Source organism: Pseudorhodoferax sp. Leaf274 (assembly GCF_001422445.1).
Taxonomy (GTDB): domain Bacteria; phylum Pseudomonadota; class Gammaproteobacteria; order Burkholderiales; family Burkholderiaceae_C; genus Pseudorhodoferax.
The window spans coordinates 56537-171543 of the sequence record NZ_LMNA01000025.1; the positions used below are offsets into that span (position 1 = coordinate 56537).

Sequence of the window (115007 nt, forward strand, 5' to 3'; positions counted from 1 at the left end):
CAGCATGCCCGCGCTGGAGGCCGCGGCGATGCGGCGCATGAGGTCCAGGCCGTCCATGTCGGGCAGGCCCAGGTCGACGATGCACAGGTCGGGCTTTTCGAATTGCAGCCGGCGCAGCACGGCGCCGCCCGTGGCGAACACCTCGCAGGCGAAGCCGAAATCGCGCAGCGCGGCCAGCACGAGCCTGGCCACGTCGGCATCGTCCTCGATCACGTAGACCAACGCGGGCGGGGCGCTGGCGTCGTTGCCGGCGCGGTAGGGTGTCTCTGCACTCATGTCGCTCCTCGTTCGATGGCGGCGGCCAATTGTTCCGTCGTGAAGGGCTTGCGCAGCAGCGGGCTGCCGGCGTCCGTCGGCCAGTCGTTCGGCACGTTGCCGGTCATGATGACGACGGCCTTGGCGTACTGGCCGTCGCGCGCGGCCCGGGCCAGCTGCACGCCGTCCAGCGGGCCGGCCATGACGAGGTCGGTCAGCACGAGTGCGATGTCGGGCGTGGCGGCCAGCAGCTTGCGTGCTTCGGCCAGCTGTTCGGCCTCCAGCACCACGTAGCCCAGCTCCAGCAGGTTGCGCCGGACCACGCGCCGCACCTGGGCGTCGTCGTCCACAAGCAGGGCCAGGCCACGCTGGGGCGGCGCGGCGCGTGCGGCGGGGCGGGCCGCGCGCGGCGCTTCGGCCGGCGCCTGCGCAGCCGGCAGCCAGACCGAGACCGTCGTGCCTTCGCCTGGCACGCTGCGCACGTCCACCGCGCCGCCGGACTGCTTGATGAAGCCGTAGACCACGGCCATGCCCAGGCCGGTGCCGCGCCCGCCGCGCTTGGTGGTGAAGAAGGGCTCGAACAGGTGGGCCAGCGTGTGGGCGTCCATGCCGGTGCCGTTGTCCTGCACGTCGATGCGGATGGCATCGCCGGGCGAGAGCTGCAGCGGCGCGGCCGCGGCGGCGTCGATGCGCGTGGCGCAGGCGCGCAGCCGGATCTGCGCCTGCGCGCCCTTGGCCTCGCAGGCATCGCGCGCATTGAGCACCATGTTGATGAGCGCCTGCTCGAGCAGCGTGGGGTCGATCCAGGTCCACAGCGGCTCGCTGCCCGCGTCGATCGCCAGCTGCAGCGACTCGGGCAGCACGCGGCGCACCAGGCCGGCCACGGTGGCGAGCAGGGCGCCCACGCTGACCGAATGCGCCTCCAGTGGCTGGCGCCGCGCGAAGCTCAGCAGGCCCTTGACGAGCTCGGCGCCGCGGCGCGCGGCGCCCAGCGCGGGCAACACGTATTCCTGCGTGGCGCCGTCCTCGGGCTGGCTGCGCGCCAGCGCATCCAGGTTGCCGATGACCACGGTCAGGATGTTGTTGAAGTCGTGCGCGAGGCCGCCCGTCAGGTGGGTCAGCGATTCGAGCTTGTGCGCGCGCGCCAGCAGCACCTGGGCGCGGCGCTCCTCGGTGATGTCGAAGGTCAGCTCGAAGCATCCGCTGATGCTGCCGTCGCCCGCGCGCTCCGGAACCAGCGAGGTGCGCACGACGCGGCGGTCGCCCTGGGCCGTCTGCAGTTCGTATTCGAAGCTCTGCGCCTGGCCGCGCAAAGCGCGCAGCACGCGCGGGCGCACCCCGGCGTAGACCGCGTCGCCCAGGAAGGCGCGCGCGCTGACCTGGGCCGGCACGCGGGTGTCGACGCGGAACCATTCCTGGTAGGCGCGGTTCAGGTAGCGGTAGGTGCGGCCGGCATCGAAGAAGCCCACCAGCGCCGGGATCGAGTCCATCACCAGGCGCACGCGCTGCTCGCTGCGCTGCAGCTCGGCCGTGCGCTCGGCCACGCGGGCCTCCAGCTGCCCGGTGTGGGCGCGGATGGTGGCTTCGGCCTGGCGCTCGGCCGTCACGTCGGAGTACAGCGTCACGAAGCCGTGGCCGGGCACGGGCTCGCCGCGGATGCGCAGCACCTGGCCGCCCGGCCGCGTGCGCTCGATCTCGTGCGCACGGAACGCGCGCGCCGCTGCCACCCGCTCGGCCACGAGCGCGGCCGCATTGCCCGGGCCGTAGTCGCCGCGCTGGGCGTTGTAGTCGATGAAGCTCTCGAACGGCGCGCCCACATAGCCCATGGCCTCGGGAAAGTCGAGCAGCTTGAGATAGGCGCGGTTCCAGGCCACGAGCTTGAGGTCGCGGTCGAAGATGGACAGGCCGCGGTCCAGCAGGTCGAGGCCGGCCTGCAGCGTCAGGTAGCGCGCGAGCGGCGCGCTTGCTTCGGAGGACGGGTCGTGGGTGGGCATGGCGCAGGGGCCGAGCGTAACCCTTGCCGCGGCGCCGTGGCACCGTGCAAACATTTGTTAAGTTTGGGGCACCGTCCTGCAACGTTCCTGGGGGATGCTTGTGGCCGGAGCGGCGGGCGATGTGATGCAATCGCCCCGACCCATCCCAACCGCATCGTGCCTGAGGAGACCAGATGACCGAACCGACCAACGACCTGTACGCACCGCCGCCGGAGCTGGCCCGCAACGCCCATGTGTCGGGCCGTGCGGCCTACGACAAGCTGGTCGCCGAGTCCGAGACCGATCCCGACGGCTACTGGGGCGGCCTGGCGCGCGAGTTCATCAGCTGGAAGACGCCCTTCACGCAGGTGCTGGACAGCAGCCAGGCGCCGTTCTTCAAGTGGTTCGCCGACGGCACGCTGAACGTCTCGTACAACTGCCTGGACCGCAACGTCGAGCGCGGCCTGGGCGGCAAGACCGCCCTGGTCTTCGAAGCCGACGACGGCCAGGTCACGCGCGTGAGCTACAGCGAACTGCTCGAGCGCACCTGCCGCATCGCCAACGGGCTGCGTTCGCTGGGCGTGAAGAAGGGCGACCGCGTCGTCATCTACATCTCCATGTCGGTGGACGGCGTGGCCGCCATGCAGGCCTGCGCGCGCATCGGCGCCATCCATTCCGTGGTGTTCGGCGGCTTCTCGGCGCAGGCGCTGCGCGACCGCATCGCCGACACCGGCGCGTCCATCGTCATCACGGCCGACCAGCAGGTGCGCGGCGGCAAGCAGCTGCCGCTCAAGGCCATCGTCGACGAAGCCATCGGCCTGGGCGGCTGCGAGAGCGTGCGCAACGTGCTGGTGGCCCGCCGCACCGGCGGTGCGGTGCCGTTCCAGGCGCCGCGCGACCTGTGGCTGGACGAACTGACCGAAGGCCAGCCCTCCACCTGCGAGCCCGAATGGGTGGAGGCGGAGCATCCCTTGTTCCTGCTCTACACCTCCGGCTCCACCGGCAAGCCCAAGGGCGTGCAGCACTCCACCGGCGGCTACCTGCTGCAGGCCGCGGTGACGACCAAGTGGACCTTCGACCTCAAGGACGACGACGTGTTCTGGTGCACGGCCGACATCGGCTGGGTGACGGGGCACAGCTACATCGCCTACGGGCCGCTGGCGCTGGGGGCCACCGAGATCGTGTTCGAGGGCGTGCCGACCTACCCGGACGCGGGCCGCTTCTGGAAGATGATCCAGGACCACAAGGTGACGGTGTTCTACACCGCGCCCACCGCGATCCGTTCGCTGATCAAGGCGGCCGAGGGCAACGAGGTGGTGCACCCCAAGCAGTACGACCTGACCAGCCTGCGCATCCTGGGCTCGGTGGGCGAGCCCATCAACCCCGCCGCCTGGGAGTGGTACCACCACCACGTGGGCGGCGGCCGCTGCCCCATCGTCGACACGTTCTGGCAGACCGAGACCGGCGGCCACATGATCACGCCGCTGCCGGGCGCCACCACCCTGGTGCCGGGCTCGTGCACGCTGCCGTTCCCGGGCATCGCGGCGGCCATCGTCGACGAGACGGGCAACGACGTGCCGCACGGCCATGGCGGCATCCTGGTCGTCAAGCGTCCCTGGCCCGGCATGATCCGCACCATCTGGGGCGACGCGGAGCGCTTCGTCAAGAGCTACTACCCGCCCGAGCTCAAGGGCTACTACCTGGCCGGCGACGGCGCCATCCGCGACGCGCAGACGGGCTACTTCACCATCACGGGCCGCATCGACGACGTGCTGAACGTCTCGGGCCACCGCATGGGCACGATGGAGATCGAGTCCGCGCTCGTGGCCAAGACCGACCTCGTGGCCGAGGCCGCGGTGGTCGGCCGGCCCGACGAGACCACGGGCGAGGCGGTCTGCGCCTTCGTCGTGCTCAAGCGCCCGCGCCCGCACGGCGAAGAGGCCAAGCAGATTGCCAAGGAGCTGCGCGACTGGGTGGCCAAGGAGATCGGCCCCATCGCCAAGCCCAAGGACATCCGCTTCGGCGACAACCTGCCCAAGACGCGCTCGGGCAAGATCATGCGGCGGCTGCTGCGGTCCATCGCCAAGGGCGAAGCCATCACCCAGGACACCTCGACGCTGGAAAACCCCGCAATACTGGATCAGTTGGCGCAGTCCAACTGATCCGGTCGCGCCGCAGGCGCGGGCGCGCAGCGCTTGCGGAGTTGGACGGCACTCATATCGCCGCAGGCGATGTGATGTGCCGGCAAAACCCCGCAATACTGGATCAGTTGGCGCAGTCCAACTGAAGCAAGCGGACGCTTGACGGGCGGCATTGCACAAGCCGCCCGGAATCCGGTAAAACCCCAGGCTTTGCGGGCATGCGCGAGCCACGCGAGGGGGAATTCCGATGTCTGAACTGGTCATGGTCCTGGTCGGCGCTGCCGTGCTGTTGCTGTGGTGGCGCCGGGTCCGGCCACGCGTCGACCCGATGGGCGACCTCTATGCGCTGGCCGTGTCGGATTTCGGCGCCAGCGCCGGCAGCGGCACGCAGGCCACCGAGCTGCACCACTGGCAGCCGCTGGGCCGCTTCGATTTCGAGATCGTCGACACGGAGCGCCACCAGGCCGTGCTGCGCGCGGCGCTGGCGGACATCGGCGCCCTGTGCAGGGCGACCCTGCATGCGCCCAGGGAGGTTGGGGGCCGCGTCGAAGTGCGCTTGGGCGACCACCGTGTGGGCTTCCTGTCCGATGGCGACGCGTCGCGTTTCCAGCGCCGCCTGGCCTATGAGGGCCGCCCGGGACAGACCAGCCAATGCGGGGCCCGCATCGTGGCCGGCAGCGCGGCCAACCGCCAGCCGGTCACCATCCTGCTGGACCTCAAGCCATTTCGGCACTGAGGCTCAGGAAGCGACGTTCAAGTACGCCCCAGCAGCAGCCGCTTGCGCGGGGCAGGTTCCGGCAAGGCCAGCTGTGCCTCGCGCGCGACGCGCACGCAGTCCTTGAGATGTTCTTCGCCGAGGAAACGGATGGCGCTGTATCCGACCATGGCAGAGATGGCCTGGCCGGCGAACGGCACGTATTTGGCGGCCTGCTTGGCCGTGAGCCGCATGCCCACCGCGGCGGCGGCCTTGAGCACGAGGTCGCGCGTGATGAACTTGCCGATGAGCACGGAGCCGACCATGTTGACGGCTTTTTGCACCTGGTCGCGCTGGCGTGGCTCCAGCCGCTCGATCTGTTCGGGCGTGAGGCCGAACTCGGCGCTCACGGCCGGGATCAGGCGCGAAAGAACGGCCGCGTCGACAGCCCAGTCCAGGCCTGGCACCGGCATGGCGCTGGCGGCAGCCGCCACCATGGCCTTGCCGTGCAACAGGCGCCGGCCACGCCGGACGGCCGCGACGAGGCGGTCGTCGCCCTGGGCCAGTTCCAGCGCGGTTGCCATGGCGGCTCTTCTGCGGCTTACCTGCCCTTGACCATTCCGTAGATCACCAGCAGCACGATGGCGCCGACGATGGAGGCGATCCACCCGGCCGGATCGCCCACGGCATACCAGCCCATCTTCTGGCCGGCCCAGCTCGCCAGCAGGGAGCCGGCGATGCCGAGGATGGACGTCATGACGATGCCCAGCTTGTCGTTGCCGGGCTTCAATGCACGGGCCAGGAGACCGACGATGAAGCCGACGATGATGGTGCCGATCAAGGAAAACATGGTGCTTGCAGTTGGAGTGGAAAAACTGCGGGCAATTTACCTGAGCCGGTGCGGCCGTCTTGTCAGGAAGTTTCCAGTTGTTCCGACAGGCCCAGCCACTCTTCTTCCTGCGCGGCGAGCTGTTCGCCGACCTGCTTGAGCCGGCGGCCAGCCTCGGCCATTTCGGCCGGTGCGAGCGGCTGGCTGAGGCGTTGTTCGAGCACCGCCTTCTCCTCGGTCAGCGCCGCCATGCTGCGGTCGAGCTTGTCGATCTGCTTGCGCAGGGGGCGCAGGCGCTCGGCCTGCTCCTGGCGCCGCTGGGCGTCCTGCTTGCGCTGGTCCGCCGAGGCGGGGGCAGGGGCGGGTGCGGGGGCTGTGGCCTCGGCCTTCGGCGCGGGGGCTGCCTTGAGCGCCTCGCGCAGGCGCTTCGATTCCTCGAGCAAATAGCGCTGGTAGTCGTCCAGGTCGCCGTCGAACGGCTCCACGCCGCCGCGCGAGACCATCCAGAACTCGTCGCAGACCGAGCGCAGCAGCGCCCGGTCGTGGCTGACCAGCATGACCGTGCCTTCGAACTCGTTGAGCGCCATGGCCAGTGCCTCGCGGGTGGCCAGGTCCAGGTGGTTGGTCGGCTCGTCGAGCAGCAGCAGGTTGGGGCGCTGCCAGACGATCATGCACAGCACCAGGCGCGCCTTCTCGCCGCCGCTCATGCTGCCCACGGCCTGCTTGACCATGTCGCCGCTGAAGTTGAAGGTGCCGAGGAAGCTGCGCAGGTCCTGCTCGCGCGTGCCCTGGCCGGCGAGCCGGCCGGCGGCCGTGGTCTCCTTGACCAGGCCGATCATGTGCTCCAGCGGCGTGTCCGCCGGGTGCAGCACGTCGAGTTCCTGTTGCGCGAAGTAGCCGATGTTCAGGCCCTTGCCTTCGAGGATCTCGCCCTGGATCGGCTTGAGCGCGCGCGCCACCGTCTTGACCAGCGTCGACTTGCCCTGGCCGTTGGCGCCGAGGATGCCGATGCGCTGGCCGGCCAGCACCGATTTGTTGACCTTCTGCACGATGACGGTGGGGCCGGCGCCCGCGGGCGCGTCTTCCGGCGGCGGGTAGCCGAAGGTGGCGTCCGACATCGACAGCATCGGGTTGGGCAGGTTGGCCGGTTCCTTGAACTCGAAGGTGAACTCGGCCTCGGCCAGCAGCGGTGCGATCTTCTCCATGCGGTCCAGCGCCTTGACCCGGCTCTGCGCCTGCTTGGCCTTGCTGGCCTGGGCCTTGAAGCGGTTGATGAACTTCTGCAGGTGGGCGATCTTGTCCTGCTGCTTGGCGAACGAGGCCTGTTGCAACTCCATCTTCTCGGCGCGCATGTCCTCGAACTTGGTGTAGTTGCCGCCGTAGCGGTTGAGCTTGGCGGCCTCGATGTGCACCGTCACGTCGGTGATGGCGTCGAGGAATTCGCGGTCATGGCTGATGACCAGCAGCGTGCCCATGTAGCGCTTGAGCCAGGCTTCCAGCCAGACCAGGGCGTCCAGGTCCAAGTGGTTGGTCGGCTCGTCGAGCAGCATCAGGTCGGACGGGCACATCAGCGCGCGCGCCAGCTGCAGGCGCATGCGCCAGCCGCCCGAGAAGCTGTTGACGGGGTTGTCGAGCTCGGTGGTCTTGAAGCCCAGGCCGAGGATCAGCGCCTGCGCGCGCGCCTGTGCGTCGCCCGAGCCCGCGTCGTACAGGGCCATGTAGGCATTGGCCATGCGCTCGCCGTCGTCGGAGGCCTCGGCTGCAGCCACTTCCTGCTGCGCGGCCAAGAGCGTGGTGTCGCCTTCGATCACGAAGTCGGTGGCGCTCTGGGCGGTCTCGGGCATGTCCTGCGCCACCTGGGCGAGGCGCCACTGCGGCGGCACGTAGAAATCGCCGCCGTCTTCGTGCAGCGTGCCGTTGAGCAGCGCGAACAGCGTGGACTTGCCGGCGCCGTTGCGGCCGACCAGACCGACCTTCTCGCCGGGGTTGATGGTGACGCTGGCGCTGTCGAGCAGCACCTTGGCGCTGCGGCGCAGGACGACGTTCTTGAGGGTGATCATGGTGATGAGGATCACCACGCTGCGGTGACCGAAAGGATTAAAGGAGGCTGAGTGCTTCGCGCGTCACCAGCAGCACCTGGTCAGCGCCAGCGCTGGTGTCCAGCCACACGACCTCGAGCGCCGGGAAGGCGGCTTCGAAGTAGGGGCGCTCATTGCCGATTTCCAGCACCAACACCGCCAAAGGGGACATTTTCGCAGAAACCCCCTGCAGCAGTCGGCGGACAAAGTCCATCCCGTCTTTCCCGCCCGCCAGCGCCAGCGCCGGTTCGGCCTGGTACTCGGCCGGCAGGGCGGCCATGCTGTCGCTGTTCACGTAGGGCGGGTTGCACAGCACCAGATCGAACGGGCCGGACACCTGGGCCAGGCCATCGGACTCGACCAGCGCGATGCGCCCGGCCAGATCGTGCTTGTCGACGTTGATGCGGGCCACGGCCAGCGCCTCGGGCGACAGGTCTGCCGCTTCGACCTGCACCTCGGGCCAGGCCATGGCGGCCAGCACCGCCAGGCTGCCGTTGCCGGTGCACAGGTCGAGCACGCGGCGCGTGTGCTCGCCCAGCCAGGGGTCGATGCTGCCGTCGGCCAGCAGCTCGGCGATGAAGGAGCGCGGCACGATGGCGCGCTCGTCCACGTAGAAGGGCACGCCCTGCAGCCAGGCTTCGCGCGTGAGGTAGGCCGCAGGCTTGCGGCTGGCGATGCGCTCGTCCAGCAGCGCATCGATTCGGGCCTGGCCGTCGGCGTCCACCGGCTGCCCGGCCACGTCGTCCAGCGTATCCAGCGGCAGGCCCAGGCGCCACAGCACCAGCCAGGCGGCCTCGTCGAATGCGTTGGTGGTGCCGTGGCCAAAGCCGACGCCCGCCTGTTCCAGCCGCGCCGCCGCGGCCTCGATGGTCAGCAGGACCGTGCTCACCGCAGCGACCGGTCCAGCCGCTCCAGCACGCCGCGGTAGATGTTCTTGAGCGGCTCGATGTCGGCCACCCGCACGTTCTCGTCGATCTTGTGGATCGTGGCGTTGGGCGGGCCGAGTTCGATCACCTCGGGGCAGATCTGGGCGATGAAGCGGCCATCGCTGGTGCCGCCCGTGGTCGACAGTTCGGTGGCCAGGCCGGTTTCCGCCGCGATGGCCGCGCGCACGGCCTCGACCAGCGGGCCGGGCGTGGTCAGGAACGGGCGCCCGCCGATGGTCCAGTCGAGCCGGTACTCCAGGCCGTGGCGGTCCAGCACCTCGCGCACGCGCTGCTGCAGGCCCTCGGCCGTGGACTCGGTGCAGAAGCGGAAGTTGAAGTCGACCACCACCTCGCCCGGGATCACGTTGCTCGCGCCGGTGCCGCCGTGGATGTTGCTGACCTGAAAGCTGGTGGGCTGGAAAAAATCGTTGCCGCGGTCCCATTCGGTGGCGGCCAGTTCGGCCAGCACGGGCAGGGCCTGGTGGATCGGGTTGCGCGCCAGCTGCGGGTAGGCGATGTGGCCCTGGATGCCCAGCACCGTGAGCTTGCCGCCCATGGTGCCGCGCCGGCCGTTCTTGACCATGTCACCGGTCTGCTCGACCGAGGTCGGCTCGCCGACGATGCACCAGTCCAGCTTCTCGCCGCGTGCACGCAGGCGCTCGCAGACGACCACCGTGCCGTCGCGCGCCGGGCCTTCCTCGTCGCTGGTCAGCAGCAGTGCGATCGACAGCGCGGGCTGCGGCGTGGCGGCCAGGAACTCCTCGGTGGCGACGACGAATGCCGCCAGCGAGGTCTTCATGTCGGCGGCGCCGCGGCCGTAGAGCCGGCCGTCGCGGTGCGTGGGCGTGAACGGGTCGCTCGTCCACTGCGCGAGCGGGCCGGTGGGCACCACGTCGGTGTGCCCGGCGAAGACCAGCGTGCGCGCCGTGGCCGCGCTGCCGGCGCGGCGCGCCCACAGGTTGCGCACGCGGAAGTCGTCGGGGCCGCTGACGATGGATTCGCAGGCAAAGCCCAGCGGGGCCAGGCGTTCTGCGATCAAGGCCTGGCATTGGCCGTCTTCGGGGGTGATGGAGGGCTGGGCGATCAGCTGTTCGGCCAGGCGCAGGGTGCTATGCATGGGGTCAAGTCTTCACGTCCAGCGTGATCTCGGTGAACGAAGGTTCGTCGTCCGGCTCGGCGGGCGCCTGGGCCATGGCGCCGCGCGTGAAGTCGTTCTGCAGCCGCCACATCAGGTTGGTGGCCGAATCGGCGTGGCTCAGGCCCTCCTGGCGCTCGATCACGCCTTCGGTGATGAGCCGCGCGATATCGGCCTCGAAGGTCTGCGAGCCTTCGGCGATGGACTTCTCCATGGCCTCCTTGACGCCAGAGAAGTCGCCTTGCTCGATCATCTCGGACACCAGCGCGGTGTTCATGAGGATCTCGACGGCCGGCACGCGCTCGCCGCGCACCGTGCGCAGCAGGCGCTGCGACACCACGGCCTGCAGCACCGCGCCCAGGTCGCCCAGCATGGTGGGCCGCACCTCGACCGGGTAGAAGTTCAGGATGCGGTTGAGCGCCTGGTAGCTGTTGTTGGCGTGCAGCGTGGCCAGGCACAGGTGGCCGGTCTGGGCGTAGGCGATGGCGGCCGACATGGTCTCGCGGTCGCGGATCTCGCCGATCAGGATCACGTCGGGTGCCTGGCGCAGCGCGTTCTTGAGCGCCACCTGCAGCGACTGCGTGTCGGTGCCGATCTCGCGCTGGTTGACGATGGACTTCTTGTTCTTGAACAGGAACTCGATCGGCTCCTCGATGGTCAGGATGTGCCCGCTCTGGCGCTCGTTGCGGTGGTCCATCATGGCCGCCAGCGTCGTCGTCTTGCCGGCGCCCGTGGCCCCGACCACGAGCAGCAGGCCGCGCCGGCGCTGCACCAGGTCGGCCAGCACCGGCGGCACGTTGAGCGATTCCAGCGTCGGGATCTCGGTGTTGATGTAGCGCACCACCACCGCGTAGCTGCCACGCTGGCGCATGGCGCTGACGCGGAACCGCCCGACGCCGCTGAGCGACACCGCGGCGTTGAGCTCGCCGGTGCGGTCGAGCTCCTGGATCTGCTGCGCCGACATCACCTCGGCCAGCAGCTTGACGGGCGCATCGAAGGGCAGCACCTGGCTGTTGATCGGCACCGTCAGCCCGTTGATCTTGAGCTGCGCCGGTGCATTGGCCGACAGGAACAGGTCGGAGGCTTTTTTCTCCTGCATCAGGCGCAGGATGCGTTCCATCGTACTCATGGGCTGGCCTCCGTGTGGTGCGCTCAGTCGCGCAGCAGGTCGTTCAGGCTGGTTTTGGCGCGGGTCTGCGCGTCGACCGTCTTGACGATGACGGCGGCGTAGGTCGAGTAGTCGGTGCCGTTGGCCGTCTTCTTGTGCAGCGCGCCGCTGATGACCACGCTGCCGGCAGGCACGCGGCCGTAGACGATCTCGCCGGTGTCGCGCTTGAAGATCGGCGTGCTCTGGCCGATGTACACGCCCATGCCCAGCACCGAGTTCTCTTCGACGATCACGCCCTCGACCACTTCGGAACGCGCGCCGATGAAGCAGTTGTCCTCGATGATGGTCGGGTTGGCCTGCAGCGGCTCCAGCACGCCGCCCAGGCCCACGCCGCCGGACAGGTGCACGTTCTTGCCGACCTGGGCGCAGCTGCCCACGGTGGCCCAGGTGTCGACCATCGTGCCCTCGTCGACGTAGGCGCCGATGTTCACGTAGCTCGGCATCAGGATCGCGCCCTTGGCGATGAAGCTGCCGCGGCGCGCCACGGCCGGCGGCACCACGCGCACGCCGGTGGCCTTCATCTCGTCGGCCGACAGGTGGGCGAACTTGGTGGGCACCTTGTCGTAGAAGCCCAACTGGCCGGCCTGGACGACCTCGTTGTCCTTCAGGCGGAAGGACAGCAGCACGGCCTTCTTGATCCACTGGTGCACCGTCCACTGGCCCACGCCTTCGCGGGTGGCCACGCGCAGCTTGCCGTTGTTGAGTTCGGCGATCACGTGCTCGACGGCGTCCTGCACCTCCTTGGGGGCGGACTGGGGCGACAGGCTGGCGCGGTTCTCCCAGGCGTTGTCGATGGTGGTTTGAAGCTGTTGGCTCATGCTGTTTGCGGTCTCGATTGGATGAATTGAACGATGCGCTGCGCGGCTTCCACGCATTCGGCGGTCTCGGCCACCAGGGCCATGCGCACGCGTCCCTGGCCGGGATTGAAGCCAGCGGCCTCGCGTGCGAGATAGCTGCCGGGCAGGACCGTCACATTGTATTGAGCGAGCAGTTCGCGGGCGAAGCGCGCATCGCTGCCCTCGGCCGGCTCGCCCGGGCGCAGCGGCACGCCGGCCCACAGGTAGAAGGCCGCGTCGGGCAGGCGCACGTCCATGACCTCGGCGAGCAGCGGCGTGACGGCCGCGAACTTCTCGCGGTACATGGCGCGGTTGGCCTGGACATGCACCTCGTCGTTCCAGGCCGCGATGGACGCGGTCTGCACCACCGGGCTCATGGCGCTGCCGTGGTAGGTGCGGTACAGCAGGTATTGCCTGATCAGCGCGGCATCGCCGGCGACGAAGCCCGAGCGCATGCCCGGCACGTTGCTGCGCTTGGACAGGCTCGTGAACGCCACGATGTTGCGCAGGTCGCTGCGACCCAGCTGCGCCGCGGCTTCCAGGCCGCCCAGCGGCGGTGCGTCGCCGAAGAAGATCTCGCTGTAGCACTCGTCGGAGGCGATCACGAAGCCATGGCGGTCCGACAGCTCGAACAGCTTGCGCCATTCTTCCAGCGGCATCACCGCGCCGGTGGGGTTGCCGGGCGAGCAGACGTAGAGCAGCTGCGTGCGGGCCCAGACGTCGGCGGGCACGCTGTCCCAATCGACCGCAAAGTTGCGCGCCGGGTCGCTCGGGACGTAGTACGGCTGGGCGCCGGCCAGCAAGGCCGCGCCTTCGTAGATCTGGTAGAACGGATTGGGGCAGACGACCAACGGAGCCCCCCCGCTCGCCACTTCGTGTGCGTCGCTGCCCCCCGAGGGGGTGTCGCCCGCCTTGGGGCGGCCCGGCGCCGGTAGGGTCTTGGCCCGCGTCGGATCGACCACGGTCTGCGCGAACGCGAACAAGGCCTCGCGGGAGCCGTTCACCGGCAGCACCTGGGTGGCGGCGTCCAGCGCCAGGCCGTAGCGGCGCTGCAGCCAGCCCGTGAACGCCGCGCGCAGTTCGGGCGTGCCCGCCGTGGGCGGGTAGCCGGCCAGGCCGTCGTGCAGGGCGCCGGCCAGCGCGGCCTGGATGAAATCGGGCGTGGGGTGCTTGGGTTCGCCGATGCCCAGGCTGATCGGGCGCAGCCCCGGCGGCGGCGTGACGCCGGAAAACAACTGGCGCAGCCGTTCGAACGGGTAGGGCTGCAGGCGGGCGAGCAGGGGATTCATGGGGCGCGATTATCGGGGCGGCCATCCGCACCGGCGCAGCCATGACCCCGGTCACCGCCGCGGGCACACGGCGCTGGTCAGCCGCAGGGCTTGTTGGTATGTTCCGCGCCATATGTCTGCTCCAGTGACGGAACCCCTGGCCGCTTGCGGCGTCCGGCGCCTGCTCGTGATCGACGACCACGCCCTGGTGCGCATGGGCGTGCGCACCCTGGTCATGCAGCAGTTCTCGGCCTGCTACGACGTGGACGAAGCCGGCACGCTGGAGCAGGGGCTGGCCCGCCTGGCCACGGCGCAGGGCACCATCGCCCTGGTGCTGCTGGACCTGCAACTGCCCGACGCCAAGGGCTTCGCGGGCCTGCGCATCCTGCGGCGCGACCATCCCGGCGTGCCCGTGGTGGTGCTCAGCGGCGCGCAGGACCTGCGCATCCGCGAGGAGGCCATGCGACTGGGCGCGCGCGCCTACATCAGCAAGTCGGCCGATGCGGGCGCCATGGACGCCTGGGTCGAAGTGCTGCGCCAGCATGCCGAGCCGCAGGCGGCGGCGTCGGCGCAGGCACCGGGCTCGGCCGCGGTGCGCACGGCCCAGGGCCTGGGGCTGAGCCCGCGCCAGGTGCAGGTGCTCGAGCTGCTGCTGGCCGGCCTGGACAACCAGGCCATTGCACTGGAGACCGGCCTGACGCTGGGCACGGTGAAGAACTGCGTGTCGTCCATCTTCCTGGGCTTCAACGTGCGTTCGCGCGCCGAGCTGCTGGGGATGTTCCCGACATGAGCGCGGCATCGGGCCGCCCCGTGCCGGCCTGCGCCCGCCTGGCGGGACGGGGTCCAGGACCCAGGGTGCCTCCATGAATGCCGTCCTGCCCGCGCCCAAGGCCCCTGCATGGCGGCGCCTGCTGCTGCACGAGGAACTGGTCGATGCCCAGCGCGGCGCCGACGCCATGCGCCCGGTGCGGCGCGCCCAGCTGGAACTGCTGCTGCAGAAGTTCAGCCTGGCCGCGTCCATCGCGGCCGCGCTGTACGCGCTCGCGCTGTGGGCGTTGTTCTACGCGCTGGGGCCATCGCCCCGCGTGCTGGCCTGGGCCGTGCTCGTGCATGCGGTGCAGGCGCTGCGCTACACCCACACGCGCCGCCTGCTCGCGCGCGGGCCGGTGCCCGACGCCGAACTGGGCCCGGAACTGCACCGCCAGACCCGGCTGCTCTGGATGCTGGGCAGCGCGTGGGCGCTGGCGCCCTGGCTGCTGATGCGGCGTGGCGACACGGCGTCCATGGCGCTCATGGCGGTGTTCATCGTCGGCATGGTGTCCAGCGCGGCCGCGGTGCTGAGCTCGCACCGGCAGACGGTGGCCGCCTTCGTCGTGCCGGCCATGATCGGCCTGGTGCTGGCGCTGGCCTGGTCGGGCGGGCTGATCGGCTGGATCATGGCGCTGGCGCTCACGCAATACAGCTCCACGCTGATCAAGTGGACGGCGCAGCAAGTGGACCTGCTGGTCGATTCGCTGCAGGTGCGCTTCGACCGCGAAGACCTGGCGCTGCGCCTTGCGGAGCAGGTCGATCGCGTGGAGGCCGGCAGCCGCGAGAAGACGCGCTTCCTGGCCTCGGCCAGCCACGACCTGCGCCAGCCGCTGCACGCGGTGTCGCTGTTCACGGCCGTGCTGGAGCATGCGCTGGCGCAGGCGCCGCAGCGCGAGACGGTGGCGCGCCTGGCGCACTCGGTGCGCATGCTCGGCACCTCGCTGGACGGCATGCTGGACGTGTCGCGGCTGGACGCCGGCGCCGTGCAGCCGCGCATCGAGACGCTGGGCGTGCATGCCCTGTTCGTCTCGCTGCAGAACACCTACGGCGGCCGCGCGCAGGAAAAGGGCCTGCGCCTGCGCATCCGCGCGCCGGGAAACCTGCACGTGGCCAGCGACCGGTTGCTGCTCGAGCGCCTGCTCGGCAACCTGCTGGACAACGCCATCAAGTACACGGAGCAGGGCGGCGTGCTGGTGGCGGCACGGCCGGCGCGCCTGCCCGATGGCGGCCAGGCCGTGCGTTTCGAGGTCCTGGACACCGGCATCGGCATCGCGCCGGCCCAGCAGGCCCAAGTGTTCGAGGAGTTCTACCAGGTGGGCAATCCACAGCGCGACCGGGCCCAGGGGCTGGGGCTGGGCCTGTCCATCGTGCGGCGGCTGTCTGCGCTGCTGCAGCATCCGGTGCAGTTGCGGTCGCGCCCGGGCCGGGGCACCTGCTTCAGCGTGCTGGTGCGTGGCGTGCCGCCGGTCGCAGCCGCCGGGCTGCCGCTGCCGCACGCGCTGGCCCATGGCCGGCTGCCGGACCACGTGCTCGTGCTCGACGACGAGGCCGACAGCGCCATGGCCATGGCGGCCTGGCTCGGCATGCAGGGCTGCCAGGTGCGCGTGGCGACAGACGCGCCGGCCGCGCGGCTGGCACTGCAGCAGCATCCGGAGATCAACACCGTGGTGGCCGATTTCCGCCTGCCGGGCAGCGAGAGCGGGCTGGACTTCTTGGTGGACGTGCGCCGCAGCCTGCCGTCCATGCGCTGCCTGCTCGTGACGGGCGAGACCGCGCCCGAGCGCATCGCCGCGATCCGCGCCAGCGGTCTGCCCTGCCTGTTCAAGCCGGTGCAGCCCGAGCGACTGGTGGCGGCGCTCAGCCTTTCTGCAGCAGCTTGAGCACGCTGGAGAAATCCAGCGCGCCGTGGCCCGCCAGGCTGTGGGCGGCGTAGAGGTTGCGCGCCAGGCCGCCCAGCGGCGTGGCCGCTTTCACCGCAGCGGCGTTCTCCTGCGCCAGGCCCAGGTCCTTGAGCATCAGGTCGGTGCCGAAGCCGCCGGCATAGCCCTTGGACGCAGGCGATGTCTCCATCACGCCCGGCATCGGGTTGTACTTCTCCAGCGCCCAGTTGCCACCCGAGCTGCGCCGCATGATCTCGGACAGCACCTTGGGGTCCAGCCCGTTGGCCACGCCCAGTGCCAGCGCCTCCGAGGTGCCGATCATGAGGATGCCCAGCAGCATGTTGTTGCAGATCTTGGCGGTCTGGCCGGCACCGGCGTCGCCGGCGTGGAAGATGTTGGCGCCCATCTTCTCCAGCAGCGGACGGGCGCGTTCCAGGTCGGCGGTGCTGCCGCCGACCATGAAGGTCAGCGTGCCCGCGATGGCGCCGCCGGTGCCGCCGGAGACCGGCGCGTCGAGCACGGCAATGCCGCGCGCGGCGCCGGCTTCGGCCACCTTGCGCGAACTCGCGGCAGCGATCGTGCTGCTGTCGATCACCAGCGTGCCGGGCGCGATCTTGCCGATCAGGCCCTCTTCTCCGTTTCGACCCAGATACAACGCCTCCACGTGCTGGCTGGCCGGCAACATGCTGATGACGACTTCGGCGCCGTCCAGCGTGGCGGCGGCGGTCTCGGCGATGGCCAGGCCGTCGGCCGCGTACTTCTTGCACGCGGCTTCCGAGAGGTCGAACCCGCTGACCTGGTGGCCGGCCTTGTGCAGGTTCATGGCCATGGGGCCGCCCATGTTGCCGAGGCCGATGAATGCGATCTTCATGTGCTTGTCTCCGTCGATTGAATGTTCAGACGAGGCCTACGAGCTCGGGCGCCATCTCGCCGCGCGGGCGCAGGTGGTCCTCGACGAAGGCCGGTGTGATCTCGGCCAGGCTGGCCGGGCTCCACTTCGGGTTGCGGTCCTTGTCGACCAGCACGGCGCGGATGCCTTCGGCGAAATCCTTGTGCGCGCAAAAGCCCAGCGAAGCCCAGTACTCGAGCCGGAACACCTCGGCCAGCGACATGCGCGGCACGCGCTGCCACAGCGCGAAACTCACGGCGGCCGAGCTGGGCGCGCCCTTGGCGAACGCTTGGGCCGCGCCCTGCAGCCAGGGGTCGTCGCTCTGCAGGGCTGCCAGCCGCGCGGCGATGTCGTGGAGGTCTTCTCCGGCCATGAGCCGGTTGATCGTGTCGAAGTGCTCGCGCAGCTTGGATGCAGGCGCTTCTGCACCTTCGCCAGCATCGATCAGGATGCGCGAGAGCAGGGCGCGGTCGGCCTGCTCGTGGCCGCTCCACGCCGTGGAGGCGATGCGCTGCAGCACCTGGGCCTTGCGCTCGTGCGGCACGAGGTGGTCGGCCTGGCCCACGAACAGCGCGTCGTTGGCGTTGAAGTTGGCGGCCGTGAGGGCCAGGAACAGCCCCGTGCGGCCCGGCATGCGGCGCAGGAACCAGCTGCCGCCCACGTCGGGGTACAGGCCGATGTTGATCTCGGGCATGGCCAGCCGGCTCCTGGGCGTCACCACGCGGTGCGATGCGCCCGCCAAGAGGCCGATGCCGCCGCCCATCACGATGCCGTGGCCCCAGCACAGGAAGGGCTTGGGGAAGGTGTGGATGAGGTAGTCGAGTTCGTACTCTTCGCCGAAGAAGCGCTCGGCATAGGCGTTGCGCGCCGGGCCGCAGTCCAGCAGCGTCTGGTACAGCTGGCGCAGGTCGCCGCCGGCGCAGAAAGCCTTTTCGCCGGCCGCATCGAGCAGCACGCCGGCGATGCGCGCGTCTGCGGCCCAGGTGCGCAGCTGGGGCGTGAGCAGCCGCACCATGTCGACCGACAGCGAATTGAGCGAGGCCGGGGCGTTCAGCGTGGCCACGCCGAAGCGCCGGCCACCCTCGGCCTTGATTTCATCGAACAGGACTACGGCTTCAGTCATCGGATGTCCACGTCGCTTTCCAGCAGTTTGCGCGCCACGATGAGGCGCATGATTTCGTTCGTGCCTTCGAGGATCTGGTGCACGCGCGTGTCGCGCACCAGCCGCTCCAGCGGGAATTCGCCCAGGTAGCCATAGCCGCCGTGCAGTTGCAGCGCGTCGTTGCAGACGTTGAAGCCCGCATCGGTGGCGAAGCGCTTGGCCATGGCGCAGTAGGTGCTGGCGTCCCGGTGGCCGGCGTCCAGCTTGCTGGCGGCCAGGCGCACCATCTGGCGTGCGGCGACCAGTTCGGTCGCCATGTCGGCCAGCTTGAACTGCAGCGCCTGGAAGCTGGCCAGCGGCTTGCCGAACTGCTGGCGCTCGTGCAGGTAGCGGCGGGCTGCGTCCAGCGCGCCCTGGGCTGCGCCGACCGAGCAGGTGGCGATGTTGATGCGCCCGCCGTCCAGCCCCTTCATGGCGATGCGAAAGCCTTCGCCTTCCGCGCCGAGCAGGTGGTCGGCCGGGATGCGCACGTTGTCGAACGCGATGGTGCGCGTGGGCTGGCTGTTCCAGCCCATCTTGTGTTCCTTCTTGCCGTAGCTGATGCCCGGGGCGTCGGCCGGCACGGCGAAGGCCGAGATGCCGCCTGCGCCGCCACCGCCGGTGCGCGCCATCAGCACCAGCACGTCGGTGGCACCCGCGCCGGAGATGAAGGCCTTGCCGCCGTTGATGACGTACTCATTGCCCTGCAGTTCGGCCCGCGTCTTGAGGTTGCCGGCGTCCGAGCCTGCGCCGGGTTCGGTCAGGCAGTAGGAGGCGAGCTTGCGGCCGCTCGTGAGGTCGGCGCCCCAGCGCTCGCACACCGCTGGCGTGGCCCAGGTGCCCAGCATCCAGGTCGCCATGTTGTGGATGGTGATGAACGCCGTGGTGGAGGGGTCCACGGCCGCCATCTGTTCGAACACCAGCGCGGCGTCCAGCCGCGGCAGCGCCAGGCCGCCGATGTGCTCGGGCGCATACAGGCCGCAAAAGCCCAGGTCGCCGGCCTTGCCGATGGCGTCCCGCGGGAAGGTCTGCTCGCGGTCCCACTGCGCCGCATGCGGCGCCAGCTCGTGCGTGGCGAATTCCCGGGCGGTGTCGGCGAAGGCCTGTTGATCCTCGGAGAGTTCGAAGTCCATGGACCCGAACTTACTTCAAGCTGATCGTGGTGTTGACGCCTTGCGAGACCGTGCTGTCGTCGAACCAGCGCTCGGTGATGGTCTTGGTCTGCGTGTAGAACAGGATCACCTGCTTGCCATACGGCCCCAGGTCGCCGAGCTTGGAGGCGCGCGAACCCGAGAACGAGAACAGCGGCACCGGCACCGGGATCGGCACGTTGATGCCGATCTGGCCGACGTCGATGTCTTCCTGGAAGCGGCGCGCGGCCGCGCCGGACTGCGTGAAGATCGCCGTGCCGTTGCCGTTGGGGTTGCTGTTGATGAGTTCGATGGCCTCGTCGATGGTCTCGGCGCCGGCCAGGCAGATCACCGGGCCGAAGATTTCCTGGTCGTAGATGGCCATGCCGGGTTTGACGTTCGAGAACACCGTCGGCCCGACGAAGTTGCCCTTCTCGTAGCCGGGCACGGTGGGCTTGCGGCCGTCCAGGTCCAGCGTGGCGCCGTCCGCCAGGCCGCGCTCGATCAGGCCGTTGACACGGTCGTACGCCGCGCAGGAGACCAGCGGGCCGACATCGACACCCTTCTCGGTGCCGGCGCCGATCTTGAGCGTCTTGGCCTTCTCCACGAGGTCGGGGATCCAGTTGCGCGCCTCGCCGACCAGCACGGCGACCGAGACCGCCATGCAGCGCTGGCCCGCGGCGCCGAAGGCCGCACCGGCCAGTGCGTTGAGCGTCTGCTCCTTGTTGGCGTCGGGCATCACGATGGCGTGGTTCTTCGCGCCCATCATGCATTGGGCGCGCTTGCCGGCCAGCGTGGCGCGGTTGTAGACGTGGGTGCCGACCTTGGTCGAACCGACGAAGCTGATGGCCTTGATGTCCGGGTGGTCGCAGATCGCGTTGACGGCGGCTTCGCCACCGTGCACCACGTTCAGCACGCCGGGCGGAATGCCGGCCTGCAGCGCCAGTTCGCACAGGCGCATGGTGACCATCGGGTCCTGCTCGGAGGGCTTGAGCACGAAGGTGTTGCCGGTGGCAATGGCCATCGGGAACATCCACAGCGGGATCATGGCCGGGAAGTTGAAAGGCGTGATGCCGGCGCACACGCCCAGCGGCTGCAGCACGGTGTAGGTGTCAACGCCGTTGGCCACGTTGTTGGCCAGCTCGCCCAGCTGCAGGTTGCCGATGCTGGCGGCGTGCTCGACCACTTCGAGGCCGCGGAACACGTCGCCTTCGGCATCGGGCAGGGTCTTGCCCTGTTCGGCCGTGAGGATCGCGGCCAGTTCGGCCATGTTCTCGCGGATCAGCTGCTGGTACTTCAAGAAGATGCGCGCACGCGCGCCGATGGCCGTCTTGCGCCAGGTCTTGAAGGCGGTCTTGGCCGATGCGACGGCGGCGTCGATCTCGGCCGCGGTGGCGAAGGGCACGCGGGCCAGCACCTCCTGCGTGGCGGGGTTGACGATGTCGCGCCACTCGGTGCTGCGCGACTCGATGAATTGGCCGTCGATGAGCAGCTTGACGGTGGGCACGGCGGGTTCGGACTTGGGAAGTGCGGACATGGCAGGTCTCCGGGTATTGGTTTGGGGATCGCCGGCCATGCTACCTGTGCAAATTTCCATCTGCAATAGCAAACCAGGCTGTGCGACTCTGCAAATTTGCACAATACTCGCGGGCCATGGACTGGGACCACCTGCGCTATTTCCTCGAGCTGGCGCGCACGCGCAAGCTCAGCGCGGCCGCGCGGCGTCTGGACGTGCAGCACACCACGGTGTCGCGGCGCATCCGCGCGCTGGAGCAGCTGGTGGGCGCGCCGCTGTTCACGCGTTCGGGCGGCGAATACCTGGTCAGCGAGGCCGGCCGGCGGCTGCTGCCGCAGGTGGAGGCCATGGAAGTGGCCAGCCTGTCCGTTCTGGGCGCCGGGCCGGCGCGCGACGGCGAACTGTCGGGCGTGGTGCGCGTGGGGGCGACCGAGGGCTTCGGCACCGTGGTGCTGGCGCCCGTGCTGGCGCGCTTCGCACAGGCACACCCGCAGTTGGTGATCGACCTGCTGCCGCTGCCGCGCAACGTCAACCTGTCGCAGCGCGAGGCCGACATCGTGGTCTCGCTGGAGCGGCCGGTGCGCGGCAACGCGGTGGCAGCCCGGTTGTGCGACTACGTGCTGCGGCTGTATGCCTCGCCCGCCTATCTGGCGCAACACCCGCCCATCCGCAGCCGCGACGACCTGCCGCAGCACAGCTTCATCAGCTACATCGACGACCTGCTGTTCAGCAAGGAGCTGCGCTACCTGGCCGAACTGTGCCGCCCGCAGCGCTATGCATTGCGCAGCACCAGCGTGCTGGCCCAGCACCAGGCCGTTGCGCAGGGGGCGGGCATCGGCGTGCTGCCGGCCTTCCTGGCCGATGGCGATGCCCGCCTGTGCGCCGTGCTGCCCGAGCAGGCGCAGTTTGTGCGCACCTTCTGGATCTCGATGCCCAAGGAAAACCGCTCGGTGGCGCGCATCCAGGCCATCTGGAGTTTGTTGCGCTCAGCGGCTCAAACAGACAGCAGGCTGCGACCACTGGTCTGATTTCGAGACAGTTCCATCGCCGCGCTCTGGCCAGTGATGCGTGGGGTGCATTGAAGTGCTTAACATGCCCGTATTCACGTAGCTGGAGCAGGGCGATGGACATCGACGCGGCAGTCATGGCATGGAGACAGCTCCTCGGTGCGGAGCAGGTGCTAGACGCGGAGCAGGCGCAGGACGCATACGGCGCGGACACGGCAGCCAACGAGCGCGTGATACCGGCTGCGCTGCGCATTCTGGACAGCGGCCTGCTGCCCGAAGTGATGCGCATCGCGCAACAGTACAAGGTGCCGGTGCACCCCATCAGCACCGGCCGCAACTGGGGCTACGGCACATCGCTGCCGCCTGGCAACGGCAGCGTGCTGATCGACCTGGGCGGGCTGCGCAAGATCCTGCACTTCGACGCCGAGTTTGGCGTCGTCACGGTGGAGCCGGGCGTGACGCAGGGCATGCTGTCGGACTTCCTGGACGCGGGGCAGCACCCCTTCCTGGTGCCGGTGACAGGCGCGGGGCCGACCTGCAGCCTGCTGTCCAACGCACTGGAGCGCGGCTACGGCGTGACGCCGATCACGGACCACTTCGCCGCCGTCACCGACGTCGAGGCGGTGCTGGCCGACGGCTCGATCTACCGCACGGCCATGCACGAGGCGGGCGGGGAGGAGATTGCCCGCCTGTTCAAGTACGGCATCGGCCCGTACTCGGTCGGCCTGTTCACGCAGAGCGCGTTCGGCATCGTGACCAAGATGAGCATCGTGCTGGCCAAGCGGCCGGAGTGCGTCAAGGTCTGCTTGTTCAGCCTGAAGGACGACAGCCTGCTGGAGGCGGCGGCGGCCGCGATCCGCACCGTGCTGTCCAAGCTGCCAGGCACGGTCGGCGCCATCAACCTCATGAACCAGCACCGCGTGCTGGCCATGTCGGCACCGTACCCCGAGGGCCGGCTCGTCGACGGGCTGATCCCGGCCCAGGTCATCTCCGAACTCGGGGGGCAATACCAGATCTTCCCGTGGACGGGCTTCGGCACGCTGTATGGCACCAAGGGCGTGGTCGCAGCCGCGCAAAAGGAGATCAAGCGCGCGCTGGCCGGTATTGCGAGCCGGCTCATCTTCCTCACGCCGGCCACGGCCAAGACGCTTGCCAGGGCCGCGGCGCGGCTGCCGGGCGGGCTGGGCGAACGCATCGGCAGCACGGCGCAGACGCTGGCCCTGTCGCTGGAGCTGGTGGCCGGCCGCCCCAACGAGACGGCGCTGCCTCTGGCCTACTGGCGCAATCCCAATCCGCCCCGCGGCGCATTCCGCGACCCCGCACGCGACGGCAGCGGATTGATCTGGTATGCGCCGCTGGTGCCGATGCGCCCGGCCACGATGCGCAGCTACGTGAAGATGGTGCACGAGGTCACTGCCCGGCACGGCATCGAGCCGCTCATCACCTTCACGACGCTGAGCGACAAGCTGGTGGACAGCACCGTGCCCATCGTCTTCAAGCGCGACGACCCGCAGGCTGTGGCGGCCGCCAAGGCCTGCTACGCCGAACTCGTGCAGGCCGGGCGCGCGGCTGGCTATTTCCCGTACCGCGTGGGCATCGGCGGCATGTCGACGGTGGTGGGCCTGCAGGACACGGCCCGTGCCTTCCATGCCCGGCTGCACGATTGCCTGGATCCGAACGGAATCCTCTCGCCTGGGCGCTACCGCTGAGCAGCGTGAAATAATTCACACACATTTGTCACCAAAATTTACACACATGTGTCCGGGTGGGTCGGCCTTTAAATTTTTCTTATTCAAATCAATAGCTTGAGCTGCTAATCTTACATGGCATGCGATGTGCTTAGTGTGAAGGCGAAGGCAAGAAAAAGCGCCTTCTGATCAACACACTGAGGACAAACATGAACATGTTGAAAAGCACTCTCTTCGGCGCAGCACTTCTCGCAACGCTTGCGACTTCGCAGGCTGCGGTGGTCAGCGTGGGTGGCGTCACCTGGGACACCGCGGCCATTGGCCAGAACGGTTCCCCGATCGATTTCACGAGCAGATCGGACGACGTCTACCAGACGATCGGCAACAGCTCGCCCTATGCCGTCACGGGTTTCGGCCAGATCACCCGAATCAATTCCAGCACGGGCTTTTGCACCAATTGCACGCTGACGTATGAGTTCGGCGGTTTCAACCTGGCCAACTCGACGACCGATCCGGACGCCGACACGACCACGCGGACGTACACGGGTGGCTGGGTCAACGTGTATGTGAACTACCTGGACAACACCCGCGCCCTGTGGCTGGGCCTCCAGGGCCACGCAGGCACGTCGCTGACGGGCATCATCGTGGGTTCCGGCGTGGACGTGGTGGGCGTGAACGGCACCGGTTTGCTGGACGTCGTGAACGGCCTGGCAGCCAGCTACTTCGATACCAATGCGATGACCCGCGGCGCGGACTTCAGGTTCTCGACCACGGCGACCACCATCGACGCCTCCGATCCCGCGGCGATCAAGACCAGCGGCTCTGGCACGTTCACGAGCCAGACCCAAGTGACCGAGGTTCCCGAACCTGCTTCGGTCGCCCTGGTGGGCCTGGGCCTGCTCGGCCTGGCGGCTCGCCGCCGCAAGCTGGCGAAGTAATCCTTGTCGCGACCGGGCCGGCCACGCTGTTGGCTGGCCCCACCCGATGCCCGGCAGGCTCGCGCTTGCCGGGCATCGTTGTTTGTGCGGTGGCCGGGCAGCTGCAGGGCCGGAAGTGGCTCAGATAAACTCCGTCGCCACCGGCCGGCGTGGCGGCACAGGCGTTCTGCCGAAGCGGCACGGCGGGGGTGGCTGGCGGTTTTGCCGCCGTTCTCCTCATCAAAGAATCCCTTGCGCCTCAACTCCATCAAGCTGGCCGGCTTCAAGTCCTTCGTCGAGCCCACGAACTTCCTTCTGCCGGGGCAACTGGTGGGCGTCGTGGGGCCGAATGGCTGCGGCAAGTCCAACATCATGGACGCGGTGCGCTGGGTGCTGGGCGAGAGCAAGGCCAGCGAGCTGCGCGGCGAGTCCATGCAGGACGTGATCTTCAACGGCACGAACCTGCGCAAACCGGCCAGCCGCGCCAGCGTGGAGCTGGTGTTCGACAACGCCGACCACCGTGCCGGCGGCCAGTGGTCGCAGTTCGGCGAGATCGCCGTCAAGCGCGTGCTGACACGCGACGGCACCAGCAGCTACTACATCAACAACCAGCCGGTACGCCGGCGCGACGTGCAGGACGTGTTCCTGGGCACGGGGCTGGGACCGCGCGCCTACGCCATCATCGGGCAGGGCACGATCAGCCGCATCATCGAGTCCAAGCCCGAGGAGCTGCGGCTGTTCCTCGAGGAGGCGGCCGGTGTCTCCAAGTACAAGGAGCGCCGGCGCGAGACCGAGAACCGGCTGTCGGACACCCGCGAGAACCTGACCCGCGTCGAGGACATCCTGCGCGAGCTCAACGCCAACCTCGACAAGCTCGAGAAACAGGCCGAGGTGGCGCAGCGCTACCACGCGCTGCAGGCCAGCGCCACCCTCAAGCAGCACCAGCTGTGGTTCCTCAAGCGGGCCGACAGCGAGGTCGACCAGGCGCGCATCCTGGCCGAGGTGGCGAATGCACAGACTGCGCTGGAGGCGCGCGTGGCGGACCTGCGCCATGTCGAGGCGGAACTCGAGACCGTGCGCCAGGCCCACTACGCGGCGGGCGACCTGGTCAACCAGGCCCAGGGCAAGCTGTACGAGGCCAGTGCCGAGGTGGGCCGGCTGGAGAGCGAGATCCGCTTCGTGGTCGAAGGCCGCCAGCGCGTGGAACAACGCCTCGCCACGCTCAAGGAACAGATTGGCCAGTGGGCCACGCGCAAGGAAGACGCGCTGGAAGAGATCGAGACGCTGTCCGGCCAGGGCGAACAGGCCGAGGAGGCCGCCGAGCTGCTGGCCGCCCAGGTCGAGGAACAGGCCATGCGCCTGCCCGAGCTGGAGGACGCGCTGAACCAGGCGCAGTCTCGCGCCAACGAGCAGCGCACCAGCGTCGGCCAGGTGCAGCAGCAGATCCAGGTCCTGGCGGCCGAGCAGCGCAGCATCGAGGAGCAGTCGCGCCAGCTCAACCAGCGGCGTGAACGCCTGGTCACCGACCAGCGCGCGCTGGCGGTGCCTGACGAGGCGCGCCTGGCCCAGCTGCAGGAGCAGCTGGAACAGGCCCAGGAGGCGGCCGGCATCGCCGATGCGCGGCTGCAGGAACTGCAGGACAGCGTGCCGCAGCTGGACGAAGACCGTCGCACGCGCCAGCAGGCCGTCAACACCGAGTCCGCACGGGAAGCCGACCTGTCGGCACGCGCCGAGGCGCTCAAGGCGCTGCAGGAGAAGGTACGCACCGACGGCAAGCTCACGCCCTGGCTGGCCCGCCACGGGCTGGACGGCCTGCAGGGCATCTGGAGCCGCATCCACATCGAGCAGGGCTGGGAGAACGCGCTGGAGGCTGCGCTGCGCGAACGCCTCGGTGCGCTGGAGATCTCGCGGCTGGACAGCGTCAAGGGCTTCCTGGGCCAGCAGGGCGCCGACGGCCCGCCGGCCAAGCTGGCGTTCTACAGCCCGCCGGGCAACCCCGTGGCGCAGGACGCAGCCCGCCTGCCACGCCTGGCCGACCTGCTGCGCCTGGGCGATGCCGCGCAACGCGCGCTGTTCGCCGAATGGCTGCACGGCTGCTACACGGCGCAGAGCTTCGAGGAGGCCCTGGCCCAGCGCAGCCAGCTGCAGCCCGGCGAAACCATCTACGTGCGCGCCGGCCATGCGGTCGGTGCCCACAGCGTGAGCTTCTTCGCACAGGATTCCGAGCAGGCCGGCCTGCTGGCCCGCGCGCAGGAGATCGAAAACCTGGACAAGCAACTGCGCGCCCAGGCGCTGATCGGCGAGGAGTCGCGCAGCGCGCTGGTGCGCGCCGAAGCCGCCTACGCCGATGCCTCGCAGCGCCTGGTCGGCGCGCGCCGCGAGGCCGCCGAAACGCAGAGCAGTGCCCATGCCCTGCAGGTCGAGACGCTGCGGCTGCAGCAGTTGGCCGAGCAGACCCGCGCCCGCAACGAACAGCTCAGCGGTGACCTGGCTGAGGTCGATGCGCAGCTCGAAGACCTGCAGGAGCGCCGCATCACGGCAGAAGCCCGCTTCGAGGAACTGGACATGCAGCTGGCCGACAGCCAGGAACGCCATGCCCAGCTCGACGAGCGCGTGATCGAGTCGCAGCGCCGGCTGGCCGAATCGCGCGAGCAGCAGCGCGGGCTGGAGCGGCAGGCGCAGGAGGCGCAGTTCGCGCACCGCAGCCTGGGCGCGCGCCGTGACGAGTTGTCGCGCGCCATTGCGATGGCCGAGCAGCAGGCCGGCTCGCTCGTGGGCGAGGAAGAGCGCGCACGCGAGGAACTGGCGCGGCTGTCGGATGCCGCCGCCCAGGCCGGGCTGCAGAACGCGCTCGGCCTCAAGCTCGAACGCGAAGCCGCGCTCGGCGCACAGCGCAGCGAATACGACGACCTCACGCAGCGCCTGCGCGCCAGCGACGAACGCCGTCTCAAGCTCGAACGCGAACTCGACCCGCTGCGCCAGCGCATCATGGAATTCCAGCTCAAGGAGCAGGCCGCGCGCCTGGGCCTGGAGCAGTACAGCCAGCACTTGGCCGACGCGGGCGTCGACATGGCCCAACTGGCCCAGTCCATCACCGAAGGAAACGTGCGCCTGTCGGGCCTGCAGACCGAGATCGACCGGCTGCACCGCGAGATCGTCGCGCTGGGCGCCGTCAACCTCGCGGCGCTGGACGAACTCACCGCGGCGCGCGAGCGCAAGCAGTTCCTGGACGCGCAGACTGCCGACTTGACCGAAGCCATGACCACGCTCGAAGACGCGATCCGCAAGATCGACAACGAGACGCGCGAGCTGCTGTCGGGCACCTTCGACACCGTCAACGGCCACTTCGGCCGCATGTTCCCCGAGCTGTTCGGCGGCGGCAATGCGCGCCTGGTCATCACGGGCGACGAGATCCTGGATTCGGGCGTGCAGGTGATCGCCCAGCCGCCCGGCAAGAAGAACCAGACCATCCACCTGCTGTCCGGCGGCGAGAAGGCGCTGACAGCCATCGCGCTCGTGTTTGCGATCTTCCAGCTCAACCCCGCGCCGTTCTGCCTGCTCGACGAGGTGGACGCGCCGCTGGACGACGCCAACACCGAGCGCTATGCCAAACTCGTGAGCGCCATGAGCCGCGAGACCCAGTTCCTGTTCATCAGCCACAACAAGATCGCCATGGAGATGGCGCAGCAGTTGATCGGCGTGACCATGCAGGAGCAGGGCGTCTCGCGGATCGTGGCGGTCGACATGGAATCGGCCCTGTCCATGGCCGAGTCCTGAACAACATCCAACCCAGAACAAGAGGAATCCGATGAGCAGCACGCTGCAGATCGGCCTGGCCGTGGCGGGCGGCATCGTGCTGGCCGGCGTCGTGGCGCACAGCGCCTGGTCGTCGCGCCGCAATGCGCCGCGCCGCCCCGATCCCATCGTCGCCGCGCCGGCGGCCACCGAGGACCCAGCCGACGGCGAACGCCGCGAGCCCGGGTTCGACGACACCAGCCTGCCGCTGCCGGCCGCACCCGAACGCCGCGCCACGCTGGACCCGTTGATCGACGTGATCGCGCCCGTGGCGTTGGAAGGCCCCGTGTCGGGCGATGCCGTGTTGGCCGCGCTGCCGGCCACGCGCCGCGTGGGCAGCAAGCCCTTTGCCGTGGAAGGCCGCAACGCGGCGGGCGGCCAGTGGGAGGCGCCCCTGGCCGGCCAGCGCTACGACGCCTTGCAGGCCGGCGTGCAGCTGGCCAACCGCACGGGCGCGCTCAACGAGATCGAGTTCTCCGAATTCGTCATGAAGGCCCAGGCCTTTGCCGACGCCATGAACGGCGCGCCCGAGTTCCCGGAGATGCGCGAAGAGGTGGCGCGGGCGCGCGAACTGGACCAGTTCGCCAGCAGCCACGATGCGCAGCTCAGCTTCACGCTGCGCGCACTGCACGCGGCCTGGAGCCCGGGCTACCTGCACCAGAACGCCGCGCGCCTGGGCTTCGTGGCCGGCATGATCCCCGGGCGCATGGTGCTGCCCTCGGAGACGCCAGGCCTGCCGCCGTTGCTGGGCCTGGCCTTCGACTCCCAGGCCGCGCTGGCCGAAGACCCCGACCAGGCCGCCATCCGCAGCGTGACGCTGACGCTGGACGTGCCCCAGGTCGAACGCGCCGAGCAGCCCTTCGTGCGCCTGCGCGAAGCCGCCATGGCGCTGGCCCAGGCCATGGACGGCGTGGTCACCGACGACGCGGCGCGCCCGCTCACGCGCGAGGCCATGGACGTGATCGGCTCCGAGCTCGAACAGCTCTACGACACGCTGGACACGCGCGAACTGTCGGCGGGCTCGGCGCTGGCGCGCCGCCTATTCAGCTGATGGCCCCGGCCGAACAACGGGCACAGGCACAGCAGCTCAAGACGCTGCTGCGCCGCTATGCGCACCGCTACTACGTGCAGGACGATCCGGAGGTACCCGACGCCGAGTACGACCGGCTCTACCAGCAGCTCGAAGCACTGGAAGCGGCCTGGCCCGAACTCGTCACGCCCGATTCGCCGACGCAGCGCGTGATCGGCGCGGTGCTGGAGGGCTTGAACCCTGTCAGGCACGCCGTGCCCATGCTGTCGATCAAGACCGAGACCGACACCACGCCGGCCGGCGCGCTCAAGTTCGACACCAGCGTGCGCAACGCATTGAAGCTGGCCGACGACGCGCTGGCGCTGGCCTACGCCGCCGAGCTCAAGTTCGACGGCCTGGCCATCAACCTGCGCTACGAGCAGGGCGAGCTCGTGCAGGCCGCCACGCGTGGCGACGGCGAGACCGGCGAGGATGTGACGCACACCATCCGCACGATCAAGTCCATCCCCAACTACCTCAAGCACGGCAACGTGCCGGTGCTGGAGGTGCGCGGCGAGGTCTTCATGCGGCGCGACGACTTCGAGGCCTTGAACGAACGCCAGCGCGAGAGCGGCGGCAAGACCTTCGTGAACCCGCGCAACGCGGCCGCGGGCGTGGTGCGCCAGCTCGACGCAGGCATCGCGCAACAAAGGCCGCTGAGCTTCTTCGCCTATGGCCTGGGCGAGGTGCAGGGCTGGGATGCCCCGGCCACGCATTCGGCCACGCTCGACGCGCTGGGTGCCATGGGCGTGCCCGTCAACAACGACCGCCAGGTGGTGCAGGGCGCCCAGGGACTGGCCGATTTCCACGCGCTGATCGCGGCCGCGCGCGACAGCCTGCCGTTCGACATCGATGGCGTGGTCTACAAGGTCGACGACCGGGGCCTGCAGCAGCAACTGGGCTTCAAGTCGCGCGAGCCGCGCTGGGCCGTGGCCCACAAGTACCCGGCGCAGGAGCAGATCACACGGCTCAACGGCATCGAGATCCAGGTCGGCCGCACCGGCAAGCTCACACCGGTGGCCAAGCTCGAGCCCGTGTTCGTGGGCGGCACCACCGTCAGCAACGCCACGCTGCACAACCTGTTCGAGATCCGGCGCAAGCGCGTGCGCGTGGGCGACCGCGTGGTCGTGCGGCGGGCTGGCGACGTGATCCCCGAGGTGGTGGGCGTGGTGCCGGGCCCGCGCGAGGGCTACGTGCCCAACTTCCGCATGCCACGCCGGTGCCCGGTCTGCGGCAGCGCCGTGGTGCGCGAGCCCGACGGCGTGAACCACCGCTGCTCGGGCGGCCTGTTCTGCCCTGCCCAGCGCAAGCAGGCGCTTTTGCACTTCGCGGGCCGGCGCGCCATGGACATCGAGGGCCTGGGCGACAAGCTCGTGGACCAGCTCGTCGACGGCGGCCTGATCCGCACGCTGCCCGAGCTCTACAAGCTGGGCGTGGGCAAGCTTTCGATGCTCGAACGCATGGCCGACAAGAGCGCCATGAACCTGGTGCAGGCGCTCGAAGACAGCAAGAACACCACGCTGGGCCGTTTCCTCTACGCACTGGGCATCCGCCACATCGGCGAGTCCACAGCCAAGGACCTGGCCAAGCACTTCGGCCGGCTCGACCCCATCATGGACGCGACGCTGGAGCAACTGCTCGAGGTCAACGACGTCGGCCCCATCGTCGCCCAGAGCCTGCGCACCTTCTTCGAGCAGCCGCACAACCGCGAGGTGGTCGAGCAACTGCGCGCGGCCGGCGTGCACTGGCCCGAATCCGAAGGCCTGGCCGCGCAGCGCGTGCCGCTGCCCCTGGCCGGCAAGACCTTTGTGCTGACCGGCACGCTGCCCACGCTGTCGCGCGACGCGGCAAAGGAGATGCTGGAAGCAGCCGGCGCCAAGGTGGCAGGCTCGGTGTCCAAGAAGACCGACTACGTGGTGGCGGGCGAGGAAGCCGGCAGCAAGCTGGAGAAGGCCCAGGCGCTGGGCATCGCGGTGCTGGACGAGGCCGGCATGCTGGAACTGCTGCCGCAGGAGAAGCCATGACCGTCCGCGACATCCTCAAGATGGGCGATCCGCGCCTGCTGCGCATCGCCCAGCCCGTGCCCGCCGAATCCTTCGACTCCGACGCGCTGCACCTGCTCGTGTCCGACCTGTTCGACACCATGCACGCCGTCAACGGCGCGGGCCTGGCGGCGCCGCAGATCGGTGTGGACATGCAACTCGTGATCTTCGGCAGCAACGACCGCAACCCGCGCTACCCGGACCGGCCGCTGGTGCCCATCACGGTGCTGTGCAACCCCGTCATCACGCCCTTGTCGGCCGACGAGGAAGAGGACTGGGAGGGCTGCCTGTCCGTGCCCGGCCTGCGCGGCGTGGTGCCGCGCTGGTCGAAGATCCGCTACACCGGCTTCGACCAGTATGGCGACGCCATCGACCGCACGGTCGATGGCTTCCACGCCCGCGTGGTGCAGCACGAGTGCGACCACCTGATCGGCAAGCTCTACCCGATGCGCGTGCGCGACTTCACGCGTTTCGGTTTCACCGAGGTGCTGTTCCCTGGCATCGCCGCCAGCGAGGACGACTGAACATCAGGCGCCTTGAGGCAGGCGGCGCAATGCCGCTTCGCTGTGGGAGGTCATGGCCGCGTCACGCACGCGGCCTACGCTGGCACGGTGCGCACCAGCGGCAGGCAGCCGCGCACGCGCGCGCCGTCCCCACCTCACACGACAGCCATGACCTCACGACGCAGCTTCCTGCGCGGCAGTGCCCATGCGGGCATCGCCGCCGCGACCTATGCAGCCTTCCCACCGGCGATCCAGCGCGCGCTGGCCATCCCGGCCCACAACGCCACCGGCACCATCCGCGACGTCGAGCACGTGGTGATCCTGATGCAGGAGAACCGCGCCTTCGACCACTACTTCGGCACGCTGGCCGGCGTGCGCGGCTTCGGCGACCGCTTCCCGATCCCGCTGCCCGAGGGCCGCAACGTCTGGCAGCAGCGCCTGGCCAACGGCAACGTGGTCATGCCGTTCCACCTGGACGGCAACGCCGGCAACGCCCAGCGCGTGAGCGGCACGCCGCACGACTGGAACGACAGCCAGCAGGCCTGGGACAACGGCCGCATGGACCAATGGCCGCGCTACAAGAACACCATCTCGATGGGCTACTTCAAGGAGAACGAGATCCCGTTCCCCTTCGCGCTGGCCAACGCCTTCACGCTGTGCGACGCCTACCACTGCGCCATGCACACCGGCACCGACGCCAACCGTTCCTTCTTCCTGACCGGCACCAACGGCGCGGTGCCCACCGGCACGGCCTTCGTCACCAACGAGTGGGACGCCATCGACGGCCTGGCCAGCGGCGTGAACACCGGCTACACCTGGACCACGTACGCCGAACGCCTGGAGGCCGCCGGCGTGCGCTGGATCAGCTACCAGAACATGCCCGACGAGTGGGGCGACAACATGCTGGGCGCGTTCCGCCAGTTCAAGCGTGCCAACATCGCCTCGGGCTACCCCGTGTCCAGCGGCGGCTCGCCGGGCCGGCCCTACACCAACACCGGCCAGGCCGTGCCCTACCACGCCTACGACGCGGCCACCGACAACGCCAACAACCCGCTGTACAAGGGCATCGCCAACACGCTGCCGGGCACGCAGCCCGAGCAGTACCTGGACGCCTTCAAGCGCGACATCCGCGAGGGCCGGCTGCCCCAGGTGTCGTGGATGAACGCGCCGTCGATCTACTGCGAGCACCCCGGCCCGTCGAGCCCCGTGCAGGGTGCCTGGTTCCTGCAAGAGGTGCTGGACGCGCTGACCGCCAACCCCGAGGTCTGGAGCAAGACCGTGCTGATCGTCAACTTCGACGAGAACGACGGTTACTTCGACCACGTGCCCTCGCCCTCGGCCCCGTCGCCGGACGGCAAGGGCGGCTACGCGGGCAAGACCACGCTGCCCCCAAGCGACCTGGCGCCCGAGTACTACACGCACCCGCGCCCGGCCGGCAGCACCCGGCAGCCCGCGCCGGACGGCCGCGTCTATGGCCCCGGACCGCGCGTGCCGATGTACGTGATCTCGCCCTGGAGCCGCGGCGGCTGGGTCAACTCGCAGGTGTTCGACCACACCTCGGTGATCCGCTTCCTGGAGGCGCGCTTCGGTGTGGCCGAGCCCAACATCAGCCCCTTCCGCCGCGCCGTCTGCGGCGACCTGACCAGCGCCTTCAACTTCGCCACGCCCAACAGCGAGGCGCTGCCGGTGCTGCAGGGCCGCAAGGACAAAGGCCAGGCCGATGCGCTGCGCGCGGCCCAGCAGCGGCTCGCGCAAATCGCGCCGCCGGCGTCGCAGCAGTTCCCGGTGCAGGCGAGCGGTACGCGCCCCTCGCGCGCGCTGCCCTATGAGCTGGCGACGACCTGCACGGTGCAGCCCGGCGCCACCATGGCGGCCGTGCGCGTGGCGCTGGACTTCGCCAACACGGGCCGCCAGGCCGCGGTGTTCCATGTCTACGACCGCAAGGACCTCGCTGCCGTGCCGCGCCGCTACATGGTGGAGCCGGGCAAGTCGCTGTCGGACCTCTGGACGCCCGCCGTGGGGGGCGCCTACGACCTGTGGGTGCTGGGCCCCAACGGCTACCACCGCCACTTCACCGGCAGCGCACTGCGCGCGATCGCGGCCGGCCAGCCGCGGCCCGACGTGCACGTGCGCTGCGACGCGGCCACGGGCGAGCTCGTGCTGCGCCTCGTCAACACCGGCACGGCGCCGTGCACGTTCCTGCTGGCTGCGAACGCCTACGCGGCGCTGGGCCAGAGCCACACGCTGGCGCCGCGCAGCGAACTCGCCGTGCGGCTGCCGGTGGCAGGCAACGACCACTGGTACGACTTCAGCGCCACGGTCTCGGGCCAGCCCGACTACCTGCGGCGCTTCGCCGGCCGTGTCGAGACCGGCCGGCACACCGTCAGCGATCCCGCGCTGGGCCAAGGCCTGCGCTGAACCACCTTCGGAGCAACGACATGCATTCCTTCCTTCGCGGCGTGATCGCCGGCACGGCCCTGGCGCTGTGCACATCTTTCGCCTCGGCCGCCGTGCTGAGCTTCGACGACATCGTGGGCCCCGACGGCTATGCGGCCGTGCCGACGAACTACGGCGGCCTGGACTGGTCGGGCAGCAGCTGGTCGGTCTTCACGGCGCCGGAGTCGCCGTTCACGGCGCATTCGGGCGACGGCCGCATCGTCATGGGCTGGGACGGCACGGACGCCACGAGCACCATCCGCTTCCTGGCGCCGACCGTGTTCGACGGCGCCTGGTTCGCCGGCTACGGCGAGGCCCAGGTGCGTTTCGACCTGTACCTGGCCGGCGCGCTGGTCGGCAGTTCCGGCACGCTGGGCATGTCCGACACGCCGGCCTTCCTGGCCAGCGGCTGGACCGGCGCCATCGATGCCGTGGTGGTGTCCAGCAACCTGCACGCGTTCTACGTGATGGACGACTTCAGCTTCCAGGCCGCGGGCGAAGTGCCCGAGCCCGCCACGCTGGCCCTGGTTCTGGCCGGCCTGGGCCTGGCCGGCGCAGCACGCCGCCGGAGCCGCTGACCGGGGCAGGGAACGCGGGGGCTCAACCCCTGGCGATCCCCACGTCCGGCAGCGCCGGCCGGTTGTCCAGGGCCTTCTTCATGATGGTCTCCACGTGCAGCTTGTCCGCCGCCGGCAGCTCCAGCCGCGGCGGGCGGGTGCGGAAGGTGCCGCGGCCCATGATGTGCTCGCACAGCTTGATGCACTGCACCAGGTCGGGCCGCGCGTCCAGGTGCAGCAGCGGCATGAACCACTCGTACAGCGGCATCAGCTCGTCGAAGCGCCGGGCCTTGGCCAGGCGGAACAGGGTCTCGCCCTCCTTGGGAAAGGCGTTGGACATGCCCGAGACCCAGCCGACGGCGCCCATGGCCACGCTCTCGACCACCACGTCGTCCAGGCCCGCGAACAGCACGAAGCGGTCGCCGACCATGTTGCGCGTGTCGATGAAGCGGCGCGTGTCGCCCGAGCTGTCCTTGAAGCAGACGATGGTCTCGCAATCGGCCAGCGTGGCCAGGATGTCCGGCGTCACGTCGTTCTTGTAGATCGGCGGGTTGTTGTAGACCATCACCGGCAGGTCGGTGGCCTTGGACACGGTGCGAAAGTGCGCCGCGGTCTCGTGCGGCTTGGACGAGTAGAGCAGCGCGGGCATGACCATGATGCCGTCCACGCCGATGCGCGCGGCCTCCTTGGCGGTCTCCACGGCGAAGGCCGTCGTGAACTCGGCGATGCCGCAGATCACGGGCACGCGGCCCTTGGCCACGGCGCGGCCGGCTTCCATGATGGCGATCTTCTCCTGGGTCGAGAGCGAGCAGTTCTCGCCCACGGTGCCGCAGACGATCAGGCCCGACACACCGTCGGCGATCAAGGCGTCCATCACCTTGGCGGTGGCGTCCACGTCGACCGACATGTCTTCGCGGAACTGGGTGGTGACGGCGGGGAACACGCCCTGCCAGCTGACTTTGGGGCTCATGGTTTGCCTCCTGGTGGTTGAGATGGGGTGGTGGAATTCAGAGCTTGGCGCCGGTGGCGCGCAGCTCGGCGATCGCGGGGGCCTTGGGCAGCCAGATGGCGTCGAAGGCCTTGATGCTGGCCTCCACGTTCGCGGCGGGCTCGGTCTTCATGGCGATGCCGCTGGCCTTGAATTTCTCCAGCAGGCCGGGCTCGGTGCCGGCGATCTCGGCGATCTGCGCGTCGAGCGACCTGGCAACCTGCTCGCGGATGAGTTCCTTGTCCTTGTCCGGCAGCGAGGCCCAGACGCGGCCCGAGACCAGCGGCGCGAACGGCATGAACAGCGCGTTCATCTGCAGCATCACCTTGGACACCTTGTCGAAGCGCGCATTCCACGAGAACTCGATGTCGGCCTCCAAGGCATCGACCTGGCCGTTGGCCATCGCGTCGAACACCTGGGGCGTGGGGATCGGCGTGGGCGCGGCGCCCATCGACTGGTAGAAGTCGCGGTAGACCGGCGTGGGGTTGATGCGCAGCTTCAGGCCCTTGAGGTCGGCCGAGCTGTTCAGGTCCTTGGTGGAGAACACCGAGCGCATGCCGGTGATGCCCCAGCCCAGGCCGATGCAGCCCGTCTCGCGCGGCAGCACGTCGAGCAGCTTGAGGGCGGCAGGCGTCTTGACCAGCCTGGACACGCCCGCGGTGGAGCGCACCAGGTAGGGCGCGTTGATCGCGGCCACGGTGGCCACGCGCGAGCCGAGTTCGGCCGCTTGGATCCAGCCCATGTCCAGCGCGCCGGACTGCAGCTGCTGCATCATGGCCGACTCGTTGCCCAGCTGGCCCGAGTGGAACACCGTGGCCGACAGGCGGCCGCCGGTTTCCTTCTTGAGCGTCTCGCCGAAGGCCACGGCGGCGCGGTTCCACGAGTGGCCGGCCGGTGTGATGAGGCCGATGCGGAATTCCTTGGCCTGTGCGCGCAGCACGGGGCTGAAGGCAAGCGAGGCGGCAGCGGCGCTGCCGGCGACGAAGGAGCGGCGGGAGATCTGACGAAAGGTCATGGCAAGGACTCCAGGTTGGAAAAACTACTTGAGCAGGCCCAGCGATAGCCAGGGGTAGATCGACAACAGCACCAGCGCCACGCAGCAGATCAGGAAGAACGGCAGCGTCACGATGAACATCTTTCCTGGCTTGGCGCCGGTCACGGCGGCGGCGACGAAGAAGCTCAGCCCCACGGGCGGCGACATCAGGCCCAGCACCAGATTGACGACCACCACCACGCCGAAGTGGCGCGGGTCGATGCCGTAGACCTCGGTGGCGATCGGCAGCAGGATGGGCACGGTCATGATCAGCCCCGGGATGCCGTCGATCACGGTGCCGATGACCAAGAGGATCACGTTGGTCAGCAGCATGAAGGTGACGGGGTCCTTGGCCACGGTCTGCACCCACGCGGCCGTGGCCTGCGGCACCTTGCCGAAGATCAGGATCCACGAGAACACCGCGGCCGCCGCCACCAGGAACAGCACGATGGCCGAGTAGATGCCCGAGCGCACCAGCATCTCCGGGATCTGGCTGAAGCGGAATTCCTTGGTGATGTAGCGGCCGACCAGAGCGGACGCCACCGCACCCACGGCGGCGGCCTCGGTCGGGTTGGCCAGGCCGGAGAGGATGGAGCCCACGATCACGATGGGGATCAGCAGCGTGGGGCTGCACACCAGCACCGATCTCGCGCGTTGGCGCAGCGTCTGGCGCTCGCTGCGCGGGTACTCGTAGACCAGGCCCATGAGCGCGATCACCACGAAGAACAGCACCGTGAGCAGGATGCCCGGCAGGATGCCGGCGATCAGCATGTCGCCCACGGCCACCTGGGCCAGCACGCTGTAGACCACGAACATCACCGAGGGCGGAATGATGGGCCCCAGCATGCCGCCGTAGACCGTGAGGCCGGCCGCGAAGGTCTTGTCGTAGCCCTTCTTCTCCATCTCCGGCACCATGATCTGCGACATGATGGCCACCTGCGCCGTGGCCGAGCCGATGATGGAGGAGACCAGCGCATTGGCCAGGATGTTCACGTAGGCCAGGCCGCCCTTGACCGCGCCGATGAAGGCCATCGAGAGCTCGACCAGCCGGCGCGTGATGCCGCCGCCGTTCATGATCTCGCCGATCAGGATGAACAGCGGGATGGCAATGAGGCCGTAGCTGTCGACCCCGCCGAACATCTGCATCGGGAACGACTGGAACAAGAGCGGGTTGTTGCTGTCCCAGATGTAGAACATGCCGGCCAGGCACAGGCAGATGCCGATGGGCACGCCGATGAACATGATGGCCAGGAAGAAGAGGCTGGTCAGCATGGTCAGTTCACCACGGCTTCGGCATCGGACACGGGAAAGCCCGTGTGGCGGCGCCTGGGCTGCCAGCCCAGGTCCTCGACGAGGTTGGCCGCCGCGTGCAGGCTGAGCGTGCAGGCAAACAGCGGCAGGATGGTCTGCAGCAGCCAGGTCGGCCAGCTCAAGGTCTGCGTGCGCTCGGTGTAGAGGAAGTTGAACGATGTGGCGGCGTAGTCCTTGGCATCGAAGCCTGCACGCGCGATGCCCACCGGGTCCATCCAGATCCAGCACATCCACAGCATGGCCAGGCCGAACACCAGCACGCCGCCGCCGGCCGCAAGCTTGAAGAGGCGCGCCGCGCCGGCGCCGAGCTTGTCGGTCAGCAGCGTGACGGCGAAGTCCATGCGCAGCCGCGTCATGGCCGAGCCGCCCACGAAGGTCAGCCAGACCACGGAGTAGACCGCCGCCTCGTCGATCCAGTAGATCGGCATGCCCGTGTAGCGCGTGGCCACGTTGACAAGGATGAGCACCATGAGCAGCGCCATCAGCGCGAGGATCAGCCAGCGCTCCAGGCGCAGCACCGCGCCGGAGGCGTCGAGCACCAGACTGGACCAACCATGGCGCCGGGGTGGGGCATGCTGCTGCATCTTGGGTATTCCTTTGAAATATTTCAAATATATTAGGCGTATGCTAGAGTCGATAGCAAGCTTGATGCCACGGGAATTCATCCGTGCTTACCCTGGGAACCGGACGTGATCGTGAAGAAGGCTGCCGCGCCCAAGCGGCGCGATGCCGACCTGGCCTTTGAGGCCATCGAGGCCATGATCTCCACCATGGGCCTGCCGCCCGGCAGCCCCATCGTGGAGGCCGAGATCTCCGAACGCATCGCCATCGGCCGCACGCCGGTGCGCGAGGCGCTGATGCGGCTGATGTCGATCGGCCTCATCGTGCAGCAGCCCCGGCGCGGGCTGCTGGTCTCGCCGATCGACCTGGCCAACCACCTGGACGTCATCCTCACGCGGCGCGTGCTCGAGCGCGTGATCGCCTCGTGTTCGGCGCGCCGTGCCAACGCGGCCGAGCGCCAGCAGATCGCCGATGGCGCCGAACGCATGGTGGCCGCTGCCGCACGCGACGACCTCAAGGCCTACATGCGCGCCGACCACGACCTGGACGCCGCCAGCCACGCCGCCAGCCGCAACGCCTCGGCCGTCACGGCCGTCGTGCCGCTGGTCACGCAATGCCGGCGCTTCTGGTACGCGTACCAGCATGCTGGCGAGATCGCCGAAGGCGCGCGCTGCCACGCGCTGCTGGCCCAGGGCATCGCCAACGGCAGCGAGGCCGAGGCGGTGCAGGGCGCCGATGCGCTGATGGACTACCTGGAAGCCTTCACGCGCCGCGTGATCGACAACTGAGGCGAGCCGGGGATCAGGGCGCTTCGAGCACCAGCCGGATGCCGACCAGCGTGTAGCGCGTCTCGGGCGTGTTCCAGTTGCGAAAGCCGCAGCGCGCGTACAGCGGCCAGGTGTGCCAGGAGCCGCCGCGCCGGACCTTGACCTCACCGTCAGCCGGGCCCTGCGTGTCGTCCAGCGGCGCGTGCGCGTAGTAGTCGTCGGCGTGCCAGTCGGCCGTCCACTCCCAGACATTGCCGACCATGTCGTACACGCCGAAGGCATTGGGGGCGAAAGAGCCCACGGGGGCCGTGAAGGCAAAGCCGTCGCTGAACGCGAAGGCCTGGCCGGCCCACTTCGGCCAGTGCACCGCGGCGTCGCGGTCGAACACGTTCGCGGCGCCCTGCAGCGATGCTGGCGTGGGCTCCGCGCCGCTCTGGCCGGCGCGGCAGGCGTACTCCCACTCGGCCTCGGTCGGCAGGCGGTAGCGTCGGCCCTCCGTGCGCGAGAGCCACTGCGCCAGCGCCTGGGCGTCGTTCCAGGTCACGTTGACGACCGGGTGTTCGTCGCCCTGCGCGAAGCCCGGGTTGCGCCAGGAGTAGCGCGGATCGCGGCCTTCGAAGGCGTCGCCGCGGGCCGTGGTGGCGGGGTCGTAGGCCGGATTCCAACCGTAGCCGCCCGTGCCGTCGGCGATGGATTCGGGCACATGGCCGGAACGTTCGAGAAAGGCGCGGAACTGGCCGACCGTGACCTCGTGGCGGCCAAGATAGAAGTGGCGCGTGATGCGGACCGCGTGGGCTGGCCTTTCGTCGTCCAGCCCGCGCAGGCGTTGCCCGTCCACGCCAGGGTAGAGCGCCCGCAGCGCCTCGGTGCTGGCCGATGTGCCCATGGTGAACTGGCCGGCCGGGATGCGCACGAAGGCCATGCCCAGGCTGTTGGAGAACCCGGTTGCGGGCGCTGGGCCCGGCTGCGCGCAGGCGCACAGCAGCAGGATGGACGATGCGCCGAGGGACCAGGAAGCGGTGGACGGCATCCTGGCTGCGGCCCGTTCAGGCCAGGGCTTCGAGCAGTTCGGTTTCCACGGCGATCTGCAGGCGGTTCTGCTGCAGCGCCGGGCCCTGGACCAGGAAGGTGTCTTCCACGCGCTCGCCCAGCGTGCTGACCTTGGCCAGCTGCACGCTGATGTCGTTGCGCGCCAGCACGCGGGCCACCAGGTACAGCAGGCCGGGCCGGTCGCTGGCCGAGATCGACAGCAGCCAGCGCTGGGCCTTCTCGTCGGGCTGCAGGTCCACGCGCGGCGCGATCGGGAAGCTCTTGACGCGGCGCGACACGCGGCCGCGGCCCGGCGTGGGCAGCGGGCCCGCGCCGGCCAGGGCCTGCGCCAGGTCGGCCTCCACCATGTGCATGAGCTCCTGGTAGTGCTCGGGCAGCATGGAGGTCACGACCTGGAAGGTGTCCAGCGCATAGCCGTTCTTGGCCGTGTGCACCTTGGCGTCGACGATGGAAAAGCCGGCGTGGTCGAAGTAGCCGCAGATGCGCGCGAACAGGTCGTTGCGGTCGGCCGTGTAGACCATCACCTGCAGGCCTTCGCCCACGGGCGAGCGGCGTGCGCGGACCAGGGCCGGCATCTGGGGGTCCAGGCCTTCGGGGCCCAGGTGGCGCGCGATCTGGCGCGCGTGCCAGGCGATGTCGCCGGCCTCGTGGCGCATGAAATAGCTCACGTCCAGCGTGGCCCAGAGCTGCTTGTGCGATTCGAAGGGCTCGGCGTGCAGCGCCAGCTGTGTCAGCGCATCGCGCTTGCGGGCCTCGATGTCGGCGTCCGGATCGGGCGCGCGGCCGCCCAGCACGCGCAGCGTGTAGCGGTACAGGTCTTCCAGCAGCTTGCCCTTCCAGGCGTTCCAGACCTTGGGCGATGTGCCGCGGATGTCGGCCACGGTCAGCAGGTACAGCGCCGTGAGGTAGCGCTCGTTGCCCACGCGCTTGGCGAAGGCGGCGATCACGTCCGGGTCGGACAGGTCGGCCTTCTGTGCCACGCGCGACAGCGTCAGGTGTTCCTCGACCAGGAACTCGATGAGCTTGCTGTCCTGCCGGCCGATGCCGTGCTGCAGGCAGAAGCGGCGCACATCGCGCGCGCCCAGTTCGGAGTGGTCGCCGCCGCGGCCCTTGGCGATGTCGTGGAACAGCGCGGCGATGTACAGGATCCAGGGCTTGTCCCAGCCGGCGGCCAGCTGCGAGCAGAACGGGTACTCGTGCGCGTGCTCGGCCATGAAGAAGCGGCGCATGTTGCGCAGCACCATCAGGATGTGCTGGTCCACGGTGTAGACGTGGAACAGGTCGTGCTGCATCTGCCCGACGATCTTGCGGAACACCCACAGGTAGCGGCCCAGCACCGAGGTCTGGTTCATGAGCCGGATGGCGTGCGTGATGCCGGCCGGCTGCATCAGGATGCGGCGGAAGGTCTCGCGGTTGACCGGGTCGTTGCGAAAGCGCGCCGTCATCAGCGAGCGCGCGTTGTACAGCGCGCGCAGCGTGCGCGCCGACAGGCCGCGGATGCCGACCGTGCTCTCGTAGAGCAGGAAGGTCTCCAGGATGGCGTGCGGGTTGCGGTGGTACAGGTCGTCGCTGGCCACCTCGATCATGCCGGCCTTCTCAAAGAAGCGCTCGTTGATCGGCCGCAGCGCGTGCGTGGTCGGGTTCAGCCGCTCCTCGATGTTGAGCAGCAGGATCTGGTTGAGCTGCGTGACCGCCTTGGCCGCCCAGTAGTACTGGCGCATCAGCTGCTCGCTGGCACGCACCGGCATGTCCTGCGCGGTGTCGTTGCGCCAGCCGAAGGACTCGGCCACGGCCGTCTGCAGGTCGAACACCAGGCGGTCCTCGCGCCGGCCGGCGATCAGGTGCAGGCGTGCGCGGATCAGGCCGAGCAGCGCCTCGTTGCGCTTGATCTGGCGGGCCTCGTGCGGCGTGGCCAGGCCGGTGCGGGCCAGTTCGTCCCAGCTGCTGCCCAGGCCCGCGGCCTTGGTGATCCACAGGATCAGCTGCAGGTCGCGCAGGCCGCCCGGCGATTCCTTGCAGTTGGGCTCCAGCGCGTAGGGGGTGTTGTCGAACTTGTTGTGGCGCTGGCGCATCTCCAGCGTCTTGGCGACCAGGAAGGCCTGCGGATCGACGGCCTTGCGGAACTGGTTGCTGAACAGCGTGAACAGGCCGCCGTGGCCGGCGATCAACCGCGCCTCCAGCAGCGAGGTCTGCACCGTCACGTCCTTCTCGGCCTCGGCCAGGCATTCGCGGATGTTGCGCACCGACGAGCCGATCTCCAGGCCCGCATCCCAGCAGCTGCCGATGAAGCCCTCGATGCGGGCCTTGAGGCCGGCGTCCTGCTCGGGCGATTCGGCATCGGGCAGCATCAGCAGCACATCCACGTCGGAATGCGGGAACAGCTCGCCGCGGCCGAAGCCGCCCACCGCCAGCAAGGCGCACGAGGCGGGCATGCCGGCGCGCTGCCAGAGCTGGCACAGCGTCTCGTCGGCCAGCCGCCCCAACTGCTGCAGCACGCCATGCAGGTCGCGCGTGCTGGCGCCGCAGTCGCGCAGCGTCTGCAGCAGCGTGTTCTTGCGCTGCTGGTAGTGCGCGCGCAGGGCCGGCAGGTCGGCCGCCGGCGTCACGCTGCAAGGGGCGGGCAGGCTGCTCAAGCGCTGGCCGTGCTGGTGGTGGGTTGGGCAGGCTGCACGAAGGCCGGCGGCGCCAGGCTGCCGGCCGACAGGGTCAGCACCTCGTAGCCGGTCTCGGTCACGAGCACGGTGTGCTCCCACTGGGCCGACAGCGAGTGGTCCTTGGTGACGATGGTCCAGCCGTCCTTCTCGGGGCCGTCCTTGATCTCGCGGCGGCCGGCATTGATCATGGGCTCGATGGTGAAGGTCATGCCCGGTTCCAGCACCTCCATGGTGCCGGGGCGGCCGTAGTGCAGCACCTGCGGCTCCTCGTGGAAGCGCTGGCCGATGCCGTGGCCGCAGAACTCGCGCACCACCGAGTAGCCCTGGCCTTCGGCGAACTTCTGGATGGCGTGGCCGATGTCGCCCAGGCGGGCGCCGGGTTTGACCTTGACGATGCCATGCCACATGGCCTCGTAGGTCACCTGCACCAGGCGGCGCGCGGCGATGGAGCCTTCGCCGATGACGTACATGCGGCTGTTGTCGCCGTACCAGCCGTCCTTGGTGATCACGGTGACATCGATGTTCATGATGTCGCCCTTCTTGAGCGGCTTCTCGTTCGGGATGCCGTGGCAGACCACGTGGTTCAGCGAGGTGCACAGCGCCGCCGGATAGGGCGGGTAGCCGGGTGGCTGGTAGCCGACCGTGGCCGAACGCGTGCCCTGCACGTTGACCATGTATTCGTGGGCGAGTCGGTCGATTTCCTTGGTCGTGACGCCGGCCGCGACATGCGGCGTCAGGTAGTCCAGGACTTCGGACGCCAACCGGCAGGCTTCGCGCATGCCTGCGATCCCGGCGGCGTCTTTGATGGTGATGCTCATGGTGCCGAATTATCCCACTCGGGTTTTCCATTGTCCGGCGCCGCTAAAATTGCCGGCTTTCCTGCCAGAGGCGGACCGCCAAGCCCAGTCAGCGCTTGCCCGGCCGCCGCCCGCCCACCACCCACAGGCCGCCACAACGTGACCTCGCACCCGATCCAGCTCGAAGGCGGCAACGCCCTGAGCGACTTCCGCGTCCAGCAACTGCTTCCCCGCCTGCATGCGGTCCACGACAAGATCGCGGGGCTGGCGGCGCGCCATGTGCACCTGGTGCTGGCCGACACTGCACTGGCGCCGGCCGCCGCCGAGCGCCTGGCCGCGCTGCTGGACTATGGCGACCCGTACACGGGCCCCGCCGACGGGCCGGTGCTGGTGGTCACGCCGCGCCTGGGCACGGTCTCGCCCTGGGCGTCCAAGGCCACCGACATCGCCCACAACTGCGGCCTGCCCGTGCGCCGCGTGGAGCGCATCACCGAGTACCGGCTGGTGCTCAAGAGCGGCCTGCTGGGTGGCAAGCCCCAGCTGAGTGCCGAGCAGCTGCTGGCCATCGGCGACCTGCTGCACGACCGCATGACCGAGAGCCTGCTGGCCGACCGCCAGCAGGCCCAGGGCCTGTTCGCCACGCTGGAAGCGGCGCCCATGGCCCGCGTGGACGTGCTGGGCGGTGGCCGCGGCGCGCTGGAGGAGGCCAACCGCACGTTCGGCCTGGCCCTGGCCGTGGACGAGATCGATTACCTGCTGGACGCCTTCACCAAGCTCGGCCGCAACCCGACCGACGTCGAACTGATGATGTTCGCCCAGGCCAACAGCGAACACTGCCGCCACAAGATCTTCAACGCCAAGTTCACGGTGGACGGCCAGGACCAGGCGCTGAGCCTGTTCGGCATGATCCGCAACACGCACCAGCTGGCGCCCCAGCACACGGTGATCGCGTATGCCGACAACGCCTCGGTCATGGAAGGCGGCACGGTGCAGCGCTTCGTGGCGGGCGAGGGTGGGGCTTACGCAGGCCAGAGCGCGCTGCACCACGTGCTCATGAAGGTGGAGACGCACAACCACCCGACGGCGATCTCGCCGTTTCCGGGTGCGTCCACGGGTGCGGGCGGCGAGATCCGCGACGAGGGCGCCACCGGCCGCGGCTCCAAGCCCAAGGCCGGCCTGACCGGCTTCACGGTGTCCAAGCTCTGGCCCGATGCGGCCGACGTGGCCTATGGCAAGCCGGCCCACATCGCGAGCGCCCTGCAGATCATGACTGAGGGCCCGCTGGGCGGCGCGGCCTTCAACAACGAGTTCGGCCGGCCCAACCTGCTGGGCTATTTCCGCGAGTACGAGCAGACCGCGGCTTCCGACGTGGACAACCAGCGCCGCGGCTACCACAAGCCCATCATGATCGCGGGCGGCCTGGGCACCATCGCGGCCGACCAGACCAGCAAGATTGCCTTCCCGGCCGGCGCGCTGCTGATCCAGCTGGGCGGCCCGGGCATGCGCATCGGCATGGGCGGCAGCGCGGCGAGCTCCATGGCCACGGGCGCCAACGCGGCCGAGCTGGACTTCGACTCGGTGCAGCGCGGCAACCCCGAGATCGAGCGCCGTGCGCAGGAAGTCATCAACCGCTGCTGGCAGCAGGGCGCGGAGAACCCGATCCTGGCGATCCACGACGTGGGTGCTGGCGGCCTGTCCAACGCCTTCCCCGAGCTGACCAACGACGCGGGCCGCGGCGCGCGCTTCGAGCTGTCGGCGGTGCCGCTCGAAGAGTCCGGCATGGCGCCCAAGGAGATCTGGTGCAACGAGAGCCAGGAGCGCTATGTGCTGGCCATCGCGCCGGAATCGCTGGACCGCTTCGCGGCCTTCTGCGCGCGCGAACGCTGCCCGTTCGCCGTGGTCGGCCGCGCCACCGAGGAGCGCCAGCTGGTGCTGGCGGCCGACGACGCGCCCGTCGACATGCCCATGGAAGTGCTGCTCGGCAAGCCGCCCAAGATGCACCGCGAGGTGCAGACCGTGGCCCGCAAGTTCGCTCCGCTGGATCTGAACGGCGTGGATCTGCAGAAGGCCGTCATCGACGTGCTGGCGCACCCGACCGTGGCGTCCAAGCGCTTCCTGATCACCATCGGCGACCGCACCGTGGGCGGCCTGTCGCACCGCGACCAGATGGTCGGCCCCTGGCAGGTGCCCGTGGCCGACTGCGCCGTGACGCTGGCCGACTACGCCGGTTTCGCGGGCGAGGCCATGTCCATGGGCGAGCGCACGCCGCTGGCGGTGATCGACGCACCGGCTTCGGGCCGCATGGCGGTGGCAGAAGCCATCACCAACCTGCTGGCCGCCCCCATCGCGCTGCCGCGCGTGAAACTCTCGGCCAACTGGATGGCCGCCTGCGGCCAGCCCGGCGAAGACGCCGCCCTGTACGCCACCGTCAAGGCCGTGGGCATGGAGCTGTGCCCGGCGCTGGGCATCTCGATCCCGGTCGGCAAGGATTCGCTGTCCATGCGCACGCAGTGGCAGGACGGCGCCGAGAAGAAGCAGGTCAGCGCGCCCGTGAGCCTGATCGTCTCGGCCTTCGCCACGCTGGCCGACGTGCGCGGCACGCTGACGCCGCAGCTGGATGCGACCGAGGCCGACAGCACGCTGGTGCTGGTGGACCTGGGGAGAGGCCAGCACCGCATGGGCGGCAGCATCCTGGCGCAGACGCTGGGCCAGGTAGGTGATGCCGCACCGGACCTGGACGTGCCGCAGGACCTCGTGAACCTGGTCAACGCCGTCAACGAACTCCGCGGCCAGGGCCGCATCCTGGCCTACCACGACCGCAGCGACGGCGGCCTGCTGGCCTCCGTCTGCGAAATGGCCTTTGCCGGCCATGTGGGCGTGGCGCTCAACGTGGACCTCCTGGTCACCGAAGGCGACGGCATCAGCGACAGCCGGGCCGAATACGGCGACGCCAAGAACTGGGCCAGCCAGGTCTCGGCGCGCCGCGAGGAGCTCACGCTCAAGGCCTTGTTCAGCGAAGAGCTGGGTGTGGTGCTGCAGGTGCGCACGGCCGAGCGCAACGAGGTCATGCAGGTGCTGCGCGCGCATGGCCTGTCCAAGTGGAGCCACTTCATCGGCAAGACGCGGCCCGCGGGCGGCGCCATCGAGGTCGGCGTGGGCGAGGTGCAGGTCTGGCGCGACACCAAGGCGGTCTTCTCGGCCAAGCTGGCCGACCTGCACCAGGTCTGGGACAGCGTCAGCTGGAAGATCTGCCAGCAGCGCGACAACCCGGCCGGCGCCGATGCCGAGCATGCGGCCGCCGGTGCGGCCGGCGATCCGGGCCTGCAGGTGGCCTTGAACTTCATGCCGACCACGGCCGTGGCACCGGCGCTGCTGCAGCGCCGGCCCAAGGTGGCCGTGCTGCGCGAGCAGGGCGTCAACTCGCATGTGGAGATGGCCTGGGCCTTCACCCAGGCCGGCTTCGAAGCCTTCGACGTGCACATGACCGACCTGCAGGCCGGCCGCTTCGACCTGGCCGACTTCCAGGGCGTGGTGGCCTGCGGTGGCTTCAGCTACGGCGACACGCTGGGCGCGGGCATCGGCTGGGCACGCTCCATCACCTTCCACGAGCGCCTGTCGGCGCAGTTCCAGGCCTTCTTCGGCCGCGGCGACACCTTCGGCCTGGGCGTGTGCAACGGCTGCCAGATGTTCGCCGAGCTGGCCGACATCATCCCGGGCGCGCAGGACTGGCCGCGCTTCACGACCAACCGCAGCGAGCGCTTCGAGGCGCGGCTGTCGCAGGTGGAAGTGCTGGAATCGCCCAGCCTGTTCTTCAAGGGCATGGCCGGCAGCCGGCTGCCGATCGCGGTGGCGCACGGCGAAGGCTTTGCCAACTTCGCGCGGCGCGGCAACGCGGCCAAGGCCATCGCGGCCATGCGCTTCACCGACCACCACGGCCAGCCGACCGAGGCCTACCCGTTCAACCCGAACGGCAGCCCGCAAGGCCTGACCGCCGTGACCACGGCCGACGGCCGCTTCACGGCCATGATGCCGCACCCCGAGCGCGTGTTCCGCAACATCCAAATGAGCTGGACCTCTGGCGACCAGAGCGCCACCAGCCCCTGGATGGAGCTGTGGCACAACGCGCGGCGCTGGGTGGGTTGAGCGCGGCGGCGGCGGCTCAGCCGCCGATGTAGCTCATCTCGATGCGTTTCTCGGTCGGCGCCAGCATGCCGGCGCCGCGCAGCTGCGAGTAGCGGTCGCTGCGGTTGTGCCAGATGCCGGCGATGGCCTGCGTGATCTGCCCGTCGGACGCGCCACCGCGCAGCAGGCTGCGCAGGTCGTGGCCGCGGCTGGCGAACAGGCACAGGTAGAGCTGGCCTTCGGTCGACAGCCGCGCACGGCTGCAGTCGTGGCAAAAGGCCTGGGTGACGCTGCTGATCACGCCGATCTCGCCCGCGCCATCGGCATAGCCCCAGCGCTGTGCGGTCTCTCCGGGTGCCGACGGTTCGAGCGCCACCAGCGGCAGCTCGGCCGACAGGTGTTGCACCACCTCGGCCGAGGGCATGACCTCGCGCATGCGCCAGCCGTTGGTGGCGCCCACGTCCATGTACTCGATGAAGCGCAGCACCACGCCCGTGCCGCGGAAGTGCCGCGCCATCGGCACGATCTCCTGCTCGTTGGTGCCGCGCTTGACGACCATGTTGACCTTGAGCGGGCCGAGCCCGGCCCGCTGCGCCGCCTCGATGCCGCGCAGCACATCGGCGACCGGGAAGTCGACATCGTTCATGCGCCGGAACACGGCGTCGTCCAGCCCGTCCAGGCTCACGGTCACGCGGTTCAGGCCAGCCGCCTTGAGGCTGGCGGCCTTGCGCGCCAGCAGCGAGCCATTGGTCGTGAGGGTCAGGTCCAGCGGCTCGCCATCGGGCGTGCGCAGCGCGGCGAGCTGCTCGACCAGCACCTCGATGTTCTTGCGCAGCAGCGGCTCGCCACCGGTCAGCCGGATCTTGCGCACGCCCTGGGCCACGAACAGCCGCGCCAGCCGTGCGATCTCCTCGAAGTTCAGCAGCGCGCTGTGCGGCAGGTAGGGGTAGTCCTTGCCGAAGACTTCCTTGGGCATGCAGTAGCTGCAGCGGAAGTTGCAGCGGTCGGTCACGCTGATGCGCAGGTCGTGCAGTGGGCGCTGGAGCTGGTCGCGAAGCGTGCCGGCCTCGTCGCCCATCGCGTACGGCAGCACCGGCCAGGATGCGGCTTCGGCGATGAGAGGGATGACGCGGTGGACCATCGCGGGATTGTGCCGCAGCGACTGGGGGAACTCCCCGGCGTGTGGACAACAGTATTGAGAGTTATTATCATCTGAACGCCCAAGTACGCACGCTTTGTCCACGCAAAGGGCCCCCAAAGCATGGAGGCTTGCGCATGGATCTTTACACCGTCACTTCCCGAACCGCTGGCGACATGCTCTCGCCATGGCATGCGGTCATGGCCCGCGGCACCGCCGCCGCGCGGCAAGGCCAGGTGTTGCTCGCCATGGCCAGTTTCCAGGAGGCGCTGGGCATCGCGCGCGGGCTGCTCGCGGTGCCTGGGGCGCGCAGCGACGACTGCGTGGCTGCGCTGGTGGTTTCGCACCACAACCTCGCCGAAGTCCAGGCCGATGCCGGCGGCAACGACCTGGCCGCGGCCCAGCTGGCGCTGGCGCACGAAACCCTCATGCATCTGCTGTGCGATCCCGCCACCGATGGGGTGCTGCGACAGGCGGCGCTGCGCCACAGCCGCGAGACGCATGCCGCCTTGCTGCTGTACCTCCAGGCCAACGGCCCGCATCCCGCGATTGCACGTGCCTTGCGCGCCGGCTGCCTGGGCATGGCGGTGGGGCCCCTGCACTGATCTTTCTCTTCCAAACCACAGGACAGCACCCATGCCCTACGCCTTGCCGGCCCTGCCATACGCCTACACCGCGCTCGAACCCCATATCGATGCGCAGACCATGGAAATCCACCACACCAAGCACCACCAGACCTACATCACCAACCTGAACAATGCGGTGCAGGGCACGGAATGGGCCGAGGTGCCGATCGACGAGCTGGTCGCCAAGGCCGCCACGCTGCCCGAGAACCTGCAGACGGTGGTGCGCAACAACGGCGGCGGCCATGCCAACCACAGCCTGTTCTGGACCGTCATGTCGCCACAGGGCGGCGGCGAGCCCACGGGCGAGCTGGCGCAGGCGATCCAGGCCGACCTGGGCGGCTTTGCGAACTTCAAGGACGCATTCACGCGCGCTGCGCTGACGCGCTTTGGCAGCGGCTGGGCGTGGCTCAGCGTTGCGCCGCACGGCAAGCTCGTGGTCGAGAGCAGCGCCAACCAGGACAGCCCGCTGATGGCCGGCTGGCTGTCTGGCAACACGCCGATCCTGGGGCTGGACGTGTGGGAGCACGCCTACTACCTCCAGTACCAGAACCGCCGGCCGGAGTACATCCAGGCGTTCTTCAACGTGGTGGACTGGACCGAGGTGTCGGGCCGCTTCGCCGCCGCCCGCCGGCCGCGCTGAACCTTGAAAGGCAAGCCGATGCACGATACGCAGTCCCACGGCCAGCCCGCTTTCGGCAACGGCGCATTGCGTCCGCGCAAGCTGCTGGGCTGGTGCATCCTGTTCGCGGGCCTGGTCTTGCCCTTCGGGCATCTGCTGCAATGGATCCTGGCCGACCCGGTGCTGGCCGCCGCGCTGCAGGCCGGCTCCGTGGCCGCGCTGGCCACGGCACTGGGGACGGTGCCCGTGCTGCTGTCGCAGCGCCTGTCGGACCGCGCACAGGACACGCTGTTCGGCTTCGGCGCGGGCGTCATGCTGGCCGCCTGCGCGTTCTCGCTCATCATCCCGGGCCTGGCCGCCGCCAATGCTGCCGGTGCCGGGCCCTGGCGCGCGGGCATGACCATGGGCGCTGCCATCCTGCTGGGCGGCATCGTGCTGCTGGCGCTGGAGCGCTGGCTGCCGCACGAGCACTTCATCAAGGGCAAGGAGGGGCCGCAGGCGCGCACGCTCAAGCGCACCTGGCTGTTCGTGTTCGCGATCGCGCTGCACAACCTGCCCGAAGGCCTGGCCATTGGCGTCGGCTTCGCCGGTACCGACCCGATGCGCGCGGCGGCGCTGGCCACCGGCATCGCCATTCAGGATGTGCCGGAAGGCCTGGTCGTGGCCGTGGCGCTGCTGGCCGCCGGCTACAAGCGCAGCCTGGCCGTGGGGCTGGGCATGGCCTCTGGCCTGGTCGAGCCGGTCGGCGCCGTGCTCGGGGCCGCCGTCATCAGCTACTCGACCCTGCTTCTGCCCTGGGGACTGGGCTTCGCGGCCGGCGCCATGCTGTTCGTGATCAGCCACGAGATCATTCCCGAGTCGCACCGCAAGGGCCACGAGGCCTGGGCCACCGGCGGGCTGATGCTGGGCTTCGTGCTCATGATGCTGCTGGACACCGCCCTGGGCTGACGGACTCAGCCGTGGCGCACCGCCACGGTCTTGAGCACGGTGAAACCGTACAGCGCCTCGAAGCCCTTCTCGCGGCCGTGGCCTGAGCTCTTGACGCCCCCGAAGGGCAGTTCCACGCCGCCGCCGGCCCCGTAGTTGTTGATGAAGACCTGGCCGCTGCGCACTCCGCGCGCCATGCGGAACTGGCGTGCGCCGTCGCGTGTCCACACACCCGCCACCAGGCCGAACTGCGTGGCGTTGGCCAGCTCCAGGGCATGCTCTTCGTCACGGAAGGCCATCGCCGCCAGCACCGGCCCGAACACCTCCTCCTGCGCCAGCCGGTGGTCCACCGGCACGTCGCGCAGCAGCGTGGGCGCCTGGTAGTAGCCGGTCTCTGGCGCCTCGTCGACCACGCGGCCCTGGGCCACGACCGGGATGTCGGCCGTGTGGGCGTCCGACAGGAAATCCCAGACGCGCTGCTGCTGCGAGGCGCGGATCAGCGGGCCCACGTCCAGGTCCATGGCGGCGGGGCCGACGCGCAGGTTCTCGAACACCGCCGCCAGGCGTTCGAGCAGCGGTTCGTAGATGGACTGCTCGACCAGCAGCCGCGAACCCGCCGAGCAGGTCTGGCCCGCGTTCTGCACGATGGCGTTGACGATGGCCGGCACGGCCTGGTCCAGGTCGGCATCGGCAAAGACGATCTGCGGGCTCTTGCCGCCCAGTTCCAGCGTGACGGGGCAATGCCGCTCGGCCGCGGCCTGCTGGATCAGCGTGCCGACATTGGGGCTTCCCGTGAAGCTGATGTGGTCGATGCCGGGGTGGCGCGCCAGCGCGTCGCCGACCTCATGGCCGTAGCCGGTGACGATGTTGATGGCGCCGGCCGGAAAGCCGGCTTCGGCCGCGAGTTCGGCCACCCGCAGCAGCGACAGGCAGGCGTCCTCCGATGGCTTGACCACGCAGACGTTGCCCGCCGCCAGCGCGCCACCCACGCAGCGGCCGAAGATCTGCATGGGGTAGTTCCAGGGCACGATGTGGCCCGTCACGCCATGGGGCTCGCGCCAGGTGAACACGCTGTAGCCGTTCTGGTAGGGGATGGTCTCGCCGTGCAGCTTGTCGCAGGCGCCGGCGTAGAACTCGAAGTAGCGCACCAGCGCGACGGCGTCGGCGCGTGCCTGCTTGGTCGGCTTGCCGCAATCGCGTTGCTCCAGCGCCGCGAGTTCCTCGCCATGCTCTGCGATCTTCTCGGCCAGCCGCATGAGCAGGCGGCTGCGTTCGGCCGCCGACAGCTTGGCCCAGACCCCGTCGTAGCACTGGCGCGCAGCGCGCACCGCGGTGTCGATGTCCTGCGCGTTGCCGCGCTGGATCTCGTCGAAGGGCTGGCCGTCCGATGGGTCGATGACCGGGATGTTGCGGCCGGACGAGGAGGGGACGAAGGCGTTGGCGATGTAGTTCAGGGGCATGGCGTCAGGGCGTGGAGCGGTTCAGGGGCAGATGATGTCGAGCCGGGGAAAGTCGTGGCGGTAACGCCCGGCATCACGTGTGAGCAGGCGCAGCCCCGCGACCACGGCGCGGGCGCCGATGCGCAAGCCAGGCAGCGCCGCGCGCGACCGGCCATCCGCGGGACCCGGCGCCGCACAGTAGGCCCGAATGGCTTGGCCGGCCAGGAAAGCCGCACCCCAGAGCAGGGCAATCGCGGCTGCGCGCTCGACGCACAGGCTCAATTCGGCCAGCACGCAGCGCATGAATTCGTCGGGTGCTGCACGCGCCGCAACACCACACGGCCGTTGCGCAGCGACGCTTACGCCAGCGCTCAGCCCCCGTGGAATTTCATCACCAGCGGCACGATCAGCAGGGCCACGATGTTGATGATCTTGATCAGCGGGTTGACGGCCGGGCCGGCGGTGTCCTTGTACGGATCGCCCACGGTGTCGCCGGTCACGGCAGCCTTGTGCGTCTCCGAGCCCTTGCCGCCGTGGTGGCCGTCCTCGATGTATTTCTTGGCGTTGTCCCAGGCACCGCCGCCGGTGCACATCGAGATGGCCACGAACAGGCCGGTGACGATGGTGCCCATCAGCAGGCCGCCCAGCGCCGCAGGCCCCAGCAGCAGGCCCACGACGATGGGCACGACCACCGGCAGCAGCGAGGGGATCATCATCTCCTTGATGGCCGCCGAGGTGAGCATGTCCACCGCGCGGCCGTATTCGGGCTTGGCCGTGCCATCCATGATGCCGGGGATCTCGCGGAACTGGCGCCGCACCTCGACCACCACCGAGCCTGCCGCGCGGCCCACGGCCTCCATGGCCATGGCACCGAAGAGGTAGGGAATCAGCCCGCCGATGAACAGGCCAATGATGACCATCGGGTTGGACAGGTCGAAGGTGATGACGCGGCCATAGGCTTCCAGCTTGTGCGTGTAGTCGGCGAACAGCACCAGGGCGGCCAGCCCGGCCGAGCCGATCGCGTAGCCCTTGGTCACGGCCTTGGTGGTGTTGCCCACGGCGTCCAGCGGGTCGGTCACGTCGCGCACGCTGCTGGGCAGCTCGGCCATCTCGGCGATGCCGCCGGCGTTGTCGGTGATCGGGCCATAGGCGTCCAGCGCCACCACGATGCCGGCCATGCTGAGCATGGAGGTGGCCGCGATGGCGATGCCGTACAGCCCGCCCAGCGCGTACGACACCCAGATCGCGATGCAGACGAAGATCACCGGCCAGGCGGTGGAGCGCATGGACACGCCCAGGCCCGCGATGATGTTGGTGCCGTGGCCGGTGGTCGATGCCTGGGCGATGTGCTTGACGGGCGCGTACTGCGTGCCCGTGTAGTACTCGGTGACCCAGACCAGCGCTGCCGTCAGCACCAGGCCCACGGCGCAGGCGCCGAACAGCTTCATCTGGCTGCCGGAGGCGGCGATCGCGTTGTCGGGGATCAGCCAGGCCGTGACGAACCAGAACGCCACCAGCGACAGCACACCGGCCACCGCCAGGCCCTTGTACAGCGCCGGCATCACGTTCTTCATGCCCGGCGAGGCCTTGACGAAGAAGCAGCCGATGATGGACGCGACGATGGACACCGCGCCCAGCGCCAGTGGATAGACCACGGTGCTGGCGCCGCCGCCGCTCACCACCAGCGCGCCCAGCACCATGGTGGCGATCAGCGTGACGGCATAGGTCTCGAACAGGTCGGCCGCCATGCCGGCGCAGTCGCCCACGTTGTCGCCCACGTTGTCGGCGATCACGGCGGGGTTGCGCGGGTCGTCCTCGGGGATGCCGGCCTCGACCTTGCCGACCAGGTCGGCGCCCACGTCGGCGCCCTTGGTGAAGATGCCGCCGCCCAGCCGCGCGAAGATGGAGATCAGCGAGGAGCCGAACGCAAAGCCGATCAGCGGGTTCAGCAGTTCGCTGGGCTTGGTGCCCGGCGCGCCGTTGGCGGCCAGGTACCAGTAGAAGCCGGTGACGCCCAGCAGGCCCAGGCCCACGACCAGCATGCCCGTGATGGCGCCGCCGCGGAAGGCCACGTCCAGCGCCGGCCCGATGCCTTGTGTGGCAGCCTGCGCCGTGCGCACGTTGGCGCGCACCGAGACGTTCATGCCGATGAAGCCGCAGGCGCCCGACAGCACCGCGCCGACCACGAAGCCCACGGCGGTCTTGGCATCCAGGAACAGGGCGATCAGCACGGCGAGCACCACACCCACGACGGCGATCGTCTTGTATTGCCGCGCAAGGTAAGCCGCTGCCCCGGTCTGGATCGCCGCGGCGATCTCCTGCATGCGGGCGTTGCCCGCGTCCTTGGCCAGAATCCAGCTGCGGGCCCAGAAGCCATAGGCCACGGCAATGAAGCCGCAGACAAGCGCCAATATCAGCGCCGAGTTGCCAGTCATAGAAAGTCTCTCCTCACGCTTGTTCTCGTTGCTCGAAAGGGCACAACGCACGCGGTGCCCCCGCTGCGTTGCTTCCTCGTCGTGCTCAGAACTCGTGCGAATGACGATTGGCCAACCGGGCCAATATATAAGCAAATCTCGCAAACACTGTTGCATCGCAGCCTCGACCCGGAGCGCGCCCCCTAAAATCCGGGTTTGTCCCAGGCGTTCCCTTTTCTCAACTGCTCCGAAAGCACCATGTCCCTCGACAAAGTCTCCCCCGGCAAGAACATCCCCGATGCGTTCAACGTGGTCATCGAGATTCCGATGAACGCCGACCCGATCAAGTACGAGGTGGACAAGGATTCCGGCGCGATCTTCGTGGACCGCTTCATGACCACCGCCATGCACTACCCGAGCAACTACGGCTACGTGCCGCAGACGCTCAGCGGCGACGGCGACCCGGTGGACGTGCTGGTCATCACGCCGTACCCGCTGTTCCCCGGCGTGGTCGTTCCCTGCCGCCCGCTCGGCATCCTGATGATGGAAGACGAAGCCGGCGTGGACGGCAAGGTGCTGGCCGTGCCGACCGACAAGGTGCTGCCCATCTACACCCACTGGAAGAGCGTCCAGGACGTGAACCAGATGCGCCTGAAGGCCATCACGCACTTCTTCGAGCACTACAAGGACCTGGAGGCCGGCAAGTGGGTCAAGGTGCTGGGCTGGGAAGGCATCGACGCGGCCAAGAAGGAAGTGCTGGACGGCGTCGCCAACTACAAGAACAAGACCGGAGCCTGACCGCCCCATGGCCTCTGAAGGCATCAGCACGGGCATCGTGCATTCCGACAGGCGCCTGGGCGTCGAGCATGGCGGCGTGCACAAGCCCATCCACACCTCGGTGCAGTACGCCTTCGACAAGGTCGAGGACCTGATCGGGGTGTTCCAGGGCACGACCAAGGGCGGCTTCAGCTACGCCCGGCAGGGCACGCCGACGACGGCCGCACTGGAAGCGCAGATCACGCGGCTGGAGCGTGGCGTTGGCAGCATCTGCTTTGGCACCGGGATGGGTGCCATCGCCGCGGTGTTCTTCACCTTGCTGCGCGCGGGCGACCACCTGGTGGCCAGCCAGTTCGTCTTCGGCAACACCAACAGCCTGTTTGGCACGCTGCGCGATTTCGGCATCGAGATCACCACGGTGGACGCCACCGACGCCGGGCAGGTTGCAGCGGCGTTGCGGCCGAATACCCGCATGGTGTTCGTCGAGACCATCGCCAACCCCGGCACCCAGGTGGCCGACATGCCGGCCATCGGCCAGCTGTGCGCCGAGCGGGGCGTGCTGTTCGTGGTCGACAACACCATCACCTCGCCGGCGCTGTTCCGCCCCGTCGACGTGGGTGCGGGACTGGTCGTGCAGTCGCTGACCAAGACCATCTCCGGGCATGGCCATGCCCTGGGTGGCGCGGTGACCGACACGGGCCGCTTCGACTGGCAAAACCACCCCAACATCTTTGCGGCCTACCGCAAGGGTGATCCCAGGCAATGGGGCTTGGCGCAGGTGCGCAAGAAGGGCCTGCGCGACATGGGCGCGACGCTGTCGTCCGAGCACGCACACCAGATCAGCGTGGGGGCCGAGACGTTGGCCTTGCGCGTCGGGCACAGCAGCGCCACGGCACTGGCGCTGGCGCGCTACCTCGAGTCGCACCCGTCCGTGGTGTCGGTGCGCTACCCGATGCTGGAGTCGCATCCGCAGCATGGGCTGGCGAAGCAGCTGTTCAGTGCGGGTTCCTGGTTGCTGTCGTTCGAACTGGCCGACACCGCCGCCTGCCTGGCCTTCATCAATCGGCTGCAGCTGGCTGTCAAGGCCACCGGCCTGGGCGATACGCGCACGCTGGTGATTCCGGTCGCGCCGACGATCTTCTGGGAGGCAGGCCCCCAGGTGCGTGCCGCCATGGGCATCGCCGATGGCCTGATCCGACTGTCCGTCGGCCTGGAAGACAGCGCCGATCTGCTCGCCGACTTCGAGCAGGCGCTGCGCTAGGGGGGCGGCTGGCGGAACGGCGTGCGCTGCGCCAGTTCCTCCAGGTAGTGCTCCACACCCTGGCCTTCGCGCTCCAGGAAACGTTCCACCGCTTCCGCAAAGGCCGGGTGCGCCAGCCAGTGCGCACTGCTGGTGCGCACCGGCATCAGCGCGCGGGCCATCTTGTGTTCGCCCTGCGCGCCGCCTTCGAAGTGGCGGTACCCGTGCGCGATGCACCACTGCAATGGCTGGTAGTAGCAGGCCTCGAAGTGCAGGCAGTCCACGCGGGCCAGTGCGCCCCAGTAGCGGCCATAGGCCACGCCTTGCCCTGGCTCGAGCGCGACCAGGCTGCAGGCGATGGGCCGGCCCTCCTGCTCGGCGACGAACAGCAGCCAGTGCTCGGGCATGGCGCGCGCCATGTGCGCGAAGAAGCTGCGCGACAGGTAGGGCGCGTTGCCGTGTTCCAGGTAGGTGCGCTCGTAGCAGCGGTAGAAGAAGTCCCAGTCGGCCACCCCGATGCCCTGGCCTTGTGACCAGCGAAACTGCACGCCGGCGTCCGCCACCTTGCGCCGCTCCTGCCGGATCTTCTTGCGCTTGTCCTGCGACAGACTGGCCAGGAAGTCCTCGAAGTCCGTGAACGCAAGGCCGTCGGCCGCGCGGGCGTTGTGCCAGTGGAACTGCACCTGGTGGCGCAGCATCAGGCCGGCATCGGCGCAGGCGGCGATGTCGGCATCGCCGCCGAACAGCAGATGCAGCGACGACAGATCCTCGCTCTCGCACCACGCGATGGCCGCGCGCAGCAAGGTGGCCCGGCTCGCCGCGTCCCGCGCCAGCAGCCGTGCCCCAGGCACCGGCGTGAAGGGCGGGGCGATGACGGCCTTGGGGTAGTAGGGCAGGCCGTGGCGGTGGTAGGCGTCGGCCCACGCCCAGTCGAACACGTACTCCCCGTACGAGTGCGTCTTCAGGTACAGCGCACAGGCGGCCTGCAGCGTGTTGCCGCTCCACAGGGTCAGGATGCGTGTGGTCCAGCCGGTCTCAGACACGGCACTGCCGCTGGCCTGCATCGCATGCAGGTAGGCGTGGCGCATGAAGGGGCTGGCGTCCGCCTGCGCTGCGAGCAGGGCGTCCCAAGCGGCGGCGTCGATCTCGGCGATGTCCGCCGCGAGGCGCAAAGTGGTTTCGTCTTCAGCCATGCAGGTAGGTGTTGGATGATGCCGCGGGCAAGGCGCGGCCGCCGTGCCGGGCGCTTTGTCCTCCAGGTGGCCCGCGAATTCGGGATACCCACTGCGGGATCGGCGGTGAATGGCGCTATCCTATTGCCAGCAAGTTCCGAGCAAGCCTCCAGAAAGATTCACATGAAGCAGATCACCGCCATCCTCAAACCCTTCAAGCTCGAAGAAGTGCGTGAAGCCCTGGCGGAATGCGGCGTGACCGGCCTGACCGTGACCGAGGTGAAGGGCTTCGGTCGCCAGAAGGGCCACACCGAGCTGTACCGCGGTGCCGAGTATGTGGTCGACTTTCTCCCCAAGGTGAAGGTGGAGATCGTCGTCAAGGACGACGACGTCGAGCGCTGCGTGGACGCCATCGTGCGTGCGGCGCGCACCGGCAAGATCGGCGACGGCAAGATCTTCGTGACCGACGTGGAGCGCGTGGTGCGCATCCGCACCGGCGAGGAAGACGAGTCGGCGGTCTGAGCGCCAGCGTCAGATCTCGTCGAGCTGAGACGCGGGCGCCAGGCCAGCGTCGTTGACGAGGCTCTTGAGCAAATCGTCAGCATCGCGCCCGATGCGGATCAGGTCCATCTGCCAGTCGTTGACGAAGCCGGCGCCGACGACGGTATGCAGGAAGCCCTCCAGGCCGTCGTAGAGGCCCTCGACGTTGAGCAACCCTACGGGTTTGTCGTGATAGCCCAGTTGGCGCCAGGTCCAGACCTCGAAGAACTCCTCGAACGTGCCGATCCCGCCTGGCAGTGCGAGAAAGGCGTCGGCGCGCTCGGCCATCATGCGCTTGCGGTCGTGCATGGTGTCGACCACGTGCAACTCGGTGCAACCGCGGTGCGCCCATTCCTTTTCGACCAGTGCCTTCGGGATGACGCCGACCACCTGGCCGCCCGCGGCCAGCGTGGCGTCGGCCACCATGCCCATGAGCCCGTTGTGGCCTCCGCCATAGACCAGTTGTCCGCCGTGTTCGCCGATCCAGCGGCCGACCTGCTGCGCGGCAGCGCTGTACGTTGGATGCGCTCCCGGACGGGAGCCGCAATAGACACAGATGGAGAAAGCGGGCTTCATCTTGCGCGTGGCAGGGCGGTGACCAGGCGGGTTCCCGCCAGGGCGTCGTGCCAGAACTGGGACTGGGGATGGAAGCGGCTGGCGATGGCCCATGTCGCGATCCAGCCCAGTAGCAGCACGAAGGATTCGCCGGCTGGCAGCTTGAACGGCGCGATCAGGGCCAACGGCGGCAGGAACCACAGCCAGCTCAGAAGGTAGCGTGCAAATGCCTTGGCCTGGCTGACCGGACGGCCCTCCCGGTCGACCACGCGGATGTGCCAGGTCTTCATGGCCAGTGTCTGCCCCTTGGACCAGAACCAGGTGAAGTAGATGCCGAACACCACGAACAGGAAGGCCTGCAGGCCCATGCGGTTGTCCAAAGCATTGCGGGTCTGGCTGAGCGTGCCGAACAGGTAGCCCGCGATGAAGACCACGCCGAACATGAGCATGCCTTCATAAAGCCAGCAGGCCATGCGGCGCCACAGGCCGGGCGCCTGGAGGGGCACGGCTGTGGCCAGGGTGGCCGCCGTCATTGGCTGTGGGCCGCGTCTGCGTCGGTCGCGTGTACGTCCACCTGGGGCAGCAGCGTCTGGGAATTGATCAAGTGGGGGGCAATGATGATGCGCGGCATGGTGCGTTGATTTTCAGGTGCAACCGGCATCGTGGCCAGGCGCTGGCGCGAAATCGGGCGGATCGCCGTGGCCGCCCCTGGCAGGGTACGCCGCGGTGCCTGTTCGGCGAGCTTGCGCCGCTCTTCCTCGCTGAGTGCCTGGTAGGCCTCCCATTTCGCCTGCTTGTCGTCGCTGGCCAGGCGTTCGGTTTCGGCGAAGTTCAGGCGCGCACGGCTGCGTTCGACGGCACTGAGCTTGACCCAGTCCCCCATGCGCTGGTGGAGCTTTTGCTGCTCGGCGACCGGCAACTTGTCGAAATTGCGCGACAGTGCGATCCATTTGCGGCGCTGGGCTTCGCTGAGGCTGTTCCAACTGGGACCCAGGGGCTTGAGCGCCTGGCGTTGGGCATTGCTCAAGCCAACCCAGCGCGGGCTGGGGGCGTCGGCCCGGTCGGCGAACGGGACAGTGCCCATCTTGTCCGCCGCCTGCCCGACGGCGACCATGGCAACGCAATACAGGCTGGCGCCGGCAAGGGCTTGGAGCCAGCGAAAAAACCGACGTTGGGGCAAAGTGCGTCGCCTCGGCTCATTCCTGCGGTGCGTTGCCGCCCGCCTTGAGGAACTGCAGGAAGCCGGGGTCCGTGTAGGCCGCGGTCGGCAGCGTGTCGGTGAGCAGCGCGGCATCGACCTCAGCGACTTCGCTGGCCCGGTTGTCGTTCTGCACCACGTAGATGGTCAGCAATCCGCCCACCAGGGCCAGCAGCGGCAGCATGGCGCCCAGCCGGGTCCACAGGCCCGGCTGCTCGCCGCCGCCCAATTGCAACGCCGCCGCGCGGCCGGACCGAACGATGTTGACCGGGCTGACCGCCGGTGCGAACTCCGCCACCTTGCGCCGGGCCACGGCCTGCTGCCGGGCCACACGCAACCGCTCCGCGATGTCATGGTCCAGACTGGTGCAGGATTCCGACAGGCGGCCCGCAATCACACGGCCGAGGCGATCGGTCGACATGGCGATGGAAAGAGCTTGCTTCATAGGTGGATTCCTTTGGCCGTCAGGGCGCGACTCAGGCTGGCGACGGCACGCGAGCAATGGGTCTTCACGCTCCCTTCGGAGCAACCCATGGCGGCGGCCGTCTCTGCGACGTCCATTTCCTCCCAGTAACGCAACAAAAATGCCTCGCGTTGACGTCCCGGGAGCCGTTGGATCTCTGTTTCGATCTCCCGCAGGATCTGTGCCCGACGCGTGGTGTCCTCTGCGCTTTCGTGGCCTTCGCTCCCGCTTTGCGGCGCCAGTGCCTCCAGCAGGTCGAAATCCCCGTCTTCACCAGCCGATTCGAAGTCGCTGAGATTGGAAAAAAGGGCGTTGCGCGTCTTCTGCCGCCGGAACCAGTCCAGCGTGCAGTTCGAAAGAATGCGTTGGAAGAGCAGCGGCAGTTCGGCAGGAGGCTTGTCGCCGTAGTGCTCGGCGAGCTTCATCATGCTGTCCTGGACGATGTCCAGCGCAGCTTCCTCGTTGCGCACGTGGTACAGGCAACGCTTGAAGGCGCGTTTCTCCACACCTTTGAGGAAGTCGGACAGTTCTTTGTCGGTGGCCAAGACGACTGCTGTGATGCTGTGCGCTCGCGGTGGGGCCGCGAGGAAAGCCAAAGATTATGGCATCGATGCAGGACAGCGTGAAAAATCGTTGATAATCCGGCCGCTCGTCAAAAAAGCAAACGGGTCACGATCCGGCGCTGCAAGCATCTCGCCCATGGTCCTGGCCTTAAGTCCCGATGCCTCTCCACAAGAGAGCGCCAAGGGGCACCCAAGGTATTTCGTCAGAGAAATTCACAAAGGTTGATCATGGAAATCTCCAAAGCCGAAATCAAGTCGGCAGCTGCCGCATCCTCCCCCCTCGCGCAATCCGGTCCCCAGGAACTGATGGGCGCCGAGATCCTCATCAAGTCGCTGCAAGCCGAGAACGTCAAGCACGTCTGGGGCTATCCCGGCGGTGCGGTGCTCTACATCTACGACGCGTTCTACAAGCAGGACACCATCCAGCACGTGCTGGTGCGCCATGAGCAGGCCGCAGTGCATGCCGCCGATGGCTATGCGCGCGCCACGGGCGACGTGGGCGTTGCACTGGTGACCTCGGGTCCCGGTGTGACCAATGCCGTCACCGGCATCGCCACGGCCTACATGGACAGCATTCCGATGGTCATCATCACCGGCCAGGTGCCGACGCCGGCGATCGGCCTCGATGCCTTCCAGGAATGCGACACGGTCGGCATCACGCGCCCTATCGTCAAGCACAACTTCCTGGTCAAGGACGTGCGCGACCTGGCCATGACGGTCAAGAAGGCCTTCCACATCGCGCGTACCGGCCGGCCCGGCCCGGTGGTGGTTGATATTCCCAAGGACGTCTCGTTCAAGAAGGCGCTGTACAGCGGCTATCCCGAGACCGTGGAGATGCGCTCGTACAACCCCGTGCGCAAGGGCCACGGCGGCCAGATCCGCAAGGCCTTGCAGCTGCTGCTGACGGCCAAGCGCCCCTACATCTACACCGGCGGCGGTGTGCTGCTGAGCAACGCCACCAACGAGCTGCGCACGCTGGTGGACATGCTGGGCTATCCCGTCACCAACACGCTCATGGGCCTGGGCGCCTACCCGGCGTCGGACCGCAAGTTCCTGGGCATGCTGGGCATGCACGGCACGCTGGAAGCCAACAACGCGATGCAGAACTGCGACGTGCTGCTGGCCGTCGGCGCACGGTTCGACGACCGCGTGATCGGCAACCCCAAGCACTTCGCGCAGAACGAACGCAAGATCATCCACATCGACATCGATCCGTCGAGCATCTCCAAGCGCGTGCGCGTGGACATCCCCATCGTGGGCGATGTGAAGGACGTTCTGACCGAGCTGATCGCGATGATCCGCGAGTCCGAGATCAAGCCCGACGGCGGCGCTCTGGCCAGCTGGTGGGAGCAGATCGAGGTCTGGCGCAAGCGCGACTGCCTCAAGTACAGCCGTGGCGCCGGCGACGTGATCAAGCCGCAATACGTCATCGAGACGCTGTGGAACATGACCAAGGACGTGGAAACCTACGTCACGTCCGACGTCGGCCAGCACCAGATGTGGGCCGCGCAGTACTACCGTTTCGACGAGCCGCGCCGCTGGATCAACTCCGGCGGCCTGGGCACCATGGGGGTCGGCATCCCCTATGCCATGGGCATCAAGCTGGCCAAGCCCGAGGCCGAGGTGTTCTGCGTGACCGGTGAAGGCTCGGTGCAGATGTGCATCCAGGAGCTCTCCACCTGCCTGCAGTACAACACGCCGATCAAGATTCTCTCGCTCAACAACCGCTACCTGGGCATGGTGCGCCAGTGGCAGGAGATCGAGTACTCCAGCCGCTACAGCAGCAGCTACATGGATGCGCTGCCCAACTTTGTGAAGCTGGCCGAGGCCTATGGCCACGTCGGCATGCTGATCGAGCGGCCGCAGGACGTGGAGCCCGCGCTGCGCGAGGCACGCAAGCTCAAGGACCGCACGGTGTTCATGGACTTCCGTACCGACCCCACGGAAAACGTGTTCCCCATGGTCCAGGCCGGCAAGGGCATCACCGAGATGCTGCTGGGCTCCGAAGACCTGTAAACGGTCGCATCGCCTGGCCCGCCAGGGCCAGGCCCCTTCAACGACGAATCTATTGCCCGCCAAGCCCGCGCATTACCGTGCGCGGGGGAGGGCGGCGAAAAGAGGAATCCGCCACCATGAAACACATCATCGCAGTGCTGCTGGAAAACGAAGCCGGCGCACTTTCCCGCGTCGTGGGCCTGTTCTCGGCCCGCGGCTACAACATCGAATCGCTGACCGTGGCGCCCACCGAGGACGCCAGCCTGTCGCGCATGACGATCCAGACCACCGGTTCGGACGACGTGATCGAGCAGATCACCAAGCACCTGAACCGGCTCATCGAGGTGGTCAAGGTCGTCGACCTGACCGAGGGCGCCTACACGGAGCGTGAACTCATGATGGTCAAGGTGCGCGCGGTCGGCAAGGAGCGCGAGGAGATGAAGCGCATGGCCGACATCTTCCGCGGCCGCATCATCGACGTGACCGAGAAGAGCTACACCATCGAGCTGACCGGCGACCAGGGCAAGAACGACGCCTTCCTCGAAGCCATCGAGCGCAGCGCGATCCTCGAGACCGTGCGCACTGGCGCCAGCGGCATCGGCCGCGGCGAGCGCATCCTGCGCGTCTGATCACAAAGCATCCGCGCGCGCGTGCTGGCAGGCTCGGCGCGGGCGGATCGCGACTTGCGAGGCTGCCGTCGGCAATTCGCCTGAACCATTTGGAGCAAAGACAATGAAGGTTTTCTACGACAAGGACTGTGACCTCTCCCTGATCAAGGGCAAGACCGTCACCATCATCGGCTACGGCAGCCAAGGCCATGCGCACGCGCAGAACCTGAACGACAGCGGCGTCAAGGTGCTGGTCGGTCTGCGCAAGGGCGGCGCCTCCTGGAGCAAGGTCGAGAAGGCCGGCCTGCAAGTGGCCGAAGTCGCCGAGGCCGTGAAGGCCGCCGACGTCGTCATGATCCTGCTGCCCGACGAGCAGATCGCCAGCGTCTACAAGAACGACGTGGCACCCCACATCAAGCAAGGCGCCTCGCTGGTGTTCGCCCACGGCTTCAACGTGCACTACGGCTTCGTGCAGCCGCGCGCCGACCTCGACGTGTGGATGGTTGCCCCCAAGGCCCCTGGCCATACCGTGCGCGGCACCTACACCCAAGGCGGTGGCGTGCCCCACCTCGTGGCGGTGCACCAGGACAAGTCGGGCAAGGCGCGTGACCTGGCCCTGTCGTACGCCATGGCCAACGGTGGCGGCCGTGCCGGCATCATCGAGACCAACTTCCGCGAAGAAACCGAGACCGACCTGTTCGGCGAGCAGGCCGTTCTGTGCGGCGGCACCGTCGAGCTGATCAAGGCCGGCTTCGAGACGCTGGTGGAAGCCGGTTACGCGCCCGAGATGGCCTACTTCGAGTGCCTGCACGAGCTCAAGCTGATCGTGGACCTGATCTACGAAGGCGGCATCGCCAACATGAACTACTCGATCTCGAACAACGCCGAGTACGGCGAGTACGTGACCGGCCCGCGCATCGTGACCGACGAGACCAAGAAGGTCATGAAGCAGGTCCTGAAGGACATCCAGACCGGCGAATACGCCAAGAGCTTCGTGCTCGAAGCCGCCGCTGGCCAGCCTGCACTGATCAGCCGCCGTCGCCTGAACGCCGAGCACCAGATCGAGGTGGTGGGCGAGCAGCTGCGCGCCATGATGCCCTGGATCAAGAAGAACAAGCTGGTCGACCAGACCCGCAACTGAGCGCCATTCCACGCGTCTCGCAAGGCCACTCCGGTGGCCTTTTTCATTGGTAGCGCTCCACTACACTCGCCGCATGCACGATGGCAACGAATCCGCACTGATCGTCCAGGACGAGCCCACGCCGCGCAAGCGGCGCAAGGGCATCTATGTCCTGCCGAATCTGTTCACGCTGGCCGCCTTGTTCGGCGGTTTCTACGCCGTCGTGATGGCCATGAACAACCGCTTCGACCTGGCCTCGGTCGGCGTGTTCTGCGCCATGGTGCTCGACAGCCTGGACGGCCGCGTGGCCCGCATGACGAACACCCAGAGCGCCTTCGGCGAGCAGATGGATTCGCTGTCCGACATGGTGTCCTTCGGCGCCGCGCCGGCCCTGATCGCCTACGAGTGGACGCTGCGCGGTGCCGGGCGCTGGGGCTGGATCGCGGCCTTCGTGTACTGTGCCTGCGCCGCACTGCGGCTGGCCCGCTTCAACGTCAACACGGGCGTGGTCGACAAGCGCTGGTTCCAGGGCCTGCCGTCGCCTGCAGCCGCAGCGTTGGTCACGGGCTTCATCTGGCTCATGACCGAACTCGAAGTGCCGCGCACCGACGTGACCTGGATCATGTTTGGGCTGGCCTTGTACGCGGGCCTGACCATGGTGACCAACGTGCCGTTCTACAGCTTCAAGGACGTGCAGATGAAGAAGAGCGTGCCCTTCGTCGTGATCGTGCTGATCGCGCTGGGCATCGCCATCGTCAACATCCACCCGCCCATCGTGATGTTCGGTCTGTTCGTGGTCTACGGCTTCAGCGGCTATGCCGTCTACGGCTGGCGCAAGGCCAAAGGCCACCAGACCAGCGTGATCAGCACGTCGACCGACGAACCGGACGAGCGCGGCCTGCACAAATGAGACAGCTGGTTGCAAAGCGCGCCGCGCATCTGTGCTAGAGTCCGCGCCATGCAAAATTTCGCGCTAGCCCTACTAATCAACCCCTACGGGCGGAGACGGTAGCGCGCGCGCAACTTTTGTCGAAACGGCCCGTTTGCACCAGCAACGGGCCGTTTTTCTTTTTGGGTTTGCTGGTGTTGTTTGACCACTCTCGAGGATCCGCATGATGTTGAAGAACCCTGCCAGCAAGTACGCCGCCTTTCAACCGGTGCGCCTGACCGACCGCACCTGGCCCGATGCCCAGATCACCCAGGCGCCGATCTGGCTCTCCACCGACCTGCGCGACGGCAACCAGGCGCTGATCGAGCCCATGGACGGCGCGCGCAAGCTGCAGATGTTCCAGGCGCTGGTCAAGATCGGCTTCAAGGAGATCGAGGTCGGCTTTCCCTCGGCATCGCAGACCGAGTTCGACTTCGTGCGCAAGCTCATCGAGGAGGACCTGATCCCCGAGGACGTGACGATCCAGGTGCTGACCCAGGCGCGCGAGCACCTCATCGAGCGCACCTTCGAATCCTTGCAAGGCGCCAAGCGCGCCATCGTGCACCTGTACAACGCCTGCGCGCCCATCATGCGCCGCGTGGTGCTGGGCATGGACGAGGACGGCATCGTGGCGCTCGCCACGGCCCAGGCCCGCATGTTCCAGGACCTGGCCGCACGCCAGCCCGCAACGCAGTGGACCTTCCAGTACTCGCCCGAGATGTTCTCCGGCACCGAGCTGGCGTTCTCCAAGCGCGTCGTCGATGCCGTGACCGAGGTCTGGCAGCCCACGCCCGAGCGCAAGTGCATCATCAACCTGCCGTCCACGGTGGAGCACTCCACGCCGAACATCTTTGCCGACATGATCGAGTGGATGCACCGCAACCTCGCGCGCCGCGATGCCATCGTGCTGTCCGTGCACCCGCACAACGACCGCGGCACGGGCACGGCGGCCGCCGAGTTCGCCGTGATGGCCGGGGCCGATCGCCTCGAAGGCTGTTTGTTCGGCAACGGCGAGCGCACGGGCAACCTGGACATCGTCAACGTGGCGCTGAACCTCTACACACAGGGCGTGGCGCCGCAGCTCGACTTCTCCGAGATCGACGAGATCCGCCGCGTGGTCGAACACTGCAACCAGCTGCCCGTGCACCCGCGCCACCCGTACGTGGGCGACCTGGTCTACACCTCGTTCTCCGGCTCGCACCAGGACGCGATCAAGAAGGTCTTCTCGGCGCGCAAGGAAGGCGACATCTGGAACGTGCCCTACCTGCCCATCGACCCCAAGGACCTTGGCCGCACCTACGAGGCCGTCATCCGCGTGAACAGCCAGTCGGGCAAGGGCGGCATCTCCTACCTGCTCGAAAGCGAGTTCGGCCTGGAATTGCCGCGCCGCCTGCAGATCGAATTCAGCCAGGTGGTGCAGGGCGTCATGGATGCCGAGGGCAAGGAACTCACGGCGCACGACCTGTGGATGCTGTTCGAGAAGGAATATGGCCTGCACGACGTGGCGGCGCCGCAGCACCGCCTGACCGAGCAGCGCGGTGCCGGTGACACGACCGAGGTCGAACTCTCGGCCGACCTGGTCTTCGCCGGCCAGCCGGTGCAGATCCAGGGGCGCGGCACCGGCCCGATCGACGCCTTCGTCGACGGCCTGCAGCGGGCCACGGGCCGCAGCGTGCGCGTGATGGACTACCACGAGCATGCCATCGGCGCCGGCGCGAACGCCAAGGCCGTGGCCTACCTCGAACTGCGCGTGGACGACGGCCGAACGCTGTTCGGCGTGGGCATCGACGCGAACATCGTGTCGGCCTCGCTCAAGGCCATCGTGTCCGGCCTGCAGCGGGGTACCCGCGGGCAGCACAATGCGACCGCGGAGCCGGAAGCCGCCGCAGTGGCGCGCTGAGCACGGCGCCTGCACGACCAGGAGACCACGATGGGCGAACAACTGATCATCTTCGACACCACCTTGCGCGACGGCGAGCAATCGCCGGGCGCCTCGATGACGCGCGACGAAAAGCTGCGCATCGCGCGCCAGCTCGAGCGGCTCAAGGTCGATGTGATCGAGGCGGGTTTCGCGGCCAGCTCGAACGGGGACTTCGAGTGCGTGCAGGCGATCGCCCGAGCGGTGCGCGAGTCGACGATCTGCTCGCTCTCGCGCGCCAACGACCGCGACATCGCGCGCTCGGCCGAAGCGCTCAAGGACGCGGCCCGTGCGCGCATCCACGTGTTCATCGCGACCTCGCCGCTGCACATGGAGAAGAAGCTGCGCATGACACCCGACCAGGTGTTCGAGCAGGCACGCCAGTCGGTGCGCTTCGCGCGCAACCTGGTCGGCGACATCGAGTTCAGCCCCGAGGATGGCTACCGCAGCGACCCGGATTTCCTGTGCCGCGTGATCGAAGAGGTGATCAAGGAGGGCGCCACCACCATCAACGTGCCCGACACGGTCGGCTACGCCATCCCCGAGCTCTACGGCAACTTCATCCTGGACCTGCGCCAGCGCATCCCGAACAGCGACAAGGCGGTCTGGTCCGTGCACTGCCACAACGACCTGGGCATGGCCGTGGCCAACTCGCTGGCCGGCGTGAAGATCGGCGGCGCGCGGCAGGTGGAATGCACCATCAACGGCCTGGGCGAGCGCGCGGGCAACTGCTCGCTGGAAGAGGTGGTGATGGCCGTGAAGACGCGCCGCGACTACTTCGGCCTCGACCTGAACATCGCCACCGAGCACATCGTGGCGGCGAGCCGCATGGTCAGCCAGACCACCGGCTTCGTGGTGCAGCCCAACAAGGCCGTGGTCGGCGCCAACGCCTTCGCCCATGCCTCGGGCATCCACCAGGACGGCGTGCTCAAGGCGCGCGACACCTACGAGATCATGCGCGCCGAAGACGTGGGCTGGAGCGCCAACAAGATCGTGCTGGGCAAGCTCTCGGGTCGCAACGCCTTTAAGCAGCGCTTGCAAGACCTGGGCGTGCAGATGGAGAGCGAGGCCGACATCAACGCCGCTTTCGCGCGCTTCAAGGACCTGGCCGACCGCAAGAGCGAGATCTTCGACGAGGACATCCTGGCGCTGGTCAGCGAGGAGAGCGTGGCGCACGAGCAGGAGCAGTACGTCTTCGTCTCGCTCAAGCAGCACAGCGAGACCGGCGAGCGGCCGCAGGCCGAGGTGGTGTTCACGGCCCAGGGCCAGGAGGTGCGCGGCACGTCCGACGGCAACGGCCCGGTCGACGCTTCGCTCAAGGCCATCGAATCGCATGTCCACAGCGGCGCCGAGATGGTGCTGTATTCGGTCAACGCCATCAGCGGCTCGACCGAGAGCCAGGGCGAGGTCACGGTGCGGCTGCAGAACAGCGGCCGCGTGGTCAATGGCGTGGGCGCCGATCCCGACATCGTCGTGGCCTCGGCCAAGGCCTACCTGTCGGCCTTGAACAAGCTGTACAGCAAGGCCGAGCGCGTCGCAGCCCAGGGCTGACCGCGGCGGCCACCGAAAGCAGAACGGCCTCCCGAGGGAGGCCGTTTTCTTTGGGGGCAGGGCGGTTACTCGACCTTGGCCTTGGCGCGCAGTTCCTGCTGGTACTGCTGCATCTTCTGCTGTTGCAGCTGCTGGCCGATCTGCTGCTTGACCTGTTCCAGCGGCGGGAACTCCTGCTGGCGCTCGTCGTTCAGGCGGATGACGTGGTAGCCGAACTGGGTCTTGACGGGCACATCCGTGGTCTGGCCCTTCTTGAGCTTGACCAGCGCGTCGCCGAATTCCTTGACGTAGCCGGCCGGGTTGGCCCAGCCCAGGTCGCCGCCGTTGGCGCCGGATCCGGGGTCCTTGGACTGCTTCTTGGCGATGTCCTCGAACTTCGCGCCCTTCTTGAGGCTGGCGATGATGGCCTTGGCGTCGGCTTCCTTCTCGACCAGGATGTGCTGGGCCTTGTATTCCTTGCCTTCGCTGGAATTGGCGGCCTTGACCTTGTCGTACTCGGCCTGGATCTCGGCGTCGGTCACGGGGTGGGTCTTCTGGTAGTCCACCAGCAGCTCACGCACCAGCAGCGACTGGCGGGCGAAATCCATCTGGGCCTGGAAGTCGGGCGAGGCATCCAGGCCGCGCTTCTGCGCTTCCTGCATGAAGATCTCGCGCATGATGACTTCCTCGCGCAGCTGGCCTTCCTGGTCGGGCGTGACCGGACGGCCGGCACGCGCCATCTGCTCGGCCAGCGCATCCACGCGGGCCTTGGGCACGGCCTTGCCGTTGACGACAGCCACGTTCTGCGCGAACGAGGGCAGGCTGACGGCACCCAGCACGAGCGCTGCCGCAACTGCGGAATACAGAGACTTCTTCATGTGTTTCCTCAAGAGTTTTGGGAGGGCGGGGCCTGGAGCGACGATGGCGTTGCGGCCGGGTGCACGTGCGGAATAATTTCGATGGCTATGGCGTGCACGCCCTGGGTGATCATTTGGCGCAGCGGATCATACACAAGGCGATGCTGCGCCACGCGCGACAGTCCGGCGAACTGTGGCGAGGCGATGCGCACGCGGAAATGCGTGCCGTAGGGGTGCGGCCCTGCGCCCGCGTGGCCTGCATGGTCGGCGCTTTCGTCCAGCACTTCGAGCTGCGTGGGGCCCAGTGCCGCACGCAGCGCCTGCGCCATGTCGGTGGCGGTCGCCATCAGCGCGGCTCCTTGGATTCGACCTCGGCGGCGTCACCCGCTTCGCCGTCGGACTGGAGGTGGCGCGACACATACAGGCCCTGGCCGATGATGAAGGCCAGCGGGAACACGTAGCCCCAGAGCTTGAAGTCGACCCAGGCGTCGGTGCTGAAGTAGTAGGCCACGTAGCCGTTCACGACCGACATGAACAGGCAATACAGCACCCAGGCCCAGTTCAACCGCATCCACACGGCATCGGGCAGTTCGAGCTGGCTGCCCAGCACCATCTTGAGGAAGTTCTTCCGGAACACCCAGACCGTGACGGCCAGCGCCACCGCCATGGCCGCGTACAGCACGGTGGGCTTCCACTTGATGAAGCGTTCGTCCTGCAGCACCAGGGTCAGGGTGCCGAACACGAGCACCAGGGCCAGCGTGGCCTTCTGCATGGTCTGCAGCTTGCGTTCCTGCGCGTAGGTCACGCCCATCTGCACCACCGTGGCGGCCATCAGCACTGCGGTGCCCACGTAGATGCCGTAGAGCTTGTAGGCGCCGAAGAACAGCAGGATCGGCAGGAAGTCGAGCAGGATCTTCATGGGCTCACTTGTCCTCGAACTGCAGCGAAGCCGAATTCATGCAGTAGCGCAGGCCGGTGGGCGTCGGGCCGTCGGGGAACACGTGGCCCAGGTGGGCGCCGCAGCTGGCGCACACGGTCTCGGTGCGCACCATGCCGTGGCTGCGGTCGACGATCTCCTCGATGGCGCCGGGCACGGCCTCCTGCGAGAAGCTGGGCCAGCCGCAGCCGGCGTCGAACTTGGTGCCGGAGTCGAACAACTTGGCGCCGCAGCAGACGCAGTGGTAGCTTCCGTCGGCCCAGTGCTGTTCGTACTTGCCGGTGTAGGGGCGTTCGGTCGCCGCGTGGCGGGTGACCTGGTAGGCGGCCGGCTCGGCGCCTTTCTGCGCGAGCAGCGCACGCCATTCGGCGTCGGTTTTCTCAACGGGTCGGGTCATGAGGAACAGCTGATCTCGATGGAGGATGCCCAGTCGGGCGGGAAGTCGGCATCGGCTTCGCAGCCGGGGTGCTCGTCATATGGGGTCTGCAGCAGCCGGTGCAAGCGTTCGACTTCCGAGAAGTCCTTGGCATGCGCGCGGCGGATGGCCTGCTCGGCCAGGTGGTTGCGCAGCACGAACCTGGGATTGGCGGCACGCATGCCCGCCCCGGCCTGGTCCAGCGCGCAGCCGGCCATGCGGCGCTGGTAGAGCGTGGCCCAGCCGTCGAACGCGGCGCCGTCCAGGAACAGGTCGCGCACGGGCGTGAGCGCCATGCCCGCGGCCACGGCGTCGGACAGCCGGCGCCAGAAGATGGTGTGGTCCACGCGCTGGCTGGCCAGCAGCTGCAGCGTGGCCTCGACCAGTGCACGGTCGTCGTCCTGCGGCTGCGCCAGGCCCAGCTTGGCGCGCATGGCCGCCTCCAGCGCCTGCGGGAAGTCGGTCTTGTAGTGCTCCAGCGCCGCCAGGGCCAGCTCCTGGTCCTCGATCAGGGGCAGCAGCGCCTGGCCCAGGCAGAACAGGTTCCAGTAGGCCACGTTGGGCTGGCGGTTGAAGGCGTAGCGGCCCTGGGTGTCGCTGTGGTTGCAGATGTGGCCCGGGTCGAAGGCGTCGAGGAACTGGAACGGGCCGTAGTCGATGGTCAGCCCCAGGATGCTCATGTTGTCCGTGTTCATCACGCCATGGCAAAAGCCCACGGCCTGCCACTGCGCCAGCATGGCCGCGGTGCGCTGCGTCACCGCGCGCAGCAGCGCAGCGTACGCGTTGCCGCCGAAGTCCTCGGCCTGCGCCCGGCACTGCGGGTAGTGGCGGTCGACCACGTGGTCGGCCAGTGCGCGCAGCGATGCGTGGTCGCCGCTGGCCGCGAAATGCTCGAAGTGGCCGAACCGGACGAAGCTGGGCGCCACGCGCGTGACCACGGCCGCCGTCTCCAGCGTCTCGCGCCGCACGGGTGCGTCCGATCCCGTCACGCACAGCGCGCGCGTGGTGGCGATGCCCAGGCCGGCCATGGCCTCGCTGCACAGGAATTCGCGGATCGACGAGCGCAGCACGGCCCGGCCGTCGCCCATGCGCGAGTAGGGCGTGCGCCCCGCGCCCTTGAGCTGCAACTCCAGGCCGCCTGCGGTCTCGCCCAGGCCGATGGCGCGGCCGTCGCCGAGCTGGCCGGCCCAGACGCCGAACTGGTGGCCGCTGTAGACGCTGGCATAGGGCGCGCTGCCGGGGAGCAGCTGGTTGCCCGTGAAGGCCTGCAGCGCGGCGTCGGACGCGAACCAGCCGGCATCCAGGCCCAGTTGCGCGGCCACGGCGTCGCTGCGGCCGACCCAGTACGGGGCGGGCAGGGGCGTGGGCTGCAGGCGCGTGACGAAGGCCGGCCCCAGGTCGGCAAAGCCCTCGCGCCAGGCGATGGGCGCGGGGTCGGCCAGGACGGCGTCGGAAGTTGGGCGCATGGCCCGATTGTCGGGCAGGCCGGGAAACCCCGGCCGCCAGGGGCTACCCCGGCGGTGTCAGCAGCCCAGGCGCGCGCGGTACTGGGCCGGCGGCACGCCGAACCAGCGCTTGCAGGCGCGGTGGAAGTTGCTGCTGTCCACATAGCCCAGCAGGTCGGACACATCGGCCAGGCTGTGGCGCTGCTCGGCCAGGTACTGCTGGGCCAGCTCGTGCCGGGTGCTGTCGAGCAGCGCCTGGTAGGACACCTGCTCCTCCTGCAGCCGGCGCTGCAGCGTGCGTTCGGCCAGGCCCAGGCCCTTGGCGACGACCTCGCGGCGCGGCTCGCCTTGGTCCAGCAGGCGTGCGATCTCGGCGCGCACGCGCTGGGCCATGCTGGTCTGGCCCAGGCCGGCCAGCTGCTTGTCCAGCAAGGACTCCAGCATGCCGGCGAGTTCCGCGTCGCAGGTGGGGATCGGGCGGCGCAGGTCGCGGTGCGCGATCAGCATGCGGTTGGCCGGCGCGCCGAAGCGCAGCGGGCAGCCGAAGGCGGTGCGCTGCGCCCGGTCGTCCGCGGGCTGCGCGTCGGCCAGCTCCACCACCAGCGGATCGAACTCCCTGCGCGTGAGCCACTGGCACAGCATCAGCGTGGCCAGCATCGCGTACTCCACGCGCTGGCGCGGGATCGGCAGCGTGCCGCCGGTGTGCGCGGTCGAGAGCCAGCAGCCGCGCGCGTCGGCCTGCAGCGAGAAGGCCGTGGCGTCCGAGATCACGGCCATGTAGCGCGCCAGATGGGCCAGCGCGCGGCCCAGGTCCGGGCTGCAGCTCATCACATGGCCCACGGTGCCGGTGTTGCTGTGGGTGGCGGCCAGGCTGCGCTGCAGGCCCAGCGTGGGCTTGCCCGCGCGCGCCACGGCCAGCTGCCACAGGCGCGTGACCTGGTCGACCGGGATGCGTGCGTTCTGCCGGTGCAGCGTGGCAGCGTCGAAGCCGGCATCGCGCAGCAGCGCAGGCACATCCAGGCCCTCGGACTCGAACATGGTCAGCACGCCGGTCAACCACGCAGCCGAGCTGGTGCGCACGGGCAGGTAGGGAAGGGCGGTCCGCGTGGTTCCTGAAGTCATGGATTTGGCGCGCTTGCGATAGCGGTACTCGAGCGGGGGCCTTCTAGACTTTTCCTGGCAACGGCCCGAAGCGGCGCAGTATGGACGAGGGTCCGCCGCGCGTGCATCGCGAATAACCCCGAACGACCGGACAGGAGACAAGCATGCGTACAGCCCTTCCATCCCTCCCTTGGTGTGTGCAGCGCGCAGGCGCCGCGCTGGTCCTGGCCGCCTGCGCCGCGCTCGCCGGCTGCGGCGGCTCGTCCGACGACGACGGCCCCACGCTGCGCACCACGGCCGCCGGCAAGCTCCAGGGCATCGACGACAGCGCACGCAACGGCACCTGGGCCTGGAAGGGCGTGCGCTACGCCGAGCCGCCCGTTGGGGCGCTGCGCTGGCGCGCGCCGGTGGAGCCCGCACGCTGGGCCGGCGTGCGCGCGGCCGACAGCTTCGGCCCCGCCTGCCTGCAGATCGGCCGCATGTTCGGCCCCGGCGCCAACAACCGCTTCGACGAGACCATCGCCAGCACCATGGGCCAGCCGTTGGGCAGCGAAGACTGCCTCACGCTCAACATCTGGCGCCCGGCCACGGGCGAGGCCAAGCTGCCCGTGCTGTTGTTCATCCACGGCGGCAGCAACATCTCGGGCTACACGGCCGACCCGCTCTACGACGGCGCCGCGCTGGCCAAAGCCGCCAACGCCGTGGTGGTCACGGCCAACTACCGGCTCGGCGTGCTGGGCTTCCTGAACCTGCCGCAGCTGCGGGTCGGCGGTACGGCCGGCGACGACTCGGGCAACTTCGCGCTGCTCGACAACATGGCGGCGCTGCGCTGGTTGCGCGGCAACGCCGCGGCCTTCGGCGGCGACGCCGACAACATCACCGTCTCCGGCGAATCGGCCGGCGCGAACAACGTGCTGGCCGTGATGACCTCGCCCATGGCCAAGGGCCTGTTCCACAAGATCGTCGCGCTGAGCGGCGGCATCTCGCTGGCCAGCAACCTGCCGGCCGGCACCTCGCCTGCCCTGAGCCCGCTCGCGACTTGGCAGGCGCAGGGCGAGCTGGTCCTGCTGAACCTGCTCGTGGCCGACGGCACGGCCGCCGACCTGGCCGCGGCCAGGACCTACGTGGCCACGCGCACGGCCGCGCAGGTCGCCGACTACCTGCGCGGCAAGGATGGCAAGGCCGTGCTGGCGACCGCGCTCGCCAAGGGCCTGAACACGGGCAACCCCATCCCGGACGGCACGGTCGTGCCGACCGACCCTATCGCCACCATCGCGGCCGGCCAGCATGTCAACGTGCCCACACTGATCGGCAACACGCGCGACGAAGGCAAGCTGTTCGGCGGGCTGCTGCCGCTGTTCGGCGGCAGGCCCAGCTACATCGTCGACGACGCCACCCGCTTCCTCATGATGGCCCGCTTCGACCCCGATGCGGCCACGTCGCTCACCACCGCCGACATCGTCGATGCGTCGTACCTGCCGGTGGCCACGCCCGCCACGGGCTACGACGCGCGCACCGGGCTCATCACCAGGCTCCTGTTCGAGGCCAACAGCCAGAACCTGCTGTCCACGCTAAGCGCCCGGCAGCCCCAGCTGTGGCAATACCGCTTCGACTGGGCGCAGGAGGCCTACCCCTGGAACGAGGTGTACGGTGCCGCCCATGCCTTCGACCTGGCCTTCCTGTTCGGCAACTTCGGCCCCTCGGTGGTCGGCCAGGTGGTGGGCGGCACGGCCAACCGCGCGGGCCGCCTCGCGCTGTCGAACGCGTTGATGGCCAGCCTGGGCGCCTTCATGCGCACGGGCAACCCGAACGCCACGGCGCTGGGCGCCAGCTGGTCGCCCTGGCCATCGAAGCTGCTGCTGGATGCGACACCGACCGCCCTGCGCATCTCGGCGCAGTGACCATCCGCGCCGCAGGGCGTACGGGTAAATACCGAACGGTCGTGCCATTACGATGCACGCCTGTTGAAAACAAGCGTTCCTGGGAGCCATAGCCATGCTGGGTCTGATGCAGAACCAACCCCTTCTGATCTCTTCGTTGATCGACTTCGCCGAGCGCCACCATGGCGACGGCGAGATCGTCTCGCGGCGCGTGGAAGGCGACATCCACCGCTACGCTTGGCGCGACGTGGCGCGGCGTGCGCGCCAGGTCGCGGGCGGCCTGGACGCATGGCAGCTGGGCTTCGGCGACCGCGTTGCCACGCTGGCCTGGAACGGCTACCGCCACCTGGAGCTGTACTTCGGCGTGAGCGGCTCCGGCCGCGTGCTGCACACCATCAACCCGCGCCTGCACCCCGAGCAGATCGCCTGGATCGCCAACCACGCCGAAGACCAGGTGCTGTGCTTCGACCTCAGCTTCTTGCCGCTGGTGCAGGCCGTGCATGCCAAGTGCCCCACGGTCAGGCACTGGGTGGCGCTGTGCGATGCCGACAAGCTGCCGCAGGACAGCGGCATCCCCGGCCTGCAGAGCTACGAGGCCTGGCTGGCCGACAAGCCCGGCACCTACCAGTGGCCCGTGTTCGACGAGAACACCGCCTCGAGCATGTGCTACACGAGCGGCACCACGGGCAACCCCAAGGCCGCGCTGTACAGCCACCGCTCGACCACGCTGCACGCGTATGCCGCCGCGCTGCCCGACGTGATGGGCATCAGCGCGCGTGACGCCATCCTGCCGGTCGTGCCGATGTTCCACGTCAACGCCTGGGGCATTCCGTACTCCGCCGCACTCACGGGCGCCAAGCTGGTGTTCCCCGGCCCGGCGATGGACGGCAAGTCGATCTACGAGCTCATCGAGGCCGAGAAGGTCAGCTACGCCGCCGGCGTGCCCACCGTCTGGCAGATGCTGCTCATGCACATGAAGCCGGCGGGCCTGAAGTTCTCCACGCTCAAGCGCACGGTGATCGGCGGCTCGGCCTGCCCGCCGGCCATGATCAACGCCTTTCGCGACGACTACGGCGTGGAGGTGCTGCACGCCTGGGGCATGACCGAGATGTCGCCGCTCGGAACGCTGTGCACGCTCAAGAACAAGCATCTCGACCTGCCCAAGGAAGAGCAGATGAAGATCCTGCTCAAGCAGGGCCGGGCGATCTACGGCGTGGACATGAAGATCGTCGGCCCCAATGGCGAAGACCTGCCGTTCGACGGCAAGGCGGCCGGCGACCTGCTGGTGCGCGGCCCCTGGGTGGTGCGCGAGTACTTCAAGGGCGAGGGCGGCTCGCCGCTGGTGCGCGACGCCCAGGGCAACGAATGGTTCCCCACCGGCGACGTGGCCACCATCGACGCCGACGGCTTCATGCAGATCACCGACCGCAGCAAGGACGTGATCAAGTCCGGCGGCGAATGGATCAGCTCCATCGACATCGAGAACATCGCCGTGGCGCATCCGGCCGTGGCGATGGCCGCCTGCATCGGCGTGTTCCACCCCAAGTGGGACGAGCGGCCCATCGTGGTCGTCGTGAAGAAACCCAACGCCGAGGTGGGCCGCGAGGAACTGCTGGCGTTCTACGAAGGCAAGACCGCCAAATGGCAGATCCCCGACGACGTGGTGTTCGTCGACGCCATCCCGCTCGGCGCCACCGGCAAGATGCTCAAGACCCGCCTGCGCGAGCAGCTCAAGGACTACCGCCTGCCGGGCCTGTGACGGGCCAGTGAGCCGCGCACGACACCGCCTAGGGCAATCCCTCAGCGTTGGCGCAAAAGAAGACTTGTAACCTGCCCTCACTTTTTTCCAAGACCACTAGGAGACGACCGAATGAAGCCAGTTGTACGAATCGTTGCAGCCGCCGCGCTGATGGCCTGTGCGATGGGCGCCTTCGCCCAGAAGGGCGAGACGGTGAAGATCGCCTGGATCGATCCGCTCTCCGGCCTCATGGGCCCGGTCGGCAACAATCAGGTCAAGAGCTTCCAGTTCTTCGCCGAGAAGTTCAACCAGAACAACCCGGCCGGCGTGAAGTTCGAGGTCATCCCTTTCGACAACAAGCTGAGCCCGGCCGAGAGCCTGAACGCGCTGAAGGCCGCGCTGGACCAGGGCGTGCGCTACATCACGCAGGGCAACGGCTCCTCGGTGGCGGCGGCGCTGATCGACGCCATCGACAAGCACAACGCGCGCAACCCGGGCAAGGAGGTGGTCTACCTCAACCACTCCGCCGTGGACCCGGACTTCACCAACAGCAAGTGCAACTACTGGCACTTCCGCTTCGATGCCGACACCTCGATGAAGATCGAGGCGCTGACCACCTACATGAAGGACCAGCCGGACATCAAGAAGGTCTACCTGCTCAACCAGAACTACTCGCACGGCCTGCAGGTCGCCAAGTACGCCAAGGAGAACCTGGCGCGCAAGCGGCCCGACGTGCAGGTGGTCGGCGAAGACCTGCATCCGCTGGCCCAGGTGCGCGACTTCGCGCCCTACATCGCCAAGATCAAGGCATCGGGCGCCGACACGGTGATCACGGGCAACTGGGGTTCCGACCTCGCCCTGCTGATCAAGGCAGCCAACGAGGGCGGCTACAACGGCAAGTTCTACACCTACTACGCTGGCATCACGGGATCGCCCACGGCGCTGGGCACCAATGGCGCAGGCCGCGTCTACCAGATCGCCTACAACCACTACAACATGGGTGGCCAGATGGGCAAGTGGGCCGACGAGTTCCAGAGCAAGTTCAAGGACGACTTCTACACGGGCTCGGTCATCCACATCTACAACGCGCTGTCCGAGGCCATGGCCAAGGCCAAGTCCACCGATCCGGTCAAGGTGGCGGCCGCGATGGAGGGCCTGAAGTTCAAGAGCTTCAACGGCGACGTGGAGATGCGCAAGTCCGACCACCAGCTGCAGCAGCCGCTGTACCTCACGGTATGGCAGAAGACCGACGCCAAGTACCCCTACAGCCCCGAGAACACCGGCATGACGCTGGTGCCGGTGAAGACCTTCGAGTCCTACGTGTCCAGCACGCCCACCAGCTGCCAGATGAAGCGGCCTGGCTGAGGTGTGCATGGTGTTGCGGGCGGCCGCGCGCCGCCCAGCGGCCCGATCCAGAGGTTCTGGCTCGGGCCTCTTTTTTGCAGTAGGCCTTCGGTGGCCACCAAGGTGAGGTGATGGAGTTCTTCACGATCTCGATGCTCAACGGGCTGAGCTACGGCCTGCTGCTGTTCATGCTCAGCTCCGGGCTCACGCTGATCTTCAGCATGATGGGCGTGCTCAATTTCGCACACGCGAGCTTCTACATGCTGGGTGCCTACGCGGGCTACACCGTCTCGCAGCTCGTCGGCTTCTGGCCGGCGCTGGTGCTGGCGCCCATCCTGGTGGGCGTGCTCGGCTCGCTGTTCGAGCGGCTGTGCCTGCGCAAGGTCCACAAGTACGGCCACGTGCCCGAGCTGCTGGTGACCTTCGGCCTGTCCTTCGTGATCCTGGAGATCGTGCAGCTGGTCTGGGGCCGCACGGCCGTGCCGTTCACCCCGCCGCCTGCGTTGCGCGGGCCGGCCTTCACGCTGGTGCAGCACTCCGTCGATGGCCTGCGCCTGGTCTGGGGCGCGGCGCCGGCCGAGATGTGCGCGGCGGCCGATGCGGCCGTGCGCGTGGTCTGCTCGCCGTTCCCGGCCACGCGCGGCTTCATGATGCTGGTGGCCGTGCTGATGCTGGTGGCGGTCTGGCTGTTGCTCACGCGCACGCGCATCGGCCTGGTGATCCAGGCCGCGCTCACGCACCCGGAGGCCGTGGAATCGCTGGGCCACAACGTGCCGCGCGTGTTCATGCTGGTGTTCGGCGCCGGTGCCGCGCTGGCGGGCCTGGCCGGCGTGATCGGCGGCAGCACCTTCGTGACCGAGCCGGCGATGGCGGCCACGGTCGGCTCCATCATCTTCGTGGTCGTGGTGGTGGGCGGCATGGGCTCGCTGTCCGGCGCGTTCCTCGCGTCCATCCTGATCGGCGTGATCCAGACCTTCGCGGTGGCCATGGACGGCTCGCTGCTGAGCCTGCTGCGCAGCCTGGGCATGGAGCCGGGCGCGGCGGCCAGCAGCAATGCGTTGCTCACGCTCACCGTCTCGCAGGTGGCGCCGATCCTGCCGTACCTGTTCCTGGTGCTGATCCTGATCTTCCGGCCCAAGGGCCTGCTGGGCGCGCGCGAAGGCTAGAACATGAAACCCCCACGCTCTTCACTTCGTGTACCGCTGCCCTCCGAGGGAGCGCATCAATGCCTTCGGGCGGCCGGGCGGCATTGACATGTCCAAGACCCACTACAGCTTCAAACCCTGGAACGTCGGACGCGTCGTCGTCTGGGGCCTGTTCGCGCTCGTCATGGCCGTCGCACCGCTGCTGTTCACGAGCAACCTGTCGGCCACCATGCTGTCGCAGATGGGCATCGCCATCATCGCCTGCCTGTCCTACAACATGCTGCTGGGGCAGGGCGGCATGCTGAGCTTCGGCCACGCGGTCTACACCGGCCTGGGCTCCTACGTGGCGATCCACGCGCTGAACATGGTCAGCGGCGGCATGCTGCCGATCCCGGTGAGCCTGCTGCCCATCGTGGGCGGCATTGCCGGGATGTTCTTCGCGGTGCTGTTCGGCTTCGTCACCACCAAGAAGGCCGGCACGCCGTTCGCGATGATCACGCTGGGCATGGCCGAGCTCGTGTTCGCGATGTCGCTGATGTTCTCTGGCTTCTTCGGCGGCGAGGCCGGCGTCAGCGGCGACCGCGTGGCCGGCAAGCCCTTCTTCGGCATCACCTACGGGCCGCAGATCCAGGTGTACTACCTGATCGCCGTCTATACCTTCGTCTGTGTGGCGGCCATGTACGCGTTCACGCGCACGCCGCTGGGCCGCATGCTCAACGCCGTGCGCGACAACGCCGAACGCGTGGAGTTCATCGGCTACAGCACGCGCCGCGTGCGCTACATCGCCTTCATCATCGCGGGCTTCTTCGCCGGCATCGCGGGCGGCCTGGGCGCGCTGAACTTCGAGATCGTGACGGCCGAGGTGGTCGGCGCCGGGCGGTCGGGCGGCTACCTGCTCTTCACCTTCCTGGGCGGCGCCACCTTCTTCTTCGGCCCCATCATCGGCGGCATCCTGATGGTGCTGGCCTTCGTGCTGCTGTCCGAGTTCACCAAGGCCTGGCTGCTCTACCTGGGCCTGGTGTTCCTGTTCATGGTGATGTATGCGCCGGGCGGCATCGCCAGCCTCGTCATGATGAACCTGCGCGTGGCGGCCTTCGGCCAGTTGCGGCGGCTGTGGACCTCCTACCTCGCGCTGGGCGGCACGGCGCTCGTGCTGCTGGCAGGGGCTGCGGCGATGGTCGAGATGATCTACCACCTGCAGCTGGGCGCGGCGATGGGCCCCGAGCTGCGGTTCCTGGGCGCCAACCTGAACGTGAACAGCGTGGACAGCTGGTTCGGCTGCCTTTTCGTGCTGGCCACCGGCATCGGCCTGTTCGAGGTGGCCCGCCGCAGCTTCATGGTCGACTGGGGCGAGGCCCAGGCCGCGATCGAGAAGGAAATCAAACGGCGGGAGGCCGCGTGACAGAGTCCCCATCCAACCAGGGCTACGCGCTCGAGCTCATCGGGCTGCGCAAGAGCTTCGGCAAGACCGAGATCATCCGCGGTGCCGAACTCAAGGTCGCGGCCGGCGAGCGCGTGGCCATCATCGGGCCCAACGGCGCGGGCAAGTCCACGCTGTTCAACCTCGTCAGCGGGCGGCTCAAGCCCACCAGCGGCGAGATCCGACTCAACGGCCAGCGCATCGATGGCCTGGCGCCGTACGAGATCAACCGGCGCGGGCTGTCGCGCAGCTTCCAGGTGTCCAACCTGTTCACGCGGCTGTCGGTGTTCGAGAACCTGCGCTGCGCCGTGCTGTGGTCGCTGGGCTACCGCTACGCGTTCTGGAAGTTCCTGGCCGATCTGAAGGACGCCAACGAGCGCGCCGAGCAGCTCATGCACATGCTCAAGCTGGACAAGCGCCGCGACGCGCTGGCCATGAACCTGACCTACGCCGAGCAGCGCGCGCTGGAGATCGGCCTGACCATCGCTGGCGGCTCCGGCGTGGTGCTGCTCGACGAGCCGACGGCCGGCATGAGCAAGAGCGAGACCAAGCGCTTCATCCAGCTGATCCGCGATGTGACGGTCGGCAAGACGCTGCTGACCGTGGAGCACGACATGGGCGTGGTGTTCGGCCTGGCCGACAAGATCGCCGTGCTGGTCTATGGCGAGGTGCTGGCCTTCGACACGCCGGACGCGGTGCGCGCCAACCAGCGCGTGCAGGAGGCCTACCTGGGCTCGGTTCTCGCGGAACAGCAAGCAGGCGGACATTGACCATGCTGAAAATCGACAACCTGCACGCCTTCTACGGCAAGAGCCATGTGCTGCATGGCGTGAACCTGGAGATCGGCAAGGGCGAGATCGTGGCGCTGCTGGGGCGCAACGGCTCGGGCCGCTCGACCACGGCCAAGGCCATCATGGGCCTGGTGGAGTGCACCGGCCGCATCGACTGGAAGGGCCAGGACATCCTGGGCCGCAAGGCCTACGAGATCGCGCACCGGGGGCTGGGCTACGTGCCCGAGAACCGCGACATCTTCCCCACGCTGACCGTGCACCAGAACCTCATGCTGGGCCAGAAGGGCAAGGGCGCGGGCAGCCGCTGGAGCTTCGACGACATGTATGGCATGTTCCCGCGGCTCAAGGAGCGTCAGCACACAGAGGCCGGCGTGCTGTCCGGCGGCGAGCAGCAGATGCTCACGCTGTGCCGCACGCTGATGGGCGACCCCGACCTCATCATCATCGACGAGCCCACCGAGGGCCTGGCGCCCAAGATCGTCGAGCTCGTGGGCGAGTACCTCAAGACGCTCAAGGCCAAGGGCATCTCGGTGCTGCTGATCGAGCAGAAGCTGACCATCGCCATGACCATCTCCGACCGCGCCCTGGTCATGGGCCACGGCAGCATCGTGTTCCAGGGCACGCCCGAGGCCCTGCGCGCCGATGCCTACGTGCGCAAGGAGTGGCTGGAGGTCTGAATACCTGGCTCGGCCTGTCGATACATCTCGTCACCATGTCGCCGGTGGGACAAACCGGCGCGCACGGCGACACTGCTGTTTCTAGAATCAAAAAAGAACGCTCGTTCTTTATTTCCCGAGGAGCACCACCATGACCGCAGCCTACGCAGTCCAGGGCGATATCGCCGTCATCAGCCTGAACAATCCCCCGGTCAACGGACTCGGGCTCGCCACCCGCCAGGGCATTGCCGATGGCCTGGCCCAAGCCAACGCCGACGCGGCCGTGCGCGCCATCGTGCTGACCGGCGCCGGCAAGGCCTTCTCCGGCGGTGCCGACATCAAGGAGTTCGGCTCGCCCAAGGCTTTGCAGGAGCCCAACCTGCTCAGCGTGATCCTCGCGGTCGAGAACTCGGCCAAGCCCGTGGTCGCGGCCATCCACTCGGTCGCCATGGGCGGGGGGCTGGAGCTGGCGCTGGGCTGCCATTACCGCATCGGCGCGCCGGGCTGCGCCGTGGCGCTGCCCGAGGTCAAGCTGGGCCTGGTGCCCGGCGCTGGCGGCACGCAGCGCCTGCCGCGCGTGCTGGGCGTGGAGGCGGCCCTCAACATGATCGTGAGCGGCGAACCGGTCAAGAGCGAGCTGATCGCCTCGGTTCCGGGCCAGAAGCTGTTCGACAAGATGGCTGCATCGCCCGAGTCGCTGATGGAAGAAGCACTGGCCTATGCGCGCTCGGTGGCCGATGCGCGGCCGCTGCCGCTGGTGCGCAACCTGCCCTGCAAGCACCCCAAGGGCGACGCCTACTTCCAGTTCGCGCGCAACATGGTCAAGGGCATGGCCAAGAACTTCCCGGCGCCGGCCAAGTGCGTGGACACGGTGGAGGCGGCCACCAAGCAGAAGTTCGACGCCGGCATGGCCGCCGAGCGTGAGGCCTTCATCCAACTGATGTGGACGCCCGAGTCGCGCGCGCTGCGCCATCTGTTCGTGTCCGAGCGCGCGGCGTCCAAGATCCCCGACGTGCCGGAAGACACGCCCCAGCGCGCCATCAAGACCGTGGCCGTGATCGGCGCCGGCACCATGGGCGGCGGCATCAGCATGAACTTCCTGAACGCGGGCATCCCGGTCACCCTGCTGGAGACCAAGCAGGAGGCGCTGGACCGCGGCGTGGCCACGATCCGCAAGAACTACGAGGCCCAGGTCAAGAAGGGCAAGCTCAAGCAGGACAAGTACGAGCAGCGCATGGCGCTGCTCAAGAACACACTCGCCTATGAAGACCTGGCCGACGCCGACCTCGTGATCGAGGCCGTGTTCGAGGAACTGGGCGTCAAGGAGCAGGTGTTCAAGCAGCTCGACGCCGTCATGAAGCCCGGCGCCATCCTCGCCAGCAACACCTCCACGCTGGACGTGGACAAGATCGCGGCCTTCACCCAGCGTCCGCAGGACGTGGTGGGCCTGCACTTCTTCAGCCCGGCCAACGTCATGAAGCTGCTGGAAGTCGTGCGCGGCGCCAAGACCGGCAAGGACGTGCTGGCCACCGTGATGGCGGTGTCCAAGAAGATCAAGAAGACGGCCGTGGTCTCGGGCGTGTGCGACGGCTTCATCGGCAACCGCATGGTCGAGCAGTACGGCCGCCAGGGCGGCTTCCTGCTCGACGAGGGCTGCACGCCCGAGCAGGTGGACAAGGCCATCGAGAAGTTCGGCTTCGCGATGGGTCCGTTCCGCATGGGCGACCTGGCCGGCAACGACATCGGCTGGGCGATCCGCAAGCGCCGCTATGTCGAGAAGCCCGGCATGAAGTACAGCAAGACCGCCGACCTGCTGTGCGAGCGCGGCCGTTTCGGCCAGAAGACCGGCGCGGGCTGGTACGACTACGTGGCCGGCAAGCGCGACGCGGTCCCGAACGCCGAGGTCGTCAAGATGATCGAGGAGCACCGCAAGGCGCTCGGCATCACGCCGCGCAAGATCTCGGACGAGGAGATCGTGCAGCGCCTGGTGTTCGCGCTCGTCAACGAGGCGGCCCACATCCTGGAGGAAGGCATCGCCAACAAGGCCAGCGACATCGACGTGGTCTACATCTTCGGCTATGGCTTCCCCGTGCACCGCGGCGGCCCCATGCTCTACGCGGACCAGGTCGGCCTGTTTAACGTCGTCCAGGCCATGCAGCGCTTCGCGACCAACCCGCTCGACGATGCCGCGTTCTGGCAGCCCGCGCCGCTGCTCGCACGCCTGGCCGCCGAAGGCAAGACCTTCAACTGATCACCGCACCGATCGCATCGCTGTACAAGGAATTGCCATGACCCAAGCCGTCATCGTCTCCACCGCCCGCACGCCGCTCGCCAAGAGCTGGAAAGGTGCGTTCAACATGACCTACGGCCCCACGCTGGGCGCGCATGCCGTGCAGCACGCCGTGCAGCGCGCCGGCATCGAGGGCGCCGAGGTCGAGGACGTGGTCATGGGCATGTCGCTGCCCGAAGGCACGACGGGCGGCAACGTCGCGCGCCTGATCGCCATCCGTGCCGGCCTGCCCGTCACCACCGCGGGCCTGACCATCAACCGCTTCTGCTCCTCGGGGCTGCAGTCCATCGCGCTGGCCGCGCAGCGCATCGTCGCGGGCGAGAACGACGTGCTCGTGGCCGGCGGCCTGGAAAGCATCTCCTGCGTGCAGCAGGAGCTGAACCAGCACATGGCCATCGACCCCGAGCTCAAGGCCATGAAGCCCGAGATCTACTGGAACATGCTACAGACCGCCGAGCAGGTGGCCAAGCGCTACAACATCGGCCGCGAGGCCATGGATGAGTACGGCGCCGCCAGCCAGCAGAAGGCCGCCGCGGCGCTGGAGGCCGGCCTGTTCAAGCAGGAGATCGCCCCCATCACCGTGACCATGGGCGTGGCCGACAAGACGCTGGGCCTGACCACCAGGAAGGTGACGGTGGAGAACGACGAGGGCATCCGGCCCGGCACCACGTTCGACGCCATCCACGGCCTGCGTTCGGCCCTGCCGGGCGGGCTGGTGTCGGCCGGCAATGCGAGCCAGTTCTCCGACGGTGCAGGCGCCTGCGTGCTCATGCACGAATCGCTGGCGCAGAAGAAGGGCCTGCAGCCGCTGGGCCGCTTCCTGGGTTTCGCCGTGGCCGGCTGCGAGCCCGACGAGATGGGCATCGGCCCGGTATTCGCCATCCCCAAGGTGCTCAAGCGCCTGGGCCTCACGGTCGACGACATCGACCTGTGGGAACTCAACGAGGCCTTCGCCGTGCAGGTGATCTACTGCCGCGACAAGCTGGGCATCCCGGCCGAGCGGCTCAACGTGAACGGCGGCGCGATCGCGGTCGGCCACCCCTACGGCGTGTCGGGCCAGCGCCTCACGGGCCATGCGCTGATCGAGGGCAAGCGCCGCGGCGCCAAGAAGGTCTGCGTGACCATGTGCATCGGCGGCGGCATGGGCGCGGCCGGCGTGTTCGAGGTGCTGTAACGCCATGGCGCTGCGCCCCCTGCTGGACTTCCTGCTGTACGACTGGCTGCAGGCCGAGACGCTGGCCGGCGCTGCGCGCTACGCCGAGCATTCGCGCGAGACCTTCGATGCCGTGCTCGACACCTGCGAGCGCATTGCACGCGAGAAGTACGCGCCCTTCAACCGGCTGGTGGACACCGAGGAGCCGCGCTTCGATGGCGAGAAGGTGATCCTGCCGGCGGCCAGCCATGCCGCGAACCGCGCCTACGCCGAGTCCGGCATGCTGAGCGCCGCGCAGGACTACGACGAGGGCGGCATGCAGCTGCCCTACACGGTGGAGGCGGCGGCCAATGCCTTCTTCGCGCTGGCCTCGGTCAGCATCAACTCGGCGCTGCTGACCAAGGGCAACGCCAACCTGCTGCTGGTGCACGGCACCGACCTGCAGAAGGCCGTGTTTGCGCGCAACGCGTTCAACGGCCGCTTCTCGGGCACCATGTGCCTGTCCGAGCCGCAGGCCGGCTCCTCGCTGTCGGACGTGGCCACGCGCGCCGTGCCCGATGGCGAGGGCTTCGAAGCCGACCCGCTGGGCCCGCGCTACCGGCTCACGGGCAACAAGATGTGGATCTCCTCGGGCGAGCACGAGCTGACCGAGAACATCGTGCACCTGGTGCTGGCCAAGATCCCCGGGCCGGACGGCAAGCCCATCGCCGGCACGCGCGGCATCTCGCTGTTCATCGTGCCCAAGAAGATGGTCGACACCGAGGGCCGGCTCACCGGCGAGCGCAACGATGTCGCGCTGGCCGGCCTGAACCACAAGCTGGGCTGGCGCGGCACCACCAACACGCTGCTGAACTTCGGCGAGGGCAAGTACCCCGTGCGCGGCGAGAGCGGCAGGCAGGGCGCCATCGGCTACCTGGTCGGCCAGCCGCACGAGGGCCTTCGCTGCATGTTCCACATGATGAACGAGGCCCGCATCGCGGTCGGCACTTCGGCCACCATGCTGGGCCTGGCGGGCTACTACGCCGCGCTGGACTATGCAAGGAACCGCCCGCAAGGCCGGCCCCAGGGCAAGGCCGGCAAGGACGCGCATGCGCCGCAGGTGCGCATCATCGAACACGCCGACGTCAAGCGCATGCTGCTGACCCAGAAGGCGTATGGCGAGGGCGCGCTGGCGCTGGAGCTGTATTGCGCGCGCCTGGTCGACATGCAGCGCACGGGCGACGCGCAGGCCGTCGACGAGGCCCGGCTGCTGCTGGAGGTGCTGACACCGATCGCCAAGAGCTGGCCCAGCGAGTGGTGCCTGGAGGCCAACTCGTTGGCCATCCAGGTGCACGGCGGCTACGGCTACACGCGCGACTTCCCGGTCGAGCAGTACTGGCGCGACAACCGGCTCAACATGATCCACGAGGGCACGCACGGCATCCAGGCCATGGACCTGCTGGGGCGCAAGGTGCTGATGGAGCAGGGCCGCGGCCTGCAGCTGCTGAGCGCGCGCATCGAGCAGACGGCCGCCCGCGCCGCTGCGCACCCCGCGCTGGCGAGCGAGGCTGCTGCCTTGAAGGCCGCCTGGGCACAGGTGCTGCAGGCCACGCGCGCGGCCTGGGCCGGCGGCGAACCCGAGCGCACGCTGGCCAATGCCGTGCCCTACCTGCAGGCGTTCGGCCACACGGTGCTGGCCTGGATCTGGCTCGATGTGGCGTGCTGCGTGCCGCAGGCGGACGGTCCGGCAGGCCGCGCGGCCGACCGGGGCCGGCTGGCGGCGATGCGCTTCTTCTACCGCTACGAACTGCCCAAGACCGGTGCCTGGCTCGACGTGGTGGCGCGCTGCGACAGCACCTGCCTGGACATGGCGGAAGACGCGTTCTGATACACGCCGTGGCCCGGGCAGGCTTGGCCGCGCTGGAGACATGCCGCGCCGCGCCGGCTTGGGTACAGTGCACCGATGGCAACACCCAAGAGCTTGAAGCGGCTGCAGTCGCTGATCTGGATCCTGATCTACGCCGGCCTGCTGACGCTGGTGCTGGGCCTGGCGGTCACGCGCTACGACGAGCCCCTGGGCACGTGGCTGGCGGGCTGCGGCGGCGCGGTGGCGGCGGTCGGGTTCATGCTGATCTTCGTGCGCGCGCGGCTCAAGCCCAACCCATGAACAACACAAGGAGCACAGGAGCACCATGAGCCGCAACGTGAAGCAACTTTTCGACCTGGCCGGCAAGACCGCGCTCGTGACCGGCGGCTCGCGCGGCCTGGGCCTGCAGATGGCCCATGCGCTGGGCGAGGCCGGCGCGCGCGTGATGCTGAGTTCGCGCAAGGCCGAGGACCTGGAACAGGCCGCGGCGGAGCTGAAGGCCGCCGGCATCGCCGCCGACTGGATCGCCGCCGACTGCGCCAGGGAAGACGAGACGCGCGCGCTGGCCGACCAGACGCTGGCGCGCTTCGGCCGCGTCGACATCCTGGTCAACAACGCGGGCGCCAGCTGGGGTGCGCCGGCAGAGGAGCACCCTGTCGCCGCCTGGGACAAGGTCATGAACCTCAACGTGCGCGGCTACTTCATCCTGGCCCAGCAGATCGCCAACGGCTGCATGATCGGGCAGGGCAGCGGGCGCATCATCAACATCGCGTCGATCGCCGGTCTCAACGGCAACCCGGTCGGCATGAAGACGCTGGCCTACAACACCTCCAAGACGGCCGTCATCGGCTTCACGCGCACGCTGGCGGCCGAGTGGGGGCGTCACGGCATCACGGTCAACGCGATCTGCCCGGGCTTCTTCCGCACCAGGATGGCCAGCGGGCTGATCGACCAGCTGGGCGAAGACAACATGAAGGCCGGCGCACCGCTGCAGCGCCTGGGCGACGACGAGGACCTCAAGGGCATCACCCTGCTGTACGCCAGCGATGCGGGCAAGCACATCACCGGCCAGTGGCTTGCTGTGGATGGCGGGGTGAGCGTGGTGCTGGGCGCGGCATGAGCGAGATCCAGCAGCTGTTCGCCGTGCCCTTCATCGACCACCTGGGCATCGCGCTCACGCGCTTCGAGGACGGCCAGTCCGAGATGCGCTACGAGGCCAAGCCCGAGCACCTGAACAATTTCCACGTCACGCACGGCGGCGCGTGCATGACCTTGCTCGACGTGTCGATGGCAGCCGCCGCGCGCAGCCTGCGGCCCGAGCTGGGCGTGCTGACCATCGAGATGAAGACCAGCTTCATGCAGGCCGCGCGCGGCCCGCTGGTCGCCTTCGGCCGCGTGCTGCAGGCGACCGGCCGCATGGCCTTCACCGAAGGGCGCATCGAAGACGCCCAGGGCCAGCTCTGTGCCCACGCCACCGGCACCTTCAAGTACATCCCGCGCGCACCGTCCATGCCGGCGCCGCCGAGCGACTGACGCCCGCGACCGACACAACCCCCAAGGAGGCCACCATGCCACGCAACCAGCAGATCCTGCTCGACAACCGTCCCGAGGGCGAAGCCCAGGCCAGCAACTTCAAGCTCGTGGAGACCGACACCCCCGCGCTGGCTGACGGCCAGGTGCTGGTGCGCCACCACTTCATGAGCCTGGACCCCTACATGCGCGGGCGCATGAACGACAGCAAGAGCTACGCGCAGCCGCAGCCGCTGGGCCAGGTCATGCAGGGCGGCACCGTGGGCGAGATCGTCGAGAGCCGCAACCCGCGCTTCGCCGTGGGCGAGAAGGTCGTCGGCTTCGGCGGCTGGCAGCAGTACAGCGTGGTGGACGGCAACCTGCCCGGCGTGCTGCGCAAGGTCGACACCAGCCAGGTGCCGCTGTCGCACTACCTGGGCGCGGTCGGCATGCCGGGCGTCACGGCCTGGTACGGCCTGGTCAAGATCATCGCGCCCAAGGCCGGCGACACGCTGGTCGTCAGCGCGGCCAGCGGCGCCGTGGGCAGTGCCTTCGGCGCACTGGGCAAGGCGCGCGGCTGCCGCGTGGTCGGCGTGGCGGGCGGCCCGGACAAGTGCGCCTACGTGCGCGATGAACTCGGCTTCGACGACTGCATCGACTACAAGGTGCATGGCGACGTGAAGAGCCTGTCGGCCGCGCTCAAGGCGGCCTGCCCGCAGGGCATCGACGGCTACTTCGAGAACGTGGGCGGCATCGTGCTGGACGCCGTGCTGCTGCGCACCAACGCGTTCGCGCGCATCGCGCTGTGCGGCATGATCGCCGGCTACGACGGCGCGCCGCTGCCGCTGACCAACCCTTCGCTGCTGCTCATCAACCGCATCCGGCTGGAAGGCTTCATCGTCAGCGAGCACATGGAGGTCTGGCCCGAGGCGCTGGCAGAACTCGGTGGCCTCGTGGCCAGCGGCAAGCTGCGCCCGCGCGAGTCCGTCGCGCAGGGCCTGGCGGCCGCGCCCGAGGCCTTCCTGGGCCTGCTCAAGGGCCGCAACTTCGGCAAGCAGCTGGTGCAGCTGACCTGAGCCCGACAGCGCCCAAGGAGGCCGCCATGGACCGGACGCACGACGTCTTCAACCAGAGCTCGGCGCTGGTCGACTACGACCTGTTCGCGACGAACCGCGGCCTGCGCGACGCACTGGCCTTCCATGCGCCCGAGCTGCAGCTGGCGCCGCTGCAGTCGCTCGGCAGCACGCTGGGCACGTCGGCCATGCAGGCCCACGCGCGGCTGGCGAACGTGCACGGTCCGCAGCTGCACACGCACGACCGGTTCGGCCGCCGCGTGGACGAGGTGGAGTTCCATCCCAGCTACCACGCGCTCATGGCGGCCGCAGTCGGCGCCGGCCTGCACGGCACGCCCTGGGCGGGCGGGGCGCATGCCCACCTGCAGCGCGCGGCCGGCTTCATGCTGTTCACCGAGCTCGAGCCGTCGGTGCTGTGCCCGATCTCCATGAGCTATGCCGTGGCACCGGCGCTGCGCGGCAACGCTGCCGTCCACGCCGACTGGTCGCCCAAGCTGCAGAGCCGCTGGTACGACCCGGCGCTGCGCTTCGTCGCCGACAAGCCCGGCGTGACCATGGGCATGGGCATGACCGAGAAGCAGGGCGGCTCGGACGTGCGCGCCAACACCACCCAAGCCGTGCACGCCGGCCGCGACGGCTGGGGCGAGCGCTACGCGGTCACCGGCCACAAGTGGTTCTTCTCGGCGCCGATGTGCGATGCCTTCCTGGTGCTGGCGCAGGCGCCGGCCGGCCTGTCGTGCTTCTTCCTGCCGCGCGTGCTGCCCGACGGCGCACGCAATGCCATCCGCATCCAGCGGCTCAAGGACAAGCTGGGCAACAAGGCCAATGCCAGCTCCGAGGTCGAGTTCCATGGCGCCCAGGCCTGGCTGGTCGGCGAGGAAGGCCGCGGCGTGCCGCAGATCCTCGAGATGGGCACGATGACGCGGCTGGACTGCGCGCTGGGCACCGCCGGCCTCATGCGCCAGGCGCTGGCCCTGGCGCTGCACCACACGGCCGAGCGCCAGGCCTTCGGCAAGGCACTGGCGGCGCAGCCCCTCATGCGCAACGTGCTGGCCGACCTGGCGCTGGAGTCCGAGGCCGCCACGGCGCTGGCGCTGCGTCTGGCCCATGCCTTCGACCGGCCCGGCGATGCGCACGAGCAACTGATGGCGCGCCTGCTCACGCCCGTCGCCAAGTTCTGGATCTGCAAGCGCGGCAGCGCCTTCGGCCAGGAGGCCATGGAATGCCTGGGCGGCAACGGCTACGTGGAGGAGGGCGGCGAGGGCGTGATGGCCCGCATCTACCGCGAGATGCCGCTCAACTCGATCTGGGAAGGCGCGGGCAACATCATGGCGCTCGACCTGCTGCGCGTGCTGCGCAAGGGCGACGTGGCGGCCGCGCTGGCCGCCGAGCTGGCGCCCGCGCGCGGCCATGCCGCACTCGACCGCATGGCGGCCGTGCTGCCGCAGCGCATCGCGCAGGTCGACGGCGAAGTCCAGGCGCGGCGCCTGGCTGAGGACATCGCGCTGGCCGTGCAGGCCGCGTTGCTGGTGCGGCATTCGGCACCGGCCGTGGCCGATGCGTTCTGCGCCTCGCGCCTGGCCGGTGACTGGGGGCGCAGCTTCGGCAGCCTTTCCGCCGCCTGCGATTTCGACGCCATCATCGCGCGTGCCGCACCTCGATGAACCCACTGAAGAAAGAGAAGGCCCCATGTCCGACCTGATCCTGCACCACTACCCCACCTCGCCGTTCGCCGAGAAGATCCGGCTCGTGCTGGGCTTCAAGCAGCTGGCCTACCAGTCGGTCCACATCCCGCCCATCCTGCCCAAGCCCGATGTGCTGGCGCTGACCGGCGGCTACCGCAAGACGCCGCTGCTGCAGGTCGGTGCCGACATCTATTGCGATACGGCCCTGATCTGCGACGTGCTGGAGCACCGGCAACCGCTGCCCAGCCTGTACCCGCCGCAGCACAAGGGCATGGCGCGCATCCTCGCGCAATGGGCCGACACCAGCCTGTTCTGGGCGGCCATGGCCTATGCCCTGCAGGCCAAGGGCCTGGGCGACATGTTCGGCAACATGCCGCCCGAGGCCGCCAAGGCCTTCGGCGAGGACCGCCGCGCGATGAGCGCCAACATGACGCGTCTGCGTCCGGCCGACGCCGCGGCCGCGCTCAAGTCCTACCTGCGGCGGCTGTCCGAATCGCTGGAGACGCAGCACTACCTGGTCGACGCCACGCCCGGCGTGGCCGATTTCGCGGCCTACCACCCGCTGTGGTTCTGCCGCGTGCGCACGCCTTCCATGGCGGGCGTGCTGGACGCCTTCCCTTCGGTGCTGGCCTGGATGGACCGCATGGCCGCGATCGGCCATGGGCAGCCGGCCAAGCTGTCCAGCGCCGATGCCGTGGCCATCGCCGCGGCGGCCGAGCCGCTGCCGGTGGAGGGCCAGACCTTCCAGGACGAGCACGGCATCGCGTTGGGCAGCCGCGTGACGGTGGCGGCCGAGAGCTTCGGCCCCGAGCCGACCGAGGGCGAACTGGTGGCCGCCACGCGCATGCACTACACGCTCAGGCGCACGGACCCGCGCGCGGGCACGGTGCATGTGCACTTCCCGCGCATCGGCTACGTGCTGAAAGCGGCTTGACGATCCCAGGAGACAGCGCGTGATTGCAGATTTCAAGAACAAGACCGCCGTGCTGACGGGCGCCGGCTCGGGCTTCGGCCTGGAATGCGCGCGCATCGGCGCGCGGCTGGGCATGCGCCTGGTGCTGGCCGACGTGCAGCAGGACGCGCTGGACAGTGCCGCTGCCGAGCTCACGGCGCTGGGCGCCGAGGTGCTCGCGCTGCGCGTCGACGTGTCCAAAGCCGAGCAGGTCGAGGCACTGGGCGCGGCGACGCTGGCACGCTTCGGCGCGCCGCACCTGGTGTTCAACAACGCCGGCGTGGGTGCGGTGGGCCTGCTCTGGGAGAACAGCGCGCGCGATTGGGAGTGGGTGTTCGGCGTCAATGTGATGGGCGTGGCCCATGGCGTGCGCGTGTTCACGCCCATGATGCTGCAGGCCGCCAGGAACGACCCGGCCTGGCGCGGCCACATCGTCAACACCGCCAGCATGGCCGGCCTGCTCACGCCGCCCAACATGGGCATCTACAACGCCAGCAAGCACGCCGTGGTGGCGCTGACCGAGACGCTCTACCAGGACCTGGCGCTGGTCACCGGGCAGGTGGGTGCCTCCGTGCTGTGCCCGTACTTCGTGGCCACCGGCATCCAGGCCAGCGAACGCAACCGCCCGGCCGACCTGGCCCCCGGCGAGGCCACGCGCAGCCAGCTGGTGGGGCAGGCCATGATGGACAAGGCCGTGGGCGCCGGCAAGGTGTCCGCCGCCGAGGTGGCGCAGAAGGTCTTCGATGCGGTGGCCGCGGACCAGTTCTACATCTACAGCCACCCGCGGGCCATCGGCTCGGTGCAGGTGCGCATGGAAGACATCCTGCAGCAGCGCAACCCGACCGACCCGTTCGCGCACAAGCCCGAGCTGGGCGTGGAACTGCGCAAGGCCCTGCGCGGCTGACGGAGCCGGCGCAACGCCGGCTCAGTGCAGCCGGCGGGTCCGGTTCTGCTCGAACAGGTCGACCTGCAGCACCGCGTCGTCGGTGCGTTCCAGCGAGGCCGTGTAGCGCGCCACTTCGGCGTCCTCGATGAAGCTGGCGGACGACGAGGCCGCCAGCAGCCGCTCGGCCGACTGCGGCCGGGCAATCGCATAGCCCTGCACGTAGTCCACGCCGATCTCCACCAGGGTGCGCACGGTGGCCAGGTCTTCCGCCCATTCGGCCACGGTGCGCATGCCCAGGTTGCGGCCCAGGTTCACGATGGCCTCGACGATGGCCACGTTCGCCGGGTGCTTGTTCATGTTGACGATGAAGCTGCCGTCGATCTTGAGCAGGTCGGCCGGCAGTTCCTTGAGGTAGGAGAACGAGGTGTAGCCGGCGCCGAAGTCGTCCAGCGCCACCTTGGCGCCATAGCTGCGTACCTTGTCGATGAAGCGCCGCGTGTTGTCCAGGTCGTGCAGCGCCACGCTCTCGGTGATCTCGAAGCACAGGAAGCTGGCCACGTGGATGTTCTGCGCCAGCAGGGTGTAGACGTCGTTCATGAACTTCTCGTCGTTGAGCGAGGCGCCCGACAGGTTCATGCACACGAAGCGCGTGTTGCGCAGCCGCGTGAGGTGGGTGTTGAGCCAGGTCAGCGTGGCCGACAGCACCCAGCGGTCGATCACGCCCATGCGGCCGCTGTTCTCGCCGGCGGCGATCACGCGTTCGGTCGGCACCAGCTTGCCGTCCTCGCCCCGCATGCGCAGCAGCACCTCGAAGTTCAGCGAGGCGTGCGGCGCGGACAGCGACATGATGGGCTGCATCTGCAGGAACAGGCCGTCGGTCGCGCGGCCGCCCGAGAGCCGCTCGACCAGCTGCAGCTCCGCATGGTGGTCCTGGAACGCCTGCGCGTTCTTCTCGTAGACCACCAGGCCTTCGTTGTGGCGCGTCTTGGCCTCGCGGCAGGCCCGGTCTGCGGTGGACACCGCGTCCTTGAAGCGCGTGCCGGGGCTGACCTCGATCAGCCCGATGGAGCCGCGCACGTGGAAGGCCTTGTCGCCCACCCGGTAGGGCGTGCCGCCGATGGCCGAGACGATGCCCTGGCAGATCACGGCGGCCAGCGGCATGCGCGTGTCGGGCATCAGGATCAGGAACTCGTCGCCGCCCATGCGGCCCAGCGCCATGCTGCCCGACAGCATGTTGCCCACGCGCGCGCAGACCTGCTGCAGCACCTCGTCGCCGGCGTTGTGGCCGAACAGGTCGTTGATGAGCTTGAAGCGGTCCAGGTCCAGGTAGGCCAGGGCCAGCGGATGGCTGGCGTTCATGTCGAGCAGTGCGCGTTCGAGTTCGCGCTCGATGCCGCGGCGGTTGAGCACCTTGGTCAACGCGTCGTTGTTGGCCATGAACTGCAGTTCCTCGGTCGCGCGCGAGGAGTCGGTCACGTCCTGCAGCGAGCCTTCGACCTTGTCGCGCGCCCGCGCGGCCTTGACCAGGAAGCGCTTGTGCACGTTGCCGCCGTCCGGCTTGCGGCCGCGCAGTTCGAGCGACACGTTGTCCTGCGCCTGCAGCAGCTGCAGCAGCTGCTGCCAGGCGCCGTCGTGGAAGTAGCGGTCCCAGGCTTCGCGGCCGGGCGCCAGCACGTCGGCGACCAGCATGGCGCGCAGGGCCGGGTTGGCGCTGGTGAAGCGGCCCTGCAGGTCCAGCGTGAACAGGCCGATGGGCATGGCCTCGAAGGTGTGCTCCAGCTGGGCCTGCGCTTCCAGCCGCTGGTTGTGTTCCTGGCGCATCTGCTCGGCAATGGCCAGCGAGGCGAGCAGGCTGGACGACAGTGCCGCCGTCACGCTGTTGACGGCGCCGATCAGGCCGCGCATGCCCATCGCGGCGGAGGCCACCTCGTACAGGCTGGCGGCCAGTGTCACGGCGAGCGAGGCGCTGTACCACATGGCCACGCGCGAGCGCGTGCGGTACAGGATCAAGCCCAGGAACACCACCAGCACACAGGTGTTCAGCCCGGTGGCGGCCCAGATGAAGGGCAGGGCGGTGGCGTAGGGCAGCGTGGCCGCAGCCAGCAGCAATGGCGGACAGCTCCACTGCGCGAACTGCAGCAGACGGGTGTTGCCGACTTTGGCGAGGTCGTCGCGGAACAGTTCGCGGAACAGCGTGATGGTCAGCGTGTAGTACAGCGCCATGGTCATCAGCCGGATGCGGGGAAGCCAGTCGGGCGGAACGGTGCGGCCCAGCCATTGCGTGTCCCATCCGGCCGACAAGGCGCCCATGCGCAGGTTGACCAACAGCCACACGGCGAAGAGCACGTACAGGCTGCTGCGGTTGATCAATGCAGTCGTGAGAACGAACAAGCCCAGAACGATCAGGCCGCCGTCCAGCAAGCCGGCATTGCGGTGGAACTCCTGCACGGAAGCCTGCAAGGCGCTGGCGGGCCAGGCCGTCACGCTGACGCGAGCCGGCCCGACGTAACGGCTGTTGCACAGCAAGGTGCGCGGTTGCCCGGCCGCCACGAGCGACAGGCCGAAGCCGGCCTTCACCGGCGCCATCTCGCCTTCGCTTTCGCTGCGGGTGACCCGCCCCAGCGGTCGCAGGGTCTCGGCGTTCCAGCAGCTCAGCTCACTGGCATGGCGGGAGCCGAACTCGACCGCCGAACCAGCCAGGTCCACGCCCTGGGCAGCCAGTGGCACCAGCAGCCAGAACGTCTGCTCGGACAGTTGGGTGTCGAGCAGCTCGGTGGAAGCAGGCTGCTTGTGCAGGCGGGCCAGCGCCTGGCGCGGTTCGAGCACCTCGTTGCCTGACGGCGGCAGGACGCGGAACTGCAGCACCCGCGCGCCGGGCGCTTCGTAATGGCTGGACCAGCCCCACAAGGCCATGGCCGACAGCAAGGCGATCAGCACAGGCATGGCGTGCGTGCCCGTGGCCACCAATCCCTTGTCCAGAACGCCGTGCAGCCTGCGCAAGGCCGCGCGAATGCTTGTCATGTTGTCCGATTCCGCTCAAAACCCACCGACACGGGGGCGTGGCCTGATTGACCACAAATTGAAACAAATTATGAGCGTATTCGATCAGAAATGCGCAAGTGAGGCGCTCTCGGAGCCACCGTGTTGTGAAATCGACGGCCCAATTCATGAAAAGTGCGGCGCTACATGGCCATCCGTGGCGTGGGCGTTGCGAAGTTGCCACCCCACGCAGACTTGGCGGGGGCGGGTCCTCCAAGATCAATGTCCAGATGGTGCGTGCGGAAAATGAAGTCGAACAACGGGTGCCGGTTGGCCGCCCAGCGCTCCTCTGCCGTCCCGACCTCGAAGGAGAGGATGCGGTGTGGCAAATTACCGACATGCGGCAGTGGGATATAGCCACGAGCAGGGTCCACGTCCGAGAACAGCAGGCGTTCGTACTGCCTGTCGATGGGCGTGCGGGCGGAAATCACCATCCATTCGATCTGCTGCTGCACGCAGTACAGATAGAACGCCTTGAACAGGATGGTCTTCACCGCCCTGCCTTGCACCCGTTCGCCGACACCGAGCCGTGTCGCCTCGGCCAGTGGGCGCGAGCGCAACCAGTCGGGCAGATCGACGGATTGCTCGAGCGTCAATGGGCGATGGGCATTGGTCTGGATGCGCATCGTGCCCAAGGGCGAGCCGTCCAGCTTGGATTCGGCCAACAGCACCACCACACCGTCCATGGTGTCGTAGGCCTCCGGAGCGCGCAGGCTCTCGGCGAACACCGGCACGTGGCGCGCGTAGGCGCTGTGGCGCACGTGCACGGCCTTGTGCAGGTCGGCCTCGGACCGCACGACGCGCACGCTGAAGGGCAGCCGTTCCGCCTGCATGGGCAGGGCCAGCAGTTCCTGAGTGCGCGACCAGCCAGAAGGCGCCGACCGACCTTGGTGTTCATTCAGATTCACAGCAATCCTCCCCAGCCGGCCCGCGCTGCAACCATTGCCCGCCTGGACCCGCCCTTACCTGTGAGTGAATGTAAATTTCTGTTTTCGGTAACAGAAGTCCCGGTTTGGATGAAGCGTTTGTAGGTGTTTCGGAGACAAAACATCCATTGAACGGTGGATGCCAGGGACCGCAAAAGCCTATGGCAAACTGCCGCCCCTTCTCCCTCTGCAACCGTTTCCCAGGATGCTCCAGAAAATCTTTCGCCAGCTCGCCGCCGAGATCAAGATCCGCGAAGACCAGGTCAAGGCGGCCGTCGAACTGCTCGACGGCGGCGCCACCGTGCCCTTCATCGCCCGTTACCGCAAGGAGGTCACCAACGGCCTGGACGACGTGCAGCTGCGCGAACTGGAAGCCCGCCTGGCCTACCTGCGCGAGCTGGAAGACCGCCGCGAAGCCGTGCTCAAGAGCATCGACGAGCAGGGCAAGCTGACGCCGCAGCTGCGCGCCGCCATCGAGGCCGCGGCCTCCAAGCAGGAGGTCGAGGACCTGTACCTGCCGTACAAGCTCAAGCGCCGCACCAAGGGCCAGATCGCGCGCGAGGCCGGCATCGAGCCCCTGGCCGACAAGCTGTTCGCCGACCCCACGCTGGTGCCGGCCGACGAGGCCGCCGCCTTCGTCAAGCCCGAGAAGGGCGAGAACGGCGACGACTTCACCACCGTGCCCGCGGTGCTCGACGGCGTGCGCGACATCCTGTCCGAGCGCTGGGCCGAAGATGCCGCGCTGGTGCAGGGCCTGCGTGGCTGGCTCTGGGACGAGGGCCTGCTGCAAAGCAAGCTGGCGGCCGGCAAGGACGAGAACCATGCCGATGTCGCCAAGTTCCGCGACTACTTCGATTACGACGAGCCGATCGGCCGCGTGCCATCGCACCGCGCGCTGGCGGTGTTCCGCGGGCGCGCGCTGGACATCCTGGACGCCAAGCTGGTGCTGCCCGAATCCGATGCTGCCCCCGCCAAGCCCGGCCAGCCGGTGCCCAGCCTGGCCGAGGGCCGCATCGCGCTGCACCTGGGCTGGAGCCACCAGGCCCGGCCGTCCGACGACCTGCTGCGCAAGTGCGTGGCCTGGACCTGGCGCGTCAAGCTGAGCCTGTCGACCGAGCGCGACCTGTTCACCCGGCTGCGCGAGGACGCCGAGAAGGTGGCGATCAAGGTCTTCTCGGACAACCTGCGCGACCTGCTGCTGGCCGCGCCCGCCGGCCCGCGCGTGGTGATGGGGCTGGACCCCGGCATCCGCACCGGCGTGAAGGTGGCGGTGGTCGATGCCACGGGCAAGCTGGTCGACACTTCCACCGTCTACCCGCACGAGCCGCGGCGCGACTGGGAGGGCTCGCTGCACACGCTGGCGCAGCTGTGCGCCCGGCATGGCGTGAACCTGATCGCCATCGGCAACGGCACGGCCAGCCGCGAGACCGACAAGCTGGCGGCCGACCTGATCAAGCGGCTGGAGAAGCTCGCGCCCGACGTGCAGCTGCAGCGCGTGGTGGTCAGCGAGGCCGGCGCGTCGGTCTACTCGGCGAGCGAATTCGCCTCGCAGGAAATGCCCGACGTGGACGTCAGCCTGCGCGGCGCCGCCAGCATCGCGCGCCGGCTGCAGGATCCCTTGGCCGAGCTCGTCAAGATCGACCCCAAGTCCATCGGCGTGGGCCAGTACCAGCACGACGTGAACCAGGGCGAACTGGCACGCACGCTGGAGGCGGTGGTCGAGGACTGCGTGAACGCGGTGGGCGTGGACCTCAACACCGCCAGCGTGCCGCTGCTCTCGCGTGTCTCCGGCCTGTCGCCCAGCGTGGCCAAGGCGGTGGTGCGCTGGCGCGAAAGCCACGGCGCGTTCGCCAGCCGCCAGCAGCTACTGGAAGTCAGCGGGCTGGGCCCCAAGACCTTCGAGCAGAGCGCGGGCTTCCTGCGCATCCGCGGCGGCGCCAACCCGCTGGACATGACCGGCGTGCATCCGGAGACCTACGAAGTGGTCGAGCGCATCCTGGAGCGCGCCGGCAAGCCCGTGCAGGAGTTGATGGGCCGCGCCGAGATGCTCAAGACGCTGCGGCCCGAGTTGTTCGCCAACGAGAAGTTCGGCGTCATCACGGTCAAGGACATCATGTCCGAACTGGAAAAGCCCGGCCGCGACCCGCGCCCGGACTTCAAGGTGGCGCGCTTCAACGACAACGTCGAAGACATCAAGGACCTGGTCGAAGGCATGCTGCTGGAGGGCACGGTCAGCAACGTGGCGGCCTTCGGCGCCTTCGTCGACCTGGGCGTGCACCAGGACGGGCTGGTCCACGTGAGCCAGCTGGCCAACAAGTTCGTCAACGATGCGCGCGAAGTCGTCAAGACCGGCGACATCGTCAAGGTCAAGGTGCTGGAGGTCGACGTGGCGCGCAAGCGCATCAGCCTGACCATGCGGCTCGATGCCGCACCGGTGCGCCGCGATGCCCCGCGCGAGAACCGGTTCGAGCACAGCGGCCCGCGCAACCGCCAGGGCGGCGCACGGCAGGAGGCGGCAGCGCCTTCGGCGATGGCCTCGGCCTTCGCCAAGCTGCAGGCCGCCAAGCGCTGACGCCACCACCGCGAAGAACCGCGCAGGACGAACATCGACCATGCCGGCGACCACAGCGCAGGAACTGCCCAGCAGCCCCAAGCTGGTGGCGCTGCTGCTGACCGAACTGGCCCGGCAGGCGCCCGACCTGCGCCGCACCAGCCAGCTGTTCTGCGGCGACCCGGCCCTGGCCATGCGGCTGCTGCGGCTGGCCAATGCCGTGCACCGCGAGGACACGCGCGGCGTGATCAGCGTGGCGCAGGCGCTGGCGCTGCTGCCGACCGAGGCACTGCGCCCGCTGGCGCAAGCCGCAGCGCTGGCCAGCGGGCCGAACGCCGCGCCGGGGCTGTCGCTGCCGCAGTTCTGGCGCTTCAGTCTGCAGGTGGCCAAGCTGGCGCGTGCGCTGGCGGCCAGCGTGCGCCAGAACCAGGCGGTGGCCTACAGCGCCGGCCTGCTGCACGCCGTGGGCGAGCTGGCGCTGCACGCCACGGCACAGGATGGCATGGCCTCCGTCAACCTGGTCGCCGGCCTGTGCGACGTGCGGCGCGCCAAGCTGCAGCAGCGCATGCTGGGCACGACCTATGCCGAAGCCGGCGCCACGCTGGCGCAGCAGTGGCAGTTTCCCGGCCCGCTGGTGGACGCGCTGCGCTACCAGATCGCGCCCTTCGACAACGAGGTCTACGAGCCGCTGGCCGGCCTCGTGCACCTGGCGGCATGGCGCGCACGGGCCCAGGCATCGGGCTACGACGAGCGCGCGCTGGCCACCAGCTTTCCGGGCGAGGTGGGGCTGGCGCTGGGCCTGGACATCGACATGGTGCTGCAGCAAGACCCGATCGACTGGGGCGGCGGCAGCGCCACCTACACCTGATGCACAAGAACCCGCAAGACCTGTTGACGCCGACCATGCGCGGCGTGATCGACCGCATGCACCGTGCCGGACGCCCGCCGCTGCACAGCCTGCCGCCCGCCCAGGCGCGTGCGGCCTATGCGCTGGGCGCCGGCGTGCTGGACATCCCGCTGCGGCAACTGCCGCGCGTGCAGGATCTGGCGCTGCCCACGCGCGACGGCCAGACGCTGCCGGCACGGCTGGTGGCCCCCGGCACCGGGGCGCCGCTGCCGGTGCTGCTGTATCTGCACGGCGGCGGCTTCACGATCGGATCGGTGGCGACGCACGACACGCTGTGCCGCGAACTGGCCCACCAGGCCGGCTGCGCGGTGCTGTCGCTGGACTACCGGCTGGCGCCCGAGCACCGATTTCCGACCGCCCAGGACGATGCCTGGGACGCCCTGCAGTGGCTGGCCGCGCATGGTGCGGCGCTGGGCCTGGACACCACGCGGCTGGCCGTCGGCGGCGACAGCGCGGGCGGCACGCTGGCCGCGGTCTGTGCCATCGCCGCGCGCGACGCCGGCCTGCCGCTGGCCCTGCAGCTGCTGTTCTATCCGGGCTGCGCGGCGTTCCAGGACACGCCCTCGCACCAGCGCTTCGCCCGGGGCTTCGTGCTGGAGTCCGCCAGCATCGACTGGTTCTTCGACCAGGTGCAGCCCGACCGGCCGGCGCGGGCGGACTGGCGCTTCGCCCCGCTCAACGCGAGCGACGTGGACGGGGTGGCCCCGGCCTGGATCGGCCTGGCCGAATGCGATCCGCTGGTCGACGAGGGCGTGTTGTACGCCGACAAGCTGCGCGCCGCAGGTGTCGCGGTGGACCTGGAGATCTACCGCGGCGTGGTGCACGAATTCATCAAGATGGGCCGCGCGATCCCGCAGGCGCGCACGGCCCATGCCGACGCGGCGCGTGCGCTTGCCACCGCATTGCAGACCGCAGGAGACACACCATGAAACGCCAGGACTTCCGCTTCTTCCACCGCCTGCGCGTGCGCTGGGTCGAGGTGGACATGCAGAAGATCGTCTTCAACGGCCACTACCTGATGTACTTCGACACGGCCGTCACCGCCTACTGGCGTGCGCTGGCGCTGCCATACGAAGAGGGCTTCACGGCGCTGGGTGGCGAGCTCTACGTGAAGAAGGCGACGGTGGAGTACCACGCCTCGGCGCGCAACGACGACCAGCTCGAGGTGGCGCTGAAGTGCGAGCACGTGGGCCGCAGCTCCATGCGCTTCGCCGGCGCGATCTTCCGCGGCAACCAGCTGCTCATCACGGGCGAGCTCATCTACGTCTTCGCCGACCCTGTGGAGCAGAAGTCCCGGCCGGTGCCGGACGCGTTGCGCGCGCTGCTGCTGGACTACGAGTCCGGCCAGCGCGTGACGCAGTTGCGGCTGAACAGCTGGGATGCGCTGCAGGCCGACGCGCGCCGCGTGCGCACCGAGGTCTTCATCGAGGAGCAGGGGATCGCGCGCGAGGACGAATGGGACGATGCGGACGCCACGGCCGTGCACGCCGTGCTCTACAACCGTCTGGACCAACCGCTGGCGACGGGGCGTCTGCTGCAGCACGCGCCCGGCGTGGCCAAGGTCGGCCGCATGGCCGTGCGCCACATGCTGCGCGGCGCGAACCTGGGTGCCGAGATCCTGCAGGCGCTGGTGCAGGCGGCGGCTGCGCGCGGCGACCGCGAGGTCGTGCTGCATGCACAGCGCAGCGCCGAAGGCTTCTACCGCCGGCTGGGCTTTGCAGTGCGGGGCGAACCCTTCGACGAGGTGGGCATCGCCCACGTCGAGATGGTGCTGCCGCTCACGGCTCAGACGTCGGCCAGCAGGGCGTAGGGCAGGGGCTCCAGCCGCAGTGCAGGGCCGGCGGCGCTGCCGGCACGCAACTGGCCGGCCTCGGCGGCCGCGATCTGCACCGAGACCACCGCGTCCCAGCCGCCAGCAGGGTTCGCTGCGGCCTGCACCACGGTGCCGGTGGGTTGATCGGCCTCTCTGGCCTGGAACACCTCCTGGCCCGCCACGAGCTCGGCATCGGCATGCACAACGTAGGCGCGCCGCTTGAGCGTGCCGCGGAACTGGCTGCGTGCCACGATCTCCTGGCCCGGGTAGCACCCCTTCTTGAAGCTCACGCCGCCGACGGACTCGTAGTTCAGCATCTGCGGCACCAGCACCTCGAACAACGGCTGCGTGACCAGCACCACGCCGCTGCGCACCTCGGACAGCTGCCATTGCGCCAGCGGCAGTGCCGGCGCCGATGCCACGGCACCGGGCAGGGCGGCCTGCGCGGGCAGCACCAGCAGCGCACGCGGCTGGCCGTCCGCCGGGTACAGCGCCACCGCCACGCCGCCCGCCACGTCCTGGCGGTGCCAGGGCGCGGGGTTGCCGTCCATCAGCGCGGCCGCGCTGGGGCCGAGCGCGCCCAGCAGCTGGAACTCGTCGCTCGCGTCGCGCAGCTTGGCCTTGGTGCGCATCACGAACATGGACAGGCGCTTGAGCGTGGGCGCCAGCAGGTCGCGTGCGCAGACCAGCAGCACCTGGCCATCGGTCCAGCGCAGGCCGAAAAAGCTGGCCTGCATGCGGCCCTTGGGCGAGCAGAACGCGGCAAGGCGGGCCTGGTCGGGCGCGACCAGCACGAAATCCTGGGTCAGCTGGCTGTGCAGGAACTTGGCGGCTTCCTCGCCCTGGACGGCGATCACGCCCAGATGCGTCAGCGGCGCGAGGCCATTGCGGGTGTCGGGGGTGGGTTGCATGGGCTGAATTATCATGGCCGGCTCTTGTTCTCCTGGCTTGTAGGGCTGCTGTGCGTCGTGGGCTGATGGTGTTGTTGGTGTTGGCCTGTGCTGCGGCAGCGGGCGCCTGGTGGTGGCTGGACCAGCCCTTGCGGCTGGCCCGTGCGCCGGTGGAACTGAACATCGCACCCGGCAGCAGCGCGCGTGCCATCGCCAGCGCAGCCACCGAAGCCGGCGTGCAGACGCCGGACTGGGCCCTGTTTGCCTGGTTCCGGCTGTCGGGCCAGTCGCGCCTGATCAAGGCCGGCAGCTACGAGTTCGCACCCGGGACCACGCCACGCACGCTGCTCGACAAACTGGTGCGCGGCGAACAGGCGCTGCGCGCGGTGACCTTCGTCGAAGGCTGGACCTTCCGCCAGATGCGCCAGGCGCTGGCCCGGGCCGAGCGCATCAAGCCCGACAGCCGCGCGCTGGACGACGCGGCGCTGATGGCCGCGCTGGGCCGCCCCGGCGTGGCGCCGGAAGGGCGCTTCTTTCCCGATACCTACACCTATGCCAAGGACAGCAGCGACCTCGCCGTGCTGCGCCAGGCCCTGCAGGCCATGGACAGGCAACTGGAGGCGGCCTGGGGCCAGCGGCTGCCGGGCGTGGCGCTCAAGACCCCCGAGCAGGCCCTGGTGCTGGCGAGCATCGTCGAGAAGGAAACCGGCCGCGGCGAGGACCGCGCGGACATCTCCGCCGTCTTCCACAACCGGCTGCGCATCGGCATGCTGCTGCAGACCGACCCGACCGTGATCTACGGCATGGGCGAGCGCTTCGACGGCAACCTGCGGCGCAGCGACCTGCGCACCGACACGCCCTTCAACACCTACACGCGGCCCGGCCTGCCACCCACGCCGATCGCCATGCCGGGCGCGCGCTCCCTGCTGGCTGCGGTGCAGCCTTCCGATTCCAGCGCCCTGTACTTCGTGGCGCGCGGCGATGGCAGCAGCCATTTCAGCCAGTCGCTGGACGAGCACAACCGCGCCGTCAACCGTTACATACGCGGGCGTTGAGCAGCATGCACCTACCACGCGGCCTCTTCATCAGCTTCGAGGGCATCGATGGCGCCGGCAAGTCCAGCCACATCGCATCGTTGGCCGATGCCTTCCGCGCCCAGGGACGCACGGTGACCCAGACGCGCGAGCCGGGCGGTACGCCCGTGGCCGAGCGCCTGCGCGAACTCGTGCTGCACGAGGACATGGATGCCTTGACCGAAGCCCTGCTGGTGTTCGCCGGGCGGCGCGACCACCTACGGCGCGTGATCGAGCCCGCGCTCGCACGGGGCGAGGTGGTGCTGTGCGACCGCTTCACCGACGCCACCTTTGCCTACCAGGGAGCGGGCCGCGGCTTCGACACCGGCGTGCTGGCTTCGCTGGAGCAATGGGTGCAGGCCAGCGAGGCCCTGCCGGCAGGGCAACTGCGCCAACCCGACATGACGCTGTGGTTCGAGCTTGCGCCCGAGGTGGCGGCGCAGCGGCTGGCCGCCGCGCGCACGCCCGACCGCTTCGAGGCCGAGCCGGCCAGCTTCTTCGCGCGCGTGCACGCCGGCTACGCGCAACGGGCCGCGGCGGCCCCCGCGCGCTTCGTGCGCATCGCGGCCGACGCCACGCGGCATGCGGTCTGGCAGCAGATCACGGCCGCCATGGTGCGGCGCGGCTGGCTGGCGATCATGGTGGCCGCGCAGGCGGGGCCACGATGAGCGTCGCACCCTGGTTGCAGCGCCAGCGCACCAGCCTGCTGGCCCAGCGCGGCCACGCCTGGCTGCTGTCCGGCCCCTCCGGCCTGGGCCAGTACGAACTGGCGCTGGAGCTGGCCCGGGCCTGGCTGTGCGAACGCGCGGACGGGCAGGGCGCCTGCGGCGCCTGCGCCAGCTGCCACGCCATCGATGTGCGCGCCCATGCCGACCTCTGCGTGCTGTTGCCCGAGGTGGAGATGCTGGCGCTGGGCTGGCCGCTGGACGAGAAGGCGCAGGCCGAGATCGACGACAAGAAGCGCAAGCCCAGCCGCGAGATCCGCGTCGAGGCCATGCGCGGTGCCGTGGAGTTCGGGCAGCGCACCAGTGCGCGCGGCCGCGGCAAGGCGGTGCTGGTGTTCCCGGCCGAACGCATGAATGCGATCAGCGCCAACGCCTTGCTCAAGACGCTGGAGGAGCCACCCGGCGATGTGCGCTTCGTGCTGGCCACGGGGGCCGCGCACCTGCTGCTGCCCACCATCCGCAGCCGCTGCATGGGCCACCAGATGGCCTGGCCCGCCCAGCAGGAGGCCCATGAATGGCTGCAGGCCCAGGAGGGCGTGGCCGCGCAGGACGTGCCCGTGCTGCTGGCCGCGGCAGGCGGCCGGCCGGCCGAGGCGCTGCGCATGGTCGAGGCCGGCCGCAGCGCGCGCGCCTGGAGCGCCTTGCCGCAGGCGCTGGCGCGCGGCGACATGGGCGCCGTCAGTGGGCTGGCGCCCGCGGAGCTGGTCGATGCCATGCACAAGCTCTGCCACGACCTGATGCGCGTGGGGCAGGGCGCCGCACCGCGCTTCTTCGCCAGCGCCGACCTGCCGCCCGCGGCCCGGCTGGACGCCTTGCTGCAGTGGTCGCGCAAGCTGCAGGACAGTGCGCGGATCGCAGAGCACCCGCTCAACGCAGGCCTCATGCTGGAGTCGCTTGTTGCGCTCGCGAAAACCGCCCTAAACTCGCGCACACCATGAGCAGTCCCGCCCCGGCCCCGCGCCCCAGCGTCATCCAGCTGGCGATCAAGGAAAAGGCCGCCCTCTATGCGGCCTACATTCCCTTGTTCGCCGAGGGCGGCCTGTTCATCCCGACCTCGCGCGAGTACCAACTTGGCGACGACGTGTATGTGCTGCTGTCCCTGCCGGAAGATCCGCAGCGCTACCCGATCGCCGGGCGCGTGGCCTGGGTCACGCCGTCGCGCGCATCGGGCAACCGCACGCAGGGCGTTGGCATCCAGTTCCCCCGGGACGACAAGTCGCGCCAGCTCAAGGAAAAGATCGAGGATCTGCTGAGCGGGCACCTCATGTCCGACCGGCCCACCCAAACCGTTTGATTCCCTTTTCGCACGCCGGCGCGCCGGCGCTGCCTGCGCATGTACACCGACTCGCATTGCCACCTGAGCGACCCTGACCTGCTGGCGCGCCTGCCGCAGATCCTCCAAGACATGGCCGCCGCACAGGTCGACCGCGCGATGTGCATCTGCACCACGCTGGAAGAATTCGACACCGTGCACCGGATCGCCATGGCGCACCCGCAGATCTGGGCCACGGTGGGCGTGCATCCCGACCAGGAGGATGTGCAGGAGCCTGGCCTGGACGATCTGCTGACCCGCGGCCGCCTGCCGCGCGTGCTGGCCATCGGCGAGACCGGCCTGGACTACTACCGCCTGGGCGAGCGCAGCGTGGCCGACGTGGAATGGCAACGCGAGCGCTTGCGCACCCACATCCAGGCCGCCAGGCAACTCGCCAAGCCCTTGGTGATCCACACCCGGTCTGCTTCCGACGACACGCTGGCGATCCTGCGCGAGCAGGGCGAAGATGGCTCGGCCGGCGCGGCGGGCGGCGTGTTCCACTGCTTCACGGAAACCGACCAGGTGGCCCGTGCCGCATTGGACCTGGGCTTCTACATCTCCTTCTCCGGCATCCTGACCTTCAAGAACGCCCAGGATCTGCGCGACATCGCCCGCTTCGTCCCGCTGGACCGCATGCTGATCGAGACCGACAGCCCCTACCTGGCCCCCGTGCCGCACCGGGGCAAGACCAACCAGCCCGCCTGGGTGCCGCATGTCGCCGCGCAGATCGCGGCAGTGCGCGGCGTGGCCGTGGAGACGGTGGCCGCGCAGACCAGCGCCAACTTCAGCGCACTGTTCCGGCCGGAGGCGCCATGACCCTGCATTGCCACCGACGCCACTGCCTGGCCGCGCTGCTGCTCGGCACCGCGGGCTGGGCGAGCGCAGGCTCGTACGAAGACTTCTTCGCCGCCATCGCCAAGGATGACGCAGCGACAGTCGTCAACCTGCTGCGGCGGGGGTTCGATCCCAACACGCGCGATCCGAATGGCCAGCACGGCCTGTTTCTGGCCATCCGCGCGCCATCCCCACGTGTGGCGCAGGCCTTGATCGATTGGCCCCAGACCGAAGTCGAATCGCTGAACAAGGCGGACGAAAGCCCCCTGATGGCGGCGGCACTGGGCGGCCAGCTCGAGCTGGCCAGGAAGCTCATTGCGCGCGGTGCCGCGGTCAACAAGACCGGTTGGACGCCCTTGCACTACGCCACCACCAACGGGCACGTCGAGGTGATGCGCCTCCTGCTCGAAGAACACGCCTTCATCGACCCGGAATCGCCGAACAAGACCACGCCCTTGATGATGGCTGCCCGCTACGGCAGCGCAGATGCCGTGCGCCTGTTGTTGCAGGAAGGTGCCGAGCCTTTGCTGAAGAACGAGCAGGGCATGACGGCCATCGACTTCGCGAACTCGGTCAACCGGGCCGATGTCGCCAAACTGATAGGCGACGCGGTGCGGCAACGCCAGCCCAGGGGAAAATGGTGAGTCTTGCTGACGCGCCGTTGATAGGGTGGCAGACCACGAGGCGTTTTCCTACAATCCACGCCCCATAGTTGCGATTGCTTGCATCGGTTTCAAAGGCATGGACACATCTGCGCATCTGAATGCCATCTATTTGCTCGCAGCAAGCATCCTTGTGCCGCTGGCGGTCTTCAGCGTGTGGCGCTTCCTGGCACGTCGCCAGTACCGCAAGGCGCAGGAGGCCATGCGGCGCGGCAACCAGTTGCACCGCAAGTGGCTGGAAGCCAGCAAACTCATGGACGACCAGGCCGAAAGGCAATGACGCACGGATTGGCCTGCGGCATCCGCGCCGAGCTTCTCTCGGTGCGGGTTTCTGATTTTCTGTAGAACGCCTTTCGTCGACCGATTGGCAGTTCGATGGCAGGGGCGGAGCCCCGGCATTCACCCGTGACGGGGTGGCCCGCGGATCGGCCGTCTGACCGACTGTCTCCTACACGCACCTGCGGCGAGCGCCTGCGAGGCGATGCGCTCATGCCCGCTCTCTCGCCGGTACATTTCCCAAGGTGGCAGTCCCACGGCCGCGTGTACGGTCCATCGTTGCAGAAGGGTCACCGGGATGGCGAATTCCAGGACAGTTGGCTTGCTGAAGCATGTGCTGGTGGCCTGGCTCTTGTTGCCCTTGATGGGCTTTTGCCAGCCCCAGACCTTGGTCATCGCAAAGCAACGAGAACCCTCAGCCTTGTCCGACATCGCAGAAAAGATCGTGACCCAGGCCATGAAGCGCGCCGGTATCGAGGTCAAGTTCAGGCCCTTACCGCTGCCACGTGCGATTGAAATGGCCAACGAGGGGGAGACCGACGGCGATCTGCTGCGCATCCTGGATGTTGCCCGCAGGTATGACAACCTCGTGCCCATTCCTGTTGCGCTCGTGGAAAACCAACTGGTCGTCTACGGCTTGTCGCCGGATTTGCCCACCATGTCGCGCACACAGGTTGCCGGATTGAAATTCGGTTACGCGCGCGGCACTTTCATCATTCAGAAATATACCCTGGGTCTTCAAGTCACAGAGACCCAAAGCATCGAGTCTGCATTCAACATGCTTGCAGAGCATCGGTTCGATCTGATCGTCTCTTCTTATCTCGACACCTTGCCTTCGGTCCAGTCATTGGCGTCGCCGATGTACAAATGGCCCCGGGCCTGGGCCTCTGAACCGTTGTACCTCCTGCTGCACAAGAAGAATGCCCGCCTTTTTCCAAGGATCGAAGCGGCTCTTCAGGAGATGAAGAAAAATGGGGAAATGGATCGCGCTTATGCGGAGAAGCTCGGAGAGTTGGGCGCTTCTCCGTTGATGCGTCCATGAGGCGGCCAAACCTCGGCCAGTGCGTTTGACATGGTAGATACGAGATCCATCCATTTTCGATTTTCTTTCCTGCTGGTGCTGGTTGTCTCCTCTGCGCTGTTGGCTTTTGGATTTTGGAACTATACGAAAATCAGCGCGGAGCAGCACCAGGAACTCGAAAGCCAACTGCACGCGGCCACCAAGCGCATCGCAGCCAGTTTGGCGGTTGCCGTGTGGGAATACAACACGGAACAAATATCCAGGATCGTCGACGCAGAAATGTTTGCGCAGTCCATTGTCTCGATCACCGTGCACTACGGAAAAGACAAGACGTACTCTTCAGGACATGCCGGCGCTGAAGCTGCCAACGAACCGACATGGATTTCATTCCATGCCCCCATCGTGTTCCACGACGATTCCAGAAATCTGACCATCGGCGTCGTCACCATCGTTGCGAGCAACAAGACGATCAACGAACGGCTTTGGCAGAACTTGAAGATCATGTCGCTCCAGATCATTCTGCTGGACATCTCGATCGTTCTCATTTTGTACTGGTTGCTGCGGGTCGTCATTCTCTATCCGCTGGACCAGATCAATACGGCCATTGTCAGCCTGGGTGGCGTCGATTCAGATCTCAAGCACCGCGTCGCCGACGGCACCACAACCGAATTCAGGAGGGTGACGAATGCGCTGAACTCGTACCTCGATCAGGTGGAAAAGTTGATGGGTGGGTCTTTGGAACGGGTTCACCTGACGATCCAGAAAACCGCGGAAGGTAATTTCGAACAGAACGCGGAGTCGCTGGATGGAGAAGGCCAGAGCATATTGGGCCGCCTGATTGCGATGCAACAGAAAATTCGCCATTTGAACGAATCGTTGCTGGCACAAAGGAACATCGCCGAGGGCGCCAACCGGTCGAAATCCGATTTCCTGGCCAACATGAGCCACGAGATCAGAACGCCCATGAATGCCATCCTGGGCATGACAACGCTTGCACTGGACGACGACATCAGCCCACGCCTGAAAAACTACCTCGGCAAGATACTCATTTCCTCCAAGATCCTGCTCAAGGTGATCAACGACATCCTTGATTTTTCAAAAATGGAAGCGGGCAAGCTCGACCTGGAATCCACGGGTTTTCATCTGAACGACGTTCTGGAAGGAGTGCAGGGAATCGTCCAGGTCTCTGCAGACAGCAAGAAGATCGAACTGCATATTTCCCGGCCAGCCACCCCGCTGCCGCTGCTCATTGGAGACCCGCTCAGGCTCAGCCAGGTTCTTCTGAACCTGGTCAACAACGCCATCAAGTTCACCGAGAAAGGTGAAGTGGAACTCTGCGTCGAGTGGCTCGGATCGACGGGTTCCACACTGTCCTTGCAATTCAAGGTCCGGGATACAGGCATCGGCATCGACGAGCCATCCATGCAACGGCTGTTCGAGCCATTCACGCAGGCCGATTCAGGGATTGCGCGGCGTTTTGGCGGAACCGGACTTGGCCTGGCCATCTGCAGGCGGCTCCTCCAACTGATGGGCACCGATTTGCAGATGGTGAGCAAGAAGGGCGTGGGAACCACGTGTTCGTTCGTGCTGCACCTGCCTTTTCATGGCCTTGAAGCTCCGATGTCCGGCGAAGGGCAGGGCCAGGCATTGCCGCCCCGAGGATTCGACGCCAGCGCGGACACCATTTTCGCACCCGCACTGGCACGATCTGGGCTGGGCGTTGACCGCACACGGTTTGCGGGGCGTTCAGTCCTCGTGGCCGAAGACGACGATTTCAACCTCGAGGTGGCAACCGAACTGCTCCAGCGGGTCGGCTTGACGGTCTACAGCGCGCGCGATGGGAACGAGGTTCTGGACGTGCTGCGCCGGCAACCGGTCGATGCGGTATTGATGGATTGGCATATGCCTGGACTCGACGGGCTGCAAACCACGAGATTCATCCGCATGGCTCCGTGCTGGCGCGATTTGCCCATCATTGCATTGACGGCCAATGCGATCTCTGGAGACCGCGAAGCTGCACTCGCTGCCGGCATGAACGACCACGTTGCCAAACCCATCGACTTTCCCGCGCTCTACCAATGCCTGGACAAGTGGATCGGGCCACCCCTTGCAGTTGATGTGGAGAAGGGATCGTGAGCGCGATGCCTTGCCCTCAAGCCTGATGTTGCGGCGTGCCATGCACGTCCCGCAACATTCGTTGGGCGGTGGCGCCATTGGGGCGGGTAGCTGCTGACGCGCTGACGACGCAATTGCGCCCTTGCGCCTTGGCCGCATAGAGGTGTTGGTCGGCCCTGCGTATCACGTCGTTGACCGACGCATCGTTGGCATAGCTCGCCACCCCCAGGGAGGCCGAGATGACGATCTGGCCCGTTGGCAGGTCGATCCGCATCTCCGCGATCCGCTTGCGCAGCTTCTCCGCAGCCATCGTGCCCCCGATGTTGTCGGCATCCATCATCAAGCACATGAATTCTTCGCCGCCCCACCGCCCGACGACATCGCAGGCCCGCGTGAATTCCCGCAGGGCCCGACCGATGGCGATCAAGACCAGGTCGCCACCATCATGGCCATGCTCATCGTTGATTTTCTTGAAATGGTCGATGTCGAGCATGATCAGGCAAATGCTCAGCCGACCGCTGCGTTTGCACGCGGTGAACGCACGTTCTAATTCGTCATGCATTGCCCTGCGGTTGAGGCATGACGTCAGCACGTCGATCGAGGCTGCCAAGTGCAGTTCGTGGGCGAGGTTCTGTAGATTCGTGTTGGCTTGGTCCAATACCATGACCATTTTCTTGTTGACTGCATTCGTGACCACGAGGCTGCGAACCATTTTTCGGGTCGATGTGCCGTAGATCTGGCACAGAACCGTCAGGGCGACAGCCGCGATGCTCAAGTCCGCCGGAATCACCTTCAAGACCATGGCCCCGTAGACGAGGCTGGAACTCAGGCAGATATGGAATATGGCGAGGCCGAACTTGTGTAGATTCAGGTTGTAGATCGCCATGACGGCGACGACGGCCAAAGACATGGTTTGCACCAGGAGTGCCGATGGGTTTTCGGTCACGCCGGGGGCGAGGACGATCGAACCCCAGGCAAGCGCCACGGCCCCGAGGCTTGCCGACACCAATTTCCACAATGTGTTTTTGATCCGCCGCGGCACCTTTTCGGACTGGATGGCATAGGCGATGATTCCGTTCGTCATCTCGAGCAGGAACACGGCTGAAATCCATTGCACGAGATATGGCGTGGGGACGATCTCCCTCAAAAGAAATGCCTGGGTTCCGTATCCCAGGAATGACGAGGTCGTCGACAGCACCAAGCGCCGGCCGAATATTTTTCTCAATTGATCCTTAATTTCTTCGTCATTCTTGCCAGACACGGACTCGCGCCGAATGTCAGCAATGGAAGACTGGATCTGCAGCAGCCGGTCGTCGCGCATCGTCAATGGTGTTCCTTGAACAAGCGTCCTGCCAACGCCTTGAAGAATGGCGTGAAGATCATGGTGGGCCGTTGCTGTTTTTGGCCGGCATCCGCGCTATGCGTCGCGGAACCGTAGCGCGATGTCCTGGAATTCATCTTGGATCGTCAAGAATGCCTCCAGCAGGTCCGGGTCGAAGTGGGAGCCCTTGCCCTTGACCATGGTTGCGACGGCTTCCGGGTGGGTCATGGCAGGCTTGTAGACACGCACACTGATCAGTGCGTCGTAGACGTCGGCAATGGCCATGAGGCGTGCCGACAGCGGAATTTCGAGCCCTTTCAGGCCGTAGGGGTAGCCACTGCCGTCCCACTTTTCCTGGTGCGAGCAGGCAATCTCCTTTGCAAGGCGTAGAAAATCGACCTCGATTCCCAGTTCATCCTCCGCCTGCTGTATGGAGTCGCGGCCCAGGGTGGTGTGCGTTTTCATGATTTCGAACTCCTGGGGTGTCAGGCGGTCGGCCTTGAGCAGAATGCTGTCTGGAATCCCGACCTTCCCGATGTCATGCAAGGGTGCCGACTTGTAGAGCATCATGATCATCGCGTCGCTGAGGTCCGGCGCGTACCGCGGGTCTTGCTGCAATCGCTTGGCAAGCGCGTGCACATAATGCTGCGTGCGGCGGATGTGGTTGCCCGTTTCGTTGTCGC

The 115007-nt window shown here is 68.2% G+C and carries 99 protein-coding genes (2 of these 99 running past the window's edge); 57 read left to right on the plus strand and 42 right to left on the minus strand.

The features are described 5' to 3' along the window. Window positions 1–276, minus strand: partial view of a response regulator transcription factor gene (locus ASF44_RS19370; RefSeq protein ID WP_056900886.1) — the 5' portion only. Its footprint begins 471 nt before the window's first position; 276 of the gene's 747 nt are visible here — the first part of the coding sequence; the start codon lies at window positions 274–276; its stop codon lies off the left edge, out of view. Then, complete coding sequence (locus ASF44_RS19375) at window positions 273–2249, minus strand: PAS-domain containing protein (protein WP_056900887.1); 1977 nt, start codon at window positions 2247–2249, stop codon at window positions 273–275. Before ASF44_RS19375 ends, ASF44_RS19370 begins: the two co-directional genes overlap by 4 nt. Before the next feature lie 173 nt (window positions 2250–2422). Here ASF44_RS19375 and acs point away from each other — a divergent pair, with 173 nt between their 5' ends. Together acs and ASF44_RS19385 are read left to right on the plus strand one after the other, a co-directional pair. Continuing rightward, window positions 2423–4390 carry an acetate--CoA ligase gene (gene acs / locus ASF44_RS19380; protein ID WP_056900888.1) on the plus strand — a complete coding sequence of 656 codons (1968 nt, stop codon included), beginning with the start codon at window positions 2423–2425 and terminating at the stop codon, window positions 4388–4390. A gap of 226 nt (window positions 4391–4616) precedes the next feature. Further along, a complete protein-coding gene (locus ASF44_RS19385) occupies window positions 4617–5105 on the plus strand; it encodes a hypothetical protein (RefSeq protein ID WP_056900889.1) in 489 nt (162 codons plus the stop codon). Window positions 5106–5122: 17 nt separating this feature from the next. Here the strand turns inward: ASF44_RS19385 and ASF44_RS19390 are convergent, their stop codons facing one another. The 8 genes from ASF44_RS19390 to dapC all read right to left on the minus strand — a co-directional run bounded on the left by ASF44_RS19390 (window position 5123) and on the right by dapC (window position 13324). Continuing rightward, a complete protein-coding gene (locus tag ASF44_RS19390; RefSeq protein WP_056900890.1) occupies window positions 5123–5647 on the minus strand; it encodes a hypothetical protein in 525 nt (174 codons plus the stop codon). Between the two features lie 17 nt (window positions 5648–5664). After that, the gene (locus tag ASF44_RS19395) at window positions 5665–5913 is read right to left on the minus strand and encodes a GlsB/YeaQ/YmgE family stress response membrane protein (protein ID WP_056900891.1); all 249 of its coding nucleotides are present in this window, start codon (window positions 5911–5913) and stop codon (window positions 5665–5667) included. A gap of 62 nt (window positions 5914–5975) precedes the next feature. After that, a complete protein-coding gene (locus tag ASF44_RS19400) occupies window positions 5976–7952 on the minus strand; it encodes an ABC-F family ATP-binding cassette domain-containing protein (protein WP_056901125.1) in 1977 nt (658 codons plus the stop codon). 37 nt (window positions 7953–7989) lie between these two features. After that, window positions 7990–8859, minus strand: coding sequence for a 50S ribosomal protein L3 N(5)-glutamine methyltransferase (gene prmB, locus ASF44_RS32940; RefSeq protein ID WP_056900892.1), 870 nt, complete (start codon window positions 8857–8859; stop codon window positions 7990–7992). Further along, the gene (gene dapE / locus ASF44_RS32945; protein WP_056900893.1) at window positions 8856–10013 is read right to left on the minus strand and encodes a succinyl-diaminopimelate desuccinylase; all 1158 of its coding nucleotides are present in this window, start codon (window positions 10011–10013) and stop codon (window positions 8856–8858) included. The genes prmB and dapE overlap by 4 nt, the downstream gene beginning before the upstream one ends. A 4-nt stretch (window positions 10014–10017) precedes the next feature. After that, a complete protein-coding gene (locus tag ASF44_RS19415) occupies window positions 10018–11160 on the minus strand; it encodes a PilT/PilU family type 4a pilus ATPase (RefSeq protein WP_056900894.1) in 1143 nt (380 codons plus the stop codon). Window positions 11161–11183: 23 nt separating this feature from the next. Beyond that, on the minus strand, window positions 11184–12017 hold the full coding sequence (gene dapD, locus ASF44_RS19420; RefSeq protein WP_056900895.1) for a 2,3,4,5-tetrahydropyridine-2,6-dicarboxylate N-succinyltransferase: 834 nt from the start codon (window positions 12015–12017) through the stop codon (window positions 11184–11186). Then, window positions 12014–13324 carry a succinyldiaminopimelate transaminase gene (gene dapC, locus ASF44_RS19425; RefSeq protein WP_056900896.1) on the minus strand — a complete coding sequence of 437 codons (1311 nt, stop codon included), beginning with the start codon at window positions 13322–13324 and terminating at the stop codon, window positions 12014–12016. Before dapC ends, dapD begins: the two co-directional genes overlap by 4 nt. 124 nt (window positions 13325–13448) lie before the next feature. Between dapC and ASF44_RS19430 the strand changes: the two genes are divergently transcribed. Continuing rightward, window positions 13449–14093, plus strand: a complete 645-nt coding sequence (locus ASF44_RS19430; protein WP_162243843.1) for a response regulator transcription factor — start codon at window positions 13449–13451, stop codon at window positions 14091–14093. 73 nt (window positions 14094–14166) lie between these two features. Beyond that, the gene (locus tag ASF44_RS19435) at window positions 14167–15993 is read left to right on the plus strand and encodes a hybrid sensor histidine kinase/response regulator (RefSeq protein WP_056900898.1); all 1827 of its coding nucleotides are present in this window, start codon (window positions 14167–14169) and stop codon (window positions 15991–15993) included. Here ASF44_RS19435 and mmsB read toward each other — a convergent pair. Genes mmsB through ASF44_RS19455 form a run of 4 tightly spaced genes read right to left on the minus strand, consistent with a single transcriptional unit; the run spans window position 15971 to window position 20690 of the window. Then, a complete protein-coding gene (mmsB, locus tag ASF44_RS19440) occupies window positions 15971–16864 on the minus strand; it encodes a 3-hydroxyisobutyrate dehydrogenase (RefSeq protein ID WP_056900899.1) in 894 nt (297 codons plus the stop codon). The two genes, ASF44_RS19435 and mmsB, sit on opposite strands and share 23 nt — an antisense overlap. 25 nt (window positions 16865–16889) lie before the next feature. Continuing rightward, a complete protein-coding gene (locus ASF44_RS19445) occupies window positions 16890–18005 on the minus strand; it encodes an enoyl-CoA hydratase/isomerase family protein (protein WP_056900900.1) in 1116 nt (371 codons plus the stop codon). Beyond that, entirely contained in the window at window positions 18002–19156 is a 1155-nt protein-coding gene (locus ASF44_RS19450; RefSeq protein ID WP_056900901.1) for an acyl-CoA dehydrogenase family protein, read from the minus strand. The genes ASF44_RS19445 and ASF44_RS19450 overlap by 4 nt, the downstream gene beginning before the upstream one ends. Before the next feature lie 10 nt (window positions 19157–19166). Then, window positions 19167–20690, minus strand: coding sequence for a CoA-acylating methylmalonate-semialdehyde dehydrogenase (locus tag ASF44_RS19455; protein ID WP_056900902.1), 1524 nt, complete (start codon window positions 20688–20690; stop codon window positions 19167–19169). Between the two features lie 116 nt (window positions 20691–20806). Between ASF44_RS19455 and ASF44_RS19460 the strand changes: the two genes are divergently transcribed. The 9 genes from ASF44_RS19460 (at window position 20807) to ASF44_RS19500 (ending at window position 34704) form a co-directional block, all read left to right on the plus strand. Next, the gene (locus ASF44_RS19460) at window positions 20807–21697 is read left to right on the plus strand and encodes a LysR family transcriptional regulator (protein ID WP_056900903.1); all 891 of its coding nucleotides are present in this window, start codon (window positions 20807–20809) and stop codon (window positions 21695–21697) included. Between the two features lie 95 nt (window positions 21698–21792). Further along, entirely contained in the window at window positions 21793–23385 is a 1593-nt protein-coding gene (locus ASF44_RS19465; protein WP_056900904.1) for an FAD-binding oxidoreductase, read from the plus strand. Window positions 23386–23573: 188 nt separating this feature from the next. Beyond that, window positions 23574–24302, plus strand: a complete 729-nt coding sequence (locus tag ASF44_RS32950; protein WP_082524903.1) for a PEP-CTERM sorting domain-containing protein — start codon at window positions 23574–23576, stop codon at window positions 24300–24302. Window positions 24303–24533: 231 nt separating this feature from the next. Then, a complete protein-coding gene (gene smc, locus ASF44_RS19475; RefSeq protein ID WP_056900906.1) occupies window positions 24534–28058 on the plus strand; it encodes a chromosome segregation protein SMC in 3525 nt (1174 codons plus the stop codon). A 31-nt stretch (window positions 28059–28089) separates the two neighbouring features. Beyond that, complete coding sequence (locus ASF44_RS19480; protein WP_056900907.1) at window positions 28090–29127, plus strand: cell division protein ZipA C-terminal FtsZ-binding domain-containing protein; 1038 nt, start codon at window positions 28090–28092, stop codon at window positions 29125–29127. Then, window positions 29127–31169, plus strand: a complete 2043-nt coding sequence (ligA, locus tag ASF44_RS19485; RefSeq protein WP_056900908.1) for an NAD-dependent DNA ligase LigA — start codon at window positions 29127–29129, stop codon at window positions 31167–31169. Before ASF44_RS19480 ends, ligA begins: the two co-directional genes overlap by 1 nt. Next, window positions 31166–31711 carry a peptide deformylase gene (gene def / locus ASF44_RS19490; protein WP_056900909.1) on the plus strand — a complete coding sequence of 182 codons (546 nt, stop codon included), beginning with the start codon at window positions 31166–31168 and terminating at the stop codon, window positions 31709–31711. The genes ligA and def overlap by 4 nt, the downstream gene beginning before the upstream one ends. 147 nt (window positions 31712–31858) lie before the next feature. After that, window positions 31859–34108 (plus strand): phosphocholine-specific phospholipase C, encoded by a 2250-nt coding sequence (locus ASF44_RS19495; protein WP_056900910.1) that lies wholly within the window; start codon window positions 31859–31861, stop codon window positions 34106–34108. Window positions 34109–34128: 20 nt separating this feature from the next. Then, window positions 34129–34704 (plus strand): PEP-CTERM sorting domain-containing protein, encoded by a 576-nt coding sequence (locus tag ASF44_RS19500; protein ID WP_056900911.1) that lies wholly within the window; start codon window positions 34129–34131, stop codon window positions 34702–34704. Between the two features lie 22 nt (window positions 34705–34726). Here the strand turns inward: ASF44_RS19500 and ASF44_RS19505 are convergent, their stop codons facing one another. Genes ASF44_RS19505 through ASF44_RS19520 form a run of 4 tightly spaced genes read right to left on the minus strand, consistent with a single transcriptional unit; the run spans window position 34727 to window position 38599 of the window. Continuing rightward, entirely contained in the window at window positions 34727–35653 is a 927-nt protein-coding gene (locus ASF44_RS19505; RefSeq protein ID WP_056900912.1) for a dihydrodipicolinate synthase family protein, read from the minus strand. A 37-nt stretch (window positions 35654–35690) separates the two neighbouring features. Continuing rightward, on the minus strand, window positions 35691–36686 hold the full coding sequence (locus ASF44_RS19510) for a TRAP transporter substrate-binding protein (protein ID WP_056900913.1): 996 nt from the start codon (window positions 36684–36686) through the stop codon (window positions 35691–35693). Window positions 36687–36710: 24 nt separating this feature from the next. Then, window positions 36711–37976: a TRAP transporter large permease gene (locus ASF44_RS19515; protein WP_056900914.1), complete on the minus strand. Its 1266-nt coding sequence runs from the start codon at window positions 37974–37976 to the stop codon at window positions 36711–36713. A gap of 2 nt (window positions 37977–37978) precedes the next feature. Then, entirely contained in the window at window positions 37979–38599 is a 621-nt protein-coding gene (locus tag ASF44_RS19520) for a TRAP transporter small permease (RefSeq protein WP_056900915.1), read from the minus strand. Between the two features lie 108 nt (window positions 38600–38707). Here ASF44_RS19520 and ASF44_RS19525 point away from each other — a divergent pair, with 108 nt between their 5' ends. Further along, complete coding sequence (locus tag ASF44_RS19525; RefSeq protein ID WP_082524936.1) at window positions 38708–39364, plus strand: GntR family transcriptional regulator; 657 nt, start codon at window positions 38708–38710, stop codon at window positions 39362–39364. Between the two features lie 13 nt (window positions 39365–39377). Here ASF44_RS19525 and ASF44_RS19530 read toward each other — a convergent pair whose 3' ends face one another. From ASF44_RS19530 to map, 3 genes are read right to left on the minus strand one after another with little or no spacing between them, the layout of a single operon-like run. After that, window positions 39378–40373: a formylglycine-generating enzyme family protein gene (locus tag ASF44_RS19530; protein ID WP_056900917.1), complete on the minus strand. Its 996-nt coding sequence runs from the start codon at window positions 40371–40373 to the stop codon at window positions 39378–39380. 16 nt (window positions 40374–40389) lie between these two features. Beyond that, window positions 40390–43026, minus strand: coding sequence for a [protein-PII] uridylyltransferase (locus ASF44_RS19535; protein WP_369820943.1), 2637 nt, complete (start codon window positions 43024–43026; stop codon window positions 40390–40392). Next, complete coding sequence (gene map, locus ASF44_RS19540) at window positions 43023–43865, minus strand: type I methionyl aminopeptidase (protein ID WP_056900919.1); 843 nt, start codon at window positions 43863–43865, stop codon at window positions 43023–43025. The genes ASF44_RS19535 and map overlap by 4 nt, the downstream gene beginning before the upstream one ends. A gap of 138 nt (window positions 43866–44003) precedes the next feature. Here map and purL point away from each other — a divergent pair, with 138 nt between their 5' ends. Further along, the gene (gene purL, locus ASF44_RS19545; RefSeq protein ID WP_056900920.1) at window positions 44004–47987 is read left to right on the plus strand and encodes a phosphoribosylformylglycinamidine synthase; all 3984 of its coding nucleotides are present in this window, start codon (window positions 44004–44006) and stop codon (window positions 47985–47987) included. Window positions 47988–48003: 16 nt separating this feature from the next. Here the strand turns inward: purL and moaA are convergent, their stop codons facing one another. Next, window positions 48004–49107, minus strand: a complete 1104-nt coding sequence (gene moaA, locus ASF44_RS19550; protein WP_056900921.1) for a GTP 3',8-cyclase MoaA — start codon at window positions 49105–49107, stop codon at window positions 48004–48006. A gap of 134 nt (window positions 49108–49241) precedes the next feature. Here moaA and ASF44_RS19555 point away from each other — a divergent pair, with 134 nt between their 5' ends. From ASF44_RS19555 to ASF44_RS19565, 3 genes are read left to right on the plus strand one after another with little or no spacing between them, the layout of a single operon-like run. Further along, the gene (locus ASF44_RS19555) at window positions 49242–49709 is read left to right on the plus strand and encodes a hypothetical protein (protein ID WP_235579280.1); all 468 of its coding nucleotides are present in this window, start codon (window positions 49242–49244) and stop codon (window positions 49707–49709) included. A 31-nt stretch (window positions 49710–49740) separates the two neighbouring features. Beyond that, window positions 49741–50370 (plus strand): superoxide dismutase, encoded by a 630-nt coding sequence (locus tag ASF44_RS19560; RefSeq protein WP_056900923.1) that lies wholly within the window; start codon window positions 49741–49743, stop codon window positions 50368–50370. A gap of 18 nt (window positions 50371–50388) precedes the next feature. Next, entirely contained in the window at window positions 50389–51297 is a 909-nt protein-coding gene (locus tag ASF44_RS19565; protein ID WP_082524904.1) for a ZIP family metal transporter, read from the plus strand. Window positions 51298–51302: 5 nt separating this feature from the next. Here ASF44_RS19565 and ASF44_RS19570 read toward each other — a convergent pair whose 3' ends face one another. The 3 genes from ASF44_RS19570 to ASF44_RS19580 all read right to left on the minus strand — a co-directional run bounded on the left by ASF44_RS19570 (window position 51303) and on the right by ASF44_RS19580 (window position 55150). Then, entirely contained in the window at window positions 51303–52736 is a 1434-nt protein-coding gene (locus tag ASF44_RS19570; protein WP_056900924.1) for an aldehyde dehydrogenase family protein, read from the minus strand. Window positions 52737–52757: 21 nt separating this feature from the next. Beyond that, window positions 52758–53018, minus strand: coding sequence for a hypothetical protein (locus ASF44_RS32585; RefSeq protein ID WP_056900925.1), 261 nt, complete (start codon window positions 53016–53018; stop codon window positions 52758–52760). A gap of 68 nt (window positions 53019–53086) precedes the next feature. Next, window positions 53087–55150: a sodium-translocating pyrophosphatase gene (locus ASF44_RS19580; protein ID WP_056900926.1), complete on the minus strand. Its 2064-nt coding sequence runs from the start codon at window positions 55148–55150 to the stop codon at window positions 53087–53089. Between the two features lie 237 nt (window positions 55151–55387). Between ASF44_RS19580 and ppa the strand changes: the two genes are divergently transcribed. Both ppa and ASF44_RS19590 read left to right on the plus strand, forming a co-directional pair. Further along, window positions 55388–55927, plus strand: a complete 540-nt coding sequence (gene ppa, locus ASF44_RS19585; protein ID WP_056900927.1) for an inorganic diphosphatase — start codon at window positions 55388–55390, stop codon at window positions 55925–55927. Window positions 55928–55934: 7 nt separating this feature from the next. Further along, on the plus strand, window positions 55935–57167 hold the full coding sequence (locus ASF44_RS19590; RefSeq protein WP_056900928.1) for a cystathionine gamma-synthase family protein: 1233 nt from the start codon (window positions 55935–55937) through the stop codon (window positions 57165–57167). Here the strand turns inward: ASF44_RS19590 and ASF44_RS19595 are convergent. Further along, entirely contained in the window at window positions 57164–58339 is a 1176-nt protein-coding gene (locus ASF44_RS19595) for a GNAT family N-acetyltransferase (RefSeq protein ID WP_056900929.1), read from the minus strand. The genes ASF44_RS19590 and ASF44_RS19595 overlap by 4 nt on opposite strands. A gap of 162 nt (window positions 58340–58501) precedes the next feature. Between ASF44_RS19595 and ASF44_RS19600 the strand changes: the two genes are divergently transcribed. After that, the gene (locus ASF44_RS19600; protein WP_056900930.1) at window positions 58502–58840 is read left to right on the plus strand and encodes a P-II family nitrogen regulator; all 339 of its coding nucleotides are present in this window, start codon (window positions 58502–58504) and stop codon (window positions 58838–58840) included. A 9-nt stretch (window positions 58841–58849) separates the two neighbouring features. On the opposite strand, the gene ASF44_RS19605 is transcribed toward ASF44_RS19600, so the two are convergent. The 5 genes from ASF44_RS19605 to ASF44_RS19625 all read right to left on the minus strand — a co-directional run bounded on the left by ASF44_RS19605 (window position 58850) and on the right by ASF44_RS19625 (window position 61619). Continuing rightward, window positions 58850–59434 carry a TIGR00730 family Rossman fold protein gene (locus ASF44_RS19605; protein ID WP_056900931.1) on the minus strand — a complete coding sequence of 195 codons (585 nt, stop codon included), beginning with the start codon at window positions 59432–59434 and terminating at the stop codon, window positions 58850–58852. Continuing rightward, window positions 59431–59946 carry an RDD family protein gene (locus ASF44_RS19610; RefSeq protein ID WP_056900932.1) on the minus strand — a complete coding sequence of 172 codons (516 nt, stop codon included), beginning with the start codon at window positions 59944–59946 and terminating at the stop codon, window positions 59431–59433. Before ASF44_RS19610 ends, ASF44_RS19605 begins: the two co-directional genes overlap by 4 nt. Further along, the gene (locus ASF44_RS19615; RefSeq protein WP_056900933.1) at window positions 59943–60527 is read right to left on the minus strand and encodes a DUF3106 domain-containing protein; all 585 of its coding nucleotides are present in this window, start codon (window positions 60525–60527) and stop codon (window positions 59943–59945) included. Before ASF44_RS19615 ends, ASF44_RS19610 begins: the two co-directional genes overlap by 4 nt. Before the next feature lie 82 nt (window positions 60528–60609). Next, window positions 60610–61056, minus strand: a complete 447-nt coding sequence (locus ASF44_RS19620; RefSeq protein WP_056900934.1) for a DUF3619 family protein — start codon at window positions 61054–61056, stop codon at window positions 60610–60612. Beyond that, window positions 61053–61619 carry an RNA polymerase sigma factor gene (locus ASF44_RS19625; RefSeq protein ID WP_056900935.1) on the minus strand — a complete coding sequence of 189 codons (567 nt, stop codon included), beginning with the start codon at window positions 61617–61619 and terminating at the stop codon, window positions 61053–61055. Before ASF44_RS19625 ends, ASF44_RS19620 begins: the two co-directional genes overlap by 4 nt. A 246-nt stretch (window positions 61620–61865) precedes the next feature. Here ASF44_RS19625 and ASF44_RS19630 point away from each other — a divergent pair, with 246 nt between their 5' ends. The 6 genes from ASF44_RS19630 to ASF44_RS19655 all read left to right on the plus strand — a co-directional run bounded on the left by ASF44_RS19630 (window position 61866) and on the right by ASF44_RS19655 (window position 69757). After that, the gene (locus ASF44_RS19630; protein ID WP_056901127.1) at window positions 61866–63653 is read left to right on the plus strand and encodes an acetolactate synthase 3 catalytic subunit; all 1788 of its coding nucleotides are present in this window, start codon (window positions 61866–61868) and stop codon (window positions 63651–63653) included. A gap of 116 nt (window positions 63654–63769) precedes the next feature. Next, the gene (ilvN, locus tag ASF44_RS19635) at window positions 63770–64261 is read left to right on the plus strand and encodes an acetolactate synthase small subunit (RefSeq protein ID WP_056900936.1); all 492 of its coding nucleotides are present in this window, start codon (window positions 63770–63772) and stop codon (window positions 64259–64261) included. 103 nt (window positions 64262–64364) lie between these two features. After that, the gene (gene ilvC, locus ASF44_RS19640; protein ID WP_056900937.1) at window positions 64365–65381 is read left to right on the plus strand and encodes a ketol-acid reductoisomerase; all 1017 of its coding nucleotides are present in this window, start codon (window positions 64365–64367) and stop codon (window positions 65379–65381) included. Between the two features lie 73 nt (window positions 65382–65454). Further along, complete coding sequence (gene pssA, locus ASF44_RS19645) at window positions 65455–66270, plus strand: CDP-diacylglycerol--serine O-phosphatidyltransferase (RefSeq protein ID WP_056900938.1); 816 nt, start codon at window positions 65455–65457, stop codon at window positions 66268–66270. A gap of 205 nt (window positions 66271–66475) precedes the next feature. After that, the gene (gene leuA / locus ASF44_RS19650) at window positions 66476–68188 is read left to right on the plus strand and encodes a 2-isopropylmalate synthase (RefSeq protein ID WP_056901128.1); all 1713 of its coding nucleotides are present in this window, start codon (window positions 66476–66478) and stop codon (window positions 68186–68188) included. 30 nt (window positions 68189–68218) lie between these two features. Then, entirely contained in the window at window positions 68219–69757 is a 1539-nt protein-coding gene (locus ASF44_RS19655; protein WP_056900939.1) for a 2-isopropylmalate synthase, read from the plus strand. A gap of 65 nt (window positions 69758–69822) precedes the next feature. Here the strand turns inward: ASF44_RS19655 and ASF44_RS19660 are convergent, their stop codons facing one another. Genes ASF44_RS19660 through ASF44_RS19685 form a run of 6 tightly spaced genes read right to left on the minus strand, consistent with a single transcriptional unit; the run spans window position 69823 to window position 74512 of the window. Further along, window positions 69823–70614, minus strand: a complete 792-nt coding sequence (locus ASF44_RS19660) for a peptidylprolyl isomerase (protein ID WP_056900940.1) — start codon at window positions 70612–70614, stop codon at window positions 69823–69825. Between the two features lie 8 nt (window positions 70615–70622). Beyond that, window positions 70623–70940 carry a BolA family transcriptional regulator gene (locus ASF44_RS19665; protein WP_082524906.1) on the minus strand — a complete coding sequence of 106 codons (318 nt, stop codon included), beginning with the start codon at window positions 70938–70940 and terminating at the stop codon, window positions 70623–70625. Next, window positions 70940–71512 (minus strand): septation protein A, encoded by a 573-nt coding sequence (locus tag ASF44_RS19670; protein ID WP_056900941.1) that lies wholly within the window; start codon window positions 71510–71512, stop codon window positions 70940–70942. Before ASF44_RS19670 ends, ASF44_RS19665 begins: the two co-directional genes overlap by 1 nt. Window positions 71513–71516: 4 nt before the next feature. Continuing rightward, window positions 71517–71927, minus strand: coding sequence for a peptide-methionine (R)-S-oxide reductase MsrB (gene msrB / locus ASF44_RS19675; protein WP_056900942.1), 411 nt, complete (start codon window positions 71925–71927; stop codon window positions 71517–71519). After that, entirely contained in the window at window positions 71924–73411 is a 1488-nt protein-coding gene (locus ASF44_RS19680) for a YdiU family protein (protein ID WP_056900943.1), read from the minus strand. The genes msrB and ASF44_RS19680 overlap by 4 nt, the downstream gene beginning before the upstream one ends. 57 nt (window positions 73412–73468) lie before the next feature. Further along, complete coding sequence (locus ASF44_RS19685) at window positions 73469–74512, minus strand: AraC family transcriptional regulator (protein ID WP_056900944.1); 1044 nt, start codon at window positions 74510–74512, stop codon at window positions 73469–73471. A gap of 143 nt (window positions 74513–74655) precedes the next feature. On the opposite strand from ASF44_RS19685, the gene ASF44_RS19690 reads away from it, so the two are divergent. The 17 genes from ASF44_RS19690 (at window position 74656) to ASF44_RS19770 (ending at window position 94877) form a co-directional block, all read left to right on the plus strand. Beyond that, window positions 74656–76392, plus strand: a complete 1737-nt coding sequence (locus tag ASF44_RS19690) for a carboxylesterase/lipase family protein (RefSeq protein ID WP_056900945.1) — start codon at window positions 74656–74658, stop codon at window positions 76390–76392. 94 nt (window positions 76393–76486) lie between these two features. Then, on the plus strand, window positions 76487–78130 hold the full coding sequence (locus ASF44_RS19695; protein ID WP_056900946.1) for a 3-(methylthio)propionyl-CoA ligase: 1644 nt from the start codon (window positions 76487–76489) through the stop codon (window positions 78128–78130). A gap of 111 nt (window positions 78131–78241) precedes the next feature. Beyond that, the gene (locus ASF44_RS19700; protein WP_056900947.1) at window positions 78242–79474 is read left to right on the plus strand and encodes a branched-chain amino acid ABC transporter substrate-binding protein; all 1233 of its coding nucleotides are present in this window, start codon (window positions 78242–78244) and stop codon (window positions 79472–79474) included. Window positions 79475–79584: 110 nt separating this feature from the next. Further along, window positions 79585–80619: a branched-chain amino acid ABC transporter permease gene (locus ASF44_RS19705; RefSeq protein ID WP_056900948.1), complete on the plus strand. Its 1035-nt coding sequence runs from the start codon at window positions 79585–79587 to the stop codon at window positions 80617–80619. An 88-nt stretch (window positions 80620–80707) separates the two neighbouring features. Next, the gene (locus tag ASF44_RS19710) at window positions 80708–82000 is read left to right on the plus strand and encodes a branched-chain amino acid ABC transporter permease (protein WP_056900949.1); all 1293 of its coding nucleotides are present in this window, start codon (window positions 80708–80710) and stop codon (window positions 81998–82000) included. Beyond that, window positions 81997–82788 carry an ABC transporter ATP-binding protein gene (locus tag ASF44_RS19715; RefSeq protein WP_056900950.1) on the plus strand — a complete coding sequence of 264 codons (792 nt, stop codon included), beginning with the start codon at window positions 81997–81999 and terminating at the stop codon, window positions 82786–82788. Before ASF44_RS19710 ends, ASF44_RS19715 begins: the two co-directional genes overlap by 4 nt. A 2-nt stretch (window positions 82789–82790) precedes the next feature. Continuing rightward, window positions 82791–83486 (plus strand): ABC transporter ATP-binding protein, encoded by a 696-nt coding sequence (locus ASF44_RS19720; RefSeq protein ID WP_056900951.1) that lies wholly within the window; start codon window positions 82791–82793, stop codon window positions 83484–83486. Between the two features lie 130 nt (window positions 83487–83616). Further along, entirely contained in the window at window positions 83617–85716 is a 2100-nt protein-coding gene (locus tag ASF44_RS19725) for a 3-hydroxyacyl-CoA dehydrogenase NAD-binding domain-containing protein (RefSeq protein ID WP_056900952.1), read from the plus strand. 37 nt (window positions 85717–85753) lie between these two features. After that, window positions 85754–86929, plus strand: coding sequence for an acetyl-CoA C-acyltransferase (locus tag ASF44_RS19730; RefSeq protein WP_056900953.1), 1176 nt, complete (start codon window positions 85754–85756; stop codon window positions 86927–86929). Window positions 86930–86933: 4 nt separating this feature from the next. Next, on the plus strand, window positions 86934–88775 hold the full coding sequence (locus tag ASF44_RS19735) for an acyl-CoA dehydrogenase (protein WP_056900954.1): 1842 nt from the start codon (window positions 86934–86936) through the stop codon (window positions 88773–88775). A gap of 75 nt (window positions 88776–88850) precedes the next feature. Continuing rightward, a complete protein-coding gene (locus ASF44_RS19740) occupies window positions 88851–89054 on the plus strand; it encodes a hypothetical protein (RefSeq protein WP_056900955.1) in 204 nt (67 codons plus the stop codon). 25 nt (window positions 89055–89079) lie between these two features. Beyond that, complete coding sequence (locus ASF44_RS19745) at window positions 89080–89874, plus strand: SDR family oxidoreductase (RefSeq protein ID WP_056900956.1); 795 nt, start codon at window positions 89080–89082, stop codon at window positions 89872–89874. Continuing rightward, window positions 89871–90287 (plus strand): PaaI family thioesterase, encoded by a 417-nt coding sequence (locus tag ASF44_RS19750; protein ID WP_056900957.1) that lies wholly within the window; start codon window positions 89871–89873, stop codon window positions 90285–90287. Before ASF44_RS19745 ends, ASF44_RS19750 begins: the two co-directional genes overlap by 4 nt. A gap of 35 nt (window positions 90288–90322) precedes the next feature. Continuing rightward, on the plus strand, window positions 90323–91339 hold the full coding sequence (locus ASF44_RS19755; RefSeq protein ID WP_056900958.1) for an NADP-dependent oxidoreductase: 1017 nt from the start codon (window positions 90323–90325) through the stop codon (window positions 91337–91339). Between the two features lie 26 nt (window positions 91340–91365). After that, window positions 91366–93000, plus strand: a complete 1635-nt coding sequence (locus tag ASF44_RS19760) for an isovaleryl-CoA dehydrogenase (protein WP_056900959.1) — start codon at window positions 91366–91368, stop codon at window positions 92998–93000. Window positions 93001–93025: 25 nt separating this feature from the next. Further along, a complete protein-coding gene (locus ASF44_RS19765) occupies window positions 93026–93955 on the plus strand; it encodes a glutathione S-transferase family protein (RefSeq protein WP_056900960.1) in 930 nt (309 codons plus the stop codon). A 19-nt stretch (window positions 93956–93974) separates the two neighbouring features. Then, a complete protein-coding gene (locus tag ASF44_RS19770) occupies window positions 93975–94877 on the plus strand; it encodes an SDR family oxidoreductase (protein WP_056900961.1) in 903 nt (300 codons plus the stop codon). A 21-nt stretch (window positions 94878–94898) separates the two neighbouring features. Here the strand turns inward: ASF44_RS19770 and ASF44_RS19775 are convergent, their stop codons facing one another. Both ASF44_RS19775 and ASF44_RS19780 read right to left on the minus strand, forming a co-directional pair. After that, window positions 94899–97880 (minus strand): EAL domain-containing protein, encoded by a 2982-nt coding sequence (locus ASF44_RS19775; RefSeq protein ID WP_056900962.1) that lies wholly within the window; start codon window positions 97878–97880, stop codon window positions 94899–94901. A gap of 161 nt (window positions 97881–98041) precedes the next feature. Continuing rightward, window positions 98042–98806 carry a hypothetical protein gene (locus ASF44_RS19780; RefSeq protein WP_156374602.1) on the minus strand — a complete coding sequence of 255 codons (765 nt, stop codon included), beginning with the start codon at window positions 98804–98806 and terminating at the stop codon, window positions 98042–98044. Window positions 98807–99029: 223 nt separating this feature from the next. On the opposite strand from ASF44_RS19780, the gene ASF44_RS19785 reads away from it, so the two are divergent. Genes ASF44_RS19785 through ASF44_RS19800 form a run of 4 tightly spaced genes read left to right on the plus strand, consistent with a single transcriptional unit; the run spans window position 99030 to window position 104092 of the window. Next, the gene (locus ASF44_RS19785; RefSeq protein ID WP_056900964.1) at window positions 99030–101396 is read left to right on the plus strand and encodes a Tex family protein; all 2367 of its coding nucleotides are present in this window, start codon (window positions 99030–99032) and stop codon (window positions 101394–101396) included. A gap of 40 nt (window positions 101397–101436) precedes the next feature. Then, window positions 101437–102243: an HDOD domain-containing protein gene (locus ASF44_RS19790; protein WP_056900965.1), complete on the plus strand. Its 807-nt coding sequence runs from the start codon at window positions 101437–101439 to the stop codon at window positions 102241–102243. Then, window positions 102243–103211 carry an alpha/beta hydrolase gene (locus tag ASF44_RS19795; protein ID WP_235579281.1) on the plus strand — a complete coding sequence of 323 codons (969 nt, stop codon included), beginning with the start codon at window positions 102243–102245 and terminating at the stop codon, window positions 103209–103211. The genes ASF44_RS19790 and ASF44_RS19795 overlap by 1 nt, the downstream gene beginning before the upstream one ends. After that, window positions 103208–104092, plus strand: coding sequence for a YbgC/FadM family acyl-CoA thioesterase (locus ASF44_RS19800; RefSeq protein ID WP_056900966.1), 885 nt, complete (start codon window positions 103208–103210; stop codon window positions 104090–104092). Before ASF44_RS19795 ends, ASF44_RS19800 begins: the two co-directional genes overlap by 4 nt. Here the strand turns inward: ASF44_RS19800 and ASF44_RS19805 are convergent. Next, window positions 104068–105006, minus strand: a complete 939-nt coding sequence (locus tag ASF44_RS19805; protein ID WP_056900967.1) for a folate-binding protein YgfZ — start codon at window positions 105004–105006, stop codon at window positions 104068–104070. The genes ASF44_RS19800 and ASF44_RS19805 overlap by 25 nt on opposite strands. A 65-nt stretch (window positions 105007–105071) precedes the next feature. Between ASF44_RS19805 and mltG the strand changes: the two genes are divergently transcribed. The 9 genes from mltG to ASF44_RS19850 all read left to right on the plus strand — a co-directional run bounded on the left by mltG (window position 105072) and on the right by ASF44_RS19850 (window position 113024). Continuing rightward, window positions 105072–106040, plus strand: a complete 969-nt coding sequence (gene mltG, locus ASF44_RS19810) for an endolytic transglycosylase MltG (protein ID WP_200930632.1) — start codon at window positions 105072–105074, stop codon at window positions 106038–106040. A gap of 5 nt (window positions 106041–106045) precedes the next feature. After that, window positions 106046–106726 carry a dTMP kinase gene (gene tmk / locus ASF44_RS19815; protein WP_056900969.1) on the plus strand — a complete coding sequence of 227 codons (681 nt, stop codon included), beginning with the start codon at window positions 106046–106048 and terminating at the stop codon, window positions 106724–106726. Beyond that, on the plus strand, window positions 106723–107721 hold the full coding sequence (locus ASF44_RS19820) for a DNA polymerase (RefSeq protein ID WP_056900970.1): 999 nt from the start codon (window positions 106723–106725) through the stop codon (window positions 107719–107721). The genes tmk and ASF44_RS19820 overlap by 4 nt, the downstream gene beginning before the upstream one ends. After that, on the plus strand, window positions 107718–108077 hold the full coding sequence (locus ASF44_RS19825) for a PilZ domain-containing protein (RefSeq protein ID WP_056900971.1): 360 nt from the start codon (window positions 107718–107720) through the stop codon (window positions 108075–108077). Before ASF44_RS19820 ends, ASF44_RS19825 begins: the two co-directional genes overlap by 4 nt. A 39-nt stretch (window positions 108078–108116) precedes the next feature. Continuing rightward, window positions 108117–108911 (plus strand): TatD family hydrolase, encoded by a 795-nt coding sequence (locus ASF44_RS19830; RefSeq protein ID WP_056900972.1) that lies wholly within the window; start codon window positions 108117–108119, stop codon window positions 108909–108911. Further along, window positions 108908–109573, plus strand: coding sequence for an ankyrin repeat domain-containing protein (locus ASF44_RS19835; protein ID WP_056900973.1), 666 nt, complete (start codon window positions 108908–108910; stop codon window positions 109571–109573). The genes ASF44_RS19830 and ASF44_RS19835 overlap by 4 nt, the downstream gene beginning before the upstream one ends. Window positions 109574–109670: 97 nt before the next feature. Continuing rightward, entirely contained in the window at window positions 109671–109871 is a 201-nt protein-coding gene (locus ASF44_RS19840) for a hypothetical protein (protein ID WP_056900974.1), read from the plus strand. 318 nt (window positions 109872–110189) lie between these two features. Continuing rightward, the gene (locus tag ASF44_RS19845; RefSeq protein ID WP_056900975.1) at window positions 110190–110909 is read left to right on the plus strand and encodes an ABC transporter substrate-binding protein; all 720 of its coding nucleotides are present in this window, start codon (window positions 110190–110192) and stop codon (window positions 110907–110909) included. A 75-nt stretch (window positions 110910–110984) separates the two neighbouring features. Then, window positions 110985–113024, plus strand: coding sequence for an ATP-binding protein (locus tag ASF44_RS19850; protein ID WP_162243845.1), 2040 nt, complete (start codon window positions 110985–110987; stop codon window positions 113022–113024). 16 nt (window positions 113025–113040) lie between these two features. On the opposite strand, the gene ASF44_RS19855 is transcribed toward ASF44_RS19850, so the two are convergent. Together ASF44_RS19855 and ASF44_RS19860 are read right to left on the minus strand one after the other, a co-directional pair. Then, a complete protein-coding gene (locus ASF44_RS19855; RefSeq protein ID WP_056900977.1) occupies window positions 113041–114324 on the minus strand; it encodes a GGDEF domain-containing protein in 1284 nt (427 codons plus the stop codon). A gap of 96 nt (window positions 114325–114420) precedes the next feature. Then, a protein-coding gene (locus ASF44_RS19860; RefSeq protein ID WP_056900978.1) for an HD-GYP domain-containing protein crosses the window boundary here: on the minus strand, window positions 114421–115007 show its 3' portion. 514 nt of this gene lie beyond the right edge of the window; 587 of the gene's 1101 nt are visible here — the last part of the coding sequence; the start codon falls outside the window, past its right edge — the gene reads right to left on this strand; its stop codon occupies window positions 114421–114423.

Bases quoted from the DNA above. Each gene is read 5' to 3' on its own strand.
- ASF44_RS19705 (WP_056900948.1), top strand. From the start codon at position 79,585: ATGGAGTTCTTCACGATCTCGATGCTCAACGGGCTGAGCTACGGCCTG.
- ASF44_RS19570 (WP_056900924.1), bottom strand. From the start codon at position 52,736: ATGCCCCTGAACTACATCGCCAACGCCTTCGTCCCCTCCTCGTCCGGC.
- ASF44_RS19790 (WP_056900965.1), top strand. From the start codon at position 101,437: ATGCCGGCGACCACAGCGCAGGAACTGCCCAGCAGCCCCAAGCTGGTG.
- ASF44_RS19505 (WP_056900912.1), bottom strand. From the start codon at position 35,653: ATGAGCCCCAAAGTCAGCTGGCAGGGCGTGTTCCCCGCCGTCACCACC.
- ASF44_RS19670 (WP_056900941.1), bottom strand. From the start codon at position 71,512: ATGAAGATCCTGCTCGACTTCCTGCCGATCCTGCTGTTCTTCGGCGCC.
- ASF44_RS19455 (WP_056900902.1), bottom strand. From the start codon at position 20,690: ATGTCCGCACTTCCCAAGTCCGAACCCGCCGTGCCCACCGTCAAGCTG.
- ASF44_RS19495 (WP_056900910.1), top strand. From the start codon at position 31,859: ATGACCTCACGACGCAGCTTCCTGCGCGGCAGTGCCCATGCGGGCATC.
- ASF44_RS32950 (WP_082524903.1), top strand. From the start codon at position 23,574: ATGAACATGTTGAAAAGCACTCTCTTCGGCGCAGCACTTCTCGCAACG.
- ASF44_RS19555 (WP_235579280.1), top strand. From the start codon at position 49,242: ATGGATCTTTACACCGTCACTTCCCGAACCGCTGGCGACATGCTCTCG.
- ASF44_RS19805 (WP_056900967.1), bottom strand. From the start codon at position 105,006: ATGCAACCCACCCCCGACACCCGCAATGGCCTCGCGCCGCTGACGCAT.
- ASF44_RS32585 (WP_056900925.1), bottom strand. From the start codon at position 53,018: ATGCGCTGCGTGCTGGCCGAATTGAGCCTGTGCGTCGAGCGCGCAGCC.
- ASF44_RS19515 (WP_056900914.1), bottom strand. From the start codon at position 37,976: ATGCTGACCAGCCTCTTCTTCCTGGCCATCATGTTCATCGGCGTGCCC.
- ASF44_RS19590 (WP_056900928.1), top strand. From the start codon at position 55,935: ATGGCCTCTGAAGGCATCAGCACGGGCATCGTGCATTCCGACAGGCGC.
- ASF44_RS19400 (WP_056901125.1), bottom strand. From the start codon at position 7,952: ATGATCACCCTCAAGAACGTCGTCCTGCGCCGCAGCGCCAAGGTGCTG.
- ASF44_RS19765 (WP_056900960.1), top strand. From the start codon at position 93,026: ATGTCCGACCTGATCCTGCACCACTACCCCACCTCGCCGTTCGCCGAG.
- ilvN (WP_056900936.1), top strand. From the start codon at position 63,770: ATGAAACACATCATCGCAGTGCTGCTGGAAAACGAAGCCGGCGCACTT.
- dapC (WP_056900896.1), bottom strand. From the start codon at position 13,324: ATGAATCCCCTGCTCGCCCGCCTGCAGCCCTACCCGTTCGAACGGCTG.
- ASF44_RS19820 (WP_056900970.1), top strand. From the start codon at position 106,723: ATGAGCGTCGCACCCTGGTTGCAGCGCCAGCGCACCAGCCTGCTGGCC.
- ASF44_RS19660 (WP_056900940.1), bottom strand. From the start codon at position 70,614: ATGAAGAAGTCTCTGTATTCCGCAGTTGCGGCAGCGCTCGTGCTGGGT.
- ASF44_RS19855 (WP_056900977.1), bottom strand. From the start codon at position 114,324: ATGCGCGACGACCGGCTGCTGCAGATCCAGTCTTCCATTGCTGACATT.
- dapE (WP_056900893.1), bottom strand. From the start codon at position 10,013: ATGCATAGCACCCTGCGCCTGGCCGAACAGCTGATCGCCCAGCCCTCC.
- ASF44_RS19740 (WP_056900955.1), top strand. From the start codon at position 88,851: ATGGCAACACCCAAGAGCTTGAAGCGGCTGCAGTCGCTGATCTGGATC.
- ASF44_RS19415 (WP_056900894.1), bottom strand. From the start codon at position 11,160: ATGAGTACGATGGAACGCATCCTGCGCCTGATGCAGGAGAAAAAAGCC.
- ASF44_RS19665 (WP_082524906.1), bottom strand. From the start codon at position 70,940: ATGGCGACCGCCACCGACATGGCGCAGGCGCTGCGTGCGGCACTGGGC.
- ASF44_RS19720 (WP_056900951.1), top strand. From the start codon at position 82,791: ATGCTGAAAATCGACAACCTGCACGCCTTCTACGGCAAGAGCCATGTG.
- ASF44_RS19695 (WP_056900946.1), top strand. From the start codon at position 76,487: ATGCTGGGTCTGATGCAGAACCAACCCCTTCTGATCTCTTCGTTGATC.
- ASF44_RS19450 (WP_056900901.1), bottom strand. From the start codon at position 19,156: ATGGACTTCGAACTCTCCGAGGATCAACAGGCCTTCGCCGACACCGCC.
- ASF44_RS19735 (WP_056900954.1), top strand. From the start codon at position 86,934: ATGGCGCTGCGCCCCCTGCTGGACTTCCTGCTGTACGACTGGCTGCAG.
- ASF44_RS19795 (WP_235579281.1), top strand. From the start codon at position 102,243: ATGCACAAGAACCCGCAAGACCTGTTGACGCCGACCATGCGCGGCGTG.
- ASF44_RS19595 (WP_056900929.1), bottom strand. From the start codon at position 58,339: ATGGCTGAAGACGAAACCACTTTGCGCCTCGCGGCGGACATCGCCGAG.
- ASF44_RS19615 (WP_056900933.1), bottom strand. From the start codon at position 60,527: ATGGTCGCCGTCGGGCAGGCGGCGGACAAGATGGGCACTGTCCCGTTC.
- ASF44_RS19800 (WP_056900966.1), top strand. From the start codon at position 103,208: ATGAAACGCCAGGACTTCCGCTTCTTCCACCGCCTGCGCGTGCGCTGG.
- ASF44_RS19685 (WP_056900944.1), bottom strand. From the start codon at position 74,512: ATGACTTCAGGAACCACGCGGACCGCCCTTCCCTACCTGCCCGTGCGC.
- ASF44_RS19510 (WP_056900913.1), bottom strand. From the start codon at position 36,686: ATGACCTTTCGTCAGATCTCCCGCCGCTCCTTCGTCGCCGGCAGCGCC.
- msrB (WP_056900942.1), bottom strand. From the start codon at position 71,927: ATGACCCGACCCGTTGAGAAAACCGACGCCGAATGGCGTGCGCTGCTC.
- ASF44_RS19445 (WP_056900900.1), bottom strand. From the start codon at position 18,005: ATGACTGAAGCCGTAGTCCTGTTCGATGAAATCAAGGCCGAGGGTGGC.
- acs (WP_056900888.1), top strand. From the start codon at position 2,423: ATGACCGAACCGACCAACGACCTGTACGCACCGCCGCCGGAGCTGGCC.
- ASF44_RS19755 (WP_056900958.1), top strand. From the start codon at position 90,323: ATGCCACGCAACCAGCAGATCCTGCTCGACAACCGTCCCGAGGGCGAA.
- ASF44_RS19610 (WP_056900932.1), bottom strand. From the start codon at position 59,946: ATGACGGCGGCCACCCTGGCCACAGCCGTGCCCCTCCAGGCGCCCGGC.
- ASF44_RS19710 (WP_056900949.1), top strand. From the start codon at position 80,708: ATGTCCAAGACCCACTACAGCTTCAAACCCTGGAACGTCGGACGCGTC.
- ASF44_RS19435 (WP_056900898.1), top strand. From the start codon at position 14,167: ATGAATGCCGTCCTGCCCGCGCCCAAGGCCCCTGCATGGCGGCGCCTG.
- leuA (WP_056901128.1), top strand. From the start codon at position 66,476: ATGTTGAAGAACCCTGCCAGCAAGTACGCCGCCTTTCAACCGGTGCGC.
- ASF44_RS19480 (WP_056900907.1), top strand. From the start codon at position 28,090: ATGAGCAGCACGCTGCAGATCGGCCTGGCCGTGGCGGGCGGCATCGTG.
- ASF44_RS19560 (WP_056900923.1), top strand. From the start codon at position 49,741: ATGCCCTACGCCTTGCCGGCCCTGCCATACGCCTACACCGCGCTCGAA.
- ppa (WP_056900927.1), top strand. From the start codon at position 55,388: ATGTCCCTCGACAAAGTCTCCCCCGGCAAGAACATCCCCGATGCGTTC.
- map (WP_056900919.1), bottom strand. From the start codon at position 43,865: ATGAGCATCACCATCAAAGACGCCGCCGGGATCGCAGGCATGCGCGAA.
- ASF44_RS19730 (WP_056900953.1), top strand. From the start codon at position 85,754: ATGACCCAAGCCGTCATCGTCTCCACCGCCCGCACGCCGCTCGCCAAG.
- ASF44_RS19520 (WP_056900915.1), bottom strand. From the start codon at position 38,599: ATGCAGCAGCATGCCCCACCCCGGCGCCATGGTTGGTCCAGTCTGGTG.
- ASF44_RS19600 (WP_056900930.1), top strand. From the start codon at position 58,502: ATGAAGCAGATCACCGCCATCCTCAAACCCTTCAAGCTCGAAGAAGTG.
- ASF44_RS19465 (WP_056900904.1), top strand. From the start codon at position 21,793: ATGGACATCGACGCGGCAGTCATGGCATGGAGACAGCTCCTCGGTGCG.
- ASF44_RS19390 (WP_056900890.1), bottom strand. From the start codon at position 5,647: ATGGCAACCGCGCTGGAACTGGCCCAGGGCGACGACCGCCTCGTCGCG.
- ASF44_RS19835 (WP_056900973.1), top strand. From the start codon at position 108,908: ATGACCCTGCATTGCCACCGACGCCACTGCCTGGCCGCGCTGCTGCTC.
- ilvC (WP_056900937.1), top strand. From the start codon at position 64,365: ATGAAGGTTTTCTACGACAAGGACTGTGACCTCTCCCTGATCAAGGGC.
- ASF44_RS19725 (WP_056900952.1), top strand. From the start codon at position 83,617: ATGACCGCAGCCTACGCAGTCCAGGGCGATATCGCCGTCATCAGCCTG.
- ASF44_RS19750 (WP_056900957.1), top strand. From the start codon at position 89,871: ATGAGCGAGATCCAGCAGCTGTTCGCCGTGCCCTTCATCGACCACCTG.
- mmsB (WP_056900899.1), bottom strand. From the start codon at position 16,864: ATGAAGATCGCATTCATCGGCCTCGGCAACATGGGCGGCCCCATGGCC.
- dapD (WP_056900895.1), bottom strand. From the start codon at position 12,017: ATGAGCCAACAGCTTCAAACCACCATCGACAACGCCTGGGAGAACCGC.
- ASF44_RS19785 (WP_056900964.1), top strand. From the start codon at position 99,030: ATGCTCCAGAAAATCTTTCGCCAGCTCGCCGCCGAGATCAAGATCCGC.
- ASF44_RS19840 (WP_056900974.1), top strand. From the start codon at position 109,671: ATGGACACATCTGCGCATCTGAATGCCATCTATTTGCTCGCAGCAAGC.
- ASF44_RS19460 (WP_056900903.1), top strand. From the start codon at position 20,807: ATGGACTGGGACCACCTGCGCTATTTCCTCGAGCTGGCGCGCACGCGC.
- ASF44_RS19680 (WP_056900943.1), bottom strand. From the start codon at position 73,411: ATGCGCCCAACTTCCGACGCCGTCCTGGCCGACCCCGCGCCCATCGCC.
- ASF44_RS19620 (WP_056900934.1), bottom strand. From the start codon at position 61,056: ATGAAGCAAGCTCTTTCCATCGCCATGTCGACCGATCGCCTCGGCCGT.
- ASF44_RS19655 (WP_056900939.1), top strand. From the start codon at position 68,219: ATGGGCGAACAACTGATCATCTTCGACACCACCTTGCGCGACGGCGAG.
- ASF44_RS19690 (WP_056900945.1), top strand. From the start codon at position 74,656: ATGCGTACAGCCCTTCCATCCCTCCCTTGGTGTGTGCAGCGCGCAGGC.
- def (WP_056900909.1), top strand. From the start codon at position 31,166: ATGACCGTCCGCGACATCCTCAAGATGGGCGATCCGCGCCTGCTGCGC.
- pssA (WP_056900938.1), top strand. From the start codon at position 65,455: ATGCACGATGGCAACGAATCCGCACTGATCGTCCAGGACGAGCCCACG.
- ASF44_RS19385 (WP_056900889.1), top strand. From the start codon at position 4,617: ATGTCTGAACTGGTCATGGTCCTGGTCGGCGCTGCCGTGCTGTTGCTG.
- ASF44_RS19500 (WP_056900911.1), top strand. From the start codon at position 34,129: ATGCATTCCTTCCTTCGCGGCGTGATCGCCGGCACGGCCCTGGCGCTG.
- ASF44_RS19580 (WP_056900926.1), bottom strand. From the start codon at position 55,150: ATGACTGGCAACTCGGCGCTGATATTGGCGCTTGTCTGCGGCTTCATT.
- ASF44_RS19630 (WP_056901127.1), top strand. From the start codon at position 61,866: ATGGAAATCTCCAAAGCCGAAATCAAGTCGGCAGCTGCCGCATCCTCC.
- ASF44_RS19375 (WP_056900887.1), bottom strand. From the start codon at position 2,249: ATGCCCACCCACGACCCGTCCTCCGAAGCAAGCGCGCCGCTCGCGCGC.
- ASF44_RS19530 (WP_056900917.1), bottom strand. From the start codon at position 40,373: ATGCCGTCCACCGCTTCCTGGTCCCTCGGCGCATCGTCCATCCTGCTG.
- ASF44_RS19760 (WP_056900959.1), top strand. From the start codon at position 91,366: ATGGACCGGACGCACGACGTCTTCAACCAGAGCTCGGCGCTGGTCGAC.
- mltG (WP_200930632.1), top strand. From the start codon at position 105,072: ATGGTGTTGTTGGTGTTGGCCTGTGCTGCGGCAGCGGGCGCCTGGTGG.
- ASF44_RS19775 (WP_056900962.1), bottom strand. From the start codon at position 97,880: ATGACAAGCATTCGCGCGGCCTTGCGCAGGCTGCACGGCGTTCTGGAC.
- ASF44_RS19825 (WP_056900971.1), top strand. From the start codon at position 107,718: ATGAGCAGTCCCGCCCCGGCCCCGCGCCCCAGCGTCATCCAGCTGGCG.
- ASF44_RS19830 (WP_056900972.1), top strand. From the start codon at position 108,117: ATGTACACCGACTCGCATTGCCACCTGAGCGACCCTGACCTGCTGGCG.
- ASF44_RS19395 (WP_056900891.1), bottom strand. From the start codon at position 5,913: ATGTTTTCCTTGATCGGCACCATCATCGTCGGCTTCATCGTCGGTCTC.
- ASF44_RS19605 (WP_056900931.1), bottom strand. From the start codon at position 59,434: ATGAAGCCCGCTTTCTCCATCTGTGTCTATTGCGGCTCCCGTCCGGGA.
- tmk (WP_056900969.1), top strand. From the start codon at position 106,046: ATGCACCTACCACGCGGCCTCTTCATCAGCTTCGAGGGCATCGATGGC.
- moaA (WP_056900921.1), bottom strand. From the start codon at position 49,107: ATGGTCCACCGCGTCATCCCTCTCATCGCCGAAGCCGCATCCTGGCCG.
- ASF44_RS19745 (WP_056900956.1), top strand. From the start codon at position 89,080: ATGAGCCGCAACGTGAAGCAACTTTTCGACCTGGCCGGCAAGACCGCG.
- ASF44_RS19565 (WP_082524904.1), top strand. From the start codon at position 50,389: ATGCACGATACGCAGTCCCACGGCCAGCCCGCTTTCGGCAACGGCGCA.
- ligA (WP_056900908.1), top strand. From the start codon at position 29,127: ATGGCCCCGGCCGAACAACGGGCACAGGCACAGCAGCTCAAGACGCTG.
- ASF44_RS19700 (WP_056900947.1), top strand. From the start codon at position 78,242: ATGAAGCCAGTTGTACGAATCGTTGCAGCCGCCGCGCTGATGGCCTGT.